This window comes from Streptomyces sp. NBC_01429 (assembly GCF_036231945.1).
In the GTDB taxonomy this organism is placed as follows: domain Bacteria; phylum Actinomycetota; class Actinomycetes; order Streptomycetales; family Streptomycetaceae; genus Streptomyces.
In genome coordinates this window covers 6,766,000-6,881,342 of sequence record NZ_CP109599.1, presented here as the reverse complement: position 1 = coordinate 6,881,342, position 115,343 = coordinate 6,766,000, and the positions used below count along the sequence as shown (strand labels likewise).

Annotated in this window: 88 protein-coding genes, 3 rRNA genes and 2 riboswitches (2 of these 93 only partly in view); of the genes, 32 read left to right on the top strand and 59 right to left on the bottom strand. The window is 71.9% G+C overall.

The window, feature by feature from the left end:
• From OG627_RS30355 to pabB, 3 genes are all read right to left on the bottom strand, one after another.
• Positions 1 to 3,845, bottom strand: partial view of a type I polyketide synthase gene (locus tag OG627_RS30355; protein ID WP_329070512.1) — the 5' portion only. Its footprint begins 2,953 nt before the window's first position; 3,845 of the gene's 6,798 nt are visible here — the first part of the coding sequence; the start codon lies at positions 3,843 to 3,845; its stop codon lies off the left edge, out of view.
• A gap of 37 nt (positions 3,846 to 3,882) precedes the next feature.
• On the bottom strand, positions 3,883 to 7,125 hold the full coding sequence (locus tag OG627_RS30350; protein WP_443073659.1) for a type I polyketide synthase: 3,243 nt from the start codon (positions 7,123 to 7,125) through the stop codon (positions 3,883 to 3,885).
• Between the two features lie 242 nt (positions 7,126 to 7,367).
• Positions 7,368 to 9,626: an aminodeoxychorismate synthase component I gene (gene pabB / locus OG627_RS30345; protein WP_329070508.1), complete on the bottom strand. Its 2,259-nt coding sequence runs from the start codon at positions 9,624 to 9,626 to the stop codon at positions 7,368 to 7,370.
• A gap of 397 nt (positions 9,627 to 10,023) precedes the next feature.
• On the opposite strand from pabB, the gene OG627_RS30340 reads away from it, so the two are divergent.
• Together OG627_RS30340 and OG627_RS30335 are read left to right on the top strand one after the other, a co-directional pair.
• Positions 10,024 to 11,259: an acyltransferase family protein gene (locus OG627_RS30340; protein ID WP_329070507.1), complete on the top strand. Its 1,236-nt coding sequence runs from the start codon at positions 10,024 to 10,026 to the stop codon at positions 11,257 to 11,259.
• Entirely contained in the window at positions 11,256 to 12,227 is a 972-nt protein-coding gene (locus OG627_RS30335) for an NAD(P)-dependent oxidoreductase (RefSeq protein WP_329070506.1), read from the top strand. Before OG627_RS30340 ends, OG627_RS30335 begins: the two co-directional genes overlap by 4 nt.
• Before the next feature lie 75 nt (positions 12,228 to 12,302).
• Here OG627_RS30335 and OG627_RS30330 read toward each other — a convergent pair whose 3' ends face one another.
• The gene (locus tag OG627_RS30330; protein ID WP_329070504.1) at positions 12,303 to 13,778 is read right to left on the bottom strand and encodes a glycoside hydrolase; all 1,476 of its coding nucleotides are present in this window, start codon (positions 13,776 to 13,778) and stop codon (positions 12,303 to 12,305) included.
• Positions 13,779 to 14,056: 278 nt separating this feature from the next.
• Here OG627_RS30330 and OG627_RS30325 point away from each other — a divergent pair, with 278 nt between their 5' ends.
• Complete coding sequence (locus OG627_RS30325; RefSeq protein WP_329070502.1) at positions 14,057 to 15,376, top strand: hypothetical protein; 1,320 nt, start codon at positions 14,057 to 14,059, stop codon at positions 15,374 to 15,376.
• Positions 15,377 to 15,409: 33 nt separating this feature from the next.
• On the opposite strand, the gene OG627_RS30320 is transcribed toward OG627_RS30325, so the two are convergent.
• Positions 15,410 to 16,135: a M28 family metallopeptidase gene (locus OG627_RS30320; protein WP_329070500.1), complete on the bottom strand. Its 726-nt coding sequence runs from the start codon at positions 16,133 to 16,135 to the stop codon at positions 15,410 to 15,412.
• On the opposite strand from OG627_RS30320, the gene OG627_RS30315 reads away from it, so the two are divergent.
• The gene (locus OG627_RS30315; protein WP_329070499.1) at positions 16,125 to 17,771 is read left to right on the top strand and encodes a prolyl oligopeptidase family serine peptidase; all 1,647 of its coding nucleotides are present in this window, start codon (positions 16,125 to 16,127) and stop codon (positions 17,769 to 17,771) included. The two genes, OG627_RS30320 and OG627_RS30315, sit on opposite strands and share 11 nt — an antisense overlap.
• A gap of 85 nt (positions 17,772 to 17,856) precedes the next feature.
• Complete coding sequence (locus OG627_RS30310) at positions 17,857 to 18,333, top strand: Rieske (2Fe-2S) protein (RefSeq protein ID WP_329070497.1); 477 nt, start codon at positions 17,857 to 17,859, stop codon at positions 18,331 to 18,333.
• 46 nt (positions 18,334 to 18,379) lie between these two features.
• Here OG627_RS30310 and OG627_RS30305 read toward each other — a convergent pair whose 3' ends face one another.
• Positions 18,380 to 19,315, bottom strand: a complete 936-nt coding sequence (locus OG627_RS30305; RefSeq protein WP_329070495.1) for a LysR family transcriptional regulator — start codon at positions 19,313 to 19,315, stop codon at positions 18,380 to 18,382.
• 73 nt (positions 19,316 to 19,388) lie between these two features.
• On the opposite strand from OG627_RS30305, the gene OG627_RS30300 reads away from it, so the two are divergent.
• Positions 19,389 to 20,432: a DMT family transporter gene (locus tag OG627_RS30300; RefSeq protein WP_329070493.1), complete on the top strand. Its 1,044-nt coding sequence runs from the start codon at positions 19,389 to 19,391 to the stop codon at positions 20,430 to 20,432.
• 23 nt (positions 20,433 to 20,455) lie between these two features.
• Here the strand turns inward: OG627_RS30300 and OG627_RS30295 are convergent, their stop codons facing one another.
• The gene (locus OG627_RS30295) at positions 20,456 to 21,787 is read right to left on the bottom strand and encodes an aminotransferase class I/II-fold pyridoxal phosphate-dependent enzyme (protein ID WP_329070491.1); all 1,332 of its coding nucleotides are present in this window, start codon (positions 21,785 to 21,787) and stop codon (positions 20,456 to 20,458) included.
• A gap of 36 nt (positions 21,788 to 21,823) precedes the next feature.
• Between OG627_RS30295 and OG627_RS30290 the strand changes: the two genes are divergently transcribed.
• Positions 21,824 to 22,549 (top strand): pyridoxamine 5'-phosphate oxidase family protein, encoded by a 726-nt coding sequence (locus OG627_RS30290; RefSeq protein WP_329070489.1) that lies wholly within the window; start codon positions 21,824 to 21,826, stop codon positions 22,547 to 22,549.
• Between the two features lie 146 nt (positions 22,550 to 22,695).
• Here the strand turns inward: OG627_RS30290 and OG627_RS30285 are convergent, their stop codons facing one another.
• The 4 genes from OG627_RS30285 to OG627_RS30270 form a co-directional block, all read right to left on the bottom strand.
• On the bottom strand, positions 22,696 to 23,676 hold the full coding sequence (locus OG627_RS30285; RefSeq protein ID WP_329070487.1) for a DMT family transporter: 981 nt from the start codon (positions 23,674 to 23,676) through the stop codon (positions 22,696 to 22,698).
• Positions 23,677 to 23,848: 172 nt separating this feature from the next.
• Complete coding sequence (locus OG627_RS30280) at positions 23,849 to 24,931, bottom strand: EamA family transporter (protein ID WP_329070485.1); 1,083 nt, start codon at positions 24,929 to 24,931, stop codon at positions 23,849 to 23,851.
• Between the two features lie 37 nt (positions 24,932 to 24,968).
• On the bottom strand, positions 24,969 to 25,529 hold the full coding sequence (locus OG627_RS30275; RefSeq protein WP_329070483.1) for a peptidase: 561 nt from the start codon (positions 25,527 to 25,529) through the stop codon (positions 24,969 to 24,971).
• 245 nt (positions 25,530 to 25,774) lie between these two features.
• Positions 25,775 to 26,380 (bottom strand): PadR family transcriptional regulator, encoded by a 606-nt coding sequence (locus OG627_RS30270; protein WP_329070481.1) that lies wholly within the window; start codon positions 26,378 to 26,380, stop codon positions 25,775 to 25,777.
• A 106-nt stretch (positions 26,381 to 26,486) separates the two neighbouring features.
• Here OG627_RS30270 and OG627_RS30265 point away from each other — a divergent pair, with 106 nt between their 5' ends.
• Positions 26,487 to 27,209, top strand: a complete 723-nt coding sequence (locus OG627_RS30265; protein ID WP_329070479.1) for a formylglycine-generating enzyme family protein — start codon at positions 26,487 to 26,489, stop codon at positions 27,207 to 27,209.
• A gap of 61 nt (positions 27,210 to 27,270) precedes the next feature.
• On the top strand, positions 27,271 to 28,092 hold the full coding sequence (locus OG627_RS30260) for a methyltransferase domain-containing protein (RefSeq protein ID WP_329070477.1): 822 nt from the start codon (positions 27,271 to 27,273) through the stop codon (positions 28,090 to 28,092).
• Between the two features lie 184 nt (positions 28,093 to 28,276).
• On the opposite strand, the gene OG627_RS30255 is transcribed toward OG627_RS30260, so the two are convergent.
• Positions 28,277 to 29,893: an MDR family MFS transporter gene (locus OG627_RS30255; protein ID WP_443073566.1), complete on the bottom strand. Its 1,617-nt coding sequence runs from the start codon at positions 29,891 to 29,893 to the stop codon at positions 28,277 to 28,279.
• Between the two features lie 197 nt (positions 29,894 to 30,090).
• Here OG627_RS30255 and OG627_RS30250 point away from each other — a divergent pair, with 197 nt between their 5' ends.
• Both OG627_RS30250 and OG627_RS30245 read left to right on the top strand, forming a co-directional pair.
• On the top strand, positions 30,091 to 30,804 hold the full coding sequence (locus OG627_RS30250; RefSeq protein WP_329070475.1) for a TetR/AcrR family transcriptional regulator: 714 nt from the start codon (positions 30,091 to 30,093) through the stop codon (positions 30,802 to 30,804).
• Positions 30,805 to 31,011: 207 nt separating this feature from the next.
• A complete protein-coding gene (locus OG627_RS30245; protein ID WP_329070473.1) occupies positions 31,012 to 31,830 on the top strand; it encodes a PhzF family phenazine biosynthesis protein in 819 nt (272 codons plus the stop codon).
• Positions 31,831 to 31,883: 53 nt separating this feature from the next.
• Here the strand turns inward: OG627_RS30245 and OG627_RS30240 are convergent, their stop codons facing one another.
• On the bottom strand, positions 31,884 to 32,705 hold the full coding sequence (locus OG627_RS30240; RefSeq protein ID WP_443073565.1) for a CPBP family intramembrane glutamic endopeptidase: 822 nt from the start codon (positions 32,703 to 32,705) through the stop codon (positions 31,884 to 31,886).
• A 130-nt stretch (positions 32,706 to 32,835) separates the two neighbouring features.
• On the opposite strand from OG627_RS30240, the gene OG627_RS30235 reads away from it, so the two are divergent.
• Complete coding sequence (locus OG627_RS30235; RefSeq protein ID WP_329070471.1) at positions 32,836 to 34,617, top strand: substrate-binding domain-containing protein; 1,782 nt, start codon at positions 32,836 to 32,838, stop codon at positions 34,615 to 34,617.
• Positions 34,618 to 34,690: 73 nt separating this feature from the next.
• Here the strand turns inward: OG627_RS30235 and OG627_RS30230 are convergent, their stop codons facing one another.
• Entirely contained in the window at positions 34,691 to 36,220 is a 1,530-nt protein-coding gene (locus OG627_RS30230) for a glutamate--cysteine ligase (protein WP_329070468.1), read from the bottom strand.
• Between the two features lie 507 nt (positions 36,221 to 36,727).
• Between OG627_RS30230 and OG627_RS30225 the strand changes: the two genes are divergently transcribed.
• Both OG627_RS30225 and OG627_RS30220 read left to right on the top strand, forming a co-directional pair.
• The gene (locus OG627_RS30225) at positions 36,728 to 37,336 is read left to right on the top strand and encodes a hypothetical protein (protein WP_329070467.1); all 609 of its coding nucleotides are present in this window, start codon (positions 36,728 to 36,730) and stop codon (positions 37,334 to 37,336) included.
• A 357-nt stretch (positions 37,337 to 37,693) separates the two neighbouring features.
• A complete protein-coding gene (locus tag OG627_RS30220) occupies positions 37,694 to 37,900 on the top strand; it encodes a DUF5999 family protein (RefSeq protein ID WP_329070465.1) in 207 nt (68 codons plus the stop codon).
• 108 nt (positions 37,901 to 38,008) lie between these two features.
• Here OG627_RS30220 and gcvP read toward each other — a convergent pair whose 3' ends face one another.
• Positions 38,009 to 40,894: an aminomethyl-transferring glycine dehydrogenase gene (gene gcvP, locus OG627_RS30215; protein ID WP_329070463.1), complete on the bottom strand. Its 2,886-nt coding sequence runs from the start codon at positions 40,892 to 40,894 to the stop codon at positions 38,009 to 38,011.
• A gap of 178 nt (positions 40,895 to 41,072) precedes the next feature.
• A riboswitch (glycine riboswitch) is annotated at positions 41,073 to 41,170 on the bottom strand.
• Positions 41,171 to 41,283: 113 nt separating this feature from the next.
• On the opposite strand from gcvP, the gene OG627_RS30210 reads away from it, so the two are divergent.
• Complete coding sequence (locus tag OG627_RS30210) at positions 41,284 to 41,682, top strand: PRC-barrel domain-containing protein (protein WP_329070459.1); 399 nt, start codon at positions 41,284 to 41,286, stop codon at positions 41,680 to 41,682.
• Here OG627_RS30210 and OG627_RS30205 read toward each other — a convergent pair.
• The 13 genes from OG627_RS30205 to OG627_RS30145 form a co-directional block, all read right to left on the bottom strand.
• Positions 41,577 to 43,187 carry a DNA polymerase IV gene (locus tag OG627_RS30205; protein WP_329070457.1) on the bottom strand — a complete coding sequence of 537 codons (1,611 nt, stop codon included), beginning with the start codon at positions 43,185 to 43,187 and terminating at the stop codon, positions 41,577 to 41,579. The two genes, OG627_RS30210 and OG627_RS30205, sit on opposite strands and share 106 nt — an antisense overlap.
• A 59-nt stretch (positions 43,188 to 43,246) precedes the next feature.
• Positions 43,247 to 43,816 carry a MerR family transcriptional regulator gene (locus tag OG627_RS30200; protein ID WP_329070456.1) on the bottom strand — a complete coding sequence of 190 codons (570 nt, stop codon included), beginning with the start codon at positions 43,814 to 43,816 and terminating at the stop codon, positions 43,247 to 43,249.
• Between the two features lie 177 nt (positions 43,817 to 43,993).
• Positions 43,994 to 44,467: a bifunctional nuclease family protein gene (locus OG627_RS30195; protein WP_006123076.1), complete on the bottom strand. Its 474-nt coding sequence runs from the start codon at positions 44,465 to 44,467 to the stop codon at positions 43,994 to 43,996.
• Positions 44,468 to 44,520: 53 nt separating this feature from the next.
• On the bottom strand, positions 44,521 to 45,258 hold the full coding sequence (ftsR, locus tag OG627_RS30190; RefSeq protein WP_329070454.1) for a transcriptional regulator FtsR: 738 nt from the start codon (positions 45,256 to 45,258) through the stop codon (positions 44,521 to 44,523).
• Positions 45,259 to 45,277: 19 nt separating this feature from the next.
• Positions 45,278 to 46,171 carry an FHA domain-containing protein gene (locus tag OG627_RS30185; protein ID WP_329073094.1) on the bottom strand — a complete coding sequence of 298 codons (894 nt, stop codon included), beginning with the start codon at positions 46,169 to 46,171 and terminating at the stop codon, positions 45,278 to 45,280.
• 82 nt (positions 46,172 to 46,253) lie between these two features.
• Positions 46,254 to 47,132, bottom strand: coding sequence for a DUF881 domain-containing protein (locus OG627_RS30180; protein ID WP_443073564.1), 879 nt, complete (start codon positions 47,130 to 47,132; stop codon positions 46,254 to 46,256).
• Positions 47,133 to 47,137: 5 nt separating this feature from the next.
• A complete protein-coding gene (locus tag OG627_RS30175; protein ID WP_023543062.1) occupies positions 47,138 to 47,470 on the bottom strand; it encodes a small basic family protein in 333 nt (110 codons plus the stop codon).
• On the bottom strand, positions 47,467 to 48,396 hold the full coding sequence (locus OG627_RS30170) for a DUF881 domain-containing protein (protein ID WP_329070450.1): 930 nt from the start codon (positions 48,394 to 48,396) through the stop codon (positions 47,467 to 47,469). Before OG627_RS30170 ends, OG627_RS30175 begins: the two co-directional genes overlap by 4 nt.
• A gap of 109 nt (positions 48,397 to 48,505) precedes the next feature.
• Positions 48,506 to 51,001: a mannose-1-phosphate guanyltransferase gene (locus tag OG627_RS30165; protein ID WP_329070448.1), complete on the bottom strand. Its 2,496-nt coding sequence runs from the start codon at positions 50,999 to 51,001 to the stop codon at positions 48,506 to 48,508.
• Between the two features lie 129 nt (positions 51,002 to 51,130).
• Complete coding sequence (locus OG627_RS30160) at positions 51,131 to 51,739, bottom strand: CDP-alcohol phosphatidyltransferase family protein (protein ID WP_199566501.1); 609 nt, start codon at positions 51,737 to 51,739, stop codon at positions 51,131 to 51,133.
• A gap of 133 nt (positions 51,740 to 51,872) precedes the next feature.
• Positions 51,873 to 51,989, bottom strand: a 5S ribosomal RNA gene (gene rrf, locus OG627_RS30155).
• A 96-nt stretch (positions 51,990 to 52,085) separates the two neighbouring features.
• A 23S ribosomal RNA gene (locus OG627_RS30150) occupies positions 52,086 to 55,208 on the bottom strand.
• 296 nt (positions 55,209 to 55,504) lie between these two features.
• A 16S ribosomal RNA gene (locus tag OG627_RS30145) occupies positions 55,505 to 57,030 on the bottom strand.
• Together the 16S, 23S and 5S rRNA genes form the textbook arrangement of a ribosomal RNA operon.
• 591 nt (positions 57,031 to 57,621) lie before the next feature.
• Between OG627_RS30145 and OG627_RS30140 the strand changes: the two genes are divergently transcribed.
• Positions 57,622 to 58,071: a PTS sugar transporter subunit IIA gene (locus tag OG627_RS30140; RefSeq protein ID WP_329070444.1), complete on the top strand. Its 450-nt coding sequence runs from the start codon at positions 57,622 to 57,624 to the stop codon at positions 58,069 to 58,071.
• Between the two features lie 90 nt (positions 58,072 to 58,161).
• Positions 58,162 to 59,832 carry a phosphoenolpyruvate--protein phosphotransferase gene (gene ptsP, locus OG627_RS30135; RefSeq protein ID WP_329070441.1) on the top strand — a complete coding sequence of 557 codons (1,671 nt, stop codon included), beginning with the start codon at positions 58,162 to 58,164 and terminating at the stop codon, positions 59,830 to 59,832.
• A 108-nt stretch (positions 59,833 to 59,940) separates the two neighbouring features.
• On the opposite strand, the gene OG627_RS30130 is transcribed toward ptsP, so the two are convergent.
• Both OG627_RS30130 and OG627_RS30125 read right to left on the bottom strand, forming a co-directional pair.
• Complete coding sequence (locus OG627_RS30130; protein ID WP_329070439.1) at positions 59,941 to 60,861, bottom strand: hypothetical protein; 921 nt, start codon at positions 60,859 to 60,861, stop codon at positions 59,941 to 59,943.
• A gap of 74 nt (positions 60,862 to 60,935) precedes the next feature.
• A complete protein-coding gene (locus tag OG627_RS30125; protein ID WP_329070438.1) occupies positions 60,936 to 62,918 on the bottom strand; it encodes an acetoacetate--CoA ligase in 1,983 nt (660 codons plus the stop codon).
• A gap of 227 nt (positions 62,919 to 63,145) precedes the next feature.
• Between OG627_RS30125 and OG627_RS30120 the strand changes: the two genes are divergently transcribed.
• Both OG627_RS30120 and OG627_RS30115 read left to right on the top strand, forming a co-directional pair.
• Positions 63,146 to 65,509, top strand: a complete 2,364-nt coding sequence (locus OG627_RS30120; RefSeq protein ID WP_329070436.1) for a glycoside hydrolase family 31 protein — start codon at positions 63,146 to 63,148, stop codon at positions 65,507 to 65,509.
• 86 nt (positions 65,510 to 65,595) lie between these two features.
• Positions 65,596 to 66,402 carry a M15 family metallopeptidase gene (locus tag OG627_RS30115; protein WP_329070435.1) on the top strand — a complete coding sequence of 269 codons (807 nt, stop codon included), beginning with the start codon at positions 65,596 to 65,598 and terminating at the stop codon, positions 66,400 to 66,402.
• A gap of 81 nt (positions 66,403 to 66,483) precedes the next feature.
• Here OG627_RS30115 and OG627_RS30110 read toward each other — a convergent pair whose 3' ends face one another.
• From OG627_RS30110 to OG627_RS30095, 4 genes are read right to left on the bottom strand one after another with little or no spacing between them, the layout of a single operon-like run.
• Positions 66,484 to 67,089: a GTP-binding protein gene (locus tag OG627_RS30110; protein ID WP_329070433.1), complete on the bottom strand. Its 606-nt coding sequence runs from the start codon at positions 67,087 to 67,089 to the stop codon at positions 66,484 to 66,486.
• Positions 67,070 to 67,465, bottom strand: a complete 396-nt coding sequence (locus OG627_RS30105; protein WP_329070431.1) for a DUF742 domain-containing protein — start codon at positions 67,463 to 67,465, stop codon at positions 67,070 to 67,072. Before OG627_RS30105 ends, OG627_RS30110 begins: the two co-directional genes overlap by 20 nt.
• A 10-nt stretch (positions 67,466 to 67,475) precedes the next feature.
• Positions 67,476 to 67,919: a roadblock/LC7 domain-containing protein gene (locus OG627_RS30100; RefSeq protein ID WP_329070429.1), complete on the bottom strand. Its 444-nt coding sequence runs from the start codon at positions 67,917 to 67,919 to the stop codon at positions 67,476 to 67,478.
• Entirely contained in the window at positions 67,916 to 70,741 is a 2,826-nt protein-coding gene (locus OG627_RS30095; protein WP_329070427.1) for a sensor histidine kinase, read from the bottom strand. Before OG627_RS30095 ends, OG627_RS30100 begins: the two co-directional genes overlap by 4 nt.
• 448 nt (positions 70,742 to 71,189) lie before the next feature.
• Between OG627_RS30095 and OG627_RS30090 the strand changes: the two genes are divergently transcribed.
• A complete protein-coding gene (locus OG627_RS30090) occupies positions 71,190 to 71,723 on the top strand; it encodes a hypothetical protein (protein ID WP_329070425.1) in 534 nt (177 codons plus the stop codon).
• On the opposite strand, the gene OG627_RS30085 is transcribed toward OG627_RS30090, so the two are convergent.
• The 3 genes from OG627_RS30085 to OG627_RS30075 form a co-directional block, all read right to left on the bottom strand.
• On the bottom strand, positions 71,689 to 76,362 hold the full coding sequence (locus tag OG627_RS30085) for a hypothetical protein (protein ID WP_329070423.1): 4,674 nt from the start codon (positions 76,360 to 76,362) through the stop codon (positions 71,689 to 71,691). The genes OG627_RS30090 and OG627_RS30085 overlap by 35 nt on opposite strands.
• A 118-nt stretch (positions 76,363 to 76,480) precedes the next feature.
• Positions 76,481 to 77,395 (bottom strand): hypothetical protein, encoded by a 915-nt coding sequence (locus OG627_RS30080; protein WP_329070420.1) that lies wholly within the window; start codon positions 77,393 to 77,395, stop codon positions 76,481 to 76,483.
• Positions 77,396 to 77,524: 129 nt separating this feature from the next.
• Positions 77,525 to 79,069: a hypothetical protein gene (locus tag OG627_RS30075; RefSeq protein WP_329070419.1), complete on the bottom strand. Its 1,545-nt coding sequence runs from the start codon at positions 79,067 to 79,069 to the stop codon at positions 77,525 to 77,527.
• 665 nt (positions 79,070 to 79,734) lie between these two features.
• On the opposite strand from OG627_RS30075, the gene OG627_RS30070 reads away from it, so the two are divergent.
• The gene (locus tag OG627_RS30070; protein WP_329070417.1) at positions 79,735 to 81,144 is read left to right on the top strand and encodes an FAD-binding oxidoreductase; all 1,410 of its coding nucleotides are present in this window, start codon (positions 79,735 to 79,737) and stop codon (positions 81,142 to 81,144) included.
• A gap of 115 nt (positions 81,145 to 81,259) precedes the next feature.
• Here OG627_RS30070 and OG627_RS30065 read toward each other — a convergent pair whose 3' ends face one another.
• Both OG627_RS30065 and OG627_RS30060 read right to left on the bottom strand, forming a co-directional pair.
• Entirely contained in the window at positions 81,260 to 82,678 is a 1,419-nt protein-coding gene (locus tag OG627_RS30065) for a HEAT repeat domain-containing protein (RefSeq protein WP_329070415.1), read from the bottom strand.
• Positions 82,679 to 82,943: 265 nt separating this feature from the next.
• Positions 82,944 to 83,336, bottom strand: a complete 393-nt coding sequence (locus tag OG627_RS30060; protein WP_329070413.1) for an ankyrin repeat domain-containing protein — start codon at positions 83,334 to 83,336, stop codon at positions 82,944 to 82,946.
• A gap of 275 nt (positions 83,337 to 83,611) precedes the next feature.
• On the opposite strand from OG627_RS30060, the gene OG627_RS30055 reads away from it, so the two are divergent.
• On the top strand, positions 83,612 to 83,806 hold the full coding sequence (locus OG627_RS30055; protein WP_114627688.1) for a hypothetical protein: 195 nt from the start codon (positions 83,612 to 83,614) through the stop codon (positions 83,804 to 83,806).
• 47 nt (positions 83,807 to 83,853) lie between these two features.
• Positions 83,854 to 85,491 carry a hypothetical protein gene (locus OG627_RS30050; protein WP_329070408.1) on the top strand — a complete coding sequence of 546 codons (1,638 nt, stop codon included), beginning with the start codon at positions 83,854 to 83,856 and terminating at the stop codon, positions 85,489 to 85,491.
• 18 nt (positions 85,492 to 85,509) lie between these two features.
• Here OG627_RS30050 and OG627_RS30045 read toward each other — a convergent pair whose 3' ends face one another.
• Positions 85,510 to 87,009 (bottom strand): SCO1417 family MocR-like transcription factor, encoded by a 1,500-nt coding sequence (locus OG627_RS30045; protein ID WP_329070406.1) that lies wholly within the window; start codon positions 87,007 to 87,009, stop codon positions 85,510 to 85,512.
• 64 nt (positions 87,010 to 87,073) lie between these two features.
• Between OG627_RS30045 and yczE the strand changes: the two genes are divergently transcribed.
• The 4 genes from yczE (at position 87,074) to OG627_RS30025 (ending at position 90,577) form a co-directional block, all read left to right on the top strand.
• Positions 87,074 to 87,778 (top strand): membrane protein YczE, encoded by a 705-nt coding sequence (gene yczE / locus OG627_RS30040; protein ID WP_443073563.1) that lies wholly within the window; start codon positions 87,074 to 87,076, stop codon positions 87,776 to 87,778.
• Positions 87,775 to 88,554 (top strand): glycerophosphodiester phosphodiesterase family protein, encoded by a 780-nt coding sequence (locus OG627_RS30035; protein ID WP_329070403.1) that lies wholly within the window; start codon positions 87,775 to 87,777, stop codon positions 88,552 to 88,554. The genes yczE and OG627_RS30035 overlap by 4 nt, the downstream gene beginning before the upstream one ends.
• 37 nt (positions 88,555 to 88,591) lie before the next feature.
• Complete coding sequence (locus tag OG627_RS30030; RefSeq protein ID WP_329070401.1) at positions 88,592 to 89,938, top strand: MFS transporter; 1,347 nt, start codon at positions 88,592 to 88,594, stop codon at positions 89,936 to 89,938.
• Between the two features lie 264 nt (positions 89,939 to 90,202).
• Complete coding sequence (locus tag OG627_RS30025; protein ID WP_114627560.1) at positions 90,203 to 90,577, top strand: RNA polymerase-binding protein RbpA; 375 nt, start codon at positions 90,203 to 90,205, stop codon at positions 90,575 to 90,577.
• A gap of 129 nt (positions 90,578 to 90,706) precedes the next feature.
• Here OG627_RS30025 and fxsA read toward each other — a convergent pair whose 3' ends face one another.
• The 4 genes from fxsA to OG627_RS30005 form a co-directional block, all read right to left on the bottom strand.
• Complete coding sequence (gene fxsA, locus OG627_RS30020) at positions 90,707 to 91,309, bottom strand: FxsA family membrane protein (protein ID WP_329070398.1); 603 nt, start codon at positions 91,307 to 91,309, stop codon at positions 90,707 to 90,709.
• 46 nt (positions 91,310 to 91,355) lie between these two features.
• On the bottom strand, positions 91,356 to 92,138 hold the full coding sequence (locus OG627_RS30015) for a polyprenol monophosphomannose synthase (protein ID WP_329073092.1): 783 nt from the start codon (positions 92,136 to 92,138) through the stop codon (positions 91,356 to 91,358).
• A gap of 589 nt (positions 92,139 to 92,727) precedes the next feature.
• Complete coding sequence (locus OG627_RS30010; RefSeq protein ID WP_329070396.1) at positions 92,728 to 94,377, bottom strand: amidohydrolase; 1,650 nt, start codon at positions 94,375 to 94,377, stop codon at positions 92,728 to 92,730.
• A 76-nt stretch (positions 94,378 to 94,453) separates the two neighbouring features.
• Positions 94,454 to 94,894, bottom strand: a complete 441-nt coding sequence (locus OG627_RS30005; protein ID WP_329070395.1) for an Lrp/AsnC family transcriptional regulator — start codon at positions 94,892 to 94,894, stop codon at positions 94,454 to 94,456.
• A 204-nt stretch (positions 94,895 to 95,098) separates the two neighbouring features.
• Between OG627_RS30005 and OG627_RS30000 the strand changes: the two genes are divergently transcribed.
• Positions 95,099 to 95,503 carry a hypothetical protein gene (locus OG627_RS30000; protein WP_329070393.1) on the top strand — a complete coding sequence of 135 codons (405 nt, stop codon included), beginning with the start codon at positions 95,099 to 95,101 and terminating at the stop codon, positions 95,501 to 95,503.
• 51 nt (positions 95,504 to 95,554) lie between these two features.
• Here OG627_RS30000 and OG627_RS29995 read toward each other — a convergent pair whose 3' ends face one another.
• Positions 95,555 to 96,727, bottom strand: a complete 1,173-nt coding sequence (locus tag OG627_RS29995) for an acyl-CoA dehydrogenase family protein (RefSeq protein ID WP_329070391.1) — start codon at positions 96,725 to 96,727, stop codon at positions 95,555 to 95,557.
• A 350-nt stretch (positions 96,728 to 97,077) separates the two neighbouring features.
• Here OG627_RS29995 and OG627_RS29990 point away from each other — a divergent pair, with 350 nt between their 5' ends.
• A complete protein-coding gene (locus OG627_RS29990; protein WP_329070390.1) occupies positions 97,078 to 98,328 on the top strand; it encodes a glycoside hydrolase family 18 protein in 1,251 nt (416 codons plus the stop codon).
• A gap of 127 nt (positions 98,329 to 98,455) precedes the next feature.
• On the opposite strand, the gene OG627_RS29985 is transcribed toward OG627_RS29990, so the two are convergent.
• The 3 genes from OG627_RS29985 to OG627_RS29975 form a co-directional block, all read right to left on the bottom strand.
• Positions 98,456 to 99,139: a TetR/AcrR family transcriptional regulator gene (locus tag OG627_RS29985; protein ID WP_443073562.1), complete on the bottom strand. Its 684-nt coding sequence runs from the start codon at positions 99,137 to 99,139 to the stop codon at positions 98,456 to 98,458.
• Between the two features lie 87 nt (positions 99,140 to 99,226).
• Complete coding sequence (locus OG627_RS29980; protein ID WP_329070386.1) at positions 99,227 to 99,403, bottom strand: SCO1431 family membrane protein; 177 nt, start codon at positions 99,401 to 99,403, stop codon at positions 99,227 to 99,229.
• Positions 99,404 to 99,632: 229 nt separating this feature from the next.
• On the bottom strand, positions 99,633 to 100,973 hold the full coding sequence (locus OG627_RS29975; protein ID WP_329070385.1) for a peptidase C39 family protein: 1,341 nt from the start codon (positions 100,971 to 100,973) through the stop codon (positions 99,633 to 99,635).
• A 257-nt stretch (positions 100,974 to 101,230) separates the two neighbouring features.
• Here OG627_RS29975 and OG627_RS29970 point away from each other — a divergent pair, with 257 nt between their 5' ends.
• Entirely contained in the window at positions 101,231 to 101,860 is a 630-nt protein-coding gene (locus OG627_RS29970) for a uridine kinase family protein (protein ID WP_329070383.1), read from the top strand.
• Between the two features lie 372 nt (positions 101,861 to 102,232).
• Entirely contained in the window at positions 102,233 to 104,152 is a 1,920-nt protein-coding gene (locus OG627_RS29965; RefSeq protein WP_329070381.1) for an AAA family ATPase, read from the top strand.
• A 47-nt stretch (positions 104,153 to 104,199) separates the two neighbouring features.
• On the opposite strand, the gene OG627_RS29960 is transcribed toward OG627_RS29965, so the two are convergent.
• The 11 genes from OG627_RS29960 to OG627_RS29910 form a co-directional block, all read right to left on the bottom strand.
• On the bottom strand, positions 104,200 to 105,300 hold the full coding sequence (locus OG627_RS29960; RefSeq protein WP_329070379.1) for a hemolysin family protein: 1,101 nt from the start codon (positions 105,298 to 105,300) through the stop codon (positions 104,200 to 104,202).
• Complete coding sequence (locus OG627_RS29955) at positions 105,297 to 106,781, bottom strand: hemolysin family protein (RefSeq protein WP_329070376.1); 1,485 nt, start codon at positions 106,779 to 106,781, stop codon at positions 105,297 to 105,299. The genes OG627_RS29960 and OG627_RS29955 overlap by 4 nt, the downstream gene beginning before the upstream one ends.
• A gap of 199 nt (positions 106,782 to 106,980) precedes the next feature.
• A complete protein-coding gene (locus OG627_RS29950; RefSeq protein WP_329070374.1) occupies positions 106,981 to 107,481 on the bottom strand; it encodes a PH domain-containing protein in 501 nt (166 codons plus the stop codon).
• 35 nt (positions 107,482 to 107,516) lie between these two features.
• Positions 107,517 to 108,365, bottom strand: a complete 849-nt coding sequence (hisG, locus tag OG627_RS29945) for an ATP phosphoribosyltransferase (protein ID WP_329070372.1) — start codon at positions 108,363 to 108,365, stop codon at positions 107,517 to 107,519.
• 77 nt (positions 108,366 to 108,442) lie between these two features.
• Entirely contained in the window at positions 108,443 to 108,715 is a 273-nt protein-coding gene (locus OG627_RS29940; protein ID WP_329070370.1) for a phosphoribosyl-ATP diphosphatase, read from the bottom strand.
• Positions 108,716 to 108,723: 8 nt separating this feature from the next.
• Complete coding sequence (gene ribH / locus OG627_RS29935) at positions 108,724 to 109,236, bottom strand: 6,7-dimethyl-8-ribityllumazine synthase (protein ID WP_329070368.1); 513 nt, start codon at positions 109,234 to 109,236, stop codon at positions 108,724 to 108,726.
• A 28-nt stretch (positions 109,237 to 109,264) separates the two neighbouring features.
• Positions 109,265 to 110,563, bottom strand: a complete 1,299-nt coding sequence (locus tag OG627_RS29930) for a bifunctional 3,4-dihydroxy-2-butanone-4-phosphate synthase/GTP cyclohydrolase II (RefSeq protein WP_329070366.1) — start codon at positions 110,561 to 110,563, stop codon at positions 109,265 to 109,267.
• Complete coding sequence (locus tag OG627_RS29925) at positions 110,560 to 111,210, bottom strand: nicotinamide mononucleotide transporter family protein (protein WP_329070365.1); 651 nt, start codon at positions 111,208 to 111,210, stop codon at positions 110,560 to 110,562. The genes OG627_RS29930 and OG627_RS29925 overlap by 4 nt, the downstream gene beginning before the upstream one ends.
• Complete coding sequence (locus OG627_RS29920) at positions 111,207 to 111,827, bottom strand: riboflavin synthase (RefSeq protein WP_329070364.1); 621 nt, start codon at positions 111,825 to 111,827, stop codon at positions 111,207 to 111,209. The genes OG627_RS29925 and OG627_RS29920 overlap by 4 nt, the downstream gene beginning before the upstream one ends.
• Positions 111,828 to 112,985 (bottom strand): bifunctional diaminohydroxyphosphoribosylaminopyrimidine deaminase/5-amino-6-(5-phosphoribosylamino)uracil reductase RibD, encoded by a 1,158-nt coding sequence (gene ribD / locus OG627_RS29915; protein ID WP_329073090.1) that lies wholly within the window; start codon positions 112,983 to 112,985, stop codon positions 111,828 to 111,830.
• Positions 112,986 to 113,171: 186 nt separating this feature from the next.
• Positions 113,172 to 113,302, bottom strand: a riboswitch (FMN riboswitch).
• A gap of 85 nt (positions 113,303 to 113,387) precedes the next feature.
• A complete protein-coding gene (locus tag OG627_RS29910; protein WP_329070362.1) occupies positions 113,388 to 114,581 on the bottom strand; it encodes an ROK family transcriptional regulator in 1,194 nt (397 codons plus the stop codon).
• Between the two features lie 142 nt (positions 114,582 to 114,723).
• Between OG627_RS29910 and OG627_RS29905 the strand changes: the two genes are divergently transcribed.
• Positions 114,724 to 115,343 carry the 5' portion of an MFS transporter gene (locus tag OG627_RS29905; RefSeq protein WP_329070359.1) on the top strand. Its footprint extends 604 nt past the window's final position, so 620 of the gene's 1,224 nt are visible here — the first part of the coding sequence; the start codon lies at positions 114,724 to 114,726; its stop codon lies off the right edge, out of view.

Sequence of the window (115,343 nt, the reverse complement as noted above, 5' to 3'; positions counted from 1 at the left end):
GCCGGGAGGCCGGGATCGGTGTCGCCGTGGTCCAGCAGCGCCCAGTCGGCCGAACCACCGCTGTACGCCACCGATACGGGCCGCCAGTCCAGCCGGAACAGCGCGTCCCGCTGCCGGGTGCGCGCCGCCTCGATGTCGCTTCCGGTGATCCGCAGCGCCGATGCCGAGCCGACCGAAGCGACCGGACGGCCCGCCGGGTCGGCCAGGCGTACCGTCACGCCTCCCGGACCGCCCGTCGTGATCCGGGCGCGCACCTCGGTCGCGCCCGACGCGTACAGCCGGACGTCGCCCAGCCGCCCGGCGTCCGGCGCCCCGGCGGTCTGCGCCGACCGCTGCTCCCCGGGCTCCTCGGGCTCCTTGGGCTCCTTGGGCTCCCCGAACTCCCCGACCGAGAGGGCGCGACGCAACGCGGCGTCCAGCAGCAGGGGGTGGAGCACGAACCCCTGTGTCGGCATGTCCTGCGGCAGCCGGATGTCGGCGAAGATCTCGCCGCCGCGCCGCCACAGCGCGCGCACCGGATCGTCCGTACCCGTACCCGTACCCGTCCCCGTATCGCCGTCGTCGGCCGGGCCGGGGTCGAGCGCCTCCGCGCCGGCCGGGGGCCACTCGGCGACGCCGAAGGGCACTTCACCGCTGCCGGGCGCCGTCGTACCCGACCCGCATGCCGTCCACGCCGCGCCGCCGTCCTGCGGGCGGGTGTGGACGGTGAACGCGCGGCGCGCGGCGTCGTCGGGCGGCCCGAGGACCACCTGAAGTTCCAGTGCCCCCCGCTCGGGCAGCACCGGCGGGTGGTGCACAGCGAGGTCCTCGACGACCCCGCAGCGCACGCTGTCCCCGGCACGTACCACCAGTTCCGCCAGCAGCGCGGTGGGCAGCACCGGGACCCCGCACCGCGAGCGGTCGGCGAGCCACGGGTGCGAGCGCGCGGAGACCCTGTCGGTGAACACCGCCTCGTCGCGGCCCGCGACCTCGACCGCGGTCCCCGGCATCGCGTGGCCGGTCTCCCGCGAAGCGGCCCCGCCGCCCCCGGACGGCTCCGCCCAGTACCGCTCCCGCTGGAACGGGTAGCCCGGCAGCTCCACCGACCGGGCGACGGAGGGGTTTTCGGATGAGTTCCCGGAGGGCTCTGACGGGGCGGCGAACGCCTTGCGGTCGACCGGGAAACCGATGGTCCAGAGCTGCGCCACTGCCGTCACGACACTCTGGCACTCGGGCAGTTCGGCGCGCATCGCGGCCAGCGGGGCGACCGGCCGTGGTCCGGCGGTGCACTCCTCGACCAGCGCGGACAGCACACCGGCGGGCCCCAGTTCCAGCGTCGCCCCGACGCCCTCGGCGGCCAGTGTGCGCATGGCGTCCAGGAAGCGGACGGGGCGGCGCAGTTGCTCGGTCCAGTACCCGGGCGAGCGGAGCCGTTCGGCGTCGGCGACCTCACCGGTGAGGGTGGAGACGATCGGGATGTGCGGGGCGCGCAGTTCGAGTCCCCGCATCACGTCGGCGAACTCGCCGAGCATCGCGTCGATGTGCGAGGAGTGCGCGGCCTGGTCGATCGGCAGCCGCTTGGTACGGCGCCCGCGCGCCTCCAGTACGGACGCCACCGAGGAGACCGCGTCGGCGTCCCCGGAAATCACCAGTGCCGAGGGGCTGTTGACCGCCGCCACGTCCACCCGGCCGTCGTGCTCGGCGAGCAGCGGACGCACCTCGTCCTCGGCCGCCTCCAGCGCCGCCATCGCGCCGTGGGCGGGTAACGCCTGCATCAGCCGGCCCCGGGCGGTGATCGCGGCGGCGGCGTCCGTCAGCGACATGACACCGGCCACATGGGCCGCGGCCAGTTCACCGGTCGAGTGTCCGACCAGGTAGTCCGGACGTACCCCCCAGGACTCGACGAGCCGGAACATCGCCACTTCGAAGGCGAACAGGGCGGGCTGCGCGTACGTCATCTCCCGCAGCGGCCCGCCGTCGGCGATCACCTCGCGCAGGGGGTGCTCCAGATGCCGGTCGAGTGCCGTGCACACCTCGTCGAACGCCGAGGCGAACGCGGGAAACGCCCGGTGCAGTTCCTCGCCCATCCGCGCGTGCTGCGCGCCGTGGCCGGTGAACAGGAACCCCAGTTTGCCGGGGGACGCGGAGCCGCGCGCCGTCCGTGGTCCGCCGCCGTCACGGGCGAGCGTGTCCAGTGCGTCCAGCAGCGCGGCGCGGTCGGCGCCCACCACGGCGGCCCGGTGCTTGAGCGCCGCCCGGCCGCGGGCGAGCGTGCGGGCGACGTCCCGGGGCCGGATGTCCGGCTCGTCCCGGAGGAAGCGGGCCAGCCTGCCGGCCTGCGCGCGTACGGCGTCCGGGCTCGCGGCGGACAGCAGCCACGGGACCGTCGCGGCCGGGGCCGCGGCCACGACGCCCGCCGGCACCGCTGTTGCCCCCGCCGTCCGTTCCGCCGTCGATGCCGCAGCGGGTTCCCCCGTCGGTTCCCCTGCGGGCGCCTGCTCCAGCACCACATGGGCGTTGGTCCCGCTGACCCCGAACGCCGACACCGCCGCGCGGCGCGGTGTGCCGGTGGCCGGCCAGGGCCGGGGCTCGGTGAGCAGTTCCACGCCGCCCGCCGACCAGTCCACCAGCGGCGTCGGCCGGTCGACGTGGAGGGTCGCCGGCAGCGTCTCGTACCGCATGGCCTGCACCATCTTGATCACCCCGGCGATGCCCGCGGCGGCGGCGGTGTGACCGATGTTGGACTTCAGCGAGCCCAGTCGCAGCGGGCGCTCCGCCGGGCGGCCCGCGCCGTAGACGGACAACAGGGCCTGGGCCTCGATCGGGTCGCCCAGCGTGGTGGCGGTGCCATGTGCCTCGACGGCGTCCACGTCGGCCGGTCCGAGCCCGGCGTCGGCCAGGGCCTCCCGGATCACCCGCTCCTGCGCCGGGCCGCTGGGCGCGGTCAGCCCGTTGGACGTGCCGTCCTGGTTGACCGCGCTCCCGCGCAGCAGTGCCAGCACCCGGTGTCCGTGCCGACGGGCGTCGGACAGCCGCTCCAGCAGCACCAGGCCGACGCCCTCTGACCAGGAGGTGCCGTCCGCCGAGGCGGCGAACGACCGGCACCGGCCGTCCGGCGACAGGCCCCGCTGCCGGGCGAAGTCCACGAACCCGCCCGGCGTCGCGGTGATCGTCACGCCACCGGCCAGTGCCATGCGCGACTCGCCGGTGCGCACCGAGCGCGCCGCGAGGTGCAGGGCGACGAGCGAGGAGGAGCAGGCGGTGTCCACGCTGATCGCGGGCCCCTGGAAGCCGTACGTGTAGGCGATCCGGCCGGACGCGACGGCGGCCAGCCTGCCGGTCAGCAGATAGCCCTCGCACTCACTGGGTCCCGACAGTCCGAGGTAGCTCTGCTCGGTGACGCCGGCGAACACTCCGACGCGTGTGCCGCGCAGCGACGCCGGGTCGATGCCCGCCTGTTCGAAGAGTTCCCACGAGGTTTCCAGCAGCACCCGCTGCTGCGGGTCCATGGCCAGCGCCTCGCGCGGGGAGATGCCGAAGAACGCGGCGTCGAAGCCGGTAGCGGTGTCGAGGAAGCCGCCCGCGCGGGCGTAGGTGGTGCCGGGGGTCGCCGGATCGGGGTCGTACAGCGCCTCCAGGTCCCAGCCACGGTCGGTGGGGAACGGGGTGATGGCGTCACGACCGTCCTCGACCAGGCGCCACAGGTCGTCCGCGCTCTCCACACCGCCGGGGAACCGGCAGGCCATGCCGACGACCGCCAGCGGTTCACGGTCGGCGGACTCCAGTTCCCCGATGCGGGCGCGGGCGTCCCGCAGTTCCCCTGCGATCCGCTTCAGGTACTGGACGAGCTTTTCCTCATCCGACATCGGTGCCTCTTCCCTCGGTATCGGACGGTGTGTGGCGTCAGGCGGTGGTGGTGCCGAGCTCGCGGTCGATGTGGGCGAGGATCTCGGCGGTCGACGTCGACTCGATGACGGCGGTCACGTCGGCCAGGACGGCAGGGGCAGCCAGGGCAGCCGGGGCGGCCGGGGCGGTCTCCTGTCGGGCCGCCGGGGGGCTCGCCAGCAGGCCCCGCAGCCGTGCGGCGACCTCGGCCCGGGCCGGCCGGTCGCTGTGGGCCGGGAGCGCGGCGAACGCCCGCTCCAGCCGGTCGAGTTCGGCCGCGAGGAGCGGCGCCCCGGGAGCGTCGCCGGTCCCGGACGACGCTTCGGGACCGGCTCCGGGACCTGCTTCCGGACCCGGAGCCGATCCCGCGTCCGGACCGGCTCCGGTGGCGGCGCGGTCCGGTCGGGTGAGTTCGGTCAGCAGGAAGTCGGCGAGGTCGCCCGGTGTCGGGTGGCTGAAGACGATCGTCACCGGCAGCCGCAGCCCGCACGCCGCGCTCATCCTGGTACGGAGTTCGACCGCCGTCAGCGAGTCGAAACCCATGTCCCGGAACGGGCGGTGCGGCTCCACCACGTCCCCGTCGACCGCCTTGAGCACGGCTTTCGCCTCGGTGCAGACCAGGTCGAGGACGAAGGCGCGCCGCTGCGCGGGAGTCAGTCCGGCCAGTCGCCCGGCCAGCGGTTCCACGGCGGGCGCGGGAGCGGCCTGTGCGTCGTCATCGGCCCCGCCCGGCGTGGCGGCCCCGCCCGGCGTGGCGGCGCCGGCCGGCTCCTCGGCGTCGAGCCAGAACCGCGCGCGCCGGAACGGATAGGTCGGCAGATCGACATGGCGCGCGCCCGTGCCCGCGAACAGCGCCCGCCAGTCCGGGTCCACGCCCCGCAGATACAGCCGCCCCAGCGCCTCGACCACGGCGTGCGCGGCGGGAACTCCGGTCCGTACGAGGGTGACGGCCACGGTTCCGCCGTCCCCGTCGGTCTCCGGCAGCAGGCCGTCCGCGCCCAGCCCGAGGAGCGTGGCGATCCGGGCCGGTTCCAGGGCGCGTGCCGTGTCGGAGGGACGTCCGGACCGCCGGGCCCGGTCGATCCAGTACTCGGGGGAGGTCCACGCGCGTGCCGGGGGCGGCGCGTCTTCGGTGACCCGGATCAGGGGCAGCGCCGACGGGGCGAAGGACAGCCCGGCCACGGACCGGCGGAAGTCGTCCCACTCCGCCTCGCCGGGGTCGGCGAGGCGCAGCAGGCGCCCCCGCGCCGCTGTCAGCGCGGCCGCGTCGGGCAGTGACAGCAGGCCCGTCGCGTATCCGGCGGCGGGCTCGCCCGCCGCGTGGCCCACCACTGCCTCGGGCCGCACTCCCCACGCCTCGAACAGCCGGAACAGCCCGATCTCGGTGGCGAAGTGCGCCTCCTCGCCGTAGCCGTCCCGGTCCTCGCCCGGCGCGGTGGCGGGGTGTGCCGCTCGCGGCCGGTGCCGGTCCAGCTCGGCCGCCGCCGCGTCGAACGCGGCGGCGAACACCGGGAAGACGTCGCGCAGCGCTCGGACCGCGTCGGCCCGTGGCGCCGGGCCGCCGGTGAACGCGTACGCCACGGGGCCGCGCGCCGGGCGCGAAAACCCCTCTCCGTCGGCCACTTCGGCCATGCCGCGCCGGAAGTCCGGTGGCCCGGCGCCGACCACCACGGCGCGGTGCTCCATCGGGGCGCGGGTGTCCGCGAGCGAGAACGCCACGTCCGCGGGCTCGGGCGCCGCCGGGTCGGCGGCCAGTTCCGCCAGGTTACGGGCCTGTTCACGCAGCGCCTCGGCCGATCTCGCCGACACGATCCACGGCACCGCGGGCAGCCCGGGACCGTCCGGCCGGGCCGTCGGCCACGGGCCGGCCGCCGCTTCGGGGGCCTGTTCGACGATCACGTGCGCGTTGGTGCCGCCCAGGCCGAAGGAGGAGACAGCGGCCCGGCGCGGTCGTCCGGTGTCGGGCCAGTCGCACGCCTCGGTCAGCAGGGTCACCGCACCGCTGTCCCAGTCCACTTCCGACGTCGGCCGCTCGGCGTGGAGGGTGCGCGGCAGCCGTCCGTGCCGGATCGCCTCGATCATCTTGATCACGCCGCCGACCCCTGCGGCGGCCTGCGCGTGGCCGATGTTGGACTTCAGGGACCCGAGCCGCAGCGGGCGGTCAGCCGGGCGGTCCTGCCCGTACGTCCTCAGCAGCGCCCGTGCCTCGACCGGGTCGCCGAGAGGCGTGCCGGTGCCGTGCGCCTCCACCGCGTCGATGTCGGCGGGCCGCAGCCGGGCGTCTGCCAGCGCGTCATGGATGACGCGTTCCTGGGAGGGGCCGTTGGGCGCGGTCAGGCCGTTGGACGCGCCGTCCTGGTTGACCGCCGAACCCTTGATCACGGCGAGGACCGGATGTCCCAGGCGTACGGCGTCGGAGAGCCTCTCCAGCAGCAGCAGGCCGGCGCCCTCGGACCATCCCGTGCCGTCGGCTCCGGCGCCGAACGACTTGCACCGGCCGTCCGGGGCCAGCCCGCGCTGCCGGGAGAAGCCCACGAAGGTGGCCGGTGTGGACATCACCGTCACACCGCCCGCCAGCGCCAGGTCGCACTCGCCCCGGCGCAGCGAGGTCGCCGCCAGGTGCAGCGCGACCAGCGACGAGGAGCACGCGGTGTCGACGGTGACCGCGGGCCCCTCCAGCCCGAAGGTGTAGGAGAGGCGGCCGGACGCGACCCCGGCCGCGCTGCCGGAGAACAGGTATCCCTCGAAGTCGTCCAGCGGCAGGTTCGGGCGCGCGCCGTAGTCGTTGTACATGACGCCGGTGAACACCCCGGTCCGGCTGGAGCGCAGGGTGTCCGGCGCGATGCGGGCCCGCTCGAACGCCTCCCAGGCGATTTCCAGCAGCAGCCGCTGCTGGGGGTCGGTGGCCAGCGCCTCCCGGGGCGACATGCCGAAGAACCCGGGGTCGAACAGGTCGGCGTCGTGCAGGAATCCGCCCTGCTGGACGTAGGTCGTGCCCGGCCTGTCGGGGTCGGGGTGGTGGAGGCCCTCCACGGGCCACCCTCGATTGACCGGGAACTCCGAGACCGCGTCGGTGCCTTCGGCGACGAGGCGCCACAGCCGTGCCGGTGTGTCGGCGCCGCCGGGGTAACGGCAGGCGGTGCCGACGACGGCGACCGGCTCGTGCTGTCGCTCCTCCATCTCGCGCAGGCGGTTCCGGGCGTCGACCGCCTCGGCGACCACGCGCTTGAGATACGTCCGGAGTCGGTCCTCTTCGGTCACGTGCATCTCGGATTCTGAACTCATGGCACCGGACAGGTGACACAGGGAATTCCGCACACCGCGTTGCGGCGGCGGGCGGACGGGGATTCGCCGGGGGCTCCGGACCATTGCGCCGCTCGCCCGAAATTCCCCCCGTACGAAACCATCGTGGGCCATTCGGCGGAACCGGTGAAGTCATCAGGCGAAATACGCCCCATACGAATGAACACCGGAACGGTAAGGCGACGACGCTCCGATTATCTTCACGAAACGGGCTGGACCAGGGGTCCGGCTCCGTCCGGTCCGGCCGGGGCCGGATGCGAGCGGCGTCCGGGGAATTCCTGCCCCAGCAGCCGCAGCAGCGGAGCGGCCTTCACCGCGGTCTCCTCGAACTCCGCGTCGGCGTCGGACAGCGCGATGACGGCGCCGCCGACCCCGTACTCGATGCGGTCCCCGTCGACCACCAGCGTCCTGATCACGATGCTGAGGTCGGCGGCGCCGGAGAGCGAGAAGAAGCCGAGCGCGCCCGAGTAGACGCCTCGTGGGCCCTCCTCCAGCTCGTCGATGATCTGCATGGTCCGGATCTTGGGGGCGCCGGTCATCGAGCCGCCGGGAAAGGCCGCGCGCACGCAGTCCACCGCCGACAGCCCTGGTCTCAGTCGCGCCGAGACGGTGCTGACCAGCTGGTGCACGGTGGCGTAGCTCTCCACCTCGAACAGCCCGTCCACCCGGACCGAGCCCAGTCGCGCGCACCGGCCCAGGTCGTTGCGCACCAGGTCGACGATCATCAGATTCTCCGCCCGGTCCTTGGCGCTCGACGCCAGGTCGGCACGGAGCGCGTCGTCCTCGGCCGGTGAGGCCGCGCGCTGCCTGGTGCCCTTGATCGGCCGGGACTCGACCGTTCCGTCCCCGGCGACCCGGATGAACCGCTCCGGGGAGGAGCTGAGCACGGACAGTCCGCCGAACCTCAACTGGGCCCCGAACGGCACCGGGTTGCCGGTCCGCAGCAGCTTGTACGCCTCCGCCGGGTCGAGTTTGCCGCGCGCGCCGAGCATGTTGGTCAGGCACACCTCGTAGCTCTCGCCGTCGTCGATCTGCCGCAGGCAGGTGTCGATGTGTGCCAGATAGCGCTCCCGGTCGTGCCGCAGGCGCAACGTTCCGGCAGTCGTGACGGCCCCGGTGGAGCGTGGGGCCGGCGGGCTGCCGGCGAGTTCCACGAGCCGGGCCTCCGTGCTCGCCGCCCATCGCGCCGCGGGCGCGTCGTCCGGCCCCTCGGCCAGCGCGAGGAGGTGCACGGTGCCGTCGTGGTGGTCGAACGCGATCGCCCGGTCGGCGAAGAGCATGGCCGCGTCCGGGTGGTGCGAGCGGTGTGCGCGCTCGCCGCCGCACTCGGCCTTCAGCTCGTAGCCCAGGTATCCGACCCAGCCCAGGGCGAAGTCGAAGGGAAGCGCGGGCACTTCGGTGCGCAGCGCGGCGAGGTCGGCCCGGAGCCAGTCGAAGAATCCGCCGGGCTCCCGCACCGTGCCCTCCGCCGACTCCACGCTCACCAGGCCCGCCCACACGTCGGCCCTGACCACGCGGGCCAGGGGGCCCTTGGCGTCGCCCATGAACGAGAACCGTCCGTCGCGCTCACGCGGCCCGCTGCTGTCCAGCCAGAACGAGCACGCGGAGTCGCGGTACAACGCGTCGTACACGGTCTGCGCGGTCACCGCGATGTCCAGCGCCCGGTGCAGCACGCGCAGCCGACGCACCTCCGCCGGGGCGGGAGACAGTCGCGGCGCGGGAACCACGGGAACCGCAGAGGCCGCAGAGGGTAAGGGGGCCGGAGTGACCAGCGGGGACACGGAGGTCACAGAAGTCACGGGGGTCACGGGGGTCACGGGCATCCCGGAAGTCGCAGCCGCCACGCGGACCGGGTCGGCCGCCGCCTCCGGTTGTCGCTCGTACCAGCTCCGGGTCAGATCCGTGAAGTTGCGCAGCAGTTGCCGGCCGTGCTCGGTGCACACCGACTCCGGGTGGAACTGCACGCCCCACAGTGGCCGGTGCCGGTGGCGCACCGCCATCAGCAGGCCGTCCGGGGTGTGGGCGATCTCCTCGATCTCCTCGGACATGTTCTCGGCGATCAGCGAGTGGTAGCGGACCGCGGAGAACGGCGACGGCAGCCCGGCCAGGATGTCGGTCCGCTCGTGCAGCACCGGCGAGATCCGCCCGTGGTACGGCTGCGGCGCGCGCCGGACGGTCCCGCCGAACGCCTGGCAGATGCCTTGGTGCCCCAGGCAGACCCCGAGCACCGGAACCGCGGCGGACCGGATCACCTCGGCGCACACGCCGAAGTCCGCCGGGCGGTCCGGCCGGCCCGGTCCGGGCGAGATGATCACGTTGTCGAACCGCTCGCGCCGCACGGCGGCCGCGTCGATCTCGTCATTGCGCCGTACGACGGGCTCATCCCCGGTCACCTCGGCCAGGTGGTGGAGCAGGTTGTAGGTGAACGAGTCGTAGTTGTCGATGATGAGTGTGCGCATCAGACCTCACGAAATCCTGCGGACGATTCGTTCGACGGCGCCCGCGGGACGGCCGCGAGAACGGGCGGAGGGCGGCAGCGACGAAAAGCCGGGGAACGGGAAAAGGAAGGGGAGTTCGGGACGGCCGCGCTTCGGCGGCGCACCGCGTCGCGGTGCGTTCCCGCAGCGCCTGCGAAAAGCGTAGTGCGAACGGCGGCGTCTGTGGAAAGCGTAGTGCCAACGGCCATGACATCATCGTCCCGCTCGGCCGCCTCATGAGCGCCGAAAGCCCGCTGAACACTCGTTGGAGCGCATTCTTCAGCGAATCCTTCACCCGGAAGTGTGACCCGGTTCCGCAACTCGCCGGAATGCGGGCACCATCGGGACGGTAACTCCGCCCGGGAGGCGCCAGAAATCCATGAAGACGTCGCAACTGCCCGCCCTGACAGGTCTGCGCTTCGCCGCCGCCGTGACCGTCTTCGCCCAGCACTCCAGCAGCGTCTGGAACGGCGGCAGCGAGAACGCCACGCTGCTGCGCGTGGCCTTCTCGGGAGTGTCGTTCTTCTTCCTGCTGAGCGGGTTCCTGCTCAGCTGGTCGTGGCGGCCGGGCCGGGGTGCGCGCCGGTTCTGGCGGGGGCGCGCGGCGAAGATCCTTCCCGTGCACCTGGTGACGCTGGCGGCCGGTCTGCTGCTGGCGGTAACGGCCGGTGGGCTCCCCCCGGTTCGCGCCTGGCTGCCCAACGCCCTGCTCGTCCAGTCCTGGTCGCCCGGGTTCAGCATCCTGGACCCGGGCGTCAACGGGGTCTCCTGGTCGCTGTGCTGCGAGGCGCTGTTCTATCTGCTGTTCCCGCTGCTCGCGCCACCGGTGCACCGGATCGCGCCCCGGCTGCTGCCCGCCTGTGCCGGGGTGTGCGTGGCGGCCGTGGCGCTGATCCCGCTGCTGGTCGTGACGGTGCGCCCGGCGCTGGCCGGTCAGACCACGTTCGGCCCGTTCCCCGACACCACGCGTCAGATGTGGCTGGTCTACTCGTTTCCGCCGGCCCGGCTGCCGGAGTTCGTCCTCGGCATGGTGCTGGCCCGGATCGCCAAGGAGGGGCTGGCCCGTGGTGTCCGCGGCTGGCACGGAGCGGCGGCGTATGTCGTGCTCTATCCGGTGGCGGTCGCGGTCCCGCTGGTCTGGGGCGCCGTGGCGGTCACGGTCGTGCCGCTGGCCCTGGTGCTGCTCGGCACCGCGGGCGCCGACCTGCGCGGCGTCCGGTCACCGCTGCGGCACCCGGTCGCGGTACGGCTGGGGGAACTCTCGTTCGCGCTGTACATGTGCCACTTGCTGGTCATCGACCACGGCTGCCGGCTCCTGGGCTGCGCGCGGGCCACCGGTACGGCGGTCAGGGCGGTGGACACCGCGGTGCTGCTGGCGGTCTCGCTCGCCCTCGCGTGGCTGCTGCACACCCTGGTGGAGCGGCCGTTGATGTTCAGGCTGCACGGCACGGTACGGCCCCGGGGCGGCGCGGCGGAGCCCGCGCCGCCGCCGGCCGGAGAGCCGGTGGCAGAACCCTCGCCGGCCGGAGGCCCCCCGCCCCCGGCCGCGCCGCCCGGCCTGCCCGCTCCGGTCCGCCGGACGGACACCAGGCCCCACGGAAGGATCGGACGATGAGCACACAGCCACCCCCGAACGGGGACCTGCCGACGGCCGGAGCACGGCGGACCGGCCCGCCGGAGGACGCCGCCCAGGAGCGCCGGCCGGTCACCGTGATCGGGCTGGGCCTGATGGGCTCCGCGCTGGCGGCCGCTTTCCTGCGCGGCGGGCACCCGACCACGGTCTGGAACCGCTCGCCGGAGAAGGCGGATCCCCTCGTCGCCCGTGGCGCGGTCCGCGCCGCGAGCGTGGCGGACGCCGTCGCGGCCGCCCCGCTGGTCGTCGTCTGCGTCACCGGTCATGACGCCGTCGTGGACGTCATCGACGCCGGCCGGACCGCCCTGCCCGGCAAGGTGCTGGTCAACCTCGCCTCCGGCTCCTCCCGCCAGGCCCGCGCCCTCGCGGACCGTACCGCCGCACTCGGCGGCCACTGCCTCGACGGCGCGATCCTGGCCACCCCGGACGGTATCGGCGACCCCGACGCGGTCATCCTGTACGGGGGGCCGCAGGCCGTGTTCCGGGCGCACGCCCCGGCCCTGGCCGCCCTGGGCGGCGGCGCCACGTATCTCGGCGCCGACCCGGGCATCCCCTCGCTCTACGAGGTGGCCCTGCTGGACATCATGTGGACGAGCCTCACCGGTGTCCTGCACGCGATGGCCCTGGTCGGCACGGAAGGCATCGCGGCGACGGAGTTCGCGCCGTTCGCCGCGATGCTCTACACCGGCGTCGGCTCCTTCGTGCCGCGCTACGCGCAGCAGATCGCGGACGGCAAGTACCCCGCCGACGACTCGACCCTGGGCACCCACCTGGCCGGGATCAGGCACCTGACGGAGGAGAGCGGCGACCGCGCGGTGGACGCGCGACTGCCGCTGTACGTCCAGGGACTCATGGAGCGGGCCGTCGCCCGGGGCCAGGCCGGCGACAGCTTCGCCCGCCTCGTCGAGCAGTTCGCCCCGCCCGAGAACCGGGGCCCGTCCGCTCGATGACCGTGCCGGATGCGGGGCCGGGGCCGCGGGACGAGCCCGACCCCCGGCACACCCGCCCCGGCCCCGGCCCCCGGATCACACCACCACACCGTCGATCTGGAACGTCTGCACCGACGCCGCCGCGAACGGCACGCTGAGCTGCTTGCCGTTGAGGTACGTGTCGGCGCGTTCGGTGTACAGGTCGCCCGCGCCGGACGTCAGCGTGTTCCACCGGCGTACGAGTCCGCCGGTGGAGCCGGTGACCTGGGTGAAGCGGGAGAGGTCGAAGGTGAGGGTCTGGGCGGCGCCGGAGTTGACGGCCACGACGACCAGACGTCGCCGCGCCGGGTCGTAGGCCGCCGCAGCGTGGCCGACGCCCGTGTCCAGAATGGTCATCCCGGGGCGGATGTGCCGGCTGAACTGGGCCATCACGTAGTACTTGGTCTGTACGGCACCGGCCTGGAGCGTGCTCGGGTCGTAGGCGATCATCGCCCAGCCCGGGGACGGGTCCATCACCTGCCAGTAGCAGTACGCGGTGGGGTGCAGCCAGCGGAAGTCGAGGCAGAGGTTACTGGCCAGGGACAGGCCGCTCGCGTCGTTCTGGCCCGTCTCGGAGTTCCAGAGCTTCTTGCCCGCCGTGGTCACGACGTCCGTGTAGAGCAGGTCGCGACGGCCGCCGGATCCCTGGTAGCCGTGCACATTGACCTGGCTGACCAGCGCCTTCGTCGCCGATCCGAAGGAGTTCCAGGTGGTACGGGCCAGGTCGTAGCTCGTCTCGTCGGAGGCGGAGATCCGGGTGCCGGTCAGACCGCGCCTGTCGAGTTCGCTCCGGAGGTACGGGAGGACGGCGGCCTGCGCGGACGCGTCGAAGTGGCAGCCCTCCTGGGTGCCGGTGGCCGTCCACCAGCTGGACGCGGGCTCGTTGAAGGGGTCCACGGTCGCGAAGTTCACCCCCCAGTCGTTCTTCGCGCGGAGGGCGACCGCGGCGAGGTGGGAGGCGTGCTGGCGGTAGTTCCAGGACTGGAGGTTGTTGCCGCCGTCGGCCGCCCCTGACGGGTTGTGGTTGAGGCACATCCACCACATCGGCGAGTTCGCGAACAACTCGCTCACCGCGCCCCGTTGGACCGCCTTGACCAGTGCGGCCCGCTGGGCGGCGTCCGCGCTCCAGTTCCACGCGGAGGACGCGGGGTCCTCGTCCCGCCAGTCCTGCCAGTACCCCTCGATCTGCTTGAACGCGGGGATGTTGGGGGAAGCCGCCATGCTCTCCCCGTTGACACTGTTCCAGCCGCACGCGCCGAGGTTGTAGCGGGCGATGTTCAGCCCCAGCCCCGGCAGGGTCCGCCCGTTGTACGCGACGGACCTGGTGGTGAAGAACAGGTCGGCGAAGTCGTCACGCTCCCCGAACACATGGGCCCACCACGCCAGCGACGTCCCCCAGCCCTCCCATGTCCCGTAGGTGGCGCCGGGGTTCACCGCGATCGTCTCGTCGGCCCGCGCGGTGCCCGTGGCCAGTGCGCCACCGAACAGTGTGCCGCCCGCCGCCGCGGCGAGCAGCGTTCTGCGTCTGACCATCGGACTCCTCACCTGACACTCCACGAAGTCGCGTGCATGACAAACACTTCGAGAATCGGGGGCTCCCACGGGATTGTCGAGAGCCATGACAGCGCTTTCTGTCCCACCGGTGCGGCGTCGGCGTCGCGGTCGGGCGGAAAGGGCCGGATGTCGCCGCGCATCCGCCGAGGACGCACAACCGTCCCGCACAACCGTCCCGCCTCCCCGCGAGTCTCCTCTCGCACCATCACTGGGCTGTGCCCGGGACTTCGGAGGACTCCATGAGACCCGTGAGATCCGTGAGATCCACATCGACGACCCGCGCGCCACGGCGCGCGGCGACGGCATCGGCCGTCAGGGGACTGGCCGCAGGAGCGATCGGCGGGCTGCTCCTGATGTCGGCGGCGGCGCCCGCCGTCGCCGCCGACAGGGCGGAACCGGGAGCGGAGCTGGTGTTCGGGCGGACCGCTCCCGTGGACGGCCTGCGGCCCGGCGGCACGCACGAGCAGTCGTTCACGGTGCGGAACAGAGGGACCGCGCCCGCCACCGATGTGGTGCTGTTCCTGGACGGCACGAAGGGTCTGTCGTTCACCGAGAAGTACTCGAACTGCGTGTACGAGGAGACCCCGGCCCAGGACGAGGGCGCGGCCCAGGTCAACGCCGTCTGCGACATCGCGGAGACCCTGGAGCCGGGCGTCACGTACGTGCCGGAGGAGCCGGTGGGCGTCCACGTCCTGGACCACGCGCTCTACGAACACCTCTCCTTCAGCGTCCTGGAGGCGGGCTCCGTCTTCCCCGGGGACCCCCAGCACGGCGGCGGCGCCGACCCGGTGCTGCGGCTCGTGGAACGGCGGCCGCAGCCGGCCGATCCGGGCACCCCGTACGTCGGCGAACGGCTCGATGTCGCCATGACCGCCGAGAACACCGCGGACTTCGCGCTCACCGGGGCGAAGGTCCGGGGCCTGGCGGGCGAGACCGTCACGGCGGACGTGACGTTCGCCAACCGGGGGCCCGCCTGGGTGGCCAATGACGTCAGCACGCCCATCGGCGTCTTCGACGTCGGGATCCCCCCGGGTACGACGGTCGTCGGGGCCCCGGAGTTCTGCGTTCTGGCCAAGGCGGCCGGGACCACCACGTACCGCTGCACCACGCCCTACGGATACGCCGACGAGGACAGCGAGCGCGCGTACGGCTTCCGCCTCCGTATCGACAAGGTCGTGCCGAACGCCACGGGCGGCATCGCCTTCGTCAAGGGCGACCACCGCTGGGGCACCCTCCCGTTCGACAAGAACCCGGCGAACAACACGGCCGCACTCGTCGTCAACGCGTCCGGCGGTGAGGAGACGAGCGGCGGGACGGGATCGACCGGTGGCGGTACGGGAGGCGGCACGGCGGGCAGCTCGGGAGGCGCTTCGGCGGGCACCTCGACAGGGGGCGGTGCGGGCGGCGGTACGGGCGCCTCGCCCCAGGGCGGCAGCACACCGCCGCCCGCCGAACTGGCCGAAACCGGCGCCGGCGCGGGCCGCGGGCCCCTCCTCGCGGGCGCGGCCGTGGCGGCGCTCCTGGTGGCCGCCGGAACCGCCCTCACCGCACGCCGCCGCCCGGGGTCGCGCGGCTGAGACGCCCCCGGCGCACCGTGGTCTCAGCGCGGCTCAGCGCTGCGGTACGCGGAAGGTCACCGGGCCGCGGTGACCGGCGCGGTTGACCGCGCGGACCCCGAAGAAGAGGTTGTCCTTGGACAGGTCCACGTGGTGGCTCGTCGCGCCCGTGGCCCTGACGACATGGGTCCACTCCGGCGCGGTCGTCTCGCGCCACACCACCTCGTGGCCCGTCAGGTCGGGTTCCGTGCCGGGGTCCCAGACCAGTTCGGTGGCGTTGGTGAGCGCGCTGGTGAGGATCCGTACGCCGCTCGGCGCCGCCGGAGCCTGGGCGAGGGTCCACAGCGCGGCCCCGTTGACCTTGGCCACGCGGGCGATGTAGCCGAAGTCGCAGAACTCGGGCAGGTCGCCGTACCGCCGGCCGTCCTCCACCCGTACGTCCTGGTGCTGGTGCGCGAAGTCCTCGGCCGGTTCGGTGAAGCGGGCGGCGGGACGGCCGCGCTCCAGGAACGGGATGTGGTCGCCGCCCCGCAGATAACGGTCGCGGCGGTGGACCACCCGGACGTTCATGCCGGTGGCGTCGTTGTCCGCGACATCGCGGACGAATCGCGCGAGCTGGCGCGAGGGCGCGTCGTTCTCGCCGCCGACCGAGCGGCGGACGGCGGCCTCCTCCGGTGTCTCCGAGGTGGGCACGCCCTCGGCGAAGAGGCGTACGGTGTACGGGTCCCGGGTGCCGTCGTCGGCCGTGGAGCTGCCTACGGTGTCGTTGATGGAACTCACCGCGTTTCCACGTCAGTTCGCCCGGACCCGCCGCTTCTCGCTCGGAGTCCCGCAGCGGTTCACCGTCTCCCCGGACGGCGAGCGCGTGCTGTTCCTGCGATCCGTGTCCGGCACCGAGCCGCGCAGTCTGCTGTGGCTCCACGAGAACGGCGAGGAGCGGGTCCTCGCGGGCGCGGGCGAGTGCGCGGGCGAGTGCGAGAGGGAGAGCGCGGGGCGTGGCGAGGAGGCGTCGTCCGCCGGAGTCGTCTCGTACGCGACCGACCGCCGCGCGCGCGTGGTGGCGTACGTGCTGGACGGCGCCCTGCACACCGTCACCACCGACGGCGGCGCCCCGCGCCGGATCTCCGTCCCGGCCCCGGTGACCGACCCGCGCCCCTCCCCCGACGGCTCCCTGATCGCGTATGTCTCCGGCGGCGCGCTGCGCGTCGTACGGACCGACGGCACGGCCGACCGGCCGCTCGCCGAGCCGGAGACCCCCGACGTCACCTACGGGCTGCCCGACCACGTCGCGACCGTGTCCATCGGCCGCACCCGCGGCTTCTGGTGGTCGCCGGACGGGGGCGCGCTGCTGGTGGCGCGGGTCGACACCTCGATGGTGCGGCGCTGGTACGTGGCCGACCCCGCCGACCCGGCGCGTCCACCGCGCGCCGTCCGCTATCCGGCGGCCGGCACGGCCAACGCGCAGACCTCGCTGCGGCTGGTGACGGTCGGCGGCGAGCACACCCCGGTCGCGCTGCCGCGCGAGGCGCCCGGGTCCGACACCCCGGTCGGCGTCTGGCGGGACGCCGCGTTCGAGTACCTGGTCGCCGCCGACTGGGACCACATGGGCCCGACGGCCACCGTCCAGACCCGCGACCAGCGCACGGCGTGGGTCCTCGGCGTCGACCCGTCGACCGGCGCGGTGGAGCCGCTGTCCCGGCACACCGACGACGCCTGGGTGGAGTTCCCGCCGGGCACCCCGCTGCGCACCGCCTCCGGGGTGGCGGTGCTCCCGTACGTCCACGACGACACGCGGTCGATCCGGATCGGGGACGTACCCACGCCGGCCGGTCTCCGGGTCCGCGCCGTGCTGGTCACGGACGGACGCGGCACTCCCGGGCGCGGGGTGGCGTGGCAGCGGACCATCGTCGGCGACCGGCTGACGCCCGTACTGGAGGACCAGATCGACGCGTTGCACGCGGCGGCCGAGCGGAACGGCGCGCTGGATCTGACGCGGGTGGCCATCCGGGGCTGGTCGTTCAGCGGATATCTGGCGGCGGGCGCCGTACTGCGCCGTCCCGACGTGTTCCACGCGGCCGTCGCCGGGGCTCCGCCGACCGACCGGCGGCTCTACGACACCTACTGGGAGGAACGGTTCCTCGGCCATCCGGACGTCCAGCCGGAGCAGTACGAGCGCTCCTCGCTGCTCCCGTTCGCGAGCGGGCCGACCCGGCCGCTGCTGCTCGTGCACGGGCTCGCCGACGACAACGTCTTCCCCGCGCACACACTGCGGCTGTCGGCCGCGCTGCTCGCCGCGGGGCGGCCGCACACTGTACTGCCGCTGCGCGCCACGGGACATCTCGTCGCGCGGGAGGGCACGGCCGACGCGCTGCTCCTGCGGGAACTCGCCTTTCTCAGGGAATCCCTCGGCGCTTGAACAGGTGGGCGGCCGGTACCGTACTACCCCATGAACCGGCGGCACGAGAGCGCGCCGGTGTACGAGTACGGGAACGGGAGCTGGGATGACGGGAACGTACGGGACCGCGCGCGTCGTGACACGCCGGACCATGGTCGCCGCGGCCGGCGCGGCCGGTCTGGGGGCGGCGCTCGTCGCGTGCGGCTCCGACGACACGGACAGCGCGAACGGCTCGGACGGTTCCAGCGGCGCGGCGGGCTCCACCACCGGGCAGCCGGAGGCCGGTGGTGGCTCCGCCGACGCGCTCGCCGAGACCACCGACATCCCGGAGGGCGGCGGGAAGGTCTTCGCCGATCAGGGTGTGGTCGTGACCCAGCCCGTGGCGGGCGACTTCAAGGCGTTCTCGTCCAAGTGCACCCACACCGGCTGCGCAGTGAAGGACGTCTCGGACGGGATCATCCACTGCCCTTGCCACGGCAGCCAGTTCAGCGCGGAGGACGGCAGCGTGAAGGCCGGCCCCGCGACCACCCCGCTGCCCGCCGCGTCGATCAAGGTCTCGGGTACGGCGATCACCCTGGCGTGACGCGGCCCCGGCCCGCGCCCGCCCCATGAACGGCGGCCGGCCGGTCTCACCCTTCGTCGGCAGAAGGTGAGTCCGGCCGGCCGTCCACCCGCTGCGCCACCGTGCGCAGCGCGGCGACCGCCGCCCTGATCGAGGGCCGGCGGTCCGCGTCGGTCCGCCAGGCGGCGTAGACATGACGCCGCATCAACTGCCGTACGGGGACGAAGGCGACGCCCTCCGGTACCGCGCCACGCCCCAGCCGGGGCGCGACGCAGACACCGAGTCCGGCCGCGATCAAGGACAGTTGGGTGTGGTACTCCCCCGCGAGATGCGCGATCCTCGGCTCGAAACCCTTCGACCGCAGCGTGAACATCAGCCACTCGTAACAGAATTCGCCCTCGGGCCAGGACACCCACTCGTCGTCGGCGAACTCCTCCAGGTCCACTTCCCGCCGCCGCGCGAGCGGATGGTCCACGGGCATGGCCACATCGGGTGCGTCGTCGAGCAGATGAGCCGTCGTCAGCCCGTCGGGGACCGGCAGCCGCTTGTTGCTCCAGTCGAGCACCACCGCGAGGTCGATGTCGCCCCGCATCACCCCGCGGATCCCGGACTCGGGCTCCAGCTCGCGGGAGCGGACGCACAGCTCGGGATGGTCGTCGCGCAGCAGCCGGATCGTGGCGGGGAGCAGCCCCCTGGCCGCCGTCGGGAAGGCGGAGATCCGCACATCGCCCACCACCCGGCCGCGCTGTGCCTCGATGTCCGACTGGGCGGACTCGACCTGGGAGATGATCCGCGCGGCGTGGTCGGCGAGGAGCCGTCCCACATCGGTGAGCCGGACGCCGCGCCCGTTCCTGGCCAGCAGCTGCTGACCCACCTCCCGTTCCAGCTTGGCCAGTTGCTGGGAGACCGCCGAGGTGGTGACGTGCAGCCCGTCGGCCGCGCCGCTCACCGAGCCATGGCGGGCCAGGGCGTCCAGTGTGCGCAGCCGCTCCAGATTCAACATGTAAGCAATGCTAATCGATGAGGTACACATAATCTCGCTTGTTCTACGAGATCCGGCCCGTCATCGTTGCCGTATGAGCCTCACGCCCCCGTCCGGCACCCGCCGCCGCAGCCTGCCCCGCACCGTCCCCGTCGCACGCACCGGGAAGCGCGCCGCTCCCGGCTGGCGCATCCGGTTCGCGGCGCTCGCGCTCATCTGGGGCTTCAGCTTTCTGCTGATCAAGGTCGGCACCCACGGCTTCGCCCCGTTCCAGGTCACCTTCGGCCGGCTGTTCTTCGGTACGGCGGTACTGGCCGTCGCGATGGCGGTGAAGCGGGAGCGGTTCCCCCGGCCCCTCCGGGTCTGGGGCCATCTCACCGTCGCCGCGTTCTTCCTCAACGCGCTGCCGTTCTCGCTGTTCGCGTACGCGGAGCTGACGATTCCCTCGACGCTCGCGGGGATCTGCAACGCCACCTCACCGCTGTGGGGGATGGCGCTGTCCGTGGTCGCGCTCTCCGAGGACCGGCCCACCCGCCGCAGGGTGGCCGGGCTCGGTATCGGCTTCCTCGGGGTGCTGACCGTGCTCGGCGCCTGGCAGGGCTTCTCCGGCCTGGACCTCACCGGTACGGCGATGGCACTGCTCGCCTCGCTGTGCTACCCGATCGGCTGGATCTACGTACGCAGGACCCTGGCGGGCAGCAGCAGCTCCCACCTCTCCCTGACCGGCGCCCAACTCCTGCTCGCGACCGTACAACTGGCCGTGGTGACCCCGCTGTTCACCACGTTCCCGGCCTCGTTCCCGGTGGGCCCGCTGCTCGCGGTGGTGGTGCTGGGCGCGTTGGGTACGGGGCTGGCGATCCTGCTCCAGTACGGGATCGTCGCGGAGGTCGGGCCGACGACCGGGCAGATGGTCACGTACTTCATCCCGGTCATCGCCACGGCGGCCGGTGTCACCCTGCTCGGCGAACAGCTCAGCTGGAACACCCCGGTCGGCGCCCTCGTCGTCCTCGCGGGGGCGGCCCTCACCCAGAGCCGCGCGAGGCGGCCCGCCGGGGCGAAGGCGGAGGCCGAGACGAAGGCCGGGGCGGAAGTCGGCGCGGAGGCCGGGGCGGAGGCACCCGCCGTGCCTCGGCCGTAGGTCCCGCGCGGGGGCCCCGTGCCTCAGCCGTGGGTACGGGCCGGGGCCGGGCCGGCCGCCGGGGCGAGCACATCGGCGAGCGGCCCGATGTCGTCGGCCGTCAGCTCCGACACGGTCAGCCGTACGCCCTGCGGCGCGGCCAGCCGGAAGCGCGCCCCGGGCGCGACCGCCCAGCCGGCGCCCAGCAGCCGCGTCACCGCGCCGGTCTCGTCCGACACCGGCACCCAGACGTTCATCCCGCTGCGGCCGTACGCCCGGACGCCCCGGTCCGCGAGCGCGGCGACGAGCGCGTCTCGGCGCTCCCCGTACGACCGCGCCACCGCCGTCACGTCCACCGCGCCGGAGGTCCACAGGTGGAGGACGGCCCGCTGGAGGAGCCTGCTCACCCAGCCGGGGCCGAGCCGCTGGCGTCCCTCGACGCGGTCCACGGTCACGGCGTCGCCGGTCAGTACGGCGAGCCGCAGATCGGGCCCGTACGCCTTGGCGGTGGAGCGCACGAGCGCCCAGCTCTCGGTGACCCCGGCGAGCGGGTGCAGCGGCAGATCCACGATGTGGTGACCGTGGTCGTCCTCGATGAGCAGCACCCCGGGATGGGCGGCGAGGAGGGCGCGCAGCTCGGCGGCGCGGGTCGCGCCGACCGCCGCGCCGGTCGGGTTCTGCGCGCGGTCGGTGACGACCACCGCCCGTACGCCCGCGCGCAGCGCCCGCGCCAGGGCGGCGGGCAGCGGCCCCTCGTCGTCCGTCTCGACCGGTACGGGGCGCAGCCCCAGCGCCGGTACGAGATCGAGCAGGCTCCCCCACCCCGGGTCCTCGACGGCGACCGCGTCGCCGGGCCGCAGATGCGCGGCCAGTACGCGTTCGATCGCGTCCAGCGACCCGGAGGTCACCGCGACGGGCCCGGCGGGCACCCCGTCGGCGTCCAGCCCGGCCCGCGCCAGCCGGGCGAACTCCGCGTCGACGGGGGCCTGTCCGTACAGTCCGGGCCGCTCCGCGTTGTGGCGCGCCGCAGCGGCGAGCGCGTCGTGCAGCGGGGGCAGCAGGGCGGGGTCGGGGTTGCCCTCCGAGATGTCCCGTACGCCGGGGGGTGCCTCGACCCGGATCGAGCCGCGCGCCGTACTGGCGGGCCGCGGCCGGACCCGGCTGCCCCTGCGCCCGGCCGTCTCGATCACCCCGCGCTCGCGCAGGCCGCGGTAGGCGGCGGCGACGGTGTTCGGATTGACCCCCAGTTCCGTCGCCAACTGCCGCATAGGGGGCAGCAGTTGGCCGGGTTGCAGCTCACCGGCCCCGACCGCTCGCTCCACGCTCGCGGAAATCTCCGCGGCACCTCGCCCACTGATCCGATACTCTACTAGCACAAAGAATAGTATGCACTAGTGCAATGGAGAGCGCAAATGCCGGACACCACCACCTACCCCGCCACCTCACGCACCGTCCCCACCCGCGCCCGCGAACGGGCCTCCTACGACCGGGAGCTGGTGCACGGGATCCTCGACACGGCGTACGTCTGCCATCTCGGTTTCGTCCGCGACGGCGCTCCCGTCGTGCTCCCGACGCTCTACGCCAGGGTCGGCGAGCGGCTGTACCTCCACGGCTCCACCGGGTCGCGCCCGCTGCGGATGGCGGGCGGACCGGCCGGCGGGACACGGCGGAGCGACGAGCCCGGGAGCGGGAGCGAGCCGACCGATCCCGGGCTGGCCGTCTGTGTCACCGTGACCCATGTCGACGGTCTGGTGCTGGCGCGCTCCGCCTTCCACCACTCGCTCAACTACCGCTCCGTGGTGGTGCACGGCACCGCTCACCAGGTGACCGAAGCCGAGGAGCGGCGGACCGCCCTGGACGCGCTCGTCGACCAGGTCGTCCCCGGCCGCTCGCGCGACTCGCGCCCGGCCAACGGCCGCGAGCTGGCCGCGACAGCGGTGATCCGGCTCGATCTCGACGAGGTCTCCGCCAAGGTCCGCACCGGCGGCCCCAACGACGACCCCGAGGACCTCGCGCTGCCGCACTGGGCGGGCGTCGTTCCCGTCGCGCACGGCTACGGCACGCCCGTACCGGACGACGGCACCGACCCGGCCGCCCCGCTGCCCGGCTATCTCGCGGCGCTCCCGGAAGCCGGCTGACGCCCGGAAACAGGCCGGTCCCCGGAAGCCGACCGACTCCCGGAAACCGACTGCCCCGCAGGCCGGGGGGCTTCCGGAGACCGGGCGGCCCCCGAACACCGGCCGGCTCAGAGCCTGTCGGGGGTGGGCCCTGTTCGCGCGGGCCCTCAGCCTCCGGCGAGCGGGGCCGGCCCGGCCGTCCGGCGCCGGCCCGCCGCGAGTCCCGCCTCCGCCGCCGCGAGCCCCAGCACCGCCGTGAGCAGCAGCAGCGTGCCGAGGACGGTGGCGGCGGTCAGCCGCTCGCCGAGAAGCCCCACCGCGATCAGCGCGGCGCTCACCGGCTCCAGCAGCATGATCACGGAGACGGTCGCGGCCCGCACCGAGGCCGCTCCCGAGAAGTACAGCGCGTAGGCGAGCGCCGTGGGCACGGCCGCCACGTACACCAGCAGCCACAGCATCCGCCCCGGCTGTGCGGTGTGCGGCAGCACGCCCTCGCCCGCCGCGAGCGGCAGCAGCAGTACGGCGCCGACGGCGAAGGCCCAGGCCGTCGTGGCGATCGGGTCGGCGCCGCCGCCCCCGCGCCCCAGCCACCGGGTGAGCAGGGTGATCGCCGCGTATCCGGCGGCGGACAGCACCGCGAGGGCGACCCCGGCGGGACGTACGGCGGCGCCGTCACCACCGAGCACCAGCACACCGAGCCCGGCCAGGGCCCCGGTCACCGCGAGCAGTCCGCCGGCGCCGAGCCGCTCCCCCATCGTGATCCGGGCGCCGAGCGCGATCAGCACCGGGCCGGCGCCGAGGGTGACCACGGTGCCGACCGCGAGCCCCGTCGCCTCGACGGCGGCGAAGTACGCACTCTGGAAGACGGTGAGGCCGATGCCGGTGCCGAGAATACGGAGCAGCCGCCGGCGGCGCGGCTCCACTGGCACGGGCCCCCGCCCCCGGCGCAGCGCCAGCACCCCGAGCAGCAGGACGAGCCCGCCGAGGCAGCGCCAGAAGGAGAGGGCGAGGGGGCCGAGATCGCTGATCCGGTAGATCAGCGAGGCCGCAGCGCCGGCGGTCCCCCAGGCGACTCCGGCGACGGCGAGGAAGAACAGGCTCCGCCCGACGGGCAGGCCGGAAGCGGGTGTGGCGGTGGGATCTGACACGTGATGTCTCCGTGGAAGAACGGGTGGATGGTCGCTCACTGCGGCACGCGGGCAGCGACGAACCACTCGGTACGGGACGATCGCGTCCCTCCGAGCCCGGTCCTCGTCGGCGGATGGCCGCCCGCGTCAGGCGGCGGGAGGCGGCAGAACAGTCAGATGCATGATCGGCACTCTATTCCGCGCCGCGATCGGCGGACAACCGAGCGGGATCGTCACCGCTCCCGGAAACGGCCGGACCATCGACCGGGCCGACCCGCAACGGCTCACCGCCCCCGGCGCTCCCCGTACCGGCGCTCGCCGTACCGGCACTCCCCGTACCGCCACCGCCCGCCACCGGTCCGGACGCCGCCTTGGGCGTGGACGACTGGGCGATGAACGCGCCGGCCAGCACCACCGCCCCGCCGAGGATCTGCGGCGCCGAGAGGTGCTCGCGCAGCAGCACCCACGCCAGCACGGTCGCGATGACCGCCTCCAGACAGGCGACCACGCCCGCCACCTGCGGGGAGAGCTTGCGTACGGAGATCACCCCGGTCACGTACGCGAGCACGGTGGCGATCAGCACGATCCACCCCAGCAGCAGCCACGCCGCCACTCGCGTCCCGCCCATGTCCGCGCTGCCGCCGAGCAGCGACCAGTCCATGCCCCAGGGGCGGGCGACGACCGTCAGCACGACGGCTCCGACGAGCAGCCCGTACGCGATCACCCCGAGCGGATCGGCCGCGTCCTCCCCCTCGCCGCCCTGGTCGGACAGGACGAAGTAGCCGACCTGGCAGCACGCGGCGCCGAGCGCGAGCGCCACCCCGACCGGGTCGAAGCCGAGCCCGGCCCACACCTCCACCACGCAGGCGAGCCCGCCCACCGCGAGCACGACACCGACGGCGGCGGCGCGGGTGACGGGCCGCCGCTGCACGAAGCGGACCCAGAGCAGGACGAGCGCGGGGGCGAGGTACTCGATGAGCAGCGCGACCCCGACGGGGATACGGGAGATCGCGGCGAAGTAGCAGGCCTGCACGCCCGCGACGGCCAGCAGCCCGAAGCCCACGAGCAGCGCGGGCCTGCGGGTGAGCAGCGCGCGGTGGCGCCAGGCCACCGGCAGCATGACGAGGGCGGCGCCGGTGACCCGTAGCCAGACCACGTGGAGCGGGTCGAGCCCCGCTTCGATCAGCGGCTTGGCCGCGACACCGGAACCGCCGAAAGCGAACGCCGAAGCCAGGGCAAGTCCCGGGCCGACGCTCCTCCCCTGAGACGCGTGCATGGCGACATCATGACAGCTCGCGTCAGGAGTGACATCCTCATGACACCTGTCGAGACGGACAGGGCGGGCAGGCGAGCAGCGCGGCCAGGGACAGCGTGTCCACCCCGGCCTGTTCGAGCACCTCGACCGCCCGGCAGGACGCGTCCGAGGCGAGCGCGGCCAGCAGATCGACGCCGCCGACCCGGGGCGCGCCGCGTCGGCCCGCGCGCTCCAGCGCGCCGGACATGGCGGTCGCCGCGGGCGGCGACCAGCCGGCCACCGCGCGCTTCCTGATGACGGGCAGAGCCCCGGAGTCCTCCACCGTCCCCTGCCAGCGCAGCCCGTATCCGATGCTGCGCTGTACGAGATAGCCGAGGACCCGGGCGAGCTGGGGGCCGTCGAAGACCGCGCGCACTCCGGGGTCGGTTTCGAGCAGGGAGTGCAGCAGGTGCGCCGTGTCGATCTGCGCGTCCGCGTCACGGTGGGCCCTCCTGCGGGCACCGGCGACCGCGGACGCCAGCTCCACGGTGAACCGGGCCTCGGCCTCGGCGCGCGCGAGCGCGTCCTCGGCAGGGTTCGGCGCGGGCTGGTGAGGCACTCGCGGTGGCGGGTTCTGCACTCTCTCACCCCATCAGTCCCGGCTGTCGGAGACATCACCGCCGGGGAGCATCTTCGGGTCCCACGGAGGGTGGGTACGTCTGGACGGGTTCTCCTCCTTACGAATGAGATGACCCGAATGAGATGACCCTGCTTGTTCCCCCGTGTTCCCCCATGCCCCCAGGGAAGGCGCCGCCGCGCGGCCGCGGGCCCGCCGCCGCGTCCCGGAGCGTTCCGGAAGGCGACGACGGGCCCGCGGGAGAGGGATCAGTTCTCGTCGGCGAGGATCAGATAGAGCTTCTTGCGCGATTCGTTGATGACCGCGAGAGCCTTCTCGCGCTGTTCGGGCGTACCGGTCTTCCAGACCTGCCCGAACGCCTCCATCAGCCCGAAACCGGCCTGCCTGATCTCGTTCATCGAGTCCCAGTCGACGCCGCGTCCGGCCTCTTCCCACGGGGCCTCGGGCCCCGATTCGGCCTCCGTGCGCCCGGCGTCGGTGAGCGTGAACAGCTTCTTGCCGCCCTCGCTGCGGCTGACGATCAGCCCCTCGTCCTCCAGCAGCTGGAGGGTCGGATACACCGATCCGGGGCTGGGGCGCCAGGCCCCGCCGCTGCGCTCGCCGATCTCCTGGATCATCTCGTAACCGTGCATCGGCCGGTCCTTCAGCAGCGCCAGGATCGACGCGCGCACGTCTCCGCGCCGCGCCCTCCCCCGGCCTCCGCCACGTCCCCGGCCGCCCCCGCCGAAGGGACCGCCGAACGGCGGTCCGAACGGCCCGAAGGCCCCGCGCCGCCCTTCGAAGTCACCCCGGCCGTGCTGCCCGGGTCCGCAGTGACCGGCACCCGGTCCATGCTCGTGTCCATGTGAACGCATCGCTACGCTCCCTTCAATCGTTGATCTGTCGCGATGCGTCAACGATATATCGGGACTGTTCTTAGAACAACCCCCTGACTGTCCCTGGCGATGCGATCATCTGCCCATGGACGTGAGCACACGGCACAAGATGATCGCCATCCCCGCGGGCCGGGTGACGCTGTCGGACCGGCGGACCCAGCGCAGTTGGCCGGTCGAGGTGGCGCCTCACCAGCTCGCCGCCTTCCCGGTCACGCGGGCGCTGTACGACGAGGTCACCGGAGGGCGTCCGACCGGCACCTCAGACGACCCGGGCGATCCCGGCGTCCCGGGTGACCCGGGCGGTCCGCTGCCCGTCGAGGGCGTCTCCTGGCGGGACGCGGTCTCGTTCTGCAACGCCCTCTCCCTGCGTGACGGCTTCACGCCCGCCTACCACCCGGACGCCGACGGCGAAGCCTTCGAGCGGGACGCCGTGTGGGACACCTCCGCCGACGGATACCGGCTGCCGACCGAGGCGGAGTGGGAACACGCCTGCCGCGCCGGCGCGAGCGGTCCGCGCTACGGTCCGCTCGACGAGATCGCCTGGCACCGGGGCAACTCCGGGGAACGGATCAGAGCCGTGGGCGGCAAACTCCCCAACTCCTGGGGGCTGCACGACATGATCGGCAACGTCTGGGAGTGGTGCTGGGACCTGTACGACGCCGAGGTCTACGGCAGCTACCGGGTGCTGCGCGGCGGCGGCTGGTTCGACGAACGGTGGAGCTGCCGCGCCTCGGTGCGGCGCCGCAGCCACCCGACCTTCCGGGTCGACGACGTGGGGTTCCGCCTCGCGCGTTCCGCCGGAGGCTGAGCCGGCACCCCGTACGGCCGGCCGCTCCCGACGCCGCGCCCGGATGGTTACAGTGCTCCCCATGGGGGCTTCACAGCGGCCGACTTCGGCCTTTCACGCGGACAACGTCAGCACGTCCGACACCGACCGGCTGATCGGCGCGCTGGACTCGCAGGCGGCGAGCGCGGGGGTGCGGCGGCTGCGCGCCTGGGCGCATCACGGCCTGGCGGCCCGGCCCGGCGAGCGCGCGCTCGACATCGGGGCCGGTACCGGGTCGGAGACGCTGACGCTCGCGTCCGCCGTGGCGCCGGACGGGGACGCGCTCGGAGTGGAACCGCATCCCGGGCTGCGGGCCGTCGCGGAGCGGCGGGCGCGGGAGGCAGGCGCCACGGTCCGCTTCGTGGCGGGCGACGCGCTCGCGCTGCCGCTGGACGACGCCGAGGCCGATGTCGTCTGGTGCGAGCGGGTGTTCCAGCATCTCGCGGAGCCGGAGAGGGCGGCGGCGGAGATCGCGCGGGTGCTGCGGCCGGGCGGCCGGGTCGCCCTGCTGGACACCGACTGGGCGACGTCGATCCTTCACCCGGGCGAGCCCGCGGTGGTCGCGGCGCTGACCGGTGGCGCACTCACCGCGGCCGCCAACCCGTACGCGGGACGCAAACTGGCCGGCCAACTGGCGGCGGTGGGGCTGGAGATCGAGGACGTGGGCTCCCAGGCCCTGATCCAGGACCACCGGACACTCGACCGGTCGTTCGTCGGCATGCTCAGCTCGGCGGCGCTGCGGCGCGGACTGATCACCGAGGCGCAGCGGGACCGGCTGGACGCCGACCTCACCGAGGCCGCCGAGCGCGGTGGTGTGCACATGTCCGTGACGATGTTCGGCGTCATCGCCCGCCGTCCGGCCTGACGCTTTACGAGGGCGCGCCCGCCCGGCCCCCGGGAAAAGAGGCCGGGCCCCGGCCGGGACGGCGGCACCGTCCCTTGCGCCGGTCGCCCGGCCGGGGCCCGCGTTCCCCGGGGGCCGGTCCGTACACATCCGCTCCGTGTACGGACCGAACGCCCCCGGGGTGCTCGTGGCTGCCGCGCGGTAACTACGGCTGGGGTTGCGGCTCCTGGGCCGGGGCCGGTTCGTCCTTCCGTACCGCGGCGGCCTGTCCGGTGCCGCCGCGCAGCGGCACTTCCTTGATGAACAGCACCAGCAGGAGGGCCACGAGGGCCAGTGGCGCCGCGTACAGGAAGGTGTCCGCGACACCGTGCCCGTACGCGCTCTCCACGACGGCGCGGACCGGAGCGGGAAGCGCGTCGAGGTCGGGGATGGAGCCGTCGGCCGATCCGGTGCCCGTGATGCCGAGCCCCTTCAGCCCGTCCGCCATGTAGTGCGTGACCCGGGTCCCGAGCATCGCGCCCAGGGCCGCGACACCGGCGGCGCCACCGAGCGAGCGGAAGAAGCTGACCGTCGAACTCGCCGAACCGAGATCCCGCTGGTCCACCTGGTTCTGGGTGGCGAGCACGAGATTCTGCATCATCATGCCGACGCCGAGGCCCACCAGCGCCATGAAGACGGCCGTCCGCCAGTACGGCGTGTCGACGCGGATGGTGCCCAGCAGGCCGAGACCGGCGGTGACGAGCGCGCCCCCGGAGACGAGCCAGATCTTCCACCGGCCGGTCCTGGTGATGATCTGGCCGGAGAACGTGGAGGAGATGGCGAGCCCGCCGATCAGCGGAATGGTCATGAGACCGGCCATGGTCGGCGTCTCGCCGCGCGCCATCTGGAAGTACTGGCTCAGGAAGATGCTGCCCGCGAACATTCCGACACCGACGAAGAGGCTGGCGACGGAGGCGAGTGTGATCGTCTTGTTGCGGAAGAGCCGCAGCGGGATGATCGGCTCGGCGGCCCTGCTCTCCACCAGGACGAAGACCAGACCGAGGAGCAGCGCGCCGCCGGTCATGACGGCGGTCTGCCACGAGGCCCAGTCGAACTTGTTGCCCGCGAAGGTGACCCAGATCAGCAGCAGACTGACGGCGGCGCTCATGAAGAAGGCGCCCGCCCAGTCCACCTTGACATCCCGCCTGACCACGGGCAGCCGCAGCGTGCGCTGCACCACGGCGAAGGCGATGGCCGCGAACGGCACGCCGATGTAGAAGCACCAGCGCCAGCCCAGCCAGCTCGTGTCCACGATGGCGCCGCCCATCAGCGGTCCCGCCACGGTGGCGACGGCGATGGTCGCACCGATGTATCCGCTGTAACGGCCCCGCTCACGCGGCGAGATCATCGCGGCCATGACGATCTGCACCAGGGCGGTCAGCCCACCGGTGCCGATGCCCTGGAGCACCCGGAAGAAGATCAGCGTTCCGACGTTCTGCGACAGCCCCGCACCCAACGAGGCGACAACGAAGATCACCAGTGCGATCTGGACCAGCATCTTCTTGCTGACCAGGTCCGCGAGCTTGCCCCACAGCGGCGTGGAGGCGGTCATCGCGAGCAGCGCCGCGGTCACCACCCACGTGTAGGCGTTCTGACCGGCGTCGAGATCAGAAATGATCTTCGGCAGGGCGTTGGTGACGATCGTGGACGAGATCATCGCCACGAACATGCCGAGCAGCAGCCCGCCGAGCGCCGACACGATCTGCCGGTGCTCCATAGGGACCGCGCCCTCGGCGGGAGCCCGGGTCTCCCCCGCTCCGGCCGGTGGTGAAGTCGTACTCATCGTCGCCCTCTCACTTCATCAGACAATCGCCTGATTGCCCAAGGCAACTTAACATAAACGGAGGAGAGCCTCCGATACAAGGCGACCGCCCTGTGCGTCACTACCGGGAAGTCCCAGGAATACGGCGAAATATCCACTCACCACCCTCCCGTGGCGGCACAAAACGGAGGCCGTACTCCGGGACGTAGCATGGAGCGATGAGTTCTGAGCACGAAGCGTCCGGCGAGGCCGCGGCCGCTCCCTCGCGCACACTGCGGGCCGACGCCGAACGCAACCGCGCCCGGCTGGTCGAGGCGGCGCGGAGCGTCTTCGCGGAGAACGGCATCGAAAGCCCCCTGGAGAACATCGCCGAGCGCGCGGGCGTGGGCATCGCGACGCTCTACCGGCGCTTCCCGACCCGCGAGGAACTCATCGCGGCGACCTACGAGGCCAAGCTGGCCGAGATCGCCGACATCACCGAAGAGGCGTCGCGCGCGCCCGACGCCTGGACCGGCTTCCGCGACTGCATCGAGCACTTCTGCGCGACGCAGGCCGAGAACCAGGGCTTCACCAGCGCCGTCATCATGGCGCTGCCCGTTCCGGCGGAGGTGTCGGTGCACCGGGAGCGGCTGCGCAAGAGCCTCGCCGCGCTCGTCCAGCGGGCCCAGGAGGAGGGGACGCTCCGGGACGACTTCGTCCTGGAGGACATCGCGCTCCTCCTGATGGCAACCGGGGCGATCCTGGGCGTCACCCGGGAGGCCGCGCCCCACGCGTGGCGCCGGCTCCTCGCGTACCAACTGGAGGCGTTCCGCGCACCGGGCGACCCGGCCGATCCCCTCCCGACGGCCCCCACCGCCATGCAGCTGCGCCGGGCCTCGGAGGCGCACCGGGCCCGCGTGCGGCAGACGCACCGGACACCCTCCACGCCCTGAAACACCCGGCGCCGGGCGCCCGGCGCACCGTCCCGGGGGCCCCGGCGTCCAGGCATCCAGGCGTCCCGGGGGCCCGGCGTCCAGGCGTCCCTGCAAAGCCTGAACAGAGGACGCTCTCCGTTTAGCCGTCCCCGTCCGGCCGTTCAGGGGCCGCCGCGCCCGAATTGGCCTTGGCCAGAACGATCGCGCACCTCCTACGCTCACCCCATGCGCATTCGAATCGTGGACGCCTTCGCCGACCGCCCCTTCTCGGGCAACCCCGCCGGGGTCCTCCTGCTGGACTCCACCGGATTCCCGGACACCGACTGGCTCCAGGCGGTCGCCGCCGAGATGAACCTCTCCGAGACGGCCTTCGCCCACCCGCTGCCGCCCGGCGGGAACGCCGACTGGGCGCTGCGCTGGCTCACCCCCACCACCGAGGTCGACATGTGCGGCCACGCCACCCTGGCCACCGCGCACGTCCTGCACACCACCGGCCGTGCGACCGGCGCGCTGCGCTTCGCCACCCGCTCCGGGATCCTGGGCGCGGCCGCGCACGAGGACGGCTCCCTGACCCTCGACTTCCCGACGTCCTCGCTGACGCCGGTCCCGCCGCCAGACGGACTCGCGGCGGCGCTGGGGACCTCGCCCGTCTCGGTGCACGACACGGCGGAGCACATCGGCGATCTGGTGGTCGAAGTGGCCGACGAGCGGACGGTACGCGGGCTGGCGCCCGATTTCGCCGCCCTCGCCGCCTGCTCGCGGCGCGGCGTCATCGCGACCGCCGCCGCCGAGGACCCGTCACGCGGCTACGACTTCGTCTCGCGCTGCTTCTTCCCCCGGGTCGGCATCGACGAGGACCCGGTGACCGGGAGCGCCCACACCGCGCTCGCCCCGTACTGGTCCGCCCGGCTGGGCCGTACGGAACTCACCGGCCTCCAGGGCTCCGCCCGTACCGGACGGGTGCGCACCTCGCTGCGCGGCGACCGTACGCTGCTCACCGGCCGGGCGGTCACGGTCATCGACGGCGAACTCCTCACCGCGTAGCCGAGTCCGCGCGGGACGAGAGTCGCTGGGCACCGGGCACTGGGGACCCCGCGCTACAGGGTGGGCAGCCAGTCCACCTTCCCCGCCAGCAGCGCGTACCCGACGAACGCCCCGATGTCGAGCAGCGCGTGCGCCACCACCAGCGGACCGACCCGGCCCCAGCGCCGGTACAGCAGCACGAACACCACGCCCATCACCATGTTGCCGATGAAGCCGCCGATCCCCTGGTACAGGTGGTACGAGCCGCGCAGCACCGAACTCGCCACCAGCGCGCCCATCGGCGTCCAGCCGAGCTGACCGAGTCTGCGCAGCAGATAGCCGACGACGATCACCTCCTCCAGCACGGAGTTCTGCACCGCCGAGAGGATCAGCACCGGGAATTTCCACCACACGTTTGGCAGCGATTCCGGCTCGACCGTCAGGTTGAACCCCGCCGTCTGCATCACCAGGTAGAACGCGAGCCCCGCGCTGCCGATCCCGGCCGCCACCAGTGTGCCGCGCCCCAGATCCGGCCAGGGCCGCCGGCCGTCGAAGCCGATGTCCCGTACCCCGCTGCCCTCGCGCAGCAGCAGATGCGCGACCAGCGCGACCGGCACCAGGGCCGTGCTGATGTAGAACAGCTGAAGCGCCAGGTCGAGCCAGGGCCGTCCGGGGGCCGCCGAGGAGTTGAGCCTGGCCGCCTGCTCGTTCAGCGCCTGCGGCGCCGTCAGCGAACCGATGAACCTGATCAGTGCCGATACGCCGCTCGCGCCCAGCGAGAGCGCCAGTACGAGCAGTGTCTCGGACCGCAGGGTCCTGTGGGAGATGGCCTCCCGTGGACCGGTACCGTCCACCCGCCCCGCCTCCACCTGCACACCCGCCTCCAGTTGAGTCATTCCCGGTATTGAGTTCCATCACTGCCGCTAGGGTCTCGAATGCGGGTACGAAGATCGCGCGATCCGTTCCGATCTGCTTCGAGGCCCCTTCTTCCCACCCTTCACGAAGCCAAGGAGGGGCGTCACCGTCATGGGACGTCACAGCTTGCCCGACGTGCGGGCGACAGGCGCGGGCAGGGCCCGTTCGCCGCGCCGCCGTCACGTCTCCATCGCCGCCGCGCTCGTACTGGCGGTGACCGCCGGTACGGGAGTGGCGGCGCGCGCCGGTCTGCTCTCGTTCGGCGGCCCCTGCGACGCGGCCCCCGTACGGCTGGACATCGCCGCGTCCCCGGACATCGCGCCCGCGCTCCGTGAGGTCGCCGAGCGCGCCCGGCGGGACCGGGTGACCTCCGACGGCAACTGTCTCGACATCCGGGTGAGCGCGCGGGAGAACTTCAAGGCCGCCACCGCGCTCGCCCGCGGCTCCGCCCCCGATTTCCAGGTGTGGGTGCCGGACTCCGACGTGTGGGTGGACCGCGCGAAGGGCTCAGGGGACGGGATCCCGCTGACCCCGGCGGGCAATGTGGCGTCCTCCCCGGTGGCGCTGGCCGCCGTGCCCCGGTCCGCGCGGACACTCGGCTGGCCCCGCGAGACGTACACCTGGGCCGAGCTGGCGGCGGCGGTGACCGACACCGGCCGGCCCCGCCTCGGCTCGGCCGATCCGGTGCGCAGCGCCACCGGGCTGCTCGCCCTGAGCAGCGTCGCGGAGTCGGCGCAGCAGAAGGGACGGGACGGCGCGGGCGACACCCTCGCAGCCGCCACCGCACAGCTCCTCTCCCAGCGGGTGACCGACTCGGACCCGCGGCTGCTGGACACCCTGGCCCAGGACGACTCCGGTGCGGAGAAGGGCAACCCGCGCCGCAACGAGGCACTGCTGCTCTCCGAACAGGCCGCGTTCGCCCACAACTCCGAGGGCAGCGGCGCCGCCAATCTCCATCTCTTCTATCCGACCGACGGTGCCCCGGTGCTCGACTTTCCGTACAGCCTGGTCGACCAGACCGCGCTGAGCACGGACCAGAGCCGCGCCGCGATGCGCTTCATGGCGCTGCTCGGCGAGGAGCCCTCGTACCGGACCCTGGAGAAGCACGGCTTCCGGGTGACGAACACGCCGGTACGGGGCGATGTGCTGCGCACGGCGGGCGGCCGTTCCCCCCAGCCGTACGACGGCGCGGACGCGCGGCCGCCGTCGGTGGAGACGGTGCAGCGGACGCTCGGGCTGTGGACGGTGACGGTACGCAGCACCCGGCTGACGACCGTGGTCGACGCCTCGGGGTCGATGGCGGCGCCGGTGCCGGGCCGCGACGGGCAGAGCCGGATGGATGTCACCAAGGCGTCGCTGCTGCGGGCCCTCGCCCAGTTCACCGCGGAGGACGAGGTCGGCCTGTGGGAGTTCGCCACGCGGCTCGACGGCAAGAAGGACTACCGCGAGCTGGAGAAGACGGCGCGGCTCGGGGATCCGGTCAAGGGCGGCGGTACCCATCGCGAGCGGCTGTCCGACGCCTTCAGCGCGCTCAAGCCCGTTCCCGACGCCGACACCGGGCTGTACGACACGACCCTGGCCGCGTACAGCAAGGCGCGGGCCACCTATGTGGACGGCAAGTTCAACGCGTTGGTGATCCTCACCGACGGCTCCAACAAGGACGACGACGGCATTTCGCGCGGTGCGCTGATCAAGCGGCTCAAGGCGCTCGCCGACCCCGAGCGCCCGGTGCCGCTGATCGCGGTCGCCGTGGGCCCGGACGCCGACCGCGCGGAGGTCGACAAGATAGCGAAAGCCACCGGCGGGGCGGGGTACGAGGTGAGCGACCCGGCCGACATCCAGTCCGTACTGCTCCGGGCGATCATGCTCTCGGCGGGGTCGACGGTGTCCTGAGCGGTACGGCGCGAGGGCGGCGCTCGGCCCGTACGCTGCCCGGCGCCGCACTCGCCCCGTACCGCCCGGCCGCTCACCTCATCCGCGCTCCTCCGAAACCGTCCCCGGGCTCCCCCGCCGGCCAGGTGTGCACGGGCTCGCCCCGGTGCATCAGCTCGCAGTACCGCCGGGTGGTGGCCGCCAGCGCCGCCTCGCGGTCGAGGCCCGCCTCCAGCGCCCGGTGGAAGGTGTCCACCTGCCACGAGGCGCCGTTCACCCGCCGCTTGCACCGCTCCTCGATGACCCCCAGGTAGAAGTCGCGGTCGGCGGGCTCGACGTTCCACGCGTCGAGCCCGGCCGCGGCCAGCGGCAGCAGTTCGTCCCGTACGAGCTTGACCACCGGCACCGTGGTGATCCCGGCGGCCCGCCCCGGCCGCGGCCAGCGCAGCTCGGCGTCGATGCCGTGGCGGCAGGCCGTGTCGAAGTTGGCGGCGGCCTCGGCGAAGGGCAGCCGGCTCCACACCGGCCGGGCGTCCTCGGCGAGCGCGCGCACCAGACCGTAGTAGAAGGCGACGTTGGCGATCACATCGGTGACCGTGGGGCCCGCCGGCAGCACCCGGTTCTCCACGCGCAGATGGGGCACACCGTCGCTCACCTCGTACACCGGCCGGTTCCAGCGGTAGACGGTGCCGTTGTGCAGCGCCAGCTCCTGGAGGTCGGGTACCCGCCCGCCGTCGAGCACCGCGAGCGGCTCCTCGTCGTCGCAGATCGGCAGCAGGGGCGGGAAGTACCGCAGATTCTCCTCGAACAGGTCGTACGCGGAGTCGATCCAGCGCTCCCCGAACCAGGTCCTGGGCCGCACGCCCTGGGCCTTCAGCTCCGGCGGCCTGGTGTCCGTGGCCTGTTCGAACAGCGGCGGCCTGGACTCCCGCCACAGCTCGTGGCCGAACAGGAAGGGCGCGTTGGCACCGAGTGCCACCTGCACGGATGCCACGCACTGCGCCGCGTTCCACACATCGGCGAAGCGGTCGGGGGTGACCTGGAGATGCAGTTGCACGGAGGTGCAGGCGGCTTCGGGGGTGATCGAGGCCGAGGTACAGGTGAGCCGCTCCACCCCCTCGATGTCGAGAGTGAAATCCTCTCCCCTGGCCGCGACCATCTGCTGGTTGAGGAGTGTGTAGCGGTCCACGTCGGAGAGATTCGCGGAGACCACATCCTGCTGGGTGAGCGTCGGAAGAATTCCGATCATCACGATCCCGGCGTCCACCTCCGTCGCTTTGCGGTGGGCATATCCCAGCCCGGTGCGCAGTTCTTCCGCGAGCTGATCGAGAACCCGGCCGCCCAGCCGGTGCGGCGCCACATTTACTTCCATGTTGAACATTCCGAGTTCGGTCTGGAAATCACCGCTCGCGATGCGCTTCAGCACCTCCGCATTCATCATGCGGGGCATCCCGTCGGAGCCCGCCAGATTCAGCTCGATCTCCAGACCCATCAGATTCTTGGGCCGGTCGAACCGCTCCTCCGCCAGGAGCCGCTCCAGCACCGCCAGGCACTGCTGGAGCTTCCTGCGGTACTTCTGCCGATCGGACAGGCCGGAACCGTCCGCTTCGACCTTCTCCCCCATCGAAGGGTCCCTCCTCCAGTGGGCAGCCCGCGGCACCGGCCGCTCGCGTCACGATCGATAATGCCCACACCGGGTGATCCGTAACGTCTTCCCGCCCCGTCGGCGCACCGCGACCGCTAGTGTTGCCCTGAGGTCGTCCGGCACATTCCTATGGCATGGCGTGGTGCTCTGTTTCCCCTGCCCGGTCGGCCGCGAATAACGCAGACGAGTTTCAGCCGTCCCCGCTGGACGAATCACCCCAGGCCAGACACCCTCTGTTCGGGGTTTATCCACGGAAAGTCAGCGAGAGAAGGACTTAATAGTGCCTTGTCCGCAATATCCGGGACAGCTAGAAGAAACATGACGTGAACACGTGTCGTATAAACTCCGCGTACGAGGCAGAGAGTTGGTGTCCGGCCGCATCCGCGCTGGAGCCCACCTCTGACCCCGCATGCCGACAGCGACGTCCGCAGAAGTCATGCTCCACCTCACGCGTCACCCTGTCTCCTGAGTGAGAGGCAACCCACCATGCCGCTGCAAGTACCCCCGGCCCCGGCGCCCGCCCTGCGCAGCGTTCTCGCGGCACTCAGTTCCCCCACCGCCGTGCGCGATGCCCGCACCCCGGCTCTCCAGTCCGTCCAGGGACCGCTGAGCCCCGAACTCCCGCTTCCCGTCCACGTACTCGACCACGTCACCCCGGCGTCCCGTACGGCCGACCCCGAGGGCCGCGCCCCACGGACCAGGCTGACCGGCTGGCGCTTCCTGATCCGGAGCGGTGAGCGCACCGTGGCCGCCGCCGACACGATGCTCACCGCCGACGGCTGGGCCTTCTCGCGCTTCTTCGAAGGCCCCTACCTCACCGCCACCGAGCGCGCGCTGCGCCAGGCCGACGGCCTGGCGGCCCTGTACCAGCCCCGGCTGTTGTCCGTGCCGGAGCTGTACATGCTCACGCTCTGGCTGCACGGGGACACGGAGGCCGACGCCACCACGGGCTCGCCCGCCCCGGCCGACATCCTGGTGCCCCTCGCGCCCGCCCCACCGGGCATCACGGCGCATCGTCCGCACCGGGTCACCGAGCTGCTGCCGATGATCGGACTGCGGCTCGCCCCGCCGCCGCTGCTCACCACGCCCGCCTGAGGCCCGCCCCGTACGGCGGCCCGGCCGTACGCTCCCGTCCCCGGACCCGCACCATCGCCTCTTGTGCCCCGCAGCCCCTGGCGGCCGCGGGGCACGGTGCCGTTCACCAGGAGTAGGGTGCCGCCCATCCGGACTAGTCAGGTTGGGCCACCCCGAACCATCCGAGAAGTCAACCCAGTTGAACTGAACCGTCCGGCCGGGTGACGCGTCCTTGAGCAGAAGGAAGCGCTGCCGCGAAATCCCTGCGGATCGCCGTCCGTGGGACAACACTAGGACAGGACACGACAGATACGGGGGGCGGCCATGAACCCATCGAGCCGCAGGACTCTCACGACGACCCAGCGAAAGAACCCGCCCATGTGCCAGCACAAACCAGCCTGCCCGACAGCCGACTCCGCCGACCGCGACGCCGCCCGACTGATGGCGCACCACCCGGAGCAGGGCTGGAGTCTGCTGTGCAATGGCGTTCTGCTCTTCGAGGACACCGGTGAGCTGCTGCCGAACGGGAAGATCATCGCCCCGCACCGGCCGCTGCGGACCGAACGAGTGGTGACGGCGGCCTGACGCCGCCGGTACAAGGGGGCCGGCCCGGAGAGTTCCTCCGCACCGGCCCCGACGCATGTCCCCCGCGCCGCCCTCGCCCGGCGGATCGGCGCCTCGTAGCCCGGCCGCTCAGTGGTCGTACTCCTCCAGGGGCGGGCAGGAGCAGACCAGGTTGCGGTCGCCGAAGGCGCCGTCGATCCGGCGGACCGGCGGCCAGTACTTGTCCGCGGCGCTGACCCCGGCCGGGAAGACGGCCTCGCTCCGGCTGTACGCGTGGTCCCAATCGCCGCCCAGTGCCGCCGCCGTGTGCGGGGCGTTGCTCAGCGGGTTGTCGTCGGCGGGCCACTCACCCGAGGCGACCCTCTCGATCTCCGTACGAATCGCGATCATCGCCTCGCAGAAGCGGTCGATCTCGTTGAGGTCCTCGCTCTCCGTGGGCTCGATCATCAGCGTGCCCGCCACCGGGAACGACATCGTCGGCGCGTGGAACCCGTAGTCGATCAGCCGCTTGGCGATGTCGTCGACGCTGACGCCGGTGGCCTTGGACAGCGGCCGCAGATCCACGATGCACTCGTGGGCGACCAGCCCGTTCGGCCCCGTGTAGAGCACGGGGTAGTGCGGCTCCAGGCGCTTGGCGATGTAGTTGGCGGCGAGCACGGCGACCTGCGTCGCGCGCTTGAGGCCCTCGCCGCCCATCAGCCGTACGTACGCCCAGGAGATCGGCAGGATGCCCGCCGAGCCCCACGGCGCCGCCGAGATCGGCCCCACGCCCGTCGCGGGGCCGGCCGCCGGCTGGAGCGGGTGGTTGGGCAGGTACGGGGCGAGGTGGGCCCGTACGCCGACCGGACCGACGCCGGGGCCGCCGCCGCCGTGCGGGATGCAGAACGTCTTGTGCAGGTTCAGATGCGACACGTCCGAGCCGAACTTCCCCGGCTTGGCCAGCCCCACCAGCGCGTTCAGGTTCGCCCCGTCCACGTACACCTGGCCGCCCGCGTCGTGCACGGCCGCGCAGATGTCGCCGATGTGCTCCTCGAACACCCCGTGCGTGGACGGGTAGGTGACCATCAGGACGGCCAGCTCGGGGCCGTACCGCTCGATCTTGGCGCGCAGGTCCTCGACGTCGACGTCGCCGTCCTCGCGGGTCTTGACGACGACGACCTTCATACCGGCCATCACCGCGCTCGCCGCGTTCGTCCCGTGCGCGGAGGACGGGATGAGGCAGACCGTACGCCCGGTGTCGCCGTTGGCCCGGTGGTACGCGCGCACGGCCAGCAGACCGGCCAGCTCGCCCTGCGAACCCGCGTTGGGCTGGAGGGAGACCGCGTCGTAGCCGGTGACCTCGGCGAGACGCTCCTCCAGCTCCCGGATGAGCGTCAGATAGCCCTGCGCCTGCTCGGCCGGGGCGAAGGGGTGCAGCGCGCCGAACTCGGGCCAGGTCACCGGCTCCATCTCGGTCGTCGCGTTCAGCTTCATCGTGCAGGAGCCGAGCGGGATCATCCCGCGGTCCAGCGCGTAGTCGCGGTCGGCGAGCCGGCGCAGATAGCGCAGCATCGCCGTCTCCGAGCGGTACTGGTGGAAGACGGGGTGCGTCAGGTAGTCGTCGCCGCGCAGCAGCGTCCCCGGCAGGGCGTCGTCCGTGCCGCCGTCCAGCGCCTCGATGTCGGCGTCGACGCCGAAGGCGGTCCAGACGGCGCCGAGCTGGGCGCGGCCCGTGGTCTCGTCGCAGGCCACCAGAACGCGGTCGGCGTCGACCTGGCGGAGGTTGACCCCGCCCTCCCGGGCCGCGGTCACCACCTCGGCGGCCCGGCCGGGCACGACGGCGGTCAGCGTGTCGAAGTACTCCCCGTGCGCGATGCGGACCCCGCCCGCGCGCAGGCCCGCGGCCAGCAGCGCCGCGTAGCGGTGGGTGCGCTGCGCGATGGAGCGCAGCCCCTCGGGGCCGTGGTAGACCGCGTACATTCCGGCCATGACGGCGAGCAGCACCTGCGCGGTGCAGATATTGCTGGTGGCCTTCTCGCGGCGGATGTGCTGCTCGCGGGTCTGGAGCGCCAGCCGGTAGGCCTTGTTGCCGTCGGCGTCCACGGAGACCCCGACGAGCCGGCCCGGCAGGCTGCGCGCGAACTTCTCCCGTACGGCCATGAACCCGGCGTGCGGTCCGCCGAAGCCCATCGGCACCCCGAAGCGCTGGGTGGTGCCGACCGCGATGTCCGCGCCCAGCTCACCGGGGGACGTCAGCAGCGTCAGCGCGAGCAGGTCGGCGGCGACGGTGACGACCGCGCCGAGCGCGTGCGCCCGCTCGACGACGGCGCGGATGTCCCGGACGGCCCCGGAGGCGCCCGGGTACTGGAGGAGCACGCCGAAGACACCGCGCTCCGCGATCTCGTCGGAGATGCCCTCGCTCAGATCCGCGACGACGACCTCCACCCCGGTCGGCTCGGCGCGGGTCTCGATCACGGCGATGGTCTGCGGCAGCGCGTCGGCGTCCACCAGGAAGACGCCGCCCTTGACCTTCCCGACGCGCCGGGAGAGCGCCATGGCCTCCGCCGCTGCCGTGGACTCGTCCAGCAGCGAGGCGCCGGAGGTGGGCAGCCCGGTCAGCTCGGCCACCATGGTCTGGAAGTTGAGCAGGGCTTCGAGCCGGCCCTGCGAGATCTCCGGCTGGTACGGCGTGTACGCGGTGTACCAGGCGGGGTTCTCCATGACATTGCGGAGGATCACCGGCGGCGTGAACGTGCCGTAGTAGCCGAGGCCGATCATCGGGGCGAGCACCTGGTTGCGCTCGGCGAGGCCGCGCAGCTCGGCCAGCACCTCGGCCTCCGTGCGGGCCTCCGGCAGCCGCAGCGCCTCGGCGCTCCTGATCACGTCGGGCACGGCCGCGTCGGTCAGCTCGTCGAGCGAGCCGTAGCCGACCTGCGCCAGCATCTTCGCCTGGGCGCCCGCGTCGGGACCTATGTGGCGCTGCTCGAAGGGGATGCCTCGCTCCAGCTGGGAGAGCGGAATGCGGTGGGCGTTCATAGCGGAAGGCCTCCTGGTCTGCCACGACCTACGAGGGGCACCAGGACGCGGGTGCCCGGACGGCCTCCCCCTCTGTCATCTCGACCTGAGAGCTTCACCGGTCCGCCGCGGGGCGGGCCGGCTTTCACCGTCGGTGAGAGCGGGTGCCGTCCGACACCGCTCTGCTTTCCAGAGTGACCTCGTCCGCGCGGTACGGGGGCCTGAGAGATTCCGGGGAGGATTTGCTCCTTCGGCGCCTCCGGTGGTGTCACCGGAGGACTCTCCCGCACGGGGTCAGCAGCCGTTCGCCAGCCTACCAGCGGGCCTCTTGGGACGGCTTTCGAGTGGCCGCCGCCCAGGATCTGCACTTTTGTAGTCCTTACGAGCAGTTGTGACCAGTTGGAGGGACCGTGGAGACCGATATCGATCCGCGCAGCCTGATAGGGCGCAAGGCATTCGACCGGGACGGCAACAAGCTCGGCACGGTCGACGAGGTGTATCTGGACGACGCGACCGGCGTGCCGGAGTGGGCGGCCGTGCGCACCGGTCTGTTCAGCCGGGACGCGTTCGTCCCGCTCGGCCCCAGCACCCTGTCCGACAACGGGCTGCGGGTCCCGTTCGAGCGCGCCCTGATCAAGGACGCGCCCGACTTCGGCGTGGGCCGTCATCTCTCCCCCGAACAGGAACTCCAGCTCTACCACCACTACGGCCTCGCTCTCCCCGAACCGAATCCGCCGGAGCGGCCCGCGTCCCTCTCCGACCGGGACTCCGAGCGCGACTTCGGGCGGCTCGCCGGACAGGAGGACTGACCCGGACCGCCGCCCGCCGCCGCAGGGCCCTCCCGCCCCGGCGGCCCGTCCGGCGCCGGGGTCCCCTCCGGCACGAGCGGCAGCGGCTCGGAGAGCACCAGCTCGGGGTCGTCGATCCAGAACGTCCGCACCCAGCCGGGCGCTGACCCCGGCACCTCGAACCGTACGGTCACTCTCCGCAGCCCGCTGCCCTGCACCCAGCCGGGCCCGAACGCGGCATGGCGCACATCGTGTCCGGCCGGGAAGCGCCGCTCGGCAAGCTCCGCCGCCCCCTCCGCCGCCCCCTCCCGCGGCCCGCTCGCGGCCTCGGACGCCGGCCGCGGCACGCCGTCGTCCCCGGGGGCCGCCACCGCCGTCCCGGAGCCGCCGTCGTCCGGAGCCCCGTCCGGAGCGCCGTCCGCGCGGGTCGCCCGGTCCGCCCGGTCCCGGTCGGCCGCCGCCTGGGCGAACAGGTCCTCCTGCGTGTAGTCGGCGAGCCCCGTCACGCCCACCCCCAGCAGCCGCACCCCGCCCGTGGTGTCCACCGCCTCCAGCAGCCGCCCGGCGGCCTCGCGCACCACCCCGGGATCGTCCGTGGGCCCGCGCAGCGTCTCCGAACGGGTCAGCGTGGAGAAGTCGTAGCGCCGGACCTTCAGCACGACGGTGCGGCCCGAGTGCCCGGCCGCCCGCAGCCGCCCCACACACCGCTCGGCGAGCCGGTCGACCTCGGCGCGCACCCGTACCCGGTCGTGCAGGTCGATGTCGAAGGTGTCCTCCACCGACACCGACTTGGTCTCGCGCTCGGAGACCACGGGCCGGTCGTCGTACCCCCGGGCCATCCGGGAGAGCGAGGCGCCGTGGGCCTTGCCCAGCAGCCGTACGAGTTCGTCCTCGCCCGCCTCCGCCAGATGGGCGACGGTCGTCATCCCGGCCCGGCGCAGATGTTCCCCGGTCGCGGGGCCCACCCCCGGCAGGATCCGTACGGACATGGGACCCAGCAGCGCGCGCTCCGTGCCCGGCTCTATGAGGACCAGACCGTCGGGCTTGGCCTGCTCCGAGCCGATCTTCGCCAGCATCTTGGAACCGGCGAGCCCGACCGAGCCCGCGAGCCCGGTGGCCGCCCTGATGTCCCTGCGCAGCCGCTCACCGGCCGCCAGCGCCGAGGCGGTGTCGTGGGCCGACCCGCCCGCCTCCAGGTCCACGAAAGCCTCGTCCAGGCTCAGCGGCTCCACCAGCGGCGAGAGCGCCCCCAGCAGCGCCATGACCCGCTCGCTGACCTCGCGGTAGAGCGCGAAGCGCGGCACGAGATACGCGGCGTTCGGCGCGAGGCGTCTGGCCTGGGCCATCGGCATCGCCGAGTGCACCCCGAACCGTCTCGCCTCGTACGACGCGGTCGAGACCACCCCGCGCGGGCCGAGACCGCCCACCACCACCGGTTTTCCGCGCAGACTCGGCTTCGCCGCCTGCTCGGCGGCGGCGAAGAAGGCATCCATGTCCAGATGCAGGATCGTCGGCGCGGGTCTCACACCACCGATGCTGCCTCACACCACTGACAACGGGCCGTTCATCGGCGCCGGGAACGGCGTCAGACCGCCCGGTCGCGGCGCCTGCGCGCCAGCTCGTCGGCCGGATTGTTCCCGATCAGCGTCTCGCCGGTGTCGATCCGCTCCCCGTGCAGCTGTGACAGCGCGGCCTCGACGTCCCGCCACACCACGCCGACCGCGATCCCGAAGACGCCCTGACCGCCCTGGAGCAGGCTCACGACCTCATCGGGCGAGGAGCACTCGTGGACCGTGGCGCCGTCGCTCATGAGCGTCATCCGGTCCAGGTCCTGGAAGCCCCTGGCCCGCAGGTGCTGGACGGCGGCGCGGATGTTCTGCAACGCCACCCCGGTGTCCAGGAACCGCTTCACGATCTTGAGGACGACCACGTCGCGGAAGCTGTAGAGCCGCTGGGTGCCCGATCCGTACGCCGGGCGCACACTGGGCTCGACCAGCCCCGTACGCGCCCAGTAGTCCAACTGGCGGTACGTGATGCCCGCCGCCGCGCACGCGGTCGGACCCCGGTATCCGACCGCCTCCGCACCGGGGTCGGGCGCGCTGTTGTGAAGCGGATACGGACCGCCCGCCGCCGTACCGTCGCCGCTGCTTCTCACGCCGACCCTCCGTCCTTGACCTGCCCTGTCGAAGGTAGGCAGTCACCCGGGGTGCGTCAACGATCGCCACACTCGCCACGCCGAGTGATAATCACCCTGAGAGTGGTTTCCCGTGTCCCGTTCCGGGGAAAGGCTGACCGAATGTCCGGAGGGGGACCGGTGCGGCGCTCCGGCCGGTCACTGACTGTTGGTCCCGAAGTCCTCCGGAGAGATCTGGTCGAGGAACTCGCGGAACTTCTCCACCTCGTCCTCCTGCTCGTCCGGGATGGCGATGCCGGCATCGTCCAGAACCCCGTCACTGCCGTAGATCGGTGTGCCCGTGCGCAGTGCCAGCGCTATGGCATCCGACGGCCTGGCGCTCACCTCGACCCCGCTCGCGAAGACCAGCTCCGCGTAGAAGACCCCTTCACGCAGGTCCGTGATCCGGACTTCGGTCAGCTCCTGGCCGACCGCTTCCAGCACGTCCTTGAAAAGATCATGGGTCAGCGGCCGGGCCGGGGCCATGCCCTGCTGAGCGAAGGCGATCGCGGTCGCCTCCCCCGGTCCGATCCAGATGGGGAGGTAGCGATCGCCTCCCACTTCACGCAGGAGCACGATCGGTTGGTTGGAGGGCATTTCCACCCGGACACCCACAACGTCGAGCTCGTTCACACAGCAACCCTAGGACGTGCCCGGCAGGTTTGGGTAGTCGGACTCCCCCATGATCAGTACCGGCGGTCCCCGAGGGCCGTGCGGAACAGGGCGTGATGCAGCTGTACGGAGAGCGTGGCCAGCTCCTCGGTGGTCGCCTCGGCATGGGCTCTGGTCTGCGGATTACGGTGCCGGCGCAGCGGCGCCACCACTTGCTCGACCAGTCCCGCCTCACGTTCGGCGGCCGCTTTCATCACGCGCAGATGCCGGGGCTCAAGACCGAAGCGTCCGAGATCCGAGACGAGTTTCGCGACGGTGACGGCCTCGGCGTCGTATCCGCCCTCCGGCAGCGGGGTGATGAGTCCGTACGACTCCCACTCCTCCAGCGAGCTCTCGCTCACCTCTGCGGCGGCCAGCAGCTCGTCCCGGCCGATCCGCGCGACGGTGGGTAGCCCCGATTCCGCGTCCGGGACGCCCTCCAGCGGCCCGCGCTGCGGGGCGGGCAGAGATACGTGCTCGCCGCGCGCCAGGGCGTCCAGATGCTCCCTGATGACTTTGAGGGGCAGGTAGTGGTCCCGCTGCATGCGCAGGATCCGGGCCAGCCGCTCGACGTCGCCGGGGCTGAATTTGCGGTAGCCGGAGGGCGTTCTGCTCGGTTCGACGAGGCCCTCGGCCTCCAGGAAACGGATCTTGGAGATCGAGACCTCGGGAAACTCGTTCCGCAGCCTGGCCAGCACCGCGCCGATGCTGATCAGGGGCTCGGCCGTGCGGGCGGTGCCGTGTCCGGCACCGCCCCTGGATGTCAGCGGCATGGACCTTCCCTGGTGAGGGTCACACGCCCCGCTGGCTCGCGTAGAAGACCATCCGGTACTTACCGATCTGGACTTCGTCGCCGTTCGCCAGCAGGACCGAATCGGTCGGCTCACGATTGACGTACGTGCCGTTCAGGCTGCCCACGTCCGAGCAGGTGAAGTGCCCGTCCGCGCCCCTGCGGAACTCCACGTGACGACGGGACACGGTCACGTCGTCAAGGAAGATGTCGCTCTCCGGGTGACGGCCGGCCGTCGTCAGGTCGCCGTCCAGAAGGAAGCGGCTGCCCGAATTGGGACCGCGCCGGACCACCAGCAGCGCCGAGCCGGGCGGCAGGGCGTCGACGGCGGCCTGTGCCTCCGGGGTCAGCGAGGGAAGCGACGTCTGTCCCGTCACTTCCGAGTCGTACGCCTCAAGACCCGAGATGGAGATCGTCGAGGTCGTCTCCGACGCGCGCTCCGCCGGAATCCCGGCCCGCAGCGGCGCACCGCAGTTGGAGCAGAACCGGCTCGCCTCGGCGTTCCGGTGCCCACATCTCGTACAGACCGGCAAACCCGCCATCGTGGGTTCCTCCTGCCGCGACTGCCCACCCGGGGCAGATGATTCCCCGAAACCTATGCGTCCGGTACCAGCAGGGTCAACAGACGACGCGCCGTGACCCGGCGCCGGCTCGCCACCCACCTGGTCCCGGAAGAGCGGACGCTCACCGCTCGGCTCCTCACTCCCACCCTGGCGCGATGCACGATGGCGGTTGGAACCGCCGTCCTCGCGCGCGCTTTTGCCGAACAACTTCCCAAACAACTTCACGGGCGATTCCCCTTGACCGAAACAGACCCGCCCGTGGGGCAGGACGAACCCTGATTGAACACACCTGCCGACCCGGACATCTTGACAACGTCCGTATCCACCGGACAGTTTCCACCACTCACCACGCTGATCGCGCGCCGACCCCCCGCAACCTCATGCCCGCGTCCGACAGCCGCCATGCACCGCCGCATCACCGTGATGACGACCGAGCGTAGTCAGGACGCTTCGCCGGTCGCAAGGCATCCACGATGATCTTCTCAGCACGCGTCACCGTGGCTGTGGCCTGCTCCTTCTCCAGCGTCTGGACCACCCCGCCGGGAATGTTGAGGGCGGGCTCCAGATCCTGCGGCTTGCCGATGACCTTGAAGCTGTACGGCGCGGTGACGGCCTTTCCGTCCACCTGGACGTCACCACCCGTACCGGAGAAGTATGTGTGGGCGACCACACGGACGTCGTTGACCTGGATGGCCTCGGCGCCCGCGGCCCGCAGCTCCTGGAGCGCGTCGAGCAGCATGTCCGGGGAGACCGTACCGTTCGGGTCCTCGATCGTCAGCGTGATCCCGGGCCCCTGCGCGGCGACCGTGCCCGCCAGGACGCCCAGCTGCTGTTCCTTCTCCCGCGTCTGCTTGCGGGCCTCCTCCGCCTGGTCCGAGCTGGTCTCCAGCTCGGTGCGCTGGTCGTCGAGGCGGGACTTCTCGTCCTCCAGCCGCTGCGTACGGTTGTCCAGCTCGTCCAGGATCCGCACCAGGTCCTCCTGGCGGGCCCCTCGCAGCGCGCTGTCGTCGTTGTTGGACCTGACCTGGATCGCCAGGCCCAGGCCGAGGACGAACAGCAGCAGGGCGACGATGAGCTGAGCCCGCGTCACCCGCGGCGGCCACAGCCCGGCTGCCAACCTCTGGCGCCCGGTGAGCTGTTGGGGCTCCTCGGGCTCGGCAGGGGCGTCCGGGACCTTGGCGGCGCCGTCCTGGAGGGGCGGCAGCTCGCGGCCCCTCGTCGCGTCCCCCGGCCCGCTCCCGCCCGGTGTCTCCTCGTCCGGCCCGTTCCCGCCCGGCTCGTTCTCGCCGTTCATCGGCCTCACGCCCGGAACACGTGCCGGCGGATCGCGGCAGCGTTGGAGAAGATCCGGATGCCGAAGACGACGACCACTCCGGTGGACAGCTGGGCGCCCACGCCCAGCTTGTCGCCCAGGAAGACGATGAGCGCGGCGACCACCACGTTCGACAGGAAGGAGACGACGAACACCTTGTCGACGAAGATGCCGTCGAGCATGGCCCGCAGGCCGCCGAAGACCGCGTCGAGCGCGGCGACGACGGCGATGGGCAGGTAGGGCTCGACCACTGCCGGCACCTCGGGCCGGACCAACAGTCCGACCACGACTCCCACGACGAGGCCCAGTACGGCGATCACGATGTGCCCTTCTCGGTGTCGGCCGCGCGCCGCCCGCTGCCTTGCGCGGGGGCGGCGGCCTTCGGTTCTGCTGTACGTACGATCAGGCTGGGCGCGGCGGGCAGCCGCACCTCACCCTCATCGGAGATCTTGGTGCGGATGTCGAAGTCCTCCCGCAGGGAACGCAGATACAGACCGTCGACACTGGCCTGAAATGCCCTGCTCAGCTTCTTCCCGTCCCCCACCGCCAGAACGGTGTACGGCGGCACCAGCGGCCTGTTGTCGACCAGTATGGCGTCGCCCGCGGCCCTGATCGCGGACAGTGACGTCAGCCGCTGGTCGTTGATCGCGATCGCTTCCGCGCCCGACTCCCACAGCCCGTTGACGATCCGCTGCATGTCCCGGTCCCGCACCCGGCCGGTGTCGGAGAACCCACTGCTCTCGCGCGGTCCGCCGCCGCCCGCGGAGGCGTCCTTGGCGTCGTCCACCACGAGCTTCATCCCGGGACCCGCCACGGGGGTCGCGCCGGCGAGCAGCCCGACCAACGACCCCTGGTCGCCGCCCTGGGACCGCAGAGCCGCGCGCTGCCGGTCACCGACCTCGCCGCGCAGCTTCTCGACCGTCCGCTCCAGGGTGTCGGCCGCCGAAGTCTCCGCGTTGATGCGGTCGATGAGCTCCTCGCGCTCCTTGGCCACGACCGGGGCCGAGATCCGCGCCTGCGCCGCACCGACGGTGACCACGAGGGCGGCCAGTACCAGCCCGGCCGCGAGACCCAGCTTCGCCTTGAGGGTGCGGGGCAGTCCGCCCTCTTCGGCATCCCGGCGGGCCGACGCCTCCGCGTACCCCTCGTCGAGGCTGTGGTTCATCACATTGTTCAGCAGCGACATCGACGCGTCGGGGCGCGCGTGCGGAGAAGCGGTGCTCCGATCGGGGGACTGCTGCGACATGCCGCACATCGTCGCACGTCGCGAACGCTACCGCCGAATGGCCCCGCCCCTGTGCCGGGCGGCCTCCTGAGAGGCCGCCCGGCACGGCGGGACGACAGGTGCGAACTGTCTACTGCCCGGCGCTGTCCACCACGGACGACCACTCGTCGAGCAGCGCCTGGGCCGACGCGTCGTCGGGTCCTTCGGCCCACAGGTGGGTGACGGCCTCGGAGGGGTCGGGCAGCACCATCACCCAGCGGCCGTCGGCCTCGACCACCCGCACACCGTCGGTCGTGTCCACCTGCCGGTCGCCCGCCGCCTCCACGACACTGCGCATCACGAGTCCCTTGACGGCCCAGGGAGTGGCCAGATCCCGCCGCAGGACGTGAGCACGCGGGATGCGGGCGTCGATCTGGCTCAGGGTGAGCTGCGTACGCGCCACCAGCCCGATCAGCCGCACGAAGGCCGCCGTACCGTCCAGCACGCTGCTGAACTCCGGCACGATGAACGCTCCGCGGCCGTCACCGCCGAAGATGGTGGTCTCCTCGCGGCCCACCCGGGTCAGATCGTCGGGCGACGTCGTCGTCCACTCGACCTGCGTGCCGTGGTACGCGGCGACCTGCTCGGCGATCCTCGTCGTGGTCACCGGCAGTGCCACCCGCCCGCTGCGCCGCTCGGCGGCGACCAGATCGAGCAGCACCAGCAGCGCCCGGTCGTCCTCGATGATCCGGCCGCGCTCGTCCACGAGCGACAGCCGCTCGCCGACGGGGTCGAACCGGACACCGAACGCGGCGCGCGCCGAGGCCACGATCTCGCCGAGCCTGACCAGCCCGGAGCGACGGGATTCGGCCGTTTCGGTCGGGCGGGACTCGTCGAGACCGGGGTTGATGGTCAGCGCGTCAACACCGAGCCGGCCGAGCAGGCTGGGCAGCACAAGCCCGGCGCTGCCGTTCGACGCGTCGACCACGACCTTGAGTCCGGCCTCGGAGATACCCGTCGTATCGACGTTGCGGAGCAACGAGCCGGTGTACGAGTCGAAGACGCTGGCCGGGAAGTGCAGATCCCCGATCTCGCCGGGGAACGCGCGACGGTACTCCTGGCGCGCGTACACCCGGTCCAGCTTGCGCTGGCCGGCCTGCGACAGGTCGGCGCCCCGCTCGTCGAAGAACATGATGTCGACGGAGTCCGGCACCCCGGGCGAGGTACGGATCATGATCCCGCCCGCGCTGCCCCTGGCGGTCTGCTGCCGGGCCACCGGCAACGGCACGTTCTCCAGGTCCCGCACGTCGATGGCGCTGGACTGGAGCGAGGAGATCACGGCCCGCTTGAGGGCGCGCGCGCCACGCGAGTGGTCACGCGCCGTGGTGACGGTGGACCCCTTCTTCAGGGTGGTGGCGTACGCGCCCGCCAGCCGCACCACGACCTCCGGCGTGATCTCGACGTTCAGGATGCCGGAGACACCACGGGCCCCGAAGAGGTTCGCCTGTCCTCGGGACTCCCAGATCACCGAGGTGTTGACGAACGCGCCGGCCTCGATGGTCTTGAACGGGTAGACCCGCACATTGCCCTGGATGATCGATTCTTCGCCGACGAGACACTCGTCGCCGATGACGGCGCCGTCCTCGATCCTGGCGGCCCGCATGATGTCGGTGTTCTTGCCGATCACGCAGCCGCGCAGATTGCAGTGCTGGCCGATGTACACGTTGTCGTGCACGACCGCTCGGTGGAGAAAAGCGCCGGTCTTGACGACGACGTTCGATCCGACGACGGTGTGTTCGCGGATTTCGGCGTCGGCCTCGACCTTGGCGTAGTCACCGATGTACAGCGGACCGCGCAGTACGGCGTCGGGATGGACTTCCGCGCCTTCGGCCACCCACACGCCGGGAGAGATCTCGAAGCCGTCGATGTCGACGTCGACCTTGCCCTCGAGCACGTCGGCCTGGGCCTTCACATAGCTCTCGTGGGTGCCGACGTCCTCCCAGTAGCCCTCGGCGATATAGCCGAAGACCCGCTTGCCCTCCTTCATGAGCTGCGGGAAGACATCACCGGACCAGTCCACGGAGACATCGGCCTCGACGTAGTCGAAGACCTCGGGCTCCATCACGTAGATGCCGGTGTTGACGGTGTCCGAGAAGACCTGCCCCCAGGTGGGCTTCTCCAGGAAGCGTTCGACCTTTCCTTCCTCGTCCACGATCGTGATACCGAATTCCAGCGGATTCGGTACCCGGGTCAGGCACACGGTGACCAGTGCGCCCTTCTCCTTGTGGAAGGCGATGAGGTCGGTCAGGTCGAAGTCGGTGAGAGCGTCGCCTGAAATCACGAGGAAGGCATCGTCCTTCAGAGCCTCCTCGGCGTTCTTGACGCTCCCTGCGGTACCGAGCGGCTTCTCCTCGTTGGCGTAGGTCAGCTCCATACCGAGCTCTTCACCGTCGCCGAAGTAGTTCTTGACGAGAGAGGCCAGGAATTGCACGGTTACGACGGTCTCATTGAGCCCATGGCGCTTGAGCAACCGCAGCACATGCTCCATGATCGGCCGGTTCACGACCGGCAGGAGCGGCTTGGGCATGCTTGAGGTCATGGGGCGAAGTCGAGTACCTTCGCCACCGGCCATCACGACGGCCTTCATGTCGGAAGCGTCCTCCTTGAAGAGACGGACTCGCCGACTTCACCCGTCTGGGCACCCGGGTCGGAAGAGAAGCCCCTTGGCGGTCAGGCGCGGACCGACGCGACGCTGCGCGGCACCACATTGACGAGCTCAATCGGCCACGGTGTCCGCCCTGACGAGCCGGCGGACCTGGACCACATAGAGGACTCCTGCCCACCAATACAGACTTGTACCCCATCCTGCGAACGCCCATCCGAAAACTTCGGCGAGTGACGCAAGCCATCCACTTCTGTCACTGAGGAGCAGCAGGGGGAAGGCGTACATCAAGTTGAAGGTAGCCGCCTTCCCGAGGAAGTTCACCTGGGGCGGCGGATAGCCGTGGCGCCGAAGGATGGCGACCATGACCAGAAGCATCAGCTCACGGGCCAAAAGGGCCGCGGTGAGCCAGAGCGGCAGGATCTCGCGCCAGGTGAGGCCAACCAGGGTGGAAAGGATGTACAGCCGGTCGGCAGCGGGGTCGAGAACACGCCCCAGGCTGCTGATCTGGTTCCAGCGGCGCGCGAGCTTTCCGTCGAGATAGTCACTGATACCGCTCAGCATGAGGACCAGCAGGGCCCACAGGTCGCTGTTGGGGCCGCCGAACTCGGGGCGAAGAATCAACCACAGGAAGAGCGGAACGCCAACGAGGCGAGCCATGCTGAGGATGTTGGGGATGGTGAGTACCCGGTCCGTCTGAACGCGGGTCTCCTGGACCTCCACCCGGGGGCCTCCTGTGTGGAACGTGCCGACGATGCCTCCTGACCTTACCCTCAGAGCCGGCGACCGGGCCGCAGGGGGTCCTGAACGCAGAAATGCCCCGCACCATAAGGTGCGGGGCATCCCCACAATAATTGTTCGGCGGCGTCCTACTCTCCCACAGGGTCCCCCCTGCAGTACCATCGGCGCTGTGAGGCTTAGCTTCCGGGTTCGGAATGTAACCGGGCGTTTCCCTCACGCAATGACCACCGAAACACTATGAAGTTAAACAAACACCGGATACACATCTAATTAAAGACGGTCACGGCTGTTCGTTACTTCAGAACTAACACAGTGGACGCGAGCAACTGAGGACAAGCCCTCGGCCTATTAGTACCAGTCAGCTCCAACCGTTACCGGTCTTCCACATCTGGCCTATCAACCCAGTCGTCTACTGGGAGCCTTAACCCCTCTAGGAGGTGGGAGTCCTCATCTCGAAGCAGGCTTCCCGCTTAGATGCTTTCAGCGGTTATCCTTTCCGAACGTAGCCAACCAGCCATGCCCTTGGCAGAACAACTGGCACACCAGAGGTTCGTCCGTCCCGGTCCTCTCGTACTAGGGACAGCCCTTCTCAAGACTCCTGCGCGCGCAGCGGATAGGGACCGAACTGTCTCACGACGTTCTAAACCCAGCTCGCGTACCGCTTTAATGGGCGAACAGCCCAACCCTTGGGACCGACTCCAGCCCCAGGATGCGACGAGCCGACATCGAGGTGCCAAACCATCCCGTCGATATGGACTCTTGGGGAAGATCAGCCTGTTATCCCCGGGGTACCTTTTATCCGTTGAGCGACGGCGCTTCCACAAGCCACCGCCGGATCACTAGTCCCGACTTTCGTCCCTGCTCGACCCGTCGGTCTCACAGTCAAGCTCCCTTGTGCACTTACACTCAACACCTGATTACCAACCAGGCTGAGGGAACCTTTGGGCGCCTCCGTTACTCTTTAGGAGGCAACCGCCCCAGTTAAACTACCCATCAGACACTGTCCCTGATCCGGATCACGGACCCAGGTTAGACATCCAGCACGACCAGAGTGGTATTTCAACGACGACTCCACCTGAACTGGCGTCCAAGCTTCAAAGTCTCCCACCTATCCTACACAAGCCGAACCGAACACCAATATCAAACTATAGTAAAGGTCCCGGGGTCTTTCCGTCCTGCTGCGCGAAACGAGCATCTTTACTCGTAGTGCAATTTCACCGGGCCTATGGTTGAGACAGTCGAGAAGTCGTTACGCCATTCGTGCAGGTCGGAACTTACCCGACAAGGAATTTCGCTACCTTAGGATGGTTATAGTTACCACCGCCGTTTACTGGCGCTTAAGTTCTCAGCTTCGCCAACCCGAAGATTGACTAACCGGTCCCCTTAACGTTCCAGCACCGGGCAGGCGTCAGTCCGTATACATCGCCTTACGGCTTCGCACGGACCTGTGTTTTTAGTAAACAGTCGCTTCTCGCTGGTCTCTGCGGCCACCCCAAGCTCAGGAAGTAAATTCCATCACCTAGAATGGCCCCCCTTCTCCCGAAGTTACGGGGGCATTTTGCCGAGTTCCTTAACCATAGTTCACCCGAACGCCTCGGTATTCTCTACCTGACCACCTGAGTCGGTTTAGGGTACGGGCCGCCATGAAACTCGCTAGAGGCTTTTCTCGACAGCATAGGATCATCCACTTCACCACAATCGGCTCGGCATCAGGTCTCAGGCACATGTCATCCGGATTTACCTGGACAACGCCCTACACCCTTACCCCGGGACAACCACCGCCCGGGCTGGACTACCTTCCTGCGTCACCCCATCGCTTACCTACTACCACCTTGGATCAGCGGCTCCACCACTCCCCTTTGCCCGAAGGCTCCAGGACGGCTTCACGGCCTTAGCATTAATGGATTCGATACTGGGCGTTTCAAAGCGGGTACCGGAATATCAACCGGTTGTCCATCGACTACGCCTGTCGGCCTCGCCTTAGGTCCCGACTTACCCTGGGCAGATCAGCTTGACCCAGGAACCCTTAGTCAATCGGCGCACACGTTTCCCACGTGTGTATCGCTACTCATGCCTGCATTCTCACTCGTGAACCGTCCACAACTAGCTTCCGCTGCTGCTTCACCCGGCACACGACGCTCCCCTACCCATCACAGTCCCCGTTGGGGGTATGTACTGCAATGACACGACTTCGGCGGTACGCTTGAGCCCCGCTACATTGTCGGCGCGGAATCACTTGACCAGTGAGCTATTACGCACTCTTTCAAGGATGGCTGCTTCTAAGCCAACCTCCTGGTTGTCTCTGCGACTCCACATCCTTTCCCACTTAGCGTACGCTTAGGGGCCTTAGTCGATGCTCTGGGCTGTTTCCCTCTCGACCATGGAGCTTATCCCCCACAGTCTCACTGCCGCGCTCTCACTTACCGGCATTCGGAGTTTGGCTAAGGTCAGTAACCCGGTAGGGCCCATCGCCTATCCAGTGCTCTACCTCCGGCAAGAAACACACGACGCTGCACCTAAATGCATTTCGGGGAGAACCAGCTATCACGGAGTTTGATTGGCCTTTCACCCCTAACCACAGGTCATCCCCCAGGTTTTCAACCCTGGTGGGTTCGGTCCTCCACGAAGTCTTACCTCCGCTTCAACCTGCCCATGGCTAGATCACTCCGCTTCGGGTCTTGAGCGCGCTACTATACCGCCCTATTCGGACTCGCTTTCGCTACGGCTTCCCCACACGGGTTAACCTCGCAACACACCGCAAACTCGCAGGCTCATTCTTCAAAAGGCACGCAGTCACGACTGTATGTGCAAGCACATACAGCGACGCTCCCACGGCTTGTAGGCACACGGTTTCAGGTACTATTTCACTCCGCTCCCGCGGTACTTTTCACCATTCCCTCACGGTACTATCCGCTATCGGTCACCAGGGAATATTTAGGCTTAGCGGGTGGTCCCGCCAGATTCACACGGGATTTCTCGGGCCCCGTGCTACTTGGGTGTCGCACAAACGAGCCGTACAGATTTCAGCTACGGGGGTCTTACCCTCTACGCCGGACCTTTCGCATGTCCTTCGCCTATCCATACGGTTTCTGACTCGCCCAACAGCCGGCAGACTGCTGAAGTACGATCCCACAACCCCGTATACGCAACCCCTGCCGGGTATCACACGCATACGGTTTGGCCTCATCCGGTTTCGCTCGCCACTACTCCCGGAATCACGGTTGTTTTCTCTTCCTGAGGGTACTGAGATGTTTCACTTCCCCTCGTTCCCTCCACACTGCCTATGTGTTCAGCAGCGGGTGACAGCCCATGACGACTGCCGGGTTTCCCCATTCGGACACCCCCGGATCAAAGCTCGGTTGACAGCTCCCCGGGGCCTATCGCGGCCTCCCACGTCCTTCATCGGTTCCTGGTACCAAGGCATCCACCGTGCGCCCTTAAAAACTTGGCCACAGATGCTCGCGTCCACTGTGCAGTTCTCAAACAACGACCAGCCACCCATCACCCCACCCTTACAGGCGAGTTCACTGGGGCCGGCAACCCGAAGGACGAGCAACGCTCGTACCCTCAGACACCCAACAGCGCGCCCAGCACACCCGATCCCCCACTGCGTTCCACGCCGAAGCAGTACTTGCAGAAGAAACCCGATGTGCCGAATAGTCAACGTTCCACCCATGAGCTGACCACCGTCGAACATTTGCCGACGTAGTGGCTCTGGATTCCTTGCGGAATCTAGATGCTCCTTAGAAAGGAGGTGATCCAGCCGCACCTTCCGGTACGGCTACCTTGTTACGACTTCGTCCCAATCGCCAGTCCCACCTTCGACAGCTCCCTCCCACAAGGGGTTGGGCCACCGGCTTCGGGTGTTACCGACTTTCGTGACGTGACGGGCGGTGTGTACAAGGCCCGGGAACGTATTCACCGCAGCAATGCTGATCTGCGATTACTAGCAACTCCGACTTCATGGGGTCGAGTTGCAGACCCCAATCCGAACTGAGACCGGCTTTTTGAGATTCGCTCCGCCTCGCGGCATCGCAGCTCATTGTACCGGCCATTGTAGCACGTGTGCAGCCCAAGACATAAGGGGCATGATGACTTGACGTCGTCCCCACCTTCCTCCGAGTTGACCCCGGCAGTCTCCTGTGAGTCCCCATCACCCCGAAAGGCATGCTGGCAACACAGAACAAGGGTTGCGCTCGTTGCGGGACTTAACCCAACATCTCACGACACGAGCTGACGACAGCCATGCACCACCTGTACACCGACCACAAGGGGGCGACCATCTCTGGCCGTTTCCGGTGTATGTCAAGCCTTGGTAAGGTTCTTCGCGTTGCGTCGAATTAAGCCACATGCTCCGCTGCTTGTGCGGGCCCCCGTCAATTCCTTTGAGTTTTAGCCTTGCGGCCGTACTCCCCAGGCGGGGAACTTAATGCGTTAGCTGCGGCACCGACGACGTGGAATGTCGCCAACACCTAGTTCCCAACGTTTACGGCGTGGACTACCAGGGTATCTAATCCTGTTCGCTCCCCACGCTTTCGCTCCTCAGCGTCAGTAATGGCCCAGAGATCCGCCTTCGCCACCGGTGTTCCTCCTGATATCTGCGCATTTCACCGCTACACCAGGAATTCCGATCTCCCCTACCACACTCTAGCCTGCCCGTATCGAATGCAGACCCGGGGTTAAGCCCCGGGCTTTCACATCCGACGTGACAAGCCGCCTACGAGCTCTTTACGCCCAATAATTCCGGACAACGCTCGCACCCTACGTATTACCGCGGCTGCTGGCACGTAGTTAGCCGGTGCTTCTTCTGCAGGTACCGTCACTTGCGCTTCTTCCCTGCTGAAAGAGGTTTACAACCCGAAGGCCGTCATCCCTCACGCGGCGTCGCTGCATCAGGCTTTCGCCCATTGTGCAATATTCCCCACTGCTGCCTCCCGTAGGAGTCTGGGCCGTGTCTCAGTCCCAGTGTGGCCGGTCGCCCTCTCAGGCCGGCTACCCGTCGTCGCCTTGGTAGGCCATCACCCCACCAACAAGCTGATAGGCCGCGGGCTCATCCTTCACCGCCGGAGCTTTCAACCCTCCCCCATGCGGAGGAAAGTATTATCCGGTATTAGACCCCGTTTCCAGGGCTTGTCCCAGAGTGAAGGGCAGATTGCCCACGTGTTACTCACCCGTTCGCCACTAATCCACCCCGAAAGGCTTCATCGTTCGACTTGCATGTGTTAAGCACGCCGCCAGCGTTCGTCCTGAGCCAGGATCAAACTCTCCGTGAATGTTTACCCGTAATCGGGTCGACACGCACGAGAGCCGGAACCACCGGTCGGAATAAGACCAGTAGTTCACAGCGTCCTCGCTGTGTTTTTTTCTTCAAAGGAACCTCAACCCACCGAATAATTCGGTAGGTCGGGGTATCAACATATCTGGCGTTGACTTTTGGCACGCTGTTGAGTTCTCAAGGAACGGACGCTTCCTTTGTACTCACCCACGGACACTGTCCGAGGCTTTCCTCCGGGCGCTTCCCTTCGGTGTTTCGTTCTTGCGTTTCAAACTCTACCAGGGCTTTTCGTTCTTCCTGACCACCGTTCCGCAGGCATGCAAAAGCGGAACCACAGTTAGGATCAAGACTTGATAGATGCCGCCGACCCCCGACTCAATGTCGCGTTGGGGCCAGGCAGGAGTACGACAGTACAGGCCGTCGGCGGACGCAGGCAAATCGATTCCGGTGCGCCGTCGGCTGCGCCAACCAGCAGCTGTCACACCGAACCGTCACTTCCTATGACTTACCCTTCTGAACAGCACGCCGTCCCCTCACTGAGGGTGACGATCGCCCCCTATGTTTTCTCCGCCTCCGGGAGGCTCCCCGCATGACTATCGTGACGGCCCCACTCTCCGGACAAGCCATCGGGCTTGCCTCTGTCCCCGATCCGGTCTTCGCCGGTGCGATGGTCGGGCCTGGTACCGCCATCGACCCGGTGCGGGAGCCCGGTGTGGCGGTCTCTCCGGTCGACGGTGTGGTGGTCTCCCTGCATCCGCACGCCTTCGTCGTCGTGGACGCGGAAGGGCATGGCGTGCTGACGCACCTGGGCATCGACACCGTGCAGCTCAACGGCGCCGGGTTCGAGCTGCTGGTCAACAAGGGCGACACCGTCACACGGGGGCAGGACATCGTGCGCTGGAACCCGGCCGCGGTCGAGGAGGCCGGCAAGTCGCCCATCTGCCCGGTCGTGGCGCTCGAAGCGACGGCGGACTCCCTCGCCGACCTCCGCGAGAGCGGCGAGGTCACGAGCGGCGACGCTCTCTTCGGCTGGCAGTGAGTCCGGTGTCGTACGTCAGGGACGGGCGCGCGGCGCTCGTCGTTCATTCAGCGCGGCGACCGGGTCGCCGCATAACCGGGGACGGGTGAGATGGAGACAACGCTGCGAGGCGTCGGGGTCAGCCACGGAGTGGCGATCGGCGAGGTCCGGCACATGGGGACCGCGGTGCTGGAGCCGCCGGCCAAGCAGATTCCGGTGGAGGACGCGGAGCGCGAGCAGAGCCGTGCCCACCAGGCCGTGGAGGCCGTGTCGGCCGATCTGATCGCCCGGGGCAATCTGGCGGGCGGCGAGGCGCAGGCCGTGCTGGAGGCGCAGGCCCTGATGGCTCAGGATCCCGAGCTGATGGCCGATGTCGAGCGTCGGATCGCCGTCGGCAGCACGGCCGAGCGCGGGGTGTACGACGCGTTCGCCTCGTACCGCGCGCTGCTGGCGAACGCCGGGGAGTACCTGGCAGGGCGGGTCGCGGACCTGGACGACGTGCGGAATCGTATCGTCGCCCGGCTGCTGGGCGTTCCGATGCCGGGTGTCCCGGACAGCGACGAGCCGTATGTACTGATCGCCCGTGACCTGGCCCCCGCCGACACGGCGTTGCTCGACCCGGCTCTGGTGCTCGGCTTCGTGACGGAGGAGGGCGGGCCCACGAGTCACAGCGCGATTCTGGCGCGGGCGCTCGGAGTGCCCGCGGTCGTGGCGCTGCCGGGTGCCGGGGAGATCGCCGAGGGCACGGTGATCGCGGTCGACGGCAGTACCGGTGACATCTTCGTCGAACCGGGTGCCGAGAAGCGGGCGGAGCTGACGGCGGCCGCCGCCGAGCGCAGGGCCGCGCTGACCGCGTCGTCCGGGCCGGGGGCGACCTCGGACGGTCACAAGGTGCCGCTGCTGGCCAACATCGGCGGTCCTTCGGATGTCGAGGCGGCCGTCGCGGCGGGCGCCGAGGGCGTGGGGCTGTTCCGTACCGAGTTCCTGTTCCTGGACGACAGCAAGCAGGCGCCGTCCGAGGAGAAGCAGATCGCCGCGTACCGCGCGGTGCTGGAGGCGTTTCCCGAAGGGCGGGTCGTCGTACGGGTGCTGGACGCCGGCGCCGACAAGCCGCTGGACTTCCTCACGCCCGCCGACGAGCCCAACCCGGCGCTCGGGGTCCGCGGTCTGCGGAGTCTGCTCGACCACCCGGATGTGCTGCGGACCCAGCTGACCGCGCTGTCCAAGGCGGTCGCGGGGCTGCCGGTGTATCTGGAGGTCATGGCGCCCATGGTGGCCGACCGCACCGACGCCAAGGCGTTCGCGGACGCCTGTCGCGAGGCGGGGCTGAACGCGAAGTTCGGCGCCATGGTGGAGATTCCGTCGGCCGCGCTGCGGTCGCGGTCGATCCTCCAGGAGGTCGAGTTCCTGTCGCTGGGCACGAACGACCTCGCTCAGTACACCTTCGCCGCCGACCGGCAGGTCGGTGCGGTGTCGCGGCTCCAGGACCCCTGGCAGCCGGCGCTGCTGGATCTGGTGGCGCTGTCCGCCGAGGGCGCGCGGGCCGAGGGCAAGAGCTGTGGTGTGTGCGGGGAGGCCGCCGCCGATCCGCTGCTCGCCTGTGTGCTGACCGGGCTCGGTGTGACGTCGCTGTCGATGGGCGCGGCGTCGATTCCGTATGTGCGGTCGGCTCTGGCGCAGCACACGCTGGCGCAGTGTGAGCGCGCCGCCGCCGCCGCGCGTGCCGCTGACACCGCCGAGGAGGCCAGGTCGGCCGCGCAGGCGGTGCTGTCCGGCGAGTGAGCCGGTCTTGAGCCGGTCGGGTCCCGCGTGGATCGCGGGGTTCCAGGAGGGGCTTTTCGCCGTGTGTCGCGGCGGAAGGCCCCTCCTGCCATTCGATGGTCAACCCGGTCAGTGGTGGGTGCCGGTGTCCTCCTCGCCGAGGTCGAAGCCCGCGTGGTACTCGGCGCCGGGCTCGGGGGCCAGTGGCTCTCCGGTGTCCGCGTCGGTGCAGTAGGCGCTGAACACCTCGCCCTCGGTGAGCGGGACGAGGCCGCCCCGGCGCAGACGCCAGCCGCGCAGCCGGTCCGGGGTGTCGGGTGCCGTCGTGCGGAGCACTACCCCCCCGGCGGTCTCCAGGGCGATGCCGGTGGCGAGCACACTGACGAATTCGGCGCCCTCCACCGAGTCGAGGCCGACCGGGGCCTCTTCGGGGCCGGTGACGGGCGCGGGGCGGTGGGTGTGGAGGACGGCGAGGAGCTGTTCGTCGGCGGCGGGGACGCTGCACACCAGGTGGTGGCTGCCGGGGCCCGCTCCTTCGACCAGGCGCAGCAGGAGCTGGGAGGCGCGGTCGAAGGCCGCGCGTCCGATGTCCTGTCCGCAGTCGGCGCACTCCCCGAGGTCGGCGAGGAGCGTCGTCGTGTACTCCCAGGTGGCTCTGCGGACCGCGGTGTTGATGAGCTGCGGGACCAGGGTGTCGATGGGCTGGCCGGTGTAGCGGACGGCGGCTCCGCTCGCGGGGATGGCGGCCGTGAAGCGGGCGCGGCCGGCCGCGCTGTCCGGGTCGAGCCCGGCGTCCGCGCAGAATTGCCCGTACTCCTCGGGGTCGAAGAGGGCGACGGTGGTGTGCAGGCCTCGGGAGGCCAGGGATTTCAGCAGTCCGTCGATCTCCCGGAGATAGGCGGCGTGGTCGTCGAAGGTGAAGGTGCGGTAGCGCCGCATGGCCGTGAAGTCCCGCTCGTCGGCCAGCAGGCCGACGATGCCGGGGACTTCGCGGCGCAGCCCGCGCCGTTTGCTGGTGTCCGGTCGTCCGCGGTGGTCCTGGTGTGCCATGACTCCCCCTGAGTACGGTCGATCAATGCTCACTCAGAGTAGTCGTGGGGTCTGACAACGGCGGTCCCGCGCGGTCAGTGGCGGGTGCGGGCGAGGTTCTCGTAGAAGCGCAGCAGTTCGATGTCGTCCACGGATCCCGGGTTGACGGCGCGGTCCAGCGCGGTGCCCTGGAGCAGGCGTTTGACGGGGACTTCGATGCGTTTGCCGGTGAGGGTGTGGGGGACGGCGGGGACTTCGATGATCTCGTCCGGGACGTGGCGCGGCGAGAGCTGTTCGCGGATCGTGCGGCGGATCCGGTCGCGCAGTGTGTCGTCGAGGACGGCGCCCTGCGCAAGGTGGACGAAGAGGGGCATCCAGTAGCCGCCGTCGGGCTCCTCCACGCCGATGACCAGGGATTCGCGGATCTCGGGGAGGCGTTCGACGGCTTCGTAGATGTCGGCGGAGCCCATCCGTACGCCCTGGCGGTTGAGGGTGGAGTCGGAGCGGCCGTGGATGACGACGCTGCCCCGGTCGCTGATGGTGATCCAGTCTCCGTGGCGCCAGACGCCGGGGTACATGGCGAAGTAACTGTCGTGGTAGCGGCGGCCGTCGGGGTCGTTCCAGAAGCGTACGGGCATGGAGGGCATGGGGTTGGTGACGACGAGTTCTCCGACTTCGCCGGTCACGGGCCGGCCGTCCGGGTCCCATGCCTGGAGGTCCGTTCCCAGGCAGGCCGCCTGTAGCTCGCCGGTGTGTACGGGGAGGGTGGGGACGGCCCCGGCGAAGCAGCTGCACACGTCGGTGCCGCCGCTGACGGAGGCGATCCACAGGTCGTCCGCGACCTCGTCGTGGAGCCAGCGGAATCCGTCGGGCGGCAGCGGGGAGCCGGTGGTGGCGACGCAGGCGACGCGGGAGAGGTCGTGGTCGCGGCCGGGGTGCGCGCCGGCTTTGCGGCAGGCCATGACGTATGCGGCGGAGGTGCCGAAGAGGGTGGTGCCTGTGCGTTCCGCGATGCCCCACTGGGCGTCGACGGCGGGGAAGGCGGGGCTGCCGTCGTAGAGCACGATCGTGGTGCCGGTGAGCAGGCCGGAGACGAGGAAGTTCCACATCATCCAGCCGGTGGAGGTGTACCAGAAGAAGCGGTCCTGCGGGCCGAGGTCGCAGTGCAGGCCGATCTGTTTGAAGTGCTCCAGCAGGATGCCGCCCTGGGACTGGACGATCGCCTTGGGCAGTCCGGTGGTGCCGGAGGAGTAGAGGACCCACAGGGGGTGGTCGAAGGGGACCTGTTCGAAGACGGGTCCGGTGTCGTCGTGGCCCTCGGTCAGATCCGCCCAGTCGAGGGCTCCTTCGGGGGCGGGGGTGCCCAGCAGCGGTACGTGGACCACGGCGCGCAGGGTGGGCAGTTCGCGGCGGAGGTCGGCGACCGTCCGCGTACGGTCGTGTTCCTTGCCGCCGTAGCGGTAGCCGTCCACGGCGAACAGCACGACGGGTTCGACCTGCTGGAAGCGGTCGAGGACGCTGCGGGCGCCGAAGTCGGGGGCGCAGGAGGTCCAGACGGCGCCGACGGCGGCGGTGGCGAGGAGCGCGGTGACGGCCTGCGGGATGTTGGGGAGGTAGCCGCTGACCCGGTCGCCGGGGCGTACGCCGAGGGCGCGCAGCTCGTGTGCGAGCGCGGCGACCTGGCGGCGCAGTTCGTGCCAGCTGACGGGCGTCTGTTCGTGGGTCTCGTCGACGTGCAGGAGCGCGGGTTCGTGGGCGCGGGCCGGGTCCTCGGCGGTGCGCAGGGCGTGTTCCGCGTAGTTGAGGGTGGCGCCGGGGAACCACTGGGCGCCGGGCATGGCACGGTCGCCGAGGACGCGTTCGTACGGGGTGGAGAAGCGGACGCCGAACCACTCGGCGACGGCGGCCCAGAAGGTCTCCAGCTCCTCGACGGACCAGCGGTGCAGGGCCGGGTAGCCGCCTTCGGCGGGCGCTCCGTGGCGTTCGGCCGCCCAGCTCTGGAAGCGGGTGACGGCCGCGGCGGCGATCCGCTCGGGGCCGGGCCGCCAGAGGGCCTCGGGGGTTGCGCTGGTGGTCATGGGTCGGCTCCCGGCTGGCTCGACGCTGATGGGGGCGCGGGGTGTGCGCCGACCGCGCGTGCGCGCGTGGGTGTGCGCGGGACGCGGCTGACACGGACGATGCCATGTGATCGTCCCGCGCACCAGACGGGACACCGTGGCCGGGCGTACGTACATCGGCGGTGTCCCGGGTGAACGGGAGTTGAACGGGCCCCGCCGTCGTCGGCCCTGATGGCAGGCTGAGCGGCATGAACGGTCGTGAGCTGGTGCGTTCGGTGAAAATGGTCGGTTCGGCGCGGGGGCTGCGCTCCGTGCGGTCGGCCTGGCGGGGGCGGCGCGCGGACGCCGGGGCGCTGGCGCCGCGCGGTCCGGAGCGGGCGCGGGTGCCGGGGCCGGTGACCGGTGCGGAGCCGCTGCCGGGCGGCGGGACCGTGCGGTTCGCGCGGGCGGAGCTTCAGGTGTGCGTCATGGTGGGCGGCGCCGTGTTCTGGGGGTGGGACGGCGCGGGGCCGCTGCCGTCGTACGGGCTGGCGTCAGCGGCGCCGGAGCCGGATCCGCGGGCCGGGCTGGAACCGGACACGGACGGGGGCTGGCGGGTGGTGTCGGAGCGGGTGACGGTGGCGGTCTCCCGGCACGGCGCGGTGGAGGTGCGTACGCCGGGCGGGGTGGTGCTGCGCCGGGAGCTGCCGCCGCGCTGGTGGGAGCCGGTGGCGGGCGGGGCGGCGCGCTGGGTGCAGCGCAGCGAGGTGGCGGCGGACGCGCGGTTCTTCGGGCTGGGCGGGCGGGCTTCGGGGCCCCGGCTGCGGGGCGGTACGTACCGGCTGTGGAACACCGATCCGGGCGGTGGTTTCGGCCCTGGCGACGATCCGCTGTACGTGACGATGCCGGTGCAGCTGGTGGTGGCGGACGCGGGGACGCATCTGGCGTTCCACGACAATTCGTGGGACGGCCGGGTCACGCTGGCGGAGGGTGAGGAGGGGGCCGGTTCCGGGCACGGCCGGCCCGGCACGGCGGAGCTACGGATGGAGGGCGGGCCGCTGCGCTGCTGGGTGGTGACGGGGACTCCGGCGCGGGTGCTGCACGGCTGGACGGCGCTGACCGGGGCGCCCGCGGTGCCGCCGTCCTGGGCGCTGGGGCCGCAGCACGCGCGGTGGGGGTTCGGCAGCGAGCGGGAGGTGCGGCGGATCGTGGCGGGGTACCGGGAGCGGGATCTGCCGCTGTCGGCGGTCCATCTGGACATCGATCACTTCGACGCGCATCGGGTCTTCACGGTGGACCGCGCGCGCTTCCCCGATCTGCCGGGGCTCGCGGCGGAGCTGCGCGCGCGGGGGGTGCGGCTGGTCTCGATCGTCGATCCGGCGGTGAAGGCGGAGCGCGGCGACGCGGTGTACGAGAGCGGTGCGCGGGTCGGTGCGGCGGGCGCGTTCGTGCGGGACGCGCGGGGGCGGGAGGTGCGCGGTGAGGTGTGGCCGGGTGAGTGCGGTTATCCGGACTTCACGGATCCGGCGGTGCGCGAGTGGTGGGGCGGGCTGTACGAGGAGCGGCTGGCGCAGGGGTTCTCCGGGGTGTGGCACGACATGAACGAGCCGGTGTCGTTCGCGCCGTTCGGTGATCCGACCCTGCCGCGTTCGGCCGTGCACCGGCTGGAGGGCCGGGGCGGTGACCATCGCGAGGCGCACAACGTGTACGGGCTGGCGATGGCGCGGGCGGGGTACGAGGGGCTGGCGCGGCTGCGGCCGGACGAGCGGCCTTTTCTCTTCTCGCGCTCAGGGTGGGCCGGGATGCAGCGGTACGGGGGCACCTGGTCGGGTGATGTGTCGACGGGCTGGCCGGGGCTGCGGGCGTCGCTCTCGCTGGTGCTGGGGCTCGGGTTGTGCGGAGTGCCGTACTCCGGGCCCGATGTGGGCGGTTTCGACGGGAGTCCTTCGGCGGAGCTGTATCTGCGCTGGTTCCAGCTGGGGGCGTATCTGCCGTTGTTCCGTACGCACGCGGCGATCGACGCGGGGCGCCGGGAGCCGTGGGAGTTCGGCCCCGAGGTGCTGGCGCACGCGCGGGCGGCGCTGGTCGAACGGGAGCGGCTGCGGCCGTACTTCGTGACGCTGGCCCGGCTGGCGCGGCTGACCGGGGCGCCGTACGCCCGGCCGGTGTGGTGGGGGGCGCCGGAGGACCGGGCGCTGCGGGACTGCGAGGACGCGTTCCTGCTGGGTGACGCGCTGCTGGTGGCTCCGGTGCTGGAGCGCGGCGCGGACCGGCGGGCGGTGCGGCTGCCCGCCGGGCGGTGGTACGACACGGTGACGGAGCGCGCGTACGGGGGCCGGGCGCAGGTGCTGCTGGACGCGCCCGCGTCCCGTATCCCCGTACTGGCGCGGGCGGGTGCGGTGATTCCGGTGCGGGACCGGGACGGGCGGCCGGAGTTGGAGGTGTGGGCCCCGGCGGCCGGGCGCACCGGGGGCGGGCTGGTGGTGCGGGATCCGGGTGACGGGTGGGAGGCCGTCGAGGTGGAGCGGTACACGTCGCGGTGGGTGGACGGGGAGGTACGGGTGGAGCGGGTGACGGACGGCGGGACGGCGGAGCCGGAGTGGCCGGTACGGGTGCGGGGCGCGGGGGCGTGAGCCGCGCGGCCCGGGCGCGCGACACGCGCGGACTGTATGCGATCGCTCTTTCCTCCGGCTCCGGGAACTGATAGACGACAGTGCTCATGACAAGACTGAAGATTCTCCTGCGGTCCCTGGCCACCTCCGCCGTCGCGCTGCTCGCCGTCACTGCCACCGTGCCCGCCGCGCAGGCGCGGTCCGGACCGGTGGCTCCGGACGAGTTCGTGGCGCTGCGCACGGTCGCGCCGACGATCATCCAGGAGATGCGCTACCTGACGCCGCACAACTTCATGGGCGAACCGGTGGACGGCTACCGGGAGCCGCTGTGCGTCGTCACCCGCGCCACCGCCGAGGCGCTGCGCCGGGCGCAGTCGCGGCTGCTGCGGAAGGGCTACTCGCTCAAGGTGTACGACTGTTACCGGCCGCAGCGGGCCGTCGATCACTTCGTGCGGTGGGCGGAGGATCTCCAGGACGAGCGGATGAAGGCGGAGTTCTATCCGCGGGTGGAGAAGTCGCGGCTGTTCGAGGACGGTTACATCGCGGAGAAGTCCGGGCACAGCAGGGGCAGCACGGTGGATCTGACGCTGGTGAGGCTGCCGGCCCTGCCGACGCGGCCCTATGTTCCGGGTCAGCCGCTGGCGCCGTGCTACGGGCCGCGGGCGGAGCGCTTCCCCGACAACTCGGTCGACATGGGGACGGGCTTCGACTGTTTCGACACCATCTCCCACACGGATGATCCGCGGGTGACCGGTGTCCAGCGCGCGAACCGGGACCGGCTGAGGTCGGCGCTGGCCGAGGTCGGGTTCACCAATCTGCCCGAGGAGTGGTGGCACTTCACGCACAGGCCGGAGACCTTCCCCGACACCTATTTCGACTTCCCGGTGGCGTGGCGCCCGGTCCTGGGTCACTGACCGCGTCGGACGCGGCCGTGGCCCGTACCCCGGGTCGGCGGGGTACGGGCCACGGCTGGCGTGCGGTGGTGGCGCGGCCGGTCAGGTGGGCGCGTGTTCGCGCTGGAGCGCGGCGCGGGTCATGGCGTGCTCGACGACCGACACGAGCACTTCCTTGACGGACTCGCGGTCGCGGGCGTCGCACATGACGAGCGGGACCTCGGGGTCGAGGTCGAGCGCCGACCGTACGGTGTCGCCCGGGAAGCGGTCCGCGCCCTCGAAGCAGTTGACCGCGACGGTGAACGGGATGCCGCGCCGTTCGAAGTAGTCGACGGCGGCGAAGGAGTCGGCGAGCCGCCGGGTGTCGGCGAGCACGACGGCGCCGAGGGCGCCCTGTGCCAGCTCGTCCCAGAGGAACCAGAAGCGGTCCTGGCCCGGGGTGCCGAAGACGTACAGCACCAGGTCCTCGCGCAGGGTGATGCGGCCGAAGTCCATGGCGACCGTGGTGGTCGTCTTCTCCTCGACGCCGTCGACGTCGTCGACCGGCCGGCCCGCCTCGCTCAGTACCTCCTCGGTGCGGAGCGGCCTGATCTCGCTGACCGCGCCCACCAGGGTGGTCTTGCCCACCCCGAAACCACCCGCCACCAGGATCTTCAGCGTTACCGGATCGACCGGACGCGGCCTGTGGCTAGAGCGCCCGAAGACCATTGATCACCTCGCGGAGAATGCTCTCGTCCGGCAGCTCGGCCGGCGGAACGGGACGGGTTACGCGGACTATTTCGTCCTCGACGAGATCGCCGACGAGCACCCGGACCACCCCTACGGGGAGGTCCAGGGTCGCGGCGAGTTCGGCGATCGACTGGGGGCTCGTGTAGCAGCGGTCGACGATCTCCACGTGTTCCGGGGAGAGCGTCTGGTCCCGGCCGGGATCCGCGGCGGCCGGTTCGCACACGACGAGCGCGATCAGGTCGAGCTGGTGGCGCGACGCGCTGCTGGTGCGGCCTCGCGTCATCGCGTACGGGCGTACGACCGGTCCGGCTTCGCCGTCGAACCAGTGCTGCTGATCCTGATCAGATTCACTCATGTCTGCCCGCTCATCCTCCGGCGGGCAGGCCGGTCCGTGGCGCCGTGCCGAGATGGACGCCGACTCTCTTGACCATCAGCGTCATCTCGTAGGCGACCTGTCCGACGTCGGAGTCCGCGTCGGACAGGACGGCCAGACAGCTGCCGTCGCCCGCGGCGGTGACGAAGAGGAACGCGTCGTCCAGCTCCACGACGGTCTGCCGGACGCGGCCCGCGTCGAAGTGGCGGCCGACGCCCTTGGCGAGGCTGTGGAATCCGGACGCGACGGCGGCGAGGTGCTCGCCGTCCTCCCGGGTGAGGTCCTTGGAGGTGCCGGTGGCGAGGCCGTCACCGGAGAGGACCACCGCCTTGCGGATACTGGCGACCCGCTCGACCAGCTCGTCGAGGAGCCAGTTCAGCTCTCCCGCCGCGTTCGGATCGATGGAATGGCGTGGTGATGCGTTCGGTGCGGTCATCGACCGTCCCCCTCCGATGTGGTTCCTTGTGTCTCGCCGGAGCCGGCCGTGTCGTCGACATCGTTCTGCCGGCGACCGCGCTGCCAGCCCCTCTGGAGTGAGGCCATGCGGCTGCGGACCTCGTCCGCGTCCCGCTCGGGCTCGTGGCCCCCTGCGGGTGCCGGGTCGGTGACCCGGTCCTGAGTGGTGTCCCTCAGCTGGGGGGCGAGGCTGGCCTGCCTGACCCGGCGGGGCAGTCCGTCGATCAGCGACGGCGGCTGCTCGGACTGGGCGCGGCGCGAGGTCTGTGCCGGTACGCCCCCCGGGGAGAAGGTACGGCCCGTGCCGCCGGTCGCCGGTTCCTGGCCGGGGCGGGTACGGCCCCGGTCGTCCACGCGCCGGCCGCGGTCCGCGACCAGGGTCGGCGGCTTGCGGCGGGGCAGCTCGGGGTCGGCGGGCTCGGGGCCCGCGTCCGGGACGTCCCGGTCGTAGGGCGAGCGGGTGCGCGGCTCCTGGACGGCGCGGCCGTCGCGGCGGTCGCGGAAGTCGCGGCTCTCGTCGCGGCGTTCGCGGCCCTCGCGGCTGTCGTCGCGCAGGTCGCGGACGTCGTACAGGTCGCGGACGTCCCGTCCGTTGTGGGTGTCCTGGGGCTCCTGGGCGGTGGAGCGCAGCCGTTCGCGGGCGCGGAACAGTCCGCCGCGCTCGCTCTCCGTGTCGTCGATGTCGCCGATACCGTCACCTCCGCCGAGTCCCGGCCCGCTCTCGTTGCCGAGAGCCCCGACCGGTGGTTCGAGCTCGACCGGTCCGTCGAGCACGGACGGGCCGCTGCCCAGTCCGGTGGGGACCTGCGCGAGTGCGGTGCGCCTGCCGCCGTTCTCGGCGCGGCCCCGGCCCCGCTCGCGTTCCGGGGCGTTCTTGCGGTCGAGCCGGAATCCGGTGCCCTCGGTCTCGGGGGCGTCGGTGAGCAGCGCGACGGGCAGGAAGACGATGGCCGTCGTCCCGCCGTACGGGGAGGGCTGGAGCGAGACGCGGACGTTCTGCCGCTGGGCGAGCCGGCTGACCACGAACAGGCCGAGCCGGTCGGTGTCGGACAGCTCGAACTCGGGGGTCTCGGCGAGCCGCAGGTTGGCGTCGAGCAGGATCTCGGGCGCCATGCCCAGTCCGCGGTCGTGGATCTCCAGGGTGAAGCCGTTGGCGACCCGCTCGCCGTGCACCTGGACGGCGGTGTGCGGGGGCGAGAACACGGTGGCGTTCTCGATGAGTTCGGCGATGAGGTGGGTGAGGTCGGCGACGGCGGGGCCGCCGACACCGATCCTCGGGAGCCTGCGGACCTCGATGCGCTCGTAGTCCTCGACCTCGGCGACCGCGGCGCGCACCACGTCCATCAGCTGGACGGGCTTGCGCCACTGCCGGGACGGCGCGGCTCCGGAGAGGATCACCAGGCCCTCGGCGTGCCGGCGCATGCGCGTGGTCAGGTGGTCGAGGCGGAACAGGTCGGCGAGTTCCTCGGTGTCCTCCGTGCGGCGCTCCATGGTGTCGAGGAGCGTGAGCTGACGGTGGAGCAGGACCTGGTTGCGGCGGGCGAGGTTGACGAACACCTCGGAGACGCCGCGCCGCAGATCGGCCTGTTTGACGGCGGCCTCGACGGCCGCGCGCTGAAGGGTGTTGAGGGCCTGGCCGACCTGGCCGACCTCGTCCTTCTCGTAGTCGAGCCGGGGCGCCTCGGTCTCCACGTCGACCGGTTCGCCGGCGGCGAGCCGGCGCATGACGCTGGGCAGGCGTACGCCGGAGACCTCGTGGGCCTCCTTGCGGAGCTGCGAGAGGTCCCTGATCAGGTCGCGGCCGACGCGTACGGAGACGATGACGGAGACGAGCAGGGCGAGCAGGCCGAGCACGGCGGAGAATCCGACGCGGAGGAACACGCCCTGGCGGACGGGCTCGATGTGCTGCTGGTAGAGCGCCGCGGCCTCTTCGCTCTCGTTGGTCAGGTCGCCGAGGACCGAGGCGGTCATGTCCTGCCAGGTCTCGGCGCTGACCGTCTTGGGCTTGTCGGCGGGGCCGGCCGCGATGAGGCGGTCCTCGGCCTGGCGCAGTTCGAGGGTGGCGGGGGTGCGCCAGTACTGCTCCAGGGTGGCCCGGTCGGAGAGCGGCAGGTCGGCGAGGTTCGACTCGTACAGCAGGACGCGGTTGGCGACCAGGTCGGAGGTGCCTCGTACGTCCTCGGCCGTCATCCGGCGGGCCATCAGCGCGGAGGCGACGAGCGCGTCCTCGCGGGAGAGCATCTCCTTGGCGCGGTCGAGGCCGATCAGCGCACGGCCCCAGTTGTCGCCGTCCACGTCCTCGTCGCCGTAGAGCGAGGCGAGGACGTTGTGGCTGGGGTCGACGAGGCGGTTGTAGAACTCCATCGCGCCTTCGCGGGTGATGGTGCTCTCGTCGACGGAGCGGCGCATCAGCGCCAGGCCGTCCAGCGTGTCGAGGAGGTGGGACAGCCGGTCGGAGGTGATGTCGTCCATCCGGTCGCGGACGCCGGAGGCGGCGTTGCGCTTGACGCGGTTGAGGGCGCGGTCCGTGTCGGCGCGGCGGCTGCGGAGTTCGGTGAGCGAGTCGGCCGCCCGGGGGTCGGCCAGGTAGATCAGCGTCTGTCTGCGTTCGCTCTGGAGACCTCTGATCGATTCCTCGACGGGGCGGCCGATGGTCTTGATGGCGTAGCTCACGTCGATGAGCTGCTTGGCTTCGGAGCCGGCGAGCGTGGTGGCCAGTCCCCAGAGGACGCTGAGTCCGATGAGCGGCACGAGCAACAACGCCACGATCTTCCGGCGGATGGACTTCCCGCGAAAGCGCATGGCCTCCCCCTGGTCGAACCCCGCCGGGGCGGGAGATGCGTGGAACCCCGCCCGATGCGGGGGTAATCAGTCAGCAAACGGCGCGAGCCTACTACTGTCACACCGGCAACTCGAAGACACGTCCGGATGTTTTTCGGCCGTCCACAGCCGACTTGATCATGGGTTGTCCCGTTTTTCCACAAGTTGACTTCAGCCACGGGAAGCCGGAAGAACAGACAGGACAGCAGGTACCGGTCAGCGGGATGGCCGAAATCATTCGATCATTGGTTCCGGCGGGAATCTTTCGGCGTGACTATTCGTCCTTGTGTGCGGGGATCAGGGGGAAGTTGGGAGCACTGCGGGCGGTTCGCACATCACATTCGGCGCCATTTCGTTTCCGGGGCCGGCGTGAAGCGCTCGAACCGGGGCAGTCACCCTTGTGTCGGTCAGTGGTGGGGAGTGACGGTCCATGAAGACGGACGAGCGGCGGGGTGCCGCGACGGTGGGCGGGGTCGAGAAGGTCTCACGGGCGCTCTGGGTGGAGGAGCCCGCGGCGCGCTACCGGATGCCCGATCCGGTCAGGACGGCGGCGGTCCGGGCGGTGATCATCGCCTCGGTGACGCTGATTCAGGCCATGGTGGCGTTCCTCAGCACGCTCGCCGGCTCCTGGCTGGCCTTTCCGATGGTGCTGAGCAGTGTGGCGTCCACGGTGGTGGCGACCTGGAGCGTGCTGGACGTGTGGGTGACCCGCCAGGTGTGGAACCAGCGCAACGGCGTGGTGTCCTCGCCCAGCAGCACGGCGCGTCAGCTGCGCCGCGAGCGGCGCCTGGCGCGCCGGGCGGCCCGGCGCGCGGCACGCCGGGCGCCTCGGACAGGGCCTGACGCGCGGGCGTCCGGGAGCCCGGCGCGGGGAACGGCCGCGGCCGCCGGGCCGCCCCGCGTGGCCGCGCCGGCGGAACAGCCGGGGGTCAGCGGTCCCCGGCAGGCTCCGGCGTCCGTTTGAACATCCGCGTGGCGGTGATCTCGCCGTGCACGGTCTCGCCGTCCGGGTCCTGCTGCGGCAGCCCGGGGCGCAGATGCTCCTCCACGCTGATGTACTTCAGCCCCGCCCGCAGATCCGCGTCGTTGCGCAGCCGGATGACGAGCGGGAACTCGGCGAGCGCTGTCGTGTCGAAGAGGCCCGTCGTGTAGAGGAGCTGCACCCCCAGCGCGTCCGAGACCGCCCTTTGAAGCTCCAGCAGATAGGTGGCGTTGGCCCGGCCGATCGGATTGTCCAGGAAGAGCGTCCCGGCGTGCCGGTGCTTGTCGCGGCCCCGGTCGTTGCTGCGCAGGGCCGCCATGGTGCAGTACAGGGCGATCGCGGCGGTGAGCAGCTGGCCGCCGGAGAAGACGTCGCCCATCTGCCCGACCGGGACGCGCTCGGCGCGCAGTACGGCGTCCGGCTTGAGGATCTCCACCGCGATGCCCTTGGGCCGCAACGCCGCCTCGACACCGCGCAGCAGCAGCGACATCCCGTCCCTGCGCAGGTCGGAGTTCTTCTTCAGGGCCGCGCGGGTCGCCTCGTCCACCACCTCGCCGAGCCGCTCGGTGAGGGTCGCCCGGTCCGGCTCCTCGAAACGGATCCGCAGGAACTCCTGCCCCGACCACTCCCCCAGTCCCTCGGGCAGCCGGGAGAGCCGCTGCGCCGAACGGAGCGTCGTCAGCGCGGACTCCACCAGCCCGCGCAGCCGGTCGACGATGGAGTCGCGGTTGCGCTCCAGCTGCGCCAGCTCGTCGGTGAGGACCCGCAGCCTGGGCGCGAACGCCTGCGCCCAGGGCGCCGCGTGCTCGGGCAGCGCGGAGGCGGGCAGTTCGCGGATCTGCTGCCTGGCCGGGGTGCGGACCTGCTCGTAGCGGGTGGAGTTGGCGTGCCGGACGAGGACGTCACAGGCTTCCCGCACGGCGCCCTCCGCCGTGGAGAGGTCGGAGGCGCAGCCGCGCAGTGAGCGGCGGGCCTCGGCGGTGGACTGCCGGGCCTCCTCCAGGGTGCCCGGGTACGGCTCCGGCCGCTGCGCCGCGTCCTCGTCCCCGCTGTCGTCCGCCACGGCGCCGCGCAGCAGGTCGCGCAGGAGCGCGGCCGTCTCGTCGAAGCCGCCGACGGCGTCCTCGGCGGCCCGGTGGGCGTGCAGCAGCTCGCCGTGGGCGGCGCGCGCGGTCTCCAGCGCCTCGGTCCGTACGGCCAGTTCGGTGGTGGCGGTGCGCAGCAGCGTCTGCGCCTGCTCGGCGTCGGCGGGGATCCGCTCCTCGGGCAGCTCGGTGTGCGCCTCGCCGTCCTCGGGGGCGAGGCGCTCGGCCTCGCCCCTGAACCGGCCCAGCTGCTCGCTCGCGGTGGAGGCCCGCGACTCCAGCATCTGTACGAGGGACTCGGCGCGGGCGGCGGCGGCCTGCCGGGAGGGGCCGTCGGCTCCGTCGGTGGATTCCAGGAGCTGGGCGGCGCGGGTGCGCACCTTGTTGGTGAGCCGGTCCAGCTCGGCGAGGGCGGCGCTCTCGTCGCTCTCCGCGCGGGCCTGTTCGGCGCGCAGGTCGGCGCCGACGCCGACCTTCTCGTACAGCTGGGAGGCGGCGCGGTACGCCTCGCGCAGGGCGGGCAGCGCGGCGCGCGGCGCGGCCGGGTCCGGCTCGGGGATGTTCTCCGGCGCGCCGGCGATCTCGGCGCGCTCCGCGCGCAGGGCGCGGGCGGTGCGGCGGGCGTCGTCGCCGGCGCGCTGGGCGGCCCTGCGGTCCTCGTCGGCGGCGCGGGCGCGTTCCAGGCAGACGGCGGCGCGGGCCTCGTACTCGGCGGCGTCGTCGGTCAGTTCGCGGAGCTTGGCCTGCCAGCCCGAGCGTTCGCGGAGCCGGTGCGCGAGACCGGACAGGACGTCGGCGGCGCGGCGGGCGCGCTGCGCGGTCTCCTGCCGTTCGTCGCGGACGCGCGCGGTGTCGGCGGCGGCCTCCTCGGCCTCGGCCCGTACCGTACGGGCCTCGGCGAGCGCGGCGGCGGCGCTCTGCTCGGCCTCCTCGGCCGCAGCCGCGCCCGCCGCCAGCTCGGTGAGCATGCCGGGCGGGCAGTCGGCGCGCCAGGAGCCGAGCCGGGCCGCGAGCGAGCGGTCGCCGGTCAGCCGCGCGGCGAGCACGCGGATCTCCTCGTCGCGGGCGGCGGCGCGGCTGCGCAGCGCGTGCCGCTCCTCGTCGGCGGCGTGCTCGTCGTGCATCGCCGGGTTCGGCGGTACGAGGAACACGCCGTCGTCGGCGGTGTCCGGCGCCGGTACGGGGGCCAGCAGCGCGGCGGCGGTGCCCACGGCGACCGTGGAACGGGGCAGCAGGGCGGCGCCGGAGAGGGCCTCACGGGCGCGGGTGTGCGAGTCCGGGTCGGTGATCACGACGCCGTCGACCAGCTCGGGCCTGGCGGCCAGTACGGCGGCGTGGTCGGCGGGGTCGACGGACTGGGCGAGATAGCGCCAGCCGGGCAGGGCGGGGATGCCGTGCTCGCCGAGGAACTCGACGGTCGCCAGCACGTCGGGCCCCGGCGGCAGCAGCCCGCCGTCACCGAGCGCGCCGAGGATCCGCGCGTCGTCGGCGGCGGCGGTGCGCAGCTCGAAGAGGTGGCGCTCGGCGGAGGTGACGCTCTGGTCGAGCAGCTCGCGCAGCTCGTCGGCGTACCGGTCGAGGTCCTCGGCGCCCAGCGCGCCCGGGGCGCCGCGCAACGGCGTACCGGCGCCCGGCGCTCCGTCCCGCGTACCGGCGCGCTGGCCGGGGAAGGTGGCGGTGGCGCCGGCCGGGGCGGGCAGGCTCAGCAGTTCGGCGAGGCGTTCGTCCCCCGCGATGGACTGCGCGGCCCCGCGCTCGGCGTCGTACGCCTGCCGCGCCGCCCGCGCGGCGTCGGTGGCGCGGGCTGCGGCCAGTTCGGCGCGGGACTCCGCCGAGGCGCTCTCCCTGGCCAGCTCGGTGGCGCCGCGGGCGGCGTCGCGCGCCGTGTCCCAGGCCGCGACGGCGGTCTTCTCGGCGTCGCTCGCTGCGAGCGCGGCGCGCGCCGGGTCCGCGTCGGGCGCGGTGTCGTCCAGCCAGCCGGCCCGTACCGCCTCGGCGGTCTCCTGCTCCACCTCGCCGAGGCGCTGGCGCAGATGCCCGGCCTCGCTGCGGGCCCGCTGCGCCTCGGTGGCGGCGGACGTCGCGTCGCGGTGGGCGGCCTCGCCCGACTCCTGGAGCGTCGCCGAGCGCTCCTCCTCCTCGTTGGCCAGCCGCTCGCCCTCCTCGGCGGCGGCGTGCAGCGCCCGTACGAGATCGGCCGCAGCGGTGGCGCGGGCGGCCAGGGCGGGCGCGGCGTCCCGCTCCGCCTCCCTGATGGCGACGGCCACACGCGCGGAGCGGTCGGCGGCGGCGCGGTGGCGCAGCACGTTCTCGGCGGCCTGCCAGGCGGAGTGCAGGGTACGGGCGTCGGTCAGCTCGCGGCGCTGGGCGGCGGCGCGCTTCTCGGCGGCGCTCAGTGCCAGGGAGGCGTGCCGGTAGGCCAGTTCGGCGGCGATCAGCGCGCCGTGACCGCGCGCCTCCTCCGCGGCGGTCACGGTGTGGGCGGCCGAGGTGACCTGCTGGGCGAGGTCGGCGGTCCGGCCGCGCTCCTCGTCGGAGCGGGCCGCGAGCCGCCGTACGAGCGTACGGGCGCGGCGCTCGGCGCCCGCGTGGACGTCACGGGCGCGGGAGCGCGTCTCGGCGGCCTCGACGATCCGGCCGAGCAGGTCCACGGATCCGGCGGTGAAGTCGCGCTCCGCCGTGAGTTCGGCCCGGCGGCCCAGCTTGTTGCCGAAGCCTCCGACGAGGTCGGCGAGCCCGTCGGTGTCGCGGGTGTCGGTGACGGCGCGCAGCAGCAGGTCGGTGAAGTCGGAGTCCTTCTTGACCGCGAAGAGGCCGGCCGCCTCGCCCTCGTCGGCGTTCATCTCGCGCTGGTAGCGGAAGAGTTCCGGGTCGAGACCCAGCTCGCCGAGGTGCTCGTTCCAGCGGTCGTGGATCTCCTCCCAGTGGATGTCGAGGTGCGGATAGACCTTGCCGGCCTCGGTGATGGCGTCCCGGAAGCCCTTCATGGTGCGGCGCCTGCCCCGGGCGCCGGAGACGCCTTCGACGGGCGGCCGTACGGCGGTGGACTCGGCGACCGGCAGGGAGTCCAGGCTGAGCCCGGGGCCCGGCCGGAAGGAGTACCAGCCCTCGGCGAACTTGCGCGGGTCGTTGGAGACCTGCCTGCCGCGCCACTCGCTGGCCTTGCCGACGACGACCAGTTCGCCGGTGAGGGTGTGCTGCCACTCCAGGGCGACATGGCCGCAGTCGTCGGCGAGGAGGAACTTGCGCAGCACTCCGGAGCTGGCGCCGCCGAGCGTGTTGCGGTGGCCCGGCAGCATCACCGAGAAGATCAGCTTGAGCAGAACGGACTTCCCGCCGCCGTTCTCCAGGAAGAGCACCCCGGCCGGAGCCGGGCGGCGCGGCGGGCCCACCGGCTCCTCCTCGAAGAACTCCGCCTGGGTGGGGGCGGGGTGGGGCACGGGCGCGCCCACTCCGCGCAGATCGAGCACGGTGTCGGCGTAGCGCGCACCGGCGGGGCCGATGGAGTAGAGGCGGACCCGGGACAGCTCGTACATTTCGGCGGACTCTCGTCGTGGGGAGGCGGGATGGGGGGGTGATGGGGGGACGGCGTGCTGGGTGGGTGATCGCGTGCCGGGGGGGCGTACCAGCGGGGAACGGGGCGGGGCTCGGCCGTCAGCTCGCGTGGAAGGGGAGTCCGGCGTCGGCGGCCAGCTCCAGATCGTCCCCTTCCGGCGGTGGCAGCAGCGTCGCCGAGCCGTCGCTCACCGGCACCACGCCCAGTTCCAGCAGCTCGGCCATGGCCGCGTGGCCCGCCATGTCGCGGACCTGGAGCTGATAGCGGGCGGTGGTGCGGTAGGCACCTCCGGCGTCCTCACCGGTCCGCTGGAGGAACCCCGAGTCGGTGAGGAACGCGACGGCCTTGCCGATGATGCCCGTGGTGGAACCCGCCAGCCTCCGGGCGTCCTTGGTCGCGCCGGTCGAGCTGCGCCTCGCGTAGATGCGCCAGGCGGCCTCCAGGCCGGGTGCGTCGGTCGACGGGTCGGTGTTCTCGCCCTGTTCCTCGGCGCGCTCCTCCAGCCTGCGGCACGCCTGCCGTACGAAGGCGTCCACCCCGTTGACCGTGATCCGGCCGATGTATCCGTCGTCGGCGAGGTCCTCGGGGCGGGGGAAGGCCAGGGCGGCCACGGCGAGATGGGCCAGGCCGTGCAGGAAGCGGTCGGCTGAGTCGGGGGAGGCACGCCGGGCGTAGTCGCCCATGCGGACCGCGAAGACCGAGTCCTCGCCCGCGGTCACGGCCATGCCGGCGCGCGCGGAGACCTCCAGGACGATCAGGCCGAATCCGGTGGCGACGGCGTCGGCGACGCGGGCGAAGGCGGGGTCCTCGCGGTAGCGGCGCAGCAGGTCGGCGTATTCGGCGTCGCGGGCGGGCAGCAGCTTGGGCTGAAGCCCGAAGGAGACCAACCGCGCGGCGTCGGCGGCGTCGGCGGGGGTGACGGTGGAGCCGGCCGTGGGAGCGAGGGCCTCCGCCGTCTCCGGGGCGACGGGATCGCTCCACGCGGCGCTGTGCTCTGCGTGGTGGTCACTCACGGGTGCGGCTCCTCGGTGCGGGTTGTGCGGGGTTGTGCGGGGTGGGGCTGTACGGGGTGGAGCGGTGCCGGATGGGGCGGTGCGGACCGGCGGACCGTCTCCGCGCCCGGTCGTTCTGTCGGGAGTCGGTCACGCCGCCTCCGTGCGGTCCGCCGTCATGCCCGCCGCGTCCAGCAGCGCCGTGCCCACGATCAGGTCCGCGCCGCCGAACTCGGGGTCGTCCAGCGGCGTGCCGTCGTCGACAGCGAAGAGGAGGCGCTCCTCGCCCTGCCGGTAGGCGGTGCCCACCGGGGGGCTGGCCGCGTGGATGGCCAGCAGGGCCACCAGGTAGGGCAGGTCGGGGTCGCGGAGACGGGCCTCGGCCAGCAGGCCGGAGAGGCGGCGCGGGGCGTCGTACTCCAGGGCGAGGAGTTCCTTCGCGCTCGCGAGCTGCTCCTCGCTGAAGCGGCTGTCGTCCGGGGTGGCGATGAGGTCGGGCTCGGGCATCTCCGCGCCCAGGTTCTCCCGCTCGACGGGCGGTGTCAGCAGGAGGTCCACCAGGTCGCCGACCCGGACGGCGGTGGGGGTGCGCAGGCCGGTGCCCCGGGCGAAGAAGGCGTCCGTCACGCGGGTCGCCCGCTCGACGGGGAGCGGCAGCAGCGGGGCGACCAGCTGGCCGTAGAGGTCGAGGCCGGTGTGCCCGGTGGCGCGGGCGAACGCCTGCCGGTCCTGTTCCGCGCGGAACAGCGGGCCGGCCTCCAGCAGCCGGGACTGGAGCTGGGTGTGGCGGCGGATGCAGTCCTTGACGATGTCCACGAGCTCGGCCGCGCGCCGCTTGTGCTCGGCGGTCTTCGGGTCGTTGCCCGTCTCCGCCTCGTCGCGCGCCTTGCGGATGTTGGTGAGGATCGCGTTCTCGTGGCGGTAGCGGTCGGCGACGTGGTCGAGCGCCTCGTCGATCATGTCCGGTACGGAGTGGAGCCAGTCGACCGCGCGGACGTTGCGGCGGGTCGCCTCCAGTGTCCTGCGCAGCGTCTCCGCGTACTGCACGGTGCGGTATCTGGCCTGCTCGGCGGCGAGCTGGGCGTCGGCCAGCCGGCCGCGGTTGATGAGCACCTCCAGCTTGACCTCGGCGGCGATCTGCGCGCTGGTGACATCCGTGTCGAGCGCGCCCACCAGGACGTTGACGGCTTCGTCGGTGGTCCGCAGGAAGACCGTGCCGTCGTGGCCGGGGACTTCCTCGATCAGCTTGAAGTCGTAGTCCCTGCGGGTGTAGACGCCGTCCGTGCCGAACGTGCCGTAGACGGCGCGGAAGCCGCGGTCCACGCTGCCCACGTTGATCAGGTTCTCCAGGACCCAGCGGGCGACGCGCTCGTGCTCCGCGACCGGGCGGTGCGGGGCCTGGGCCGCGATGCGCGGGAGCAGCCTGGCCACTATCTGTTCGTGGTCGGCCCCGGTGTCGAAGTCCATGTTGAGCGTGACCAGATCGATCGCGGAGAGGGCGACCTCGGCCATCGCGTAGAGGGAGTACTCCCCCGCGAGATTGGCCTTGCGGGTGTCCAGATCGTGCAGGGGAGCGGTGCAGGCGAGCGCCCGCAGCCGCCGCGCGAGCCCTTCGTCGGCGGCCGGGCCCTGGGCGGGCCGCGGCCCCGCGCTGAGCTGGGGCGGAACGTATTCCGTCGAGGCTGGCGAAGTCACATCGCACAGATTAGGTCCTCGCACCGACAACGGGCGAAACGGTGCTGAACCGGCCGTGGCCGAATCCGCGTGGCCGACCGTGACTTCTCGGGGTGGCGGGCCGGGACTTCCCGAAGTCGGGGCGCCCGGCCGCTTCTTCACGGAGGCGTGCCGCAGCCGCGGCAGCACCTGCGACTCCAGGGCGCGGTCCGGGGAGCGCCGGCTCTCGCCGAGGACGCCGTCCGGCGTCGACAGCCGCTGGTGGAGCGTGTTCACGGGTACGGCGAGCGCCTCGGCCGTCGCGCGGGCCCGGCCGCCGTGGGTGAGACAGGCGTGCGGCGTGTCGAGGAGCGGTACCTTGCGACGGGCTTCCTCCGCCCGTACGGGACCGAGGAGTTGCCGGAACCGGGCCTCCAGGTCCGCCCGGCCCGTGTGGTCGAGCGGGATCCGGTACGGACCGAGCCCGCGCGGCCGTCGATGCCTGCCCGTGCCGCTCCGGCGCCTGGAGGGCGTCCAGCGCCTGCCGCGCCTCGACGAGACAGCGGGCCGGCTCCGTACCGCCGCGGGCCGGGCCCGCGATGCCCGCGGCGGGTCCGTCCGGTCCCTGCGGCCGGTCGTCGGAATGGGGCAATGGCAGGCATCCCGTCCCTTGAGCGGGCAGGGTGATCATCCGTAGTGTCGTTGACATGCGCGACGAGGTGTGGCCCCGGGAACTGGCCGACGAACTGAACCGGCGGCTGCCTTCCGGCCGCGTCATCACCGACCCGGGCGTGGCCCGGAGCTATGCCCACGACGAGGCGGAGTGGGCCCCTTGCGGCCTGCCGGCCGTCGTGGTCAGGCCACGGACCGCCGAGGAGGTCCAGCAGGTCGTCCAGGTCTGCCTGCGGTACGGCGTCCCGCTGATTCCCCGGGGCGCCGGCACCGGACTGTCCGGCGGGGCGAACGCCGTCGACGGCTGTGTGGTGCTGTCCACCGAGGCGATGACGGCGATCACCGAGATCAACGCCCTCGAACGGCTCGCCGTCGTCGAGCCCGGCGTGGTGAACGAGGACCTGCGCACCGCCTGCGCCGAACACGGCCTGTGGTACCCGCCCGATCCCGCCAGCGCCCGCTGGTCGACGATCGGCGGGAACGTCGCCACCAACGCGGGCGGACTGTGCTGCGTCAAGTACGGCGTGACCCGCGACTACGTCCTCGGCCTCCAGTTCGTCACCGGCACCGGCGAGCTGGTGCGGGTGGGCCGCAGGACGGCCAAGGGGGTCGCCGGGTACGACCTGACCTCCCTGCTCGTCGGCTCCGAGGGCACCCTCGGCGTCATCACCGAGGTCACCGTCCGGCTGCGGCCGCGCCGCGCGCCCGAGCACACCGTCGCCGGGCACTTCGCGTCCGTCGTGGACGCGGGCCGTGCCGTCGCCGCGGTGGCCGGGGCGGGTGTCACCCCGTCGGCGCTCGAACTCATCGACCGGCACTGCCTCGCGGCCGTCGACCGGTGGAAGCACATGGGCCTGTCGACCGAGGCCGAGGTGGTCCTGCTGGGCCGCTCCGACGCCCCCGGTCCGGCCGGTGACCTGGAGGCGGACACGATGCTCGCCTGCTTCGAGGAGGCCGGCGCCACCTACGCGGTCCGCTCCACCGACCAGCACGAGGCGGAGGCCCTGTTCGAGGCGCGGCGGCTCGCCTACCCGGCGCTGGAGCGGCTGGGGCCGGTCCTCACGGAGGACATCTGTGTGCCCAAGGGCGCCGTCCCCGAGATGCTCGGGCGCATCGACGCGATCGCCGCCCGGCACGACACCCTCATCGCCAACATCGCCCACGCCGGTGACGGCAACCTGCACCCGCTGCTGATCACCCCGCCCGGTGACGACGCGGCCCGCGACCGCGCCCAGGCCGCGTTCACCGACATCATCGCCGAGGCCCTCGCCCTGGGCGGCACCGTCACCGGCGAGCACGGCGTCGGTCTGCTCAAGCGCGACGGCCTGCGCGACGAGCTGGGTCCCGCCGTCCTCGCCCTCAACCGCGCGGTCAAGGACGCCCTCGACCCGCGGCACATCCTCAACCCCGGCAAAGTCGTGTCGTACACGCGGGAGGATTCCTGAGCATGGATCCCGCCGCAGACCTCGGAGACGGCCGGTCGGTCACGGGCAGCCACGCCGAGCCCGGGGCCGCCGGGCCCTGCCCGGCCCGAGCGCGGACTCGGGCCGGACCACAGAGCTAGAGCGCGGCGGCGTCCGGGCCCATCCGGCTGCGTACGGCGGTCTGCACCTCGTCCTCCTCGGCCGGGTCGGCGGCGAGCCGGCGCAGCCGCTCCGCCACCCGTACGTCCCCGGTCTCGGCGTGCAGCGCGGCGACCTCCCGGGTGGTCTCCTCGCAGTCCCACAGGCATTCGACGGCGAATCCGGTGGCGTACGAGGGGTCGGTGGCGGCGAGTGCCCGCGCCGCGCGGCCCCGCAGCTGCGAGGAGGCGGTCTCGCGGTAGATGTGGCGCAGCACGGGGGCGGCGCAGACGATGCCGAGGCGGCCCGCGCCGTCCACGAGCGTCCACAGCCGCTGGGCGTCGGGGCCTTCGGCCCGTACGGTCTCGCGCAGCGCGCCGAGCACGAGCGGGGTGTCCTTGGCCGCGCCCCGGGCGGCGAGCACGCCGGCGGCGGACGCGCCGAGGGCGTCGGGCCGGTGCACCCAGCCCCTGGCGCGGTCGACGGCGGCCTCGCCGGTCATCCGCTCGAAGGCGGCGACGGCCGCGTCGGCGACCGTACGGCTCTGGGCGGCGGCCGCCGCTTCGATCAGGCCGAGGACGACGGGGTCGCGGATCTCGGCGAGATAGTGGAGCGCGGCGCAGCGCGCCCCGTCCTGGCCGGAGCGCGCGGCCTCGACGATCAGGGCACGGTCGTCGGGTCCGGCGACGGCGGTGAGACAGCGGGCGGCGGGCACGTGCAGCGCGGTGCCCCGGTCCAGCGCCTGCTGGGCCCAGTCGAAGACGGCGCGCACGCTCCAGCCGGGGCGTGGGCCGGTCGGTCGCATTTGGCGCTGCCATCGGTCGAACGAGCCCTGTTCGCCGGCCGCCCTGATCCGGGCGCCGACCGCGGCCCGCGGATCGTCCGCCCACAGCCGCCAGGGCCGGGGCTCGAAGGCGTCCCGGACGGCGACGGCGAGTTCGGCGTCGCCCTCGGGGCCGGCCGGGAAGCGGGCGAGGATCGGTTCGGCCAGCGAGCGCAGTCCCGTGTCGTCGTCGCGCAGCGCCAGCTCGTCCAGCGCCCAGGCCCAGTTGGTGCCGGTCGCGGCGTAGCGCCTGAGCATCTCCAGGGCGTCGTGCCTGCCGTACGAGGCGAGGTGGCCCAGGACGGCGAGCGAGAGCCCGGTCCTCGACTCCTCGGTGTCGAAGTGGTCCTCGGCCCGGAAGAGGTGGTGCTCCACGGCGTCGAGACCGCCGTGGATGTCCAGGTAGAGCCGGGCGTAGTACAGCGAGCGGTTCTCGACCTGCCAGTCGCGCCGGGGGTCGTTCAGGACGCAGTGGTCGAGGGCGGCGAGCGCCTCCGCCCGGGGCGCGGCGAGCGCGTGCAGCGTGCCGTCGCCGCGGCCTCGCTGCAACAGACCGAGCAGCGTGCCGCTCGGCGCTATGACTGGATCGAACATGGAGAAAGCCTCACATCAAGCTGTCGACGCAACCGGGGAGTGTGATTCGAAGCCCGCCGGCCCCGGACCGTGCCTGGTCCCTGGGGCCCCGTGGCGCAACGGCGCACCGTTGCGCTACCAGCCCGCGCGGCGACATGTTCGGCCGACCGTCGTCGTGTGCTGAACGCAGACCATCTTCCCTGCCTCTCGTCGGTGGCCCATTGGGGGCCCGACGTCATGATGACCGAGCGATTTCGCCACCGCGACCACATTTACGGCGTCTGTCTCACCGGGCTCCGAACAGCTCCAGGAGGTCCGTCTTCCCAAACATCCGCGCGGTATCCACCGCGGAAGGGTTTCCTCCGGTTGGATCGGCGCCCCCGGCGAGCAGTGCGCGGATCACCGCGTCCTCGCCCTTGAAGACGGCACCGGCGAGTGGGGTCTGGCCCCGGTCGTTGGCCCGTCCCGCGTCGGCGCCGCGGGCGATCAGCGCCTCCACCGCCGGAGCGTGGCCGTGGTAGGCGGCGAGCATGAGCAGGGAGTCGCCCCTGTCGTTGGTGAGGTTCGCGGGGACGCCCGCGTCCACATAGGCGGCGAGCGCCTCCGCCTCGCCGCGCCGGGCCAGGTCGAAGACCTTCGTGGCCAGCTCGATGACCTCGGGATCCGGGGTCTCGCTCATCGGTGGACCGCCTTTCTGCCGCATCTCACGCCGTTGACCTGCTCGGTGTCACCCACGCGGCGCGCGGAACCTGACGCCGTACGAGTGAACCGAAAGCGTACTGCCCGCGCACCGAACAGGCAGTTCGCCCGGTCCGCCACCCGAGCGGGACCCCGATGTGGGCCAGTGCAGTGAAATAGCTGATATTTCACTCATTTGCACCTTTTGTCGCATAGATACTTTCGGTGATCCTGGAAGAACTCATGGTGACTGTCCCCGCAACCAGGAGAATTCTCATGATTCTGTCCATGTCAGGCGTCGTACTGCTCGGAATCATCGTCTTCCTCTTCTTCCGGAAGGACGGGCTCAAGGCGTCGCACGCCATCGTCTGCGCCCTCTTCGGCTTCTATCTCGCGGGCACCGCCATCGCCCCGAGCATCACGGCCGGCGGCGCCAGCCTCGCCGGCCTCCTGGGCGGCATCAAGTTCTGACGCCCCGTCCCGTCCCCTCCCCCTCCCACCCGCACCAGGAGACAGACGTGGCCCGGCGACCACTCCCCCGCATTCTGACCGGCGGCAGCGCCCAGATCGCTCGCGGCAGCGCCCGGATCGCCCGCGGCCGCGACATGGCGCGCACGGCCGCCGACAGCGCCACCGATGTCCTCCATCCGCTGATCACGATCGCCCGTGGTCTGCGGATGCTGGCCGCGGCCGGCCGGCGCAGGTGGGCCGCCACGCCCAAGGACCGGCGCGGTCCCGCGCTGTTCCTGGTCGCGGCCGTCGTCCTGGTGGTGGCGCTCATGCCGTACGGGCCGCTGCTGGCCGTGATCGCGGTCATGGGCGTGGCCGGCTGGCAGGGGCGCGACCGCACACCCGTCAGGACCGGGCCCGACGAAGCGGAGGCGCGGCGCCTCCAGTCCCTCTACGAGGCGCTCGTGCCGTACTTCTCCGTGCCGGAGGACCCGAATCCGCTCTTCGCCCACGGCGGCGAGTGGAGCGGGGCCCTCGACGAGCCCGCGTTCGACGGCGACGGAAGGCTCACCCGGCTCCGGCTGACGTACCCCCCGTACTTCCCGGACGGCGAGCCCGACGCCCGCGCCCGGATCGAGCATCTGCTGCACGCCAAGTCCGGGCGTGGCCGCGAATATCTCTTCGACTGGGACGAAGAGGCCAATCAGCTCGTGATGACGGTGCTCTCCCCGCTCCCCACCGCCATCGCCGCCCAGCGCTTCGTCACCGGTCCCGGTGAGAGCGTGCTGGGCTTCACGGACGACGGCGCGGTGCGGCGCACCGTGCCGGTGCTGGCCGGCGAGGAGAGCGTGGACGCGCCGCCGGTGCTCTGGCGGACCGGACCGCGCTCGACGGAGCCCCACCTGATGGTCGCGGGCCAGCCGGGCAGCGGCGCCACGAGCCTGCTGCGCTGTCTCGCGCTCCAGGCCCTCCAGGACGGCGACGTGCTGATCGTGGAGGGCAGCGGCACCGGCGAGTTCGCCTGTCTCGACGGACGGACGGGCGTCCTGGCCGTGGAGAGCGGGCTCTCGGGCGCGCTCGCGGGCCTCGAATGGGCCGCCAACGAGACGGAGCGGCGGCTGATCGCCGCCAGTCGGGCCCGGCAGTCGGGCCGTCCCGCGCCCGCCGACACCCGGCGTCCGCTGTGGATCCTGCTGGACCGGCCGAGCGTCTTCGGCCATCTCGCCGCGGCCGAGGGGCGGCCCGATCCGCAGGAGCTTCTGCGGATGCCGCTGCGCCACGGCGGGGCGGTGCGGGTGACGGTCGTGGTGGCCGACCAGCTCGACAGCCTGGACATGATCGACGAGGCCGTACGGTCGCACACCCGCGCCCGGGTGGTCCTCGGACCGGCCTCGCCCGCGCAGGTGGAAGAGGTGCTGGGGGCGCCGCCGCACACCACGCCGACCCCGGAGGTGCCGCCAGGCCGGGGGTACGCGCGGCTGGGCCGGGGCCCGGTGCTCAGACTCCAGGTCCCGGCGACCCCGGACCCGTACGACGACGCGACGAGCGAGACGCACCGCCGGGCGGTCCTGGGCCTCCTGCCGCCCCGGACCACACCGCCCGCGGGGACTCCCGGGCCCGGCGGGACCGGCGGGGCCACCGACGAGGAGCGGGTCACGGAGCGGGTGGTGGAGCAGGCGCACGCGGGCGCACCGGCCGAGGGCTGACCCGGCGGGCCCGCGCTCTCACGCGACGAAGGTGCGCGGCGTGTCCGTGCCCGTGCTCGCCCCGCTCTCCACCAGACGCGCCGCCGCCGCCAGCCGGGCCGCCGCCTCGACCGCGACCGGCCCGCCGACCGTGAACGGCAGCCGTACGTACCCCTCGAACGCGCCGTCGACCCCGAAGCGCGGCCCCGACGGCACCCGTACCCCGACCCGCTCCCCCACCTCGGCCAGCCGCGAACCGGACAGCCCGCCGGTGCGCACCCACAGGGTCAGCCCGCCGCCCGGTACGTCGAACTCCCAGTCGGGCAGCTCCGCGCGTACGGCGGCGACCAGCGCGTCGCGGTTCTCCCGCGCCTGGGCCCGGCGCAGCGCGACGGCCTCCTCCCAGCCGCCGGTGCGCAGCAGCCAGTTGACGGCGAGCTGTTCGAGCACCGGGGTGCCGAGGTCGGCGTAGGCGCGGGCGGCGACGAGGGAGCGGATCACATCGGGAGCGGCGCGCACCCAGCCGATCCGCATCCCCGCCCAGAACGCCTTGCTCGCCGAGCCGACGGTGAGGACCGTGCTGCCCGCCGGGTCGAAGGCGCAGACGCGTCTGGGCATCTCGATGTCCGGGTCGAGACACAGCTCGGACATGGTCTCGTCGACGACCAGTACGGTGCCGGCCGAGCGGGCCGCGTCGACCAGCTGCCGCCGCTGGTCCTCGTCGGCCAGCGCGCCGGTCGGATTGTGGAAGTCGGCGACGACGTAGGCGAGCCGGGGCGCGGCGTCGCGCAGCACCTGGCGCCAGCGCGCCAGGTCCCAGCCGGACAGCCCCTCCGCCATGGCGACGGGCACCAGCCGGGCGCCCGCCTCCCGCATCAGCTGGAGGATGTTGGCGTACGACGGGGACTCGACCGCGATGCGCTCCCCCCGGCCCGCGAAGAGATGGCAGATCGCGTCCATCGCGCCCATCGCGCCGGTGGTGACCATGATCTGTTCCGGCATGGTCGGGATACCGCGCTCGGTGTAGCGGTCGGCGAGCATCCGGCGCAGCGCGGGCAGCCCCGCCGGGTAGTCGCCGTGGGTGTGCGCGTACGGCGCCAGCTCCTCCAGGGCGCCCTGGACGCCCCGGGTGAGCCAGGGTTCGGGGGCCGGCAGGGCGGCCGTGCCGAGGTCGATCATGGAGCCCAGCGATTCGGGCGGCAGCGGTTCGAGACCGCGCGCGGGCAGGGGGTTGCCCGCGGGGACGGCGGTCCAGCTCCCGGCGCCCCTGCGGGACTCCAGGAAGCCTTCGGAGCGCAGCGTCTCGTAGGCGGCGGCCACGGTGGTACGGCTCATCGACAGCGACACGGCCAGCTCGCGCTCCGCGGGCAGCCGGGCGGCGACCGGGACCCGGCCCTCCAGGACGAGCAGCCGGATGCCGTCGGCGAGGGCCCGGTAGGCGGGCGGGCGGCGGGTGCCGGGGCCGGCGGGCCGGGGCTGCTGGGCGTGGAGCTGCCGGGCGAGCTGCGCCGCCCCGACAGCCGAGGTCCAGTGCGCCATGGAAATCAGTCCACCTTCCCCGAATTGGCCCTGGTTGGCCTGGTCCGGCCAGCCACAGAGTGGCATGTACCAGTCCACCATCGCACCAAGGGGCGGCATCGTGTCCATCACCTCCGGCCTCCGGACCCCGCATCTCCCCCGTCGGCTCGGGCAGCTCTACGCCGGTCTCGCCCTGTACGGCGCGAGTTCCGCGCTGCTGGTGCGCGGCGGCCTCGGTCTGGAGCCGTGGGGCGTGCTGCACCAGGGGCTGGCCGAGCTGACCGGGCTCTCCATGGGGGTCGTCGCGATCGTGGTGGGGGCGGCCGTGCTGCTGCTCTGGATACCGATCAGGCAGCGGCCGGGGCTCGGCACGGTCTCCAACGTCTTCGCCGTGGGGCTGGCGATCGACGGGACGCTCGCCCTGGTCCCCGAGGCGCACGGGCTGCCCGCCCGGATCGCGCTGCTGGTCGCCGGAATCGTGCTCAACGGTCTGGCGACCGGTCTGTACATCTCGGCCCGCTTCGGCCCCGGCCCGCGCGACGGTCTGATGACCGGGCTGCACCGGCTGACCGGCCGCTCGGTGCGGCTGGTCCGTACGGCGATCGAGGTGGCCGTCGTCGCCACCGGCTTCGCGCTCGGCGGTTCGGTGGGCATCGGCACGGTGGCGTACGCGCTGGCCATCGGCCCGCTCGCGCAGCTCTTCCTGCGCGTGTTCGCCGTCCCCGGGGCGGACGACGGCAGCGCGGCCGTTGCCCGGACGTCACCGGATCAGGCCATACTGCGGCGGTGACCCGACCACACCACCCCTATCTCGACCGGCCCGGCGCCGAGCGGCCGGGCCCGATCGCGTTCGCCCATCGCGGCGGCGCGCTCGACGGCCTGGAGAACACCGCCGCCGCGTTCCGCCGGGCCGCCGCTCTCGGCTACCGCCACTTCGAGACCGATGTGCACGCCACGAAGGACGGCCGGCTGGTCGCCTTCCACGACTCCACGCTGGACCGGGTCACCGACGCCCGGGGCCGGATCGGGGATCTCCCGTGGGCCGAGGTGCGCCGGGCCGAGGTGGCGGGGCGCGAGCCGCTGCCGCTCTTCGAGGAGCTGCTCGAAGAGTTCCCCGAGGCCCGCTGGAACGTGGACATCAAGGCGGCGCCCGCGCTGGTCCCGCTGGTCGAGCTGATCCGCCGGACGAACAGCTGGGACCGGGTGTGCGCCGGCTCCTTCTCCGAGGCCAGGGTGGCGCGGGCGGCGCGCCTCGCCGGCCCCCGGCTCGCCACCTCGTACGGCGTGCGGGGGGTGCTGGGGCTGCGGCTGCGCTCGTACGGGATCCCCGCGCCGGTCCGCGCCGGCGCGGTGTGCGCGCAGGTCCCCGAGGCGCGGAGCGGCATCCCGGTGGTGGACGAGCGCTTCGTGCGGACGGCGCACGCGCGCGGCCTGAAGGTCCATGTCTGGACGGTCAACGAGGCGAACCGGATGGAGGCGCTCCTCGATCTCGGCGTGGATGGCATCATGACTGATCAACTGGAGACGCTGCGCACCGTGTTGACCGCTCGGGGCGCATGGCACTGACCGGGCGGCGGGTCCGTACGGGGGAGAGGACGCGCGGATGACCGCCGACACAGTCGACGTGGCCGCCGGGGCGGCGGACCGCAGGCGCGAGCAGCGCGGCTGGTACTTCTACGACTTCGCGTGCTCCGTCTATTCGACGAGCGTGCTCACGGTGTTCCTGGGCCCGTATCTGACCTCGGTGGCGAAGGCGGCGGCGGACGCCGACGGCTATGTGCATCCGCTGGGCATCCCCGTCCGGGCGGGCTCCGTCTTCGCGTACACGGTCTCCCTCTCCCTCGTCGTCGCCATTCTGGCGATGCCGCTGGCGGGCGCGGCGGCGGACCGCACGGGGCGCAAGAAGCCGCTGCTGGCGGGCGCCGCGTATCTGGGCGCGAGCGCCACGGCCGGCATGTTCTTCCTGGACGGCGACCGCTATCTGCTGGGGGCGCTGCTGCTGATCGTGGCGAACGCCTCCCTGGCGGTCTCGATGGTGCTCTACAACGCCTATCTGCCGCAGATCGCCGCTCCCGACGAGCGCGACGCCGTCTCGTCCCGGGGCTGGGCCTTCGGCTACACCTCGGGCGCGCTGGTCCTGCTGCTCGATCTGGCGCTCTACACCGGCCACGAGTCGTTCGGGGTCTCCGAGTCGACGGCGGTGCGGATCTGTCTGGCCACGGCCGGCGTCTGGTGGGGCGCCTTCACGGTCGTACCGCTGCGCAGGCTGCGCGACCGCCGGGTGGCGCGCTCGGGCGAGGGGGCCGTGGGTACGGGCTGGCGGCAGCTGATGGCCACGCTGCGGGACATGCGCCGCCATCCGCTGACGCTGTCCTTCCTGCTCGCCTATCTGATCTACAACGACGGCATCCAGACGGTGATCTCCCAGGCGTCGATCTACGGCTCCGAGGAGCTGGGCCTCGACCAGACGACACTGATCACCGCCGTACTGCTGGTGCAGGTGCTGGCGGTCGTCGGCGCACTCGGCATGGGACGGATGGCCAGGTCGTACGGGGCCAAGCGGACGATCCTGGGCTCACTCGCCGTGTGGACGCTCATCCTCGTCGCGGGGTACTTCCTGCCCGCCGGCGCGCCGGTGGCGTTCTACGCGCTGGCCGCGGCGATCGGTCTGGTGCTGGGCGGCAGCCAGGCCCTGTCGCGCTCCCTCTTCTCGCATCTGGTGCCGAGCGGCAAGGAGGCCGAGTACTTCTCCGCGTACGAGATGAGCGACCGGGGGCTGAGCTGGCTGGGACCGCTGGTGTTCGGGGTCGCGTTTCAGCTCACGGGCAGTTACCGGGAGGCGATCATCTCCCTCGTGGTCTTCTTCGCGCTAGGGTTCGGCCTGCTGGCAAGGGTCCCGATCGGGCGGGCGATCGCGGCCGCGGGAAACCCCGTACCGGAGCGTATTTAGACGTTGAACTCAAAGGGCGGTAGTGTACGCGGTTGGCCTGCCAGGCGGACCGTTACTGCGTACTCGACAGACGAAATCGCTGGGTGACATCTCCTGTTAGATGTGACAAACCGGGCGCTGGCGGGTACGCAATCCTTGAAAAAGCAACGGCACGACGGGCGACGCAGACCCACAACGGGAATCTTTACCGCCGACCGGACGTTGACCGGATGACGACGACAGCGACACCTGTCCTGTGGGCGACAAGCCCGGGAGGCACGATTCATGAGTGAGCGAGCTCTCCGCGGCACGCGACTTGTGGTTACCAGCTACGAGACGGACCGCGGCATCGATCTGGCCCCGCGCCAGGCGGTGGAGTACGCATGCCAGAACGGCCATCGATTTGAGATGCCGTTCTCGGTAGAGGCGGAGATTCCGCCGGAGTGGGAGTGCAAGGCGTGCGGCGCCCTGGCACTCCTGGTGGACGGGGATGGCCCCGAAGAGAAGAAGGGCAAGCCCGCACGTACGCACTGGGACATGCTCATGGAGCGGCGCACCCGCGAGGAGTTGGAGGAGGTGCTGGCCGAGAGGCTGGCAGTCCTGCGCTCCGGTGCCATGAACATCGCCGTGCATCCGCGGGACAGCCGCAAGTCCGCCTGACCGCGTACGCACACCGCACGACCACACCCAAAATTACGTACAGAGCCGCGGGCCGCCCCACTCAGTGAGTGGGGCGGCCCGCGGCTCTGTGGCGCGCGCCCAAGGGGCCGGCGCGCTGAAGGGGCCGGCTCAGGGGGTCAGCGGCGGACGCGGGCCCTGGTCCTCGGGGCGTCCCGAGTCCTCCGGCCGCTCGTCGTTCTTGATGACCTCGCCCTGGACCACCTTGCCGTCGGGCCGGTGCATCCTGGCCTGCTGGTAGGCGTCCCCCAGCCCGCCGGGCACCGAGGCCGCCCGCACCCGGCGCTCCAGCGACCGTTCCGCGTACCGGCCGAGCGCCATCCGTACGAACGGGATGAGCAGCAGCAGGCCCAGCAGGTCGGTGATCATCCCCGGCACCATGATCAGCAGCCCGCCGAGCATCAGGAACCCGTTGCCGGTGGTCCCGCTCGCGCCCTCGACCTCGGGGGTCGCGCCGGGCTGCTGCTGACGCTGCTGGCGCTGAATGGTCTCGGTCAGATTCCGGAAGGCGCGGCGCCCGGCGCTCTTGATCACCACGGCGCCGAGCACGATCGAGCCCGCGATCAGCAGCAGGAGACCGAAGCCGCCGATGGTGTCGGCCACCACGGTCAGCAGCCAGATCTCCAGCACCAGCCAGGCGGCGATGGACAGCGGAATCAGAGTGCGGGCGCGGGAGCGCTTCGGACGGGGGCTGTGCGGCTGCGCGGTCGTCATACTCCCAGTGTGCCTGGGCGCCGGTGCGGACGGCGTAAGCGGGTGATCAGGACCGGGACGGCGGTGTGGGCTTCCGGCCGAGAAGACGGTTGGCGCGGGACTCGACGCCCCACGCGGTGACCCGCCAGAGCGCCTCGACCAGGATGTCCTTGCTCATCTTGGAGTCGCCCAGCTCGCGTTCGACGAAGGTGATGGGCACCTCGACCACATGGCAGCCCGCCTCGACCGCGCGCCGGGCCAGATCGACCTGGAAGCAGTAGCCCTGGGAGGAGACGGCGTCGAGGCCGAGCGCCTCCAGGGTCTCCCGGCGGAAGGCGCGGTAGCCGCCGGTGACGTCGCGGATCGGCACCCCGAGCAGGACCCGGGAGTAGGAGCTGCCGCCGCGCGAGATCATCTTGCGGGCGGTGGGCCAGTTGACGACCCGGCCGCCTGGCACCCAGCGCGAGCCGAGGACCAGATCGGCGCCCTTGAGCGCGGTCAGCAGCCGGGGCAGCTCCTCGGGCTGGTGCGAACCGTCGGCGTCCATCTCCACGAGTACGCCGTAGTCGCGCTCGATGCCCCAGCGGAACCCCGCCAGATAGGCGGCGCCGAGCCCTTCCTTGCCCTTGCGGTGCAGGACCTTGACCTGGCTGTCCGCTGCGGCCAGCTCATCGGCGATCTTGCCGGTGCCGTCGGGGCTGTTGTCGTCGGCGACGAGGATGTCGGCGGCGGGCACCGCCGCACGCACCCGGGAGACGATCGACGCGATGTTCTCGGCCTCGTTGTAGGTCGGGATGATCACCAAGGCCGTACCGAGCGGGCCGTACCGCCTCTGGTCACCGTCGTTCACTGCTGCCCCTATGTGGATCGCCGTACGCAGAGCCGTACGCAGATCACCCAGCTTAGCGAGCACGCCGGGTCCGCAGACCACCTCGGCGAAAGGGTGTCGGGCCCCGGGAGGGTCCGCCGAGGGGGCATCTCGGGCGATCACGGGCGCAACCGGATACCGCGCGGACCGGGGCCGCCCTCCGGTGGGCTGCGGATCGGGACCCGGCGTCCTTCGGGCCGACCTGGCACCCGCTGGCTGCGGGTCGACCGAAAGCCGTTGTCTACTGAACGCCGGGGCCCCATCCGGGTCACACCTGCCGACCGGCTGAATCCTTCCCTCGCCGACGAGACGCTGGCGCTGGACCTGGCTCCCAGTGGTGGTGCGCCGGTGCGGCACACCGCCCCATGGCCCAGCGGCGTTCGACGACCGCGTGGAGGTTGCCGGACGGACGTCCGTGGTGGACCCGGCCGAACCTACCCGCCGGTGGCGGCTTACTGTCAATAGCCGTTTGAACTGCGGCGTTTACCCGAATCGCCAGGTCAGCGCCGGAGATCCGCAGGTCGCGGCGGAGAGCGGGGGCCACCGACCGGCGGTACGAAATGTCCGTACGTCACTCGTTCGGTCGCACAAATACCGTTTGTCCGGAGACGACGGTCCGCAGACATACGGGCAGCGCCCGGCCCGGGGTGAGATCGGGCAGGCCCGGGGTGCCGGAGCGCGGATCGGTGGACCAGCGGGCCACGCGGTCGTCCGGCGCCTGGACCACCAGTTCGTCCGTCCGCCAGACGGCGTAGTCGGCGGGGGCGCCCGGCACCAGCGTCCCGGCGTCGTCGCGGCCGACGGCGCGCCAGCCGCCCCGGGTGTGGGCGGTGAACGCGGCCCGTACCGAGATCCGGTGACCGGGCGTGCGGTGGAAGGCGGCCGCCCTGATCGTGCCCCACGGGTCCAGCGGGGTGACCGGGCTGTCGGAGCCGAAGGCCAGCGGGACCCCGGCGCGCAGCAGGGCGGCGTACGGATTGAGCGTGGCGGCGCGCTCGGCGCCGAGCCGGCTCGCGTACATGCCGTCCGCACCGCCCCAGGCCGCGTCGAAGGCGGGCTGCACGGAGGCGGTGAGCCCCAGCTCGGCGAAGCCGGCGATGGTCTCGGGGGTGAGCATCTCGGCGTGCTCGACGCGGTGCCGGGCGGCCCGGACGCGGGCGACACCGAGGCGCTCGGCCGCCGCGCGCACCCCGTCGACGACCGCGTCGAGGGCGGCGTCGCCGATGGCGTGGAAGCCCGCCTGGATCCCGGCCTCGGTGCAGGCGGTGACATGGGCGGCGATCGCGGCGGCGTCGAGCCGCGCGGCGCCGGTGTGCGCGGCGTCGGCGTACGGATCGCGCAGGGCGGCCGTGTGGGAGCCCAGCGAGCCGTCGGCGAAGAGATCACCGGCGGCGCCCCACGCGCCCAGTTCACGCACGCGCCGGGCGCCCCGCTCGTCGCTGATCAGCTCGGCCCAGTAGCCGTGGACGCGCGGACCCGGCTCCTCCTCGGCGAGGGCGAGCAGGGCCGTGAAGTCCTCCTCGCTCGAAATGTCGGGGCCCGCGCACTCGTGGAGCGTGCCGATCCCCAGCGAGGCGGCGCGCCGCCGGGCGGCCCGCTGCGCCTCGGCGCGCTGCGGGGCGCCGAGGGCGCCGTGGGCGGCCTCGCGCACGGCGTGGTGCGCGGCGTCGGTCAGCGGGGCGTCCGGGTGGTAGCCGGGCAGCGAGGTGACCGCGGGCACCAGGTCGAGCAGGGCCGTGGTCACCACGGCCGAATGCACGTCGATCCGGGGCAGGTAGAGCGGCCGGCCGGCCGCGGCCTCGTCCAGTTCGGCGCGGGACGGGGGCCGTCGCTCGGGCCAGCTGTCGGAGTCCCAGCCGTGGCCGAGCAGCACCTCCCCGTCGGCGGCGGGCCGCGCCTCGCGGTACGCCCGTACGAGCGCGAGCGCCTCCGGCAGGCTCCCGGCGCCGGACAGGTCGAGCCCGGTGAGCGCGAGGCCGGTGGCCGTCAGGTGGGTGTGGGCGTCGGTGAAGGCGGGGGTGACCAGCGCGCCGTCCAGGTCCACCACCTCGTCCACCCCGGAGACGAAGGAGTCCGCGGCGCCCTCCGAGCCCACCCAGGCGACATGGCCGCGCTCGACGACCATGGCGGTGGCGAACGGGTCGGCGGGGCTGTGGACTTCTCCCCGGCGCAGCAGGACGGTGCGGCCGGGTTCGCTCTGGGGGGCGGTGCGACGGTTCATGGTGACCAGTCTCGCGGGTGCGGACCGGGCGGCGCGGCGCGGGGTCGGGGAAGCCCGGCCCGTTGCGGAACCCGCGTCAGAAGGAGGGCGGCCGGGACTCGTAGGGGGTGGAGAGGACGACCGTCGTCCGGGTGGAGACACCGGCCAGGGAGCGGATGCGGGTGAGCAGGTGCTCCAGCTCCAGGGGGGTGGCGACCCGCACCTTGAGGATGTAGTTCTCGTCGCCCGCCACGCTGTGGCACGCCTCGATCTCGGGGATCACGGCGAGCCGCTCCGCGATGTCGTCGGGCGCGCTGGGGTCGAAGGGTTTCGCCGAGATGAAGGCGGTCAGCGGCAGCCCGACGGCCTCCGGGTCGACGACCGCCGCGTACCCCCGGATGACACCGCGCTGCTCCAGCCTGCGCACCCGTTGGTGCACGGCCGAGGTGGACAGGCCGGTGGCCTTGCCCAGGTCGGTGTAGCTCGTCCGGCCGTCCTTGACGAGCAACTCCACGATCTGACGATCCAGCTCCTCCATGCTGTTCAACCTATTGCCCCGGGTGGCCTCCGGCACAGTCGGCGGGCGCGCGCGGGGGCGCCCGCGACGGGCGTGTGACAAAGACCACAGGGCCATGGGCGGGTCCGTCGAGACCATACGGTTACCCGGCGCGCGCGACGGGAATTGCTTGCTGTGGTCGAGACCACACGTGCCTGGTCGGCCCACCCGAGGGGGAATGTCTCCATGCAGAGCCTGAAGCGCGCCGGACGCACCGAGCCGGAGCCGGTCGAGTTCGCCGACACCGAAGCCGACGAACTCGACGCGTACGACACGTTCGAGATGTACCGGGTCGTCTGCCCGGACTGCGCGCAGCCCATCGCGCTGCTGGCGGACGAGGACGTGCTTCCGGAGCACGCGCTGTGCCCGTCCCCGTGGAATCCGTTCGTGCTGTCGGTGTGCGCCGGTACGGGCAGCACGGCGTCCGCCGCCCGGCCCGCCGACGAGTCGTCGGACGTCCAGGAGCAGGACACCGCGCTGCTGCTGACGCTGCCTCAGGGCCTGGACTGGCGTACGCAGCCCTTCTCCCACGTCGGAGGACCGGGCTCGCGACCGTTCAGGACGGTGGCCGCCCGGCGGGCCGCGGCCTGACGGCCGGCCCGTCCGGCGGACCGGCGGGGCCGGCCGTGGCCGGCCCGGCGGTCAGCGGGTCTCGGGACCGGCCAGATGCCGCGCGATCACCATGCGCTGGATCTGGTTGGTGCCCTCGACGATCTGCAGCATCTTCGCCTCGCGCATATAGCGTTCCGCCGGGAAGTCGGCGGTGTAGCCGTACCCGCCGAGCACCTGTACGGCGTCGACGGTGACCGCCATCGCCGTGTCGGTGCAGAACAGCTTGGCCATGGCCGCCTGTGCGGAGAAGGGCCGGCCCGCGTCGCGCAGGCGCGCGGCGGCGAGGTAGAGCGAGCGCCCCGCCTCGATGCGGGTGGCCATGTCGGCGAGCAGGAAGCGCAGCCCCTGGAAGTCGGCGACGGGCCGGCCGAACTGGCTGCGCCCGGCGGCGTATTGGAGTGCCTCGTCCAGGGCGGCCTGCGCCAGTCCGACGGCGCAGGCGGCGATGCCGAGGCGTCCCGAGTCCAGCGCGGACAGGGCGATCGCGAAGCCCTGCCCCTCGTCGCCGAGGCGCCGGTCGTCGGCCACCCGTACGCCGTCGAAGTGGAGTTGGGCGGTGGGCGAGCCCTTCATGCCCATCTTCCGCTCGGGCGCCGCCGCGGTGAGACCGGGCGCGTCGCCCGGGACGAGGAAGGCGGTGATGCCGCGCGCCCCCGGGCCGCCCGTCCGGGCGAGGACGGTGTAGAAGTCCGCGATCCCGCCATGGGTGATCCACGCCTTGGTGCCGGTGATGACCCAGTCGTCACCGTCCCGTACGGCCTTCGTGCTCAGGGAGGCGGCGTCGGAGCCCGCGGCGGGCTCGGAGAGGCAGTACGCGCCGAGCAGTCCGCCGCCCAGCATGGCGGGGAGGTGGGCGTCGCGCTGCTCCTTGCCGCCGTAACCGGCCAGCGCGTGGCAGGCGAGGGTGTGCACGCTCACGCCGAGACCGACGGTGAGCCGGACGGCGGCCAGCTCTTCGAGGACCTGGAGGTATACCTCGTAGGGCTGGTCCCCGCCGCCGTCGGCGGAGTCGTACGGGAGGCCGAGCAGGCCCGACGAGGAGAGCGTGGCGAAGAGTTCGCGCGGGAAGCGGCCCGCGTCCTCTTCCTCGGCCGCCTCGGGGGCGATCTCCCGGCGGCCGATGTCGCGTACGAGGGCGATGAGGTCCTTGGACTCCTCGGTGGGCAGCTGACGTTCCACCGGTCGCGGGGCGCGGTCGGACATGGCGGCGCTCTCCTCCCTGTCGGGCGCTACGGCGGTCGCGCGCGCAGGGTGTGGCGGCGCCGCCGACTGAGGTCCGGGGATGCCCCCGGAGAGTGATTCTGCCCCGGCCGATGCTGCCTTTCCGGATCGCGGGAGCGGCTGATCAACTGCCGTGGCGCGTTGAGTATGCCCGATCGGGGCCCTTACGTCACTGGTCACGAGCCCCGCCCGGACCCACCGCCGGTCACGCGCCCCGCTCGGGCGGCCATCGAACATGGTCCGCACCATTGACCCAGTGGTCTAGTCCTTCTAACGTCCACTCACACAGCACGATCTCCCCCACTCGCTCTTCTCCCCCACGAGGAGACTCCATGCTCACCCTCCCCCGCGCCCGCTTCCGGGCGCTGACGGCCGCCGCCTGTACCGCCGCCCTCGGCGTGGCCCTGCTCTCCGGAGCGGGCGCCGCCTCGGCGGGCGAGGCCGCGTCCGCCGCCTCCGCCGAACCGGCCGCAGCTGCCGCAGCCGGCGACAAGGTCGTCGGCTACTTCACCAACTGGGGCGTCTACGACCGGAATTACCACGTCAAGAACATCGAGACCTCCGGCTCCGCCGACAAGCTCACGCACATCAACTACGCCTTCGGCAACGTCACCGGCGGCAAGTGCGCGATCGGCGACTCGTACGCCGACTACGAGAAGGCGTACACCGCCGACCAGAGCGTGGACGGCGTGGCCGACACCTGGGACCAGGAGCTGCGCGGCAACTTCAACCAGCTGCGCAAGCTGAAGGAGCGTCACCCCGGCCTCAAGGTCGTCTGGTCCTTCGGCGGCTGGTCGTGGTCCGGCGGCTTCGCGGAGGCGGCCAAGGACCCGGCGGGCTTCGCGAAGTCCTGCCACGACCTGGTCGAGGACCCGCGCTGGGCCGATGTGTTCGACGGTATCGACATCGACTGGGAGTACCCGAACGCCTGCGGGCTGACCTGCGACTCCAGCGGGCCCGACGCGTTCAGGAACGTCGCGGCGGCGCTGCGCGGCGCGTTCGGTACGGATCTGGTGACGGCGGCGATCACCGCGGACGGTTCGGACGGCGGGAAGATCGACGCCGCCGACTACGCGGGCGCCGCGCAGTACCTCGACTGGTACAACCCGATGACGTACGACTTCTTCGGTGCCTTCGCCGCGCAGGGCCCCACCGCCCCGCACTCGCCGCTCACCTCCTATGAGGGCATCCCCACCGAGGGCTTCAACTCGGACGCGGCGATCAGCAAGCTCAAGGGCCTGGGCATCCCCGCCGAGAAGCTGCTGCTCGGCATCGGCTTCTACGGCCGGGGCTGGAGCGGCGTCACCCAGTCGGAGCCGGGCGGCACCGCCACCGGCGCGGCGCCCGGAACGTACGAGGCGGGCATCGAGGACTACAAGGTGCTCAAGTCCTCCTGCCCGGCGAACGGTACGGTCGCGGGCACCGCGTACGCCCACTGCGGCGACCAGTGGTGGAGCTACGACACCCCCGCCACGATCGCCGGGAAGATGGCCTACAAGGACCAGCAGGGCCTTGGCGGGACCTTCTTCTGGGAGCTGAGCGGGGACACCGGTGACGGTGAGCTGATCAAGGCCATCAGCTGATCGCACACCTCCGGCCGGGCGGCGGAACGCCGCACGTGTGACCACCACCGACTCGCCGGGGGCGGGGAGCCCGAGCGGCCCCCGCCCCCGGCGGCTGTCCCATCAGGGCGATCCTGTCGGACAGGACCTACGCGCCGCTCTCGCCGTTCAGGGCCGTCAGGCCGGTGAACGGGCGCCATTGGAGGTCGGGCGGTGGTGCCGGGCACTCGGGGGCGAACTCCTCGATCGTGTTCAGCGTGTGCCGCAGCATCCGCACCAGCAGGTCCCGGGGCACCTCACGCTGGACGTCGTCCTTGTACTCCAGCCATTCCAGCGTCAGCCACTCCACGCTGCTGAGCCAGCCGAGCAGCGCGAGCCGGGCGATCGGCGGGATGTCGTGATGGCCGTAGGCGCCCTCGGCGACCGTCGCGACCAGCCCCGTGCGCACGGCGTCCCGGATCTCCTGCACCTGGGTGTCGAAGCCGACCCCGCCCGTGATGATGGTCCGGTAGGCGGCCTCGTTCTCCTGGGCGAAGCGCAGATACGCCTCGACCGTGCGCTGGACGCGCTGGGTGCGCGGGAGTTCGTTTCCGCCGGCCGCGAGCGAGACGAGTTCCGCGACCGAATCCTCGACGATGGCGAGGTAGTAGCCGCGCTTGTTCTTGAAGTAGTAGTAGATCAGCCCTTTGGCGACCCCGGCGTGCTGGGCGATGTCATCCATCGACAGCGCGTCGTACGAGGTGTGGGCGAACAACTTCCGTCCGGTCGCGATGAGTTCGGAACGCCGCACCTGCGATCGCAAGGAGGCGTCCCGCTGTTGACTGCTATTCAATTCGCGTCCTGGTCTCCGTCTGCCACAGAATTCACACAAGAATTCCCGCAGTATCGCAGAGACGTGGCGGCCGCCTCTTTCAGGTGGCTACAGCAGACCCGTGTGACTGACGAGGACGGCGAGCAGCACGACCAGGGTCCAGCCGAGCAGCTGCTCGACCAGCTCGGGGCCGTCGTCCTTGGGGCCTCCGGTACGGGCCCGGTCGCGGACGCGGTCGAGCGCGCCGGTGAGGGAGGTGAGGGCAGTGGTGGCGGTGGCAGTCATGGACATCTCGTTCGTTCGTACGGCGGTGGATGTCCCCCCCGGGCCACCGTCCCCTCGGTGACCCCACCACAGTGCCAGCGAATCCGGCCCCCGGGTAGAGACCTGCGTCACGGCTCCCCGCGACGGGCGGGCGGCGGCGGGGCACCGGCGCGTGAACGCGGGGGCGTACGGGGGTGCACGGCCCGGAAATGTGCCGTACACCACACCGCGCGCTGTCCACGTACCGGGATCAGATCAGCCCCACCGCCCGCAGGGCCCGGCGCTGGGCGGCGGACGGTTCGGCGGGCCAGTAGACGTAGGCGACGCCGCCGGTGCCCGAGGAGACGTTGCCCGAGGCGTTGTACCGCTTGGTGCGCAGCCAGATCGTCTCCCACTCGGCGCGCCGGTAGACCCGGCGCACGGCCGCGTTGTCCGGGGAGGAGGGGTCGTTGGCGATCACATCGCCGTCGGCCGTGAAGCCGATCACGGTCATCAGATGGCCGGCGGTGCCGTACCCGGCCCCGGTCAGCTCCTCCTTGAGGAAGGACTGGGAGGTGATCAGGGGGATGCCCGCGCGGACGAGGGTCTCCGCCTCGGTGAGCGAGCCGAGCCTGGTGACGGCGGAGGACATCTCGCGGTAGGTCGCGGCGTACGCGGCGTTGAACGGCCAGTTGCCGCAGCCCTCGTACTGGTAGTCGTAGGTGAACCGGGCCGCGTGGCAGATCTGCGGATCGGCGAAGGCCGGGTTCACCCAGGCGAGTTCCTCGGCGGTGGGCCCGCGCCCCCAGTACTCGACGATCATCTCGGAGGAGGTGGGGCTGCACCACGCCTCGCCGCCGTTGTCGTACTCCGGGTACTGCCCGACGTGGGTGTTCTGCGAGTAGCGAGGCACGGTCAGCTCGCGGACGAGCCCGGGGGCGGAGGCCGGGACCGTGAACCGGTCGGGGATGTCGGAGGCCATCGCGCCGACCCGGTGCACCACGGGCGTGAGCCGGGTGCCGGGCCTGCGGTGCAGGGTGAGCCGCAGCCGGTAGGAGACGAGCCGCACTCCGCTCGCCGCGTCGTTCACGGCGAGCGTGTCGGTCCAGACGCTGCTGCGCCCGTCGCCCTGCCCGTCCACGGAGGTGCGCCTGATGTCGTCCTCGCCGTCGCCGGAGGTCCAGCGGCCCAGCACGTACCAGGGGGTGTCGGTGCCGTCGGAGTAGCGGCCGCGCAGCTCGATCTGGAGCCAGGTGCCGGCCGGGGTCCTGGCGTTCCAGGAGGCGATCACCTCGGTGGCGGGGACCGTGGAGCGGTGCTCGGGCGAGGTCCAGCTCGCGTACTCCCAGGTGGTCGTCCTCCCGGTGTGCGGGTCCTGGTAGTCGGTGCGGCCGGCCGGGGCGTGGATCACCAGAGAGGGCCGGGCTCCGGAGACGGCCCGGGTGCCGCGCCCGGTGCCGGCGCGCCAGTCGGCGTACGAGGTCCAGAAGGCGTTGTCCACGAGCGGCTCCGCCGGGGCGGCGGCGGCCGGTACGGCGGCGCTCGCCCCGGTGCCGGCGGCGACCGCGAGCGCGGCGGCGAGAACGGTTCTGCGCGAGGTGGGACGGGTCATGGGAAACCTCCGGTCGAGAGGCGGGGCGAGGGAAGGCGGAGCGGGAGGTGGAGAGCGGGTGGAGGGAGGCGGAAGGCGGGCCCGGCGGGCGGGGCGACGGGTCGGAGTCGTCCACTATCGCGGCTCCCGGCGCGCTTCTGCCAGCGATTCACACCGCGTCGGTCGAGCAATATTGGTCTGCACCAGTGGCATGACCTGCGGTCGCGACCGTGAGGCGGCCCCCTCGCACGCGCGCGGGGGCTCGTAGGCTGGGCCGTATGGACGATCTGACCGCGCGGGCCCGGGCCCTGCGCGCCGTGCCGCCCTCCTGCGGCCCTGTCCGGCTGATCGCGGTCGACGGCCACGCGGGCTCGGGCAAGAGCACCTTCGCCGACCGGCTGGCGGCGGCGCTGGACGGCGCGCCCGTCCTGCGGCTGGACGATCTGGCCAGTCACCGCCACCTCTTCGAGTGGACGGAGCGGCTGACCGAGCAGGTCGTGGAGCCGCTCTCCCGAGGCGCGTACGCGCACTACCGGGCGTACGACTGGACCGCACGCCGGTTCGACGCACCCCGCGCCCTGCCGCCCGCGCCCGTCGTCGTGATGGAGGGCGTCGGCGCCGGGCGCCGGGAGCTGCGGCCGTATCTCGCGCGGCTGTTCTGGATGGACCGGGGCGCCGAGGAGTCCTGGGAGCGCGGGCGCCGGCGCGACGGCCCCGCCCAGTCCGCTTTCTGGGACGGCTGGACGGTGGCGGAGACACGCCACTTCGCGTCGGACCCCTCCCGCCCGTTCGCCGACGCGCTGGTGCGGGAGAAGCCGGCGGGGTACGAGATGGCCCCCGGGCCCGGAACGGCCCCGGGACAGGACCAGACCCTCACTAAGGGTGATCGGCTCGGGCCGCCTCGCTGAACCGCAGGAAATCCGGCGTCACGGAGTGCCCAACTCGGCTTGACCGGGGGGCCGGACAGGTCTTACGTTCTTAATGTGCGGCTTTTCGGAGCCGCGGCGGACGCGAAGCCCCCGGTTGTTCCCCCGTGACCGGGGGCTTCGTTCTGCCCTTATCGCCGCTTTCCTCCCCTGTTTCCTCGCTCCCCTCCCGCCCTCGCGATCACGTTCGGTCACGACCGTGCACCCCGACGGCGCCCTTAGTCGCACACCCTCTGCGCAGGTACGATGCCTCTCAGTGCGGTCAATTCCCGTCCGCGACACAGTGGTTCGGCACGCCGCCGATGGGCGCCCGCCCGGCGGGACACCATGGGGGCACGGTTTGTGGGGGACCTGATGGATATCGGCACGCAGGGAACGGGAGCCCCGGCCGACCTCGCCTGGGTGCGCGGCGTGGACGCGTACACCATGGGGGCGTACCCGCAGGCGGAGGAGGAGTTCAGGACCGCCGTCCGGCACGACCCCGGGATGGCCGACGGCTGGCTGGGGCTGCACGCGCTGCGCGTCGACACCACCGCCGCCCTGCTGCACATGTACCGCCACCGCGACCGCTTCGGCGAACAGCGCTCCCGCCACCGCCGCACCCTGAACTCCTGGTACTGGCTGGGCTGGTGGGTCCAGCCCGTACTGGAGAGCGGACGCGATCTGCTGCTCGCGCACGCCTCGCACTGGCTGGACGGCCGCCATGTCCCCGATCTGGACCGGGCGTTGGCGGGTCTGCCGCCGGTGGACGCGGACACGCAGGTGCGTTTCCTGCACGCCTGCCGCGCCTATCTGGTCAAGGACTGGGAGCAGTTGGTGCGTCATACCGAGCCGCTGGTCCACGATCCGCTGCTGGGGATCGAGGCGGGACTCTTCGGCGGCATGGCCCGGGTCCGGCTGGAGATGTACGGACAGGCCGAGCCGGTCCTCGCCACCTCCCTGATGCGCTGCCGCAGCGAGCAGCCGCAGCGCAAGGAGCTGCGCTACTGGCTGGCGCGCGCCCACGAGGGCACCGGGCGCAGCGCGGCGGCCCTCCCTCTCTACCGGGCCGTGCACCGGCTGGACCCCGCGTTCATGGACACCGCCGCCCGGCTCGCCGCGATCACCGACCTGGACGGGTACGAGGGCCCCGACGACCCGATGGGGCTCGCCTCGGTGGCGCTGGCCGGGCTCGGCCAGGACACCGCCGACGCGGGCGAGGCGCAGCCGCCGGCCCAGGGCGAGCCGGACGGGCCGCCCGGTCCCGACGTACCGCTCGGCCGGGAGGCGCCCCTGCCGGGCACCGGCGGGGGTCCGGCCGGCGCCGGGCCCGCCCCCGTACCCGGCCCCGTCCGGGAGAAGGCCGCGCCGCCCGCGCAGCCGGCGGCCCCGCGCTTCCCGCAGGGCCCGACCGATCCGGCGCTGCTCGCGCGGGCGCTCGCGGAGCTGGAGCGGATGGTCGGCCTCGATCCGGTGAAGCGGCAGGTGAAGGCGATCTCAGCGCAGCTGAACATGGCCAGGCTGCGGGCCGGCGAGGGGCTGCCCGTCCAGCCGCCGAAACGTCACTTTGTCTTCTCGGGCCCCTCGGGCACCGGCAAGACGACCGTCGCCCGCATCCTGGGCCGGATCTTCTACGCCCTCGGGCTGCTCGGCGGGGACCATCTGGTCGAGGCCCAACGGGCCGATCTGGTGGGCGAGTTCCTCGGCCAGACAGCGGTGAAGGCGAACGAGCTGATCGACTCGGCGATCGGCGGGGTGCTCTTCGTGGACGAGGCGTACAGCCTCTCCAACTCCGGCTACAGCAAGGGCGACGCCTACGGCGACGAGGCGCTTCAGGTGCTGCTCAAGCGCGCCGAGGACAACCGTGACCATCTGGTGGTGATACTCGCGGGCTACCCCGAGGGCATGGACCGGCTGCTGGCCACCAATCCCGGGCTCTCCTCCCGCTTCACCAGCCGGGTGGACTTCCCCAGCTACCGGCCGCTCGAACTGACCGCGATCGGCGGGGTGCTGGCGGCGGAGAACGGGGACGTCTGGGACGAGGAGTCCACGGACGAGCTGCGCTCGATCAGCGGACACGTGGTCGACCAGGGGTGGATCGACGAGCTGGGCAACGGCCGCTTCGTGCGCACCCTGTACGAGAAGAGCTGCGCCTACCGCGATCTGCGGCTCTCCGGCTACGGCTCCACGCCCACCCGCGACGATCTGGCGACGCTGCGGCTGCCGGACCTGATGCAGGCGTACGGAGAGGTCCTGTCGGGCCGCGGTCCGGTCGACCGCGGCCCCCAGGAGTGACGACCCGGTACACGGCGGGGCGCGGACCGGGTCGTCGTCCGACAGGCTCAGCGGGCCAGGACCTGGTCCGCCCGGTCGGTGCGCTGCTCGCCCACCAGGGACGCCTTCTGGACATCGTGCCGGTGGGAGGGGTCCCGCATTTCTCCCACGAGCTTTTCCAGTACGTCCTCCAGGGCGACGAGCCCCAGCACCCGCCCGGACGCGTCCGCGACCTGGGCGAGATGGGTGGCGGCGCGGCGCATCACGGTGAGCGCGTCGTCCAGCGGGAGTTCCGCCCGCAGGGTCGCCATCGGCCGCCACACATGCTGCGGCACGGCGCGCTCCGCGGCCTCCAGATCGAGGACGTCCTTGACGTGCAGGAAGCCCATGAAGGCGCCGCTGCCCTCCGCGCAGACCGGGAAGCGGGAGAAACCGGTGCGCACGGTCAGCTCCTCGATCTCGCGCGGGGTGACCGCGGGGGTCACCGTCACCAGGGAGGCGCGGGTGAGGAGTACGTCGGTGACCGGGCGGCTGCCCAGCTCCAGCGCGTCCTCCAGGCGCTCCTGCGCCTCCGGTTCGAGCAGTCCGGCCTGGCCGGAGTCCTCGACGAGCCGGTTGAGCTGCTCGCTGGTGAAGACCGCCTCGACCTCGTCCTTGGGCTCGACGCGGAAGGCCCGCAGCACCAGCCGGGCGCAGGCGCCGAGACCGGCCGTCACCGGACGGCAGAGCCGGGCGAAGCCGACCAGACCGGGGCTGAGCCAGAGCGCGGTCTTCTCCGGCGCGGCCATGGCGAGGTTCTTGGGGACCATCTCGCCGATGACCAGATGCAGGAAGACCACCAGGGCCAGGGCTATGACATAGCCCAGCGGATGGATCAGCCCCTCGGGCAGCCGTACCGCCTCGAAGACGGGCTCCAGCAGATGCGCCACCGTGGGCTCCGCGACAGCGCCGAGCGTCAGGGAGCAGACCGTGATGCCGAACTGGGCCGCCGCCATCATCTGCGGCAGATTCTCCAGCCCGTACAGCGCCTGTCTGGCGCGGGCCGAGCCGCGCGCCGCGTGCGGCTCGATCTGGCTGCGGCGTACGGAGACGAGGGCGAACTCGGCTCCGACGAAGAAGCCGTTGGCCAGGACCAGCAGCAGGGCGAAGACGAGTTGCAGGGCGCTCATCGGCCGCCCTCCGCCATCGCTCCGGCGCGCGCGGGCACCGGCCGGTGCGCGGGGAGCGGTTCGTACGCGGCCACCGGCTCGTGGGGACCGTCCGCCGTGGTGGCGGGTCCCTCGGGGTGCGGTTCGGCCGGTACGTCCGAGGGCCGGTCGGGCGGGGTGCCCGCCGGGGCGTCGGTGGTCCGGACGAGGCGGACGCGTTCCGCCCGGTAGCGGTCCACCTGGCGTACCGAGAGCCGCCAGCCGGGCAGCTCGGCCCGGTCGCCGGGGGCCGGGATGCGGCCGAGCAGATCGGCGACCAGACCGGCCAGGGTCTCGTAGGGGCCCTCGGGTACGTCGAGTCCGATCCGGCGCAGGGTCAGGACCCGGCAGCTGCCGTCGGCCTCCCAGGCGGGCCTGCCGTCCTCGGGGGCGGCGGGCGCCAGATCGGGCCGGCCGTCGTGCTCGGCGTCGTGCTCGTCGCGTACCTCGCCGACGAGTTCCTCGATGATGTCCTCCAGGGTGACGACGCCGGCCGTGCCGCCGTACTCGTCGACCACGATGGCTATCGGCTGCTCACTGCGCAGCCGCTCCAGCAGCTGCTGCACGGGCAGCGTCTCGGGCACCAGCAGCGCCGGGACGGCGATCCGCCCGGCGGGGGTGCGCATCCGCTCGGCCACGGGCACGGCGAGGGCGTCCTTGAGGTGGACCATGCCGACGATCTCGTCGATGCGTTCCCGGTAGACGGGGAAGCGCGACAGACCGGTGGCCCGGGTGAGGTTGAGGACGTCCGCGGCCGTCGCGTCGGACTGGAGGGCGCTGACCTTCACCCGGGGCGTCATCACGTGCTGCGCGGTGAGCCGGCCGAGCGAGAGGGTCCGTACGAACAGGTCGGCGGTGTCCTGTTCGAGGGTGCCGGCCCGCGCGGAGTGGCGGGCCAGGGAGACGAGTTCGCCGGGCGTGCGGGCCGAGGCGAGTTCGTCGGTCGGCTCCACGCCGAGCATCCGGACGAGCCGGTTGGCGACGGTGTTGAGCAGCGAGATCACCGGTCGGAAGACCGAGGAGAAGCGGTGCTGCGGTCCCGCCACGAACCGGGCGACCTGGAGGGGTCTGGAGACCGCCCAGTTCTTGGGGACGAGTTCGCCGATCACCATCTGGACGGCGGAGGCCAGCAGCATGCCGATCACCACCGCGATCCCGGAGACCGCCCCCGCGGGCAGTCCGGTCGCGGCGAGCGGCCCGTCGAGGAGCCCCGCGAGCGCGGGCTCGGCGAGCATGCCGACGACGAGCGAGGTGATGGTGATGCCCAGCTGGGTGCCGGAGAGCTGGAAGGAGAGTTCCCGCAGGGCCTTGACGACGGTACGGGCGCGGCGGTCGCCGGCCGCGGCGGCGCGCTCGGCGTCGGGGCGGTCCACCGTGATGAGGCCGAATTCGGCCGCCACGAAGAAGCCGTTGGCGAGGATGAGAAGGAACGCTGCGGCGAGCAGCAGAAGGGGGATGGTCATGCCGCCGCCTCTTCGAAGGGGGCGGCGCAGGTACTACCGGACGATCCGTCCATTGCTGGAGGGAGTCACTCCTCGGGTCGCAGGATGCCCCGCGGGCCGGTCGCGGCCGTCGAGTGCGGGGCGGGGCGCACTCGGCGCCTCCGCCACCAGAGTAATCAAGAGCGGGCGCCGGAGGGCAGTGGTGTGTGGAGCAAGTGGCTCAGCCACCGCTCGGGCGCGGTCCCGGCCCCGGTGCGCCGGTGGCGGTACGGGATTCGCTCAGCGCGCGCAGCGCGCGGGCGTCGCGCAGGGCGTGCGCCTTGGCCACGCCGGGCTGAATGCCCAGTACGGGCAGGCTGGAGCCGTCGTTGAGGTCGAGGAAGACCCAGGCGTCGCCGGGCCGCAGATTGACCCGCAGGATCTCGGCCCACTCCAGTCGGTGCGTCCGCGTGATATTGACGACAGTGACCCCGGTCTCGTCGGCGACTACCTTGGGACGGCTGAGGAGCGCCAGCACACCGGAGAACAGCAAGGCCGTGAGGATGAAGCTCAGCCGCTCCCCCGGGTGCAGGTCGTCGAGGAGCAGCCCGATGGCCGAGATGGCCACGAACATGACGGCCCCCGCCGTCAGCAGTACGACCCTGGTGCGGGTCGGCCGGAAGGTGACCGGCAGGGCGGACGGTGCCGGCTGGGGCGCGGGGGCGGGGGCGGGGGCGGCCATGGTTTCGCTCTTCCCGGTGGAATGGGTGCGGGGGCTCAGAGACGGCAGGCGTGGATGGCCGTGGTGAGGATGGCGCGGGCGCCCAGGTCGTACAGGTCGTCCATGATCCGCTGCGCCTCCTTGGCGGGGACCATCGCGCGGACGGCGACCCAGCCCTCGTTGTGCAGCGGGGAGATGGTCGGTGACTCCAGCCCGGGGGTGAGGGCGACGGCGCGCTCCAGGTGCTCGGCGCGGCAGTCGTAGTCCATCATCACGTAGGTCCGGGCGACGAGAACGCCCTGGAGCCTGCGCAGGAACTGGCGCACCTTGGGCTCGTCGGGGTCGGCGCCGGTGCGTCGGATGACGATCGCCTCGGAGGTCATGATCGGCTCGCCGATCACCTCCAGGCCGGCGTTGCGCAGCGACGTGCCGGTCTCCACCACGTCGGCGATGATCTGGGCGACGCCCAGCTCGATGGCGGTCTCGACCGCGCCGTCCAGGTGGACGACGGAGGCGTCGACGCCGTTGTCGGCGAGGTGCTGGGCGACGATGCCCTCGTACGAGGTGGCGACGGTCATGCCGCCGAACTCGGCGACGCCGGCGGCGGTGCCGGGGCGGGTGGCGTAGCGGAAGGTGGAGCGGGCGAAGCCGAGCGGCAGGATCTCCTCCGCCTCGGCCTCGGAGTCCAGCAGCAGGTCGCGTCCGGTGATGCCGATGTCGAGCTTGCCGGAACTCACGTAGATCGCGATGTCGCGGGGGCGGAGGTAGAAGAACTCGACCTGGTTGTCCGGGTCGACCAGGACGAGTTCCTTGCTCTCCTTGCGCTGCTGGTAGCCGGCCTCATGGAGCATCGCCGACGCAGGTCCCGAGAGTGAACCCTTGTTGGGGATGGCGATGCGCAGCATGAGGTCGGCTTCCTTCGTGCGGAGTGTTTCGTACGGAGAGGTGTCGTGCGGAGGGGGTGAACCGTGCTCGTACAGGCTCAGAGATGGGCGTACACGTCGTCAAGGGAGATTCCGCGCGCGACCATCATCACCTGGACGTGGTAGAGGAGCTGGGAGATCTCCTCGGCGGCGGCTTCCTTGCCTTCGTGCTCGGCGGCCATCCAGACCTCGGCCGCCTCTTCCACGACCTTCTTGCCGATGGCATGCACACCTTTTCCGACCAGTTCGGCGGTACGGGAGGTGGCGGGGTCGCCGTGGGCGGCCTTCTGCTGGAGCTCGCTGAACAGCTCCTCGAACGTCTTCTTCGGCATGGTGGCGCCTACTTTACGCGGCCCGCCGCGGCCTGCTGGCGCCAGGGTTCCGCGATGGTGCGCAGGGTGGTGGCGGTGGCGACGGCGGCGGTGACCGCCTCGTGGCCCTTGTCCTCGTGCGAGCCGTCGAGGCCCGCCCGGTCGAGGGCCTGTTCCTCGGTGTCGCAGGTCAGGACGCCGAAGCCGATCGGGACTCCGGTGTCGACGGAGACCTGGGTGAGGCCCTGGGTGACGCCCTGGCACACATACTCGAAGTGCGGGGTGCCGCCGCGGATGACGACACCGAGGGCCACGACCGCGTCGTACCCCCGGCCGGCCAGGACCTTGGCGACGACGGGCAGCTCGAAGCTGCCGGGGACCCGCAGCAGGGTCGGTTCGTCGATGCCGAGGTCGCGCAGGGCGCGCAGGGCGCCGTCCACCAGGCCGTCCATGATCTTCTCGTGCCACTGCGCCGCGATCACGGCGACCCGCAGGTCCCCGCAGTTCCGCACGCTCAGCTCGGGTGCGCCTTTGCCGCTCACGTCTCTCCTCGGGTGTGGTGTCGGTCGGTCACTGGTTGCCGCAGGTGGTGGCCGCGGCCGGGTCGAGCCAGGGCAGGTCGTGGCCCATCCGGTCGCGCTTGGTGCGCAGGTAGCGGAGGTTGTGCTCGCCCGCCTGGACGGGCATCGGCTCGCGGCCGAGGACCCGCAGCCCGTGCCGGACCAGCGCGGTGGTCTTCTCCGGGTTGTTGGTCATCAGCCGCAGGCTGCGCACCCCGAGGTCGTCGAGGATCCGCGCGCCCGCCGCGTAGTCGCGGGCGTCGGCGGGCAGGCCGAGTTCCAGGTTGGCGTCGAGGGTGTCCCTGCCGCGCTCCTGGAGTTCGTAGGCGCGCAGCTTGGACAGCAGGCCGATGCCCCGGCCCTCGTGGCCGCGCAGATAGACGACGACGCCCCGGCCCTCGGCGGTGACGCGTTCCATGGACGCCTGGAGCTGGGGGCCGCAGTCGCAGCGCTGCGAGCTGAAGATGTCGCCGGTCAGGCACTCGGAGTGGACCCGTACGAGCAGGTCCTCGCCGTCGCCGATCTCCCCGTGCACCAGGGCGACATGCTCGACGCCGTCGACCGTGGAGCGGTAGCCGTACGCGGTGAACTCGCCGTACGCGGTGGGGAGGCTGACCTCGGCCTCGCGGCGGACGGAGGGCTCGGTGGACCGGCGGTAGGCGATCAGATCCTCGATGGAGATGATCGTCAGGCCGTGCTTGCGGGCGAACGGGATCAGCTCGGGCAGCCGCAGCATCACCCCGTCCTCGCCGGCGATCTCCACGATCGTGCCGGCGGGGCGCAGCCCGGCCAGCCGCGCCAGATCGACGGCCGCCTCGGTGTGGCCGTTGCGGACGAGGACCCCGCCGGACTTGGCGCGCAGCGGGAAGACATGGCCCGGCCTGACGAAGTCGGCGGGCTCCGCGTCGCCCGCCGCGAGCAGCCGCAGGGTGGTGGCGCGGTCGGCGGCGGAGATGCCGGTGGTGACGCCGTGGGCGGCCGAGGCGTCGACGGAGACGGTGAAGGCCGTCCGCATCGACTCGGTGTTGTGGCCGACCATCTGCGGGAGTTCGAGCCGGTCCAGCTCCGGGCCCTCCATGGGGGCGCAGATCAGGCCGCGGCACTCGCTCATCATGAAGGCGATGATCTCGGGGGTGGCCTTCTCGGCCGCGATGACGAGGTCGCCCTCGTTCTCGCGGTCCTCGTCGTCCACGACGACGACGGGGCGGCCGGCGGCGATGTCGCGTACGGCCTGCTCGACCGGGTCGAGGGAGAGGTCCTCGGCGTTGTCGGTGGAGTACCACGTGAGGGGCCGGGGGCTGGAGGTCATGCTGCTGCTCCTTCCAGGGACGGGGCGCCGGCGCGGGTGCGCTGCCACCAGTCGCGCATGCCCCACAGGACGAGGGCGAGGTAGATCACGTACACCAGGCCGGAGAAGGCGAGGCCGCTGCTGAAGGCGAGCGGTACGCCGACGACGTCGACGAGCAGCCAGGCGAACCAGAATTCGACGAGTCCGCGGGCCTGGGCGACCATCGCGGCCAGGGTGCCGACGAAGATGTACGCGTCGGGCCAGGGGTTCCAGGAGAGTTCGGGCACGGCGGCGAACAGGCCGCCGACGGCGAGGGTGCCCACGGCCGTCCCGCCGAGGAGCACACCGCGCTCGCGCCAGGTGGCGAACCGTACGGCGATGGAGCCGTCCTGCGCCTGCTGCCTGCCGCGCTGCCACTGGCGCCAGCCCCACAGGGCCACGCCCATGACGAGCAGCTGCTTGCCGATCCCGCCGCTGAGGTGGGCGGAGGCGTAGGCGCCGACCAGGACGACGCCGGAGAGGAACTGGGCGGGCCAGGTCCAGATCGAGCGGCGCCAGCCGAGCGCGAGGGCGGCCAGGCCGATGGTGTTGCCGATCATGTCGGACCACAGGATGTGCTGGCCGAAGGCGGTGAAGGCCTCACCGTTCAGCCAGGAGAGGGTGTTCACCGTTCGGGCTCCTCGGCCGGGACCGGCTGGGCGGGGGCCAGCAGCCGTTCGACGTATTTCGCGATGACGTCGACTTCGAGGTTGACCGGGTCGCCCGGTCCCTTGATGCCGAGGGTGGTCAGCGCGAGGGTGGTGGGGATGAGGCTGATGGTGAAGAAGTCGGCTCCCGCGTCGACCACGGTGAGGCTGACGCCGTCCACGGTGATCGAGCCCTTCTCCACGACGTAGCGGCTCAGGGCGGCGGGCAGCGAGATCCGGACGATCTCCCAGTGTTCGGACGGGGTGCGCTCGACGACCGTGCCGGTGCCGTCCACATGGCCCTGGACGATGTGTCCGCCGAGCCGGCCGCCGACGGCCATCGGCCGCTCCAGGTTGACCCGGGAGCCGGTCTCCAGGGCGCCGAGGCTGGAGCGGTTCAGCGTCTCGGCCATCACATCGGCGGTGAACTCGCCGTCCCCGTGGTCGACGACCGTGAGACAGACGCCGTTGACGGCGATGGAGTCCCCGTGCCCGGCGCCCTCGGTGACGAGGGGGCCGCGCAGTCGGAAGCGGGAGGCGTCGCCGAGGTTCTCGACGGCGGTGACCTCACCCAGCTCTTCGATGATTCCGGTGAACACTCAACGCTCCTTCGGGGCGGTGGGAACGGCGGTGGGAGCGATCGGGACCGCGGTGATCCGCAGGTCGGGTCCGATCCGTACGGCCTCGGTCATCCGCAGGCGCAACGCCTCGGTGATCGTGCTGATTCCGGCGTCGGCCAGGGCGGTGGGCCCGGCGCCGAGAAGGGCGGGGGCGAGATAGCCGACGACCTTGTCGACCGCTCCGGCCGCGACGAAGGAGCCGGCCAGCGCCGGGCCCCCTTCGAGGAGTACGGAGCGCACCCCGCGCGCGTGCAGGGCGGCCAGCAGGGCGGGGATGTCCAGGCCCCGGTCGGACCGCGGCAGCCGTACGACCTCGGGCAGCGCGCCCGCGTCGGCGTCCTCGGCGATGGCGATCAGGGTGGGCGCGGCGTCGTCGAGGACCCGGGCGCCGGGCCGCACGGCGGTGGCCTCGGTGTCCACGACGACGCGCAGCGGCTGGACGGTGTCCCCGTCGGACCCGTCGGACCCGTCGGACCCGTCGGACCCTGACTCGTCGGACCCGGCGGCCTTGGCGGACGCGTCGGCCCCGGCGGCGCGGGCCGCGAGGTGCGGGTCGTCGGCGCGGGCGGTGCCGGAGCCGACCACGACGGCGTCGGCCTCGGCGCGCAGCCGGTGGACGTCGGCGCGGGCCTCGGCGGAGGTGATCCAGCGGCTGGTGGAGTCGGCGGCGGCGCTGCGGCCGTCGAGGGTGGCCGCGTACTTCCAGGTGACGTGGGGGCGGCCGAGCCGTACGGAGGTGAGCCAGCCGGCGTTGCCGTCCTCCGCCTCGTCGGCGAGCAGCCCCCGCTCGACGGTGACCCCGGCGGCCCGCAGGGTCTCGGCGCCGCCCCGGGCCTGTGGAGTGGGGTCGGCGACCGCGTACACGACCCGGGCGACGCCCGCGTCGATGAGCGCGCGGGCGCAGGGGCCGGTCCTGCCGGTGTGGGCGCAGGGTTCGAGGGTGACGTAAGCGGTGGCGCCCCTGGCCCGGTCGCCGGCCGCGCGCAGGGCGTGGACCTCGGCGTGCGCGCCACCCGCTCGGCGGTGGAACCCCTCGCCCACGAGCTGCCCGGCGGCGTCGAGGATCACGCATCCGACGACCGGATTGGGGCTGGTGGAGCCGAGTCCGCGCGCGGCCAGTACGACGGCTCGCCGCATGGCGTCCGCGTCGGTGACTGCTTCGGCTTCCGTGGCCACCGGGTCCTCCTGCCTCTTCGGGCACGGACTCCGGGGCCTGTCGATGACGACAGATGAAGCGGGAACACACACGGGGGATGCGCCATGGCCGGACATCCGGTCCGTCAAGGACCGGTCGCCGAACACCGACGCGCCCGCGAGGGCCCGCCGCGCACTGCCTCCCATCCGGACTTTCACCGTCGGTCCAGGAATCTCACCTGGTCAACCGGCCGCTGGTTGCGGACGGGTCGCGGACTATAACCGCCGGTTCGGAATTACACCGACCCCGGAGTGCGCTGCTTCTGTTACCCGCCCAGTCTGCCACGCCTGATCGTCGGCCATCCGGGTGAGCCCTGTGGCGTCACTCACAGACAGGTGCGCGTCTCACGGAGTGAACAGGTCGTCCTGCGCCGCCTCCCGTGCCGTGAGCAGCGCGCCGCGCAGGACGGCCGCGCCGCCGAGGGTCCCGGCCCTGACCTCCGTACGCAGCGGGGACATGAGCGCGAGCCGGTCCTCGACGCGGGCGGCCAGCGTCTCGCCGCCCGCGTGGCCGACCTCACCGGCGAGCACGATCCGGCCGGGGTCGAGGACCGCGCCGACCGCCGCCGCGCCGATGGCCAGCCGGTCGGCGAGCACGTCGAGGAAGGCCCCGGCGGCGTCCCGCCGCCCGGACGCGGACCGCGCGTCGGCCACCGCGGCGCGCACCAGGGCGGCGGCGGGCGGCTCCTGGGGGCCTGCGGGGGCCGACACGCCGTACCCGGCGGCGAGTTCGACGACGGCGGCCGAGCCCGCCAGGGAGTGGAAGCCGCCCTCGCAGCCGGCCGCCGAGGGCAGCCGCGTGGTGCCGGGCACGGGCAGGAAGCCGATCTCGCCCGCGCCGCCCGAGGCGCCCTTGCGGAGCCTGCCGTCGAGGACGACGGCGGCGCCGACGCCGTGGCCCAGCCAGAGCAGGACGAAGGTGTCCTGGCCCTTGGCCGCGCCGAGGCGCTGCTCGGCGAGGGCGGCGAGGTTGGTCTCGTTCTCCACCAGGACGGTGGCGGGCAGCCGTTCCTGGAGCGCGGCGACCAGCCGCCGGTGCCAGGCGGGCAGCCCGGTGGTCTCGCGGAGTTCGCCGGAGACCGGGTCGACCAGCCCGGGGGCGCCGATGCCGACGCTGTGCAGGGGTACGGCGCCGGCCTCGCGCGCCGTGCGTTCCAGCAGGGCGGCGGCCTGTTCGACGGCGGCCTCCGTGGCGGTCTCGCTGCCGATGGGCGCGGTGGCCTCGGCGAGGGTGGCGCCGAGCAGGTCGGCGACGACGACGGAGACGCTGTGGGTCCTGACGTCGAGGGCCGCGAGATGGGCGCGGTCCGCGGCGATCCCGTACAGCCGGGCGTTGGGCCCACGGCGCCGGTCGCCGGTCTCCCCGACCACTCTGACCAGGCCGGAGTCCTGGAGCCGCTCCACCAGGTCGGCGACGGTGGGCCGGGAGAGCCCGGTCAGGGTCTTGAGCTGTCCCGCCGTCAGGGGCCCTTCCCGCTGGAGCAGTCCGAGGGCCAGCCGGTCGTTGAGGGCCCGGGCGGTACTCGGGGATGCGGCCATGCCGGGATCCTTCCAGACGGGCGGGGACCGGGCGGACACCGGCGCCGGACTCCGCATGAGACGCCCTATTTATCAGGCAGGCTTCCTGATAGTTTACTGCGGCGCCGGAGGTCGGCGCACCGCCTGAAGGGACAAGACGGAGATGTCGGCTGAAGTGGTCTACGACAAAGAGCGGTTGCGGCGGGCCAGGATCGCCATCGCCGCCGTCTTCTGTGTGCACGGCGCGGTCACCGGCAGTTTCGCCACCCGGGTCCCCTGGATCCAGGACCACGCCGGACTCAGCGCGGGACAGCTCGGGTTCGCGCTCGCCTTCCCCGCGATCGGCTCGGTGACCGCGATGCCGCTGGCGGGTGCGATCAGCCACCGCTTCGGGGGCAGGACCGCGCTGCGCGGACTGCTCGGGCTGTGGACGCTGGCGCTGATCCTGCCGTCCCTCGCGCCGAATCTGGTCACGCTGTGCGCGGCGCTGTTCGTGTTCGGCGCCACCTCGGGCATGTCGGACGTGGCGATGAACGCCATCGGGCTGGAGACCGAGTCCCGGCTCGGCAAGTCGATCATCTCCAGCCTGCACGGCATGTGGAGCGCGGGCGCGCTGATCGGCTCGGCGGCCGGCGCCGTCGCGGCGCATCTCGGCGCCGACGCCCGGCTGCACCATCTGCTCGCCGCGCTCACCCTCACGCTGCTCGGCGCCGCCGCCTGCCAGGGCGTGCTGAACGTGCGCCCCGCGGCCGACGAGGAGCCGCCGCCCCGGTTCGCGCTGCC

Excerpts from the sequence above, each read along its gene's own strand:
- pabB (WP_329070508.1), bottom strand. The coding sequence starts at position 9,626 with ATGCGCACACTCATCATCGACAACTACGACTCGTTCACCTACAACCTG.
- OG627_RS30340 (WP_329070507.1), top strand. The coding sequence starts at position 10,024 with ATGAAGACGTCGCAACTGCCCGCCCTGACAGGTCTGCGCTTCGCCGCC.
- OG627_RS30335 (WP_329070506.1), top strand. The coding sequence starts at position 11,256 with ATGAGCACACAGCCACCCCCGAACGGGGACCTGCCGACGGCCGGAGCA.
- OG627_RS30330 (WP_329070504.1), bottom strand. The coding sequence starts at position 13,778 with ATGGTCAGACGCAGAACGCTGCTCGCCGCGGCGGCGGGCGGCACACTG.
- OG627_RS30315 (WP_329070499.1), top strand. The coding sequence starts at position 16,125 with ATGGAACTCACCGCGTTTCCACGTCAGTTCGCCCGGACCCGCCGCTTC.
- OG627_RS30310 (WP_329070497.1), top strand. The coding sequence starts at position 17,857 with ATGACGGGAACGTACGGGACCGCGCGCGTCGTGACACGCCGGACCATG.
- OG627_RS30305 (WP_329070495.1), bottom strand. The coding sequence starts at position 19,315 with ATGTTGAATCTGGAGCGGCTGCGCACACTGGACGCCCTGGCCCGCCAT.
- OG627_RS30300 (WP_329070493.1), top strand. The coding sequence starts at position 19,389 with ATGAGCCTCACGCCCCCGTCCGGCACCCGCCGCCGCAGCCTGCCCCGC.
- OG627_RS30290 (WP_329070489.1), top strand. The coding sequence starts at position 21,824 with ATGCCGGACACCACCACCTACCCCGCCACCTCACGCACCGTCCCCACC.
- OG627_RS30280 (WP_329070485.1), bottom strand. The coding sequence starts at position 24,931 with ATGCACGCGTCTCAGGGGAGGAGCGTCGGCCCGGGACTTGCCCTGGCT.
- OG627_RS30270 (WP_329070481.1), bottom strand. The coding sequence starts at position 26,380 with ATGCGTTCACATGGACACGAGCATGGACCGGGTGCCGGTCACTGCGGA.
- OG627_RS30265 (WP_329070479.1), top strand. The coding sequence starts at position 26,487 with ATGGACGTGAGCACACGGCACAAGATGATCGCCATCCCCGCGGGCCGG.
- OG627_RS30260 (WP_329070477.1), top strand. The coding sequence starts at position 27,271 with ATGGGGGCTTCACAGCGGCCGACTTCGGCCTTTCACGCGGACAACGTC.
- OG627_RS30255 (WP_443073566.1), bottom strand. The coding sequence starts at position 29,893 with ATGAGTACGACTTCACCACCGGCCGGAGCGGGGGAGACCCGGGCTCCC.
- OG627_RS30250 (WP_329070475.1), top strand. The coding sequence starts at position 30,091 with ATGAGTTCTGAGCACGAAGCGTCCGGCGAGGCCGCGGCCGCTCCCTCG.
- OG627_RS30245 (WP_329070473.1), top strand. The coding sequence starts at position 31,012 with ATGCGCATTCGAATCGTGGACGCCTTCGCCGACCGCCCCTTCTCGGGC.
- OG627_RS30240 (WP_443073565.1), bottom strand. The coding sequence starts at position 32,705 with ATGACTCAACTGGAGGCGGGTGTGCAGGTGGAGGCGGGGCGGGTGGAC.
- OG627_RS30235 (WP_329070471.1), top strand. The coding sequence starts at position 32,836 with ATGGGACGTCACAGCTTGCCCGACGTGCGGGCGACAGGCGCGGGCAGG.
- OG627_RS30230 (WP_329070468.1), bottom strand. The coding sequence starts at position 36,220 with ATGGGGGAGAAGGTCGAAGCGGACGGTTCCGGCCTGTCCGATCGGCAG.
- OG627_RS30225 (WP_329070467.1), top strand. The coding sequence starts at position 36,728 with ATGCCGCTGCAAGTACCCCCGGCCCCGGCGCCCGCCCTGCGCAGCGTT.
- OG627_RS30220 (WP_329070465.1), top strand. The coding sequence starts at position 37,694 with ATGTGCCAGCACAAACCAGCCTGCCCGACAGCCGACTCCGCCGACCGC.
- gcvP (WP_329070463.1), bottom strand. The coding sequence starts at position 40,894 with ATGAACGCCCACCGCATTCCGCTCTCCCAGCTGGAGCGAGGCATCCCC.
- ftsR (WP_329070454.1), bottom strand. The coding sequence starts at position 45,258 with ATGCCGCTGACATCCAGGGGCGGTGCCGGACACGGCACCGCCCGCACG.
- OG627_RS30180 (WP_443073564.1), bottom strand. The coding sequence starts at position 47,132 with ATGAACGGCGAGAACGAGCCGGGCGGGAACGGGCCGGACGAGGAGACA.
- OG627_RS30170 (WP_329070450.1), bottom strand. The coding sequence starts at position 48,396 with ATGTCGCAGCAGTCCCCCGATCGGAGCACCGCTTCTCCGCACGCGCGC.
- OG627_RS30165 (WP_329070448.1), bottom strand. The coding sequence starts at position 51,001 with ATGAAGGCCGTCGTGATGGCCGGTGGCGAAGGTACTCGACTTCGCCCC.
- OG627_RS30140 (WP_329070444.1), top strand. The coding sequence starts at position 57,622 with ATGACTATCGTGACGGCCCCACTCTCCGGACAAGCCATCGGGCTTGCC.
- ptsP (WP_329070441.1), top strand. The coding sequence starts at position 58,162 with ATGGAGACAACGCTGCGAGGCGTCGGGGTCAGCCACGGAGTGGCGATC.
- OG627_RS30130 (WP_329070439.1), bottom strand. The coding sequence starts at position 60,861 with ATGGCACACCAGGACCACCGCGGACGACCGGACACCAGCAAACGGCGC.
- OG627_RS30125 (WP_329070438.1), bottom strand. The coding sequence starts at position 62,918 with ATGACCACCAGCGCAACCCCCGAGGCCCTCTGGCGGCCCGGCCCCGAG.
- OG627_RS30120 (WP_329070436.1), top strand. The coding sequence starts at position 63,146 with ATGAACGGTCGTGAGCTGGTGCGTTCGGTGAAAATGGTCGGTTCGGCG.
- OG627_RS30115 (WP_329070435.1), top strand. The coding sequence starts at position 65,596 with ATGACAAGACTGAAGATTCTCCTGCGGTCCCTGGCCACCTCCGCCGTC.
- OG627_RS30110 (WP_329070433.1), bottom strand. The coding sequence starts at position 67,089 with ATGGTCTTCGGGCGCTCTAGCCACAGGCCGCGTCCGGTCGATCCGGTA.
- OG627_RS30105 (WP_329070431.1), bottom strand. The coding sequence starts at position 67,465 with ATGAGTGAATCTGATCAGGATCAGCAGCACTGGTTCGACGGCGAAGCC.
- OG627_RS30100 (WP_329070429.1), bottom strand. The coding sequence starts at position 67,919 with ATGACCGCACCGAACGCATCACCACGCCATTCCATCGATCCGAACGCG.
- OG627_RS30095 (WP_329070427.1), bottom strand. The coding sequence starts at position 70,741 with ATGCGCTTTCGCGGGAAGTCCATCCGCCGGAAGATCGTGGCGTTGTTG.
- OG627_RS30090 (WP_329070425.1), top strand. The coding sequence starts at position 71,190 with ATGAAGACGGACGAGCGGCGGGGTGCCGCGACGGTGGGCGGGGTCGAG.
- OG627_RS30085 (WP_329070423.1), bottom strand. The coding sequence starts at position 76,362 with ATGTACGAGCTGTCCCGGGTCCGCCTCTACTCCATCGGCCCCGCCGGT.
- OG627_RS30070 (WP_329070417.1), top strand. The coding sequence starts at position 79,735 with ATGCGCGACGAGGTGTGGCCCCGGGAACTGGCCGACGAACTGAACCGG.
- OG627_RS30065 (WP_329070415.1), bottom strand. The coding sequence starts at position 82,678 with ATGTTCGATCCAGTCATAGCGCCGAGCGGCACGCTGCTCGGTCTGTTG.
- OG627_RS30060 (WP_329070413.1), bottom strand. The coding sequence starts at position 83,336 with ATGAGCGAGACCCCGGATCCCGAGGTCATCGAGCTGGCCACGAAGGTC.
- OG627_RS30055 (WP_114627688.1), top strand. The coding sequence starts at position 83,612 with ATGATTCTGTCCATGTCAGGCGTCGTACTGCTCGGAATCATCGTCTTC.
- OG627_RS30045 (WP_329070406.1), bottom strand. The coding sequence starts at position 87,009 with ATGGCGCACTGGACCTCGGCTGTCGGGGCGGCGCAGCTCGCCCGGCAG.
- yczE (WP_443073563.1), top strand. The coding sequence starts at position 87,074 with ATGTACCAGTCCACCATCGCACCAAGGGGCGGCATCGTGTCCATCACC.
- OG627_RS30030 (WP_329070401.1), top strand. The coding sequence starts at position 88,592 with ATGACCGCCGACACAGTCGACGTGGCCGCCGGGGCGGCGGACCGCAGG.
- OG627_RS30025 (WP_114627560.1), top strand. The coding sequence starts at position 90,203 with ATGAGTGAGCGAGCTCTCCGCGGCACGCGACTTGTGGTTACCAGCTAC.
- fxsA (WP_329070398.1), bottom strand. The coding sequence starts at position 91,309 with ATGACGACCGCGCAGCCGCACAGCCCCCGTCCGAAGCGCTCCCGCGCC.
- OG627_RS30010 (WP_329070396.1), bottom strand. The coding sequence starts at position 94,377 with ATGAACCGTCGCACCGCCCCCCAGAGCGAACCCGGCCGCACCGTCCTG.
- OG627_RS30005 (WP_329070395.1), bottom strand. The coding sequence starts at position 94,894 with ATGGAGGAGCTGGATCGTCAGATCGTGGAGTTGCTCGTCAAGGACGGC.
- OG627_RS30000 (WP_329070393.1), top strand. The coding sequence starts at position 95,099 with ATGCAGAGCCTGAAGCGCGCCGGACGCACCGAGCCGGAGCCGGTCGAG.
- OG627_RS29995 (WP_329070391.1), bottom strand. The coding sequence starts at position 96,727 with ATGTCCGACCGCGCCCCGCGACCGGTGGAACGTCAGCTGCCCACCGAG.
- OG627_RS29990 (WP_329070390.1), top strand. The coding sequence starts at position 97,078 with ATGCTCACCCTCCCCCGCGCCCGCTTCCGGGCGCTGACGGCCGCCGCC.
- OG627_RS29980 (WP_329070386.1), bottom strand. The coding sequence starts at position 99,403 with ATGACTGCCACCGCCACCACTGCCCTCACCTCCCTCACCGGCGCGCTC.
- OG627_RS29975 (WP_329070385.1), bottom strand. The coding sequence starts at position 100,973 with ATGACCCGTCCCACCTCGCGCAGAACCGTTCTCGCCGCCGCGCTCGCG.
- OG627_RS29970 (WP_329070383.1), top strand. The coding sequence starts at position 101,231 with ATGGACGATCTGACCGCGCGGGCCCGGGCCCTGCGCGCCGTGCCGCCC.
- OG627_RS29965 (WP_329070381.1), top strand. The coding sequence starts at position 102,233 with ATGGATATCGGCACGCAGGGAACGGGAGCCCCGGCCGACCTCGCCTGG.
- OG627_RS29960 (WP_329070379.1), bottom strand. The coding sequence starts at position 105,300 with ATGAGCGCCCTGCAACTCGTCTTCGCCCTGCTGCTGGTCCTGGCCAAC.
- OG627_RS29955 (WP_329070376.1), bottom strand. The coding sequence starts at position 106,781 with ATGACCATCCCCCTTCTGCTGCTCGCCGCAGCGTTCCTTCTCATCCTC.
- OG627_RS29950 (WP_329070374.1), bottom strand. The coding sequence starts at position 107,481 with ATGGCCGCCCCCGCCCCCGCCCCCGCGCCCCAGCCGGCACCGTCCGCC.
- hisG (WP_329070372.1), bottom strand. The coding sequence starts at position 108,365 with ATGCTGCGCATCGCCATCCCCAACAAGGGTTCACTCTCGGGACCTGCG.
- OG627_RS29940 (WP_329070370.1), bottom strand. The coding sequence starts at position 108,715 with ATGCCGAAGAAGACGTTCGAGGAGCTGTTCAGCGAGCTCCAGCAGAAG.
- OG627_RS29930 (WP_329070366.1), bottom strand. The coding sequence starts at position 110,563 with ATGACCTCCAGCCCCCGGCCCCTCACGTGGTACTCCACCGACAACGCC.
- ribD (WP_329073090.1), bottom strand. The coding sequence starts at position 112,985 with ATGCGGCGAGCCGTCGTACTGGCCGCGCGCGGACTCGGCTCCACCAGC.
- OG627_RS29910 (WP_329070362.1), bottom strand. The coding sequence starts at position 114,581 with ATGGCCGCATCCCCGAGTACCGCCCGGGCCCTCAACGACCGGCTGGCC.